Below are 115,343 nucleotides of genomic sequence, written 5' to 3'. Positions count from 1 at the left end.
CGACGCTATCTTCACGAAAAACCAGCCGTACAATGCGAATTACCATGCGGTTAGGATTAGGGGTAGTGTGGAAAAGGGCCTATGCTGATGCCCTCTTGTCATGCCACAACATCAAATAAAAGAGAATTTATAAAACTTCGTAAAGATGAAATTACCTATTTGCGGCCGGTCGCGTAATTACTGACGTAGGCTTTTGATTATGGTGGGGAATTTTTCTAATTTCTTGCAACGTTTCAAAGGGTAAAACATATTCACTTAAATCCACAACCGCTTGGTAGAAAAAGTCATTACGCTGGATAATGTATCGCTGGTGGACTTCTTGGGTGTTGCCAACCAGAACATCAACGAAATTGCGTCCGCGTTTCCTCAAAGCAAGATTATCTCGCGAGGAAACGAAATTCGTATCAAGGGTACCGCACCCGAGATTATGAAGATCAACGACATCCTGAATGCGTTGCTCGAACACTACAATCACTTTGGACGCCTGACCCAGGAAAATGTCCAGAGCTACATCCGCCGGGACGAAGAGCGCATCGAAAATGAGTTGTTGGAAGATACCATTATCTACGGTACCAAAGGCGTCATCATCAAACCCAAAACGGTCAATCAACAAAAGTTGGTCGAAGCGGTACGCCGCCACGATCTGGTGTTTGCCGTGGGGCCGGCCGGTACCGGCAAGACGTACATCTCGGTGGCCATGGCCGTGCGCGCGCTGAAAAATAAGGAGGTGAAGAAGATCATCATCACGCGGCCCGCCGTTGAAGCGGGCGAAAATCTGGGTTTTCTGCCGGGTGATATGAAAGAAAAAATCGACCCCTACCTGCGCCCCATCTACGATGCCCTGGACGACATGGTGCCTGCCGAAAAGCTCAAGTACTATCAGGAGAACCGGGTGATTGAAATTGCCCCCCTGGCGTACATGCGCGGCCGAACGCTGCACAACGCTTTCATTCTGCTCGACGAGGCGCAGAACACAACGCCGATGCAAATCAAGATGTTTCTGACGCGGATGGGTCCTAACTCAAAGGCGATCATTACGGGTGATGCCTCGCAGGTCGACTTGCCGCGGCAGCAGAAATCGGGGTTGCTGGAGGCGCTTCACATCCTGAAAGATGTCAAAGGCATTTCGTTCGTCCATCTGGATGGCGAGGATGTTGTACGGCACCGGCTCGTCAAGCGGATCATCGAAGCCTACGACCGGGCCGCCGAAGGGCAAGACAACCCGGAGAAGCCCCGCCCCAAGCCGTTGCCCAAAAGCACACCGGTCGAATAACCGTTACGTAATCGAAAAAGCCCGCTGCAGTTCTGCAGCGGGCTTTTTCGATTAACAAGGTAAAATGGCGTGTCAGGGAGCGGAGGCAGTTGCTCCCAGAATTTTTACCGGGATGCTCACAAATGTCTGCTCCCACATCATTTGGATCTCCGCTTCGGGCCCATCACCCAGAATGTTGATGGTAAAGGCCTCGTAGGTTTCCGGCGTATGGCCCACAGGAACTTCGAAACGCAAGACATCTTTTTTAGGAGTATATTCATACGCCCCCCAGGCCCCTAAATCGCTGTTCAGGATGATCGTCCACCGGTTGGGTTGCGGAATGGTGTAGACCGAGTAGGTGCCTGCCTTAAGCTCTTTGTTGCCAATGAGCAGGTCGGACGTAGTGGTCAGCTCGGTCGCCTCGTTAGCACCGGTTCGCCATACCTGGTGGTAAGGCACCAACGCCCCGAAAATGGCCCGGTCTTTCCGGTAAGGTTGACCGTAATGAATCTTCAAGTAGCCTTCAGGACTTTTATACGTCGCCAGCGCGATCTGACTGACCCGCGACTTGGGGTTGATGCTTTGTGCCGAGAGGTGGGCTATGCAAAAGAGGGATAGAATAACAAACGGAAGCAGCGCTCTTTTCATGAATTCAGCGGATTGTGAGTGATAAAGCATTAGGACTTACAAAAATACTGCCTAACCTGTTGAGGCAAGCATCACAATCCGAATTTCGTGCTATTCTACCGCGGCAGACCGTTCCGTAGCGGGAGTGAAATTCCGGGAAAGGCAAGTGGCGTTGTGTGGACGCCAGGAGAGGGAACCTACTCTAGTGTGGGCGATGCAGTACCGGCAGTTGCTGTAACTTCGCCGTATATTGCATCAGCAGGGGCAGAAGTCTGCAAGTCAAAGGGATGAAACAGATCCCCTTCCTGAGAGAGTGTAGTATCTGATTTTAAATCTTGGTTCTTCCACATGCCGAGCGCTAGCAAGAAGAAAAGCGTTAAAACCTTAAGTACAAAAGACACATCCGTGCGCTTTTTAGCCGTCATAACTATGGGGTTAGCCAACTACTGTAATGAACCTGACAAGTGGTGGAGCAAATGGTGGGATCGAGCGTAGGCGTCGCAAATATATGCTAAAACACATCAGAGGTATATACGATAGACCACTAAAATGGTAACCTCTTGGCAGCTATCTATTTCTTAAAAAAAACTTACGCCCTTGCCGGGCATTGTTGATAAACCATAAGTATGGCATCTCCCGTTCGAGTGTTATTTGTTTGCTTAGGAAATATTTGTCGTTCGCCTATGGCAGAAGGCATATTTCGACATCTGGTAGAGCAAGCACAGGTATCAGAACAGATCACGATCGATTCTTCCGGAACCTCCCGTTACCACATTGGCGAGTTGGCAGACGAACGCATGCGCGCTACGGCTGCGAAACGAGGCTTAAACCTTACACACCGGGCACGTCAAATTTTAACGGAAGATTTGGAAATTTTTGATCTGATCGTCGCCATGGACCGCGCTAACCTGACGGAGATTCGGAAATTGCCCTCGGCGGAAAAGTACCAAGACAAGCTTGTTTTGATGCGTGATTTCGATCCTCAACCCGAAGATGGGCAGGTGCCCGATCCTTATTTCGGAGGGCAGGATGGCTTCGAAAACGTAGCGCGCATGCTGGAACGCTCAGGCCAACGTCTGCTTGCGTTCCTGATGGAAAAGTATGCACTGCGTCCAAATGGGAAGGTATGATGACACCAGATGCGGACCCTACGCCGTTCTTCGAAACAATACTGTTGGAACAGTTAGGGCGAAATGTCGAGGTACTGGATTTTCAACTGCTGGGGAGTAACCCCACCTGGCAGGCCGTACGCCTGGGAACCGATGCCGGACCTTTTTTTCTGAAATGGAGCGAAGCAGTGTCCATTCAGGTGGTGGAGGCGGAGGCGCAAAGCCTGCAACTCTTGCGGAAGACGGACGTGATTCGCCTGCCCGAGGTGATTGGCCACGGGCAGAGTGGCCAGCATACCTACCTGTTGCTGGAATTTCTGTACGAAAACTATCCCCGGCCCGATTTTTCCAGCGTGCTGGGCGAGCAACTGGCCGAGTTGCACATTCGGACCCATCCCACCTTTGGCTTGCATTTCGATACGTACTTGTGCGGCTTGCGGCAGGACAATGCGCTCGATCAGGACGGTATCCGGTTCTGGATCGAGAAGCGACTGCGCGCGCAGGCCGGACTGGCACATTACCGTCATCTGATCTCGACCGAGACGCTGGCGCGTCTGGAAAAGCTGTTCGAACGCCTGCCGCAACTCATTCCTCGCGAAAAACCCGCACTTTTACACGGCGATCTGCGTGCCGGTAACGTGCTGGTCGGCGAAGACGGGTACGTGTCGCTGTTGGGGCCTGCACCGTACTATGGCTTGCGCGAAGCCGAAATTGCGTACGCGCACTTGCTCGGGCGATTCGAAAGAGCCTTTTTTGAGGCCTACGACAATATTTTTCCGTTAGAGCCCGGTTTTGAGGAACGCCGCTCGCTGTACAATTTGTACCCGTTGCTGGTGTTGCTCAATACCAACGGCGAAACGTATACCAGTGCCATTGAGCGCATTTTGAGAAAATACCTTTAACTTTAAGTACCCGAACCTCCGCCTCCCTATGTCGGATTGGACTAAAATTATCCAGGAGTACCAGCACTACTTGCAGATAGAGCGCTCACTGTCGGCTAACTCGGTGGAGGCGTACGTCCGCGACGTCACCAAGCTGAAGCAGTTTTTCGACCTGAGCGAACAGAAGGATACCCCGCCCGACCGGGTCACTACGCGCGACATCAAGAATTTTCTGGTCTACATTAACAATCTGGGCATGACTGCCCCCTCGCAGGCGCGTACGCTTTCGGGACTCAAATCCTTTTTCCGATACCTGGTTTCGGAGAATGTGATTCCGGAAGACCCCTCGGCGCAGATTCAGGCGCCGCAGCGCGGCAAAAAACTGCCGGAGGTGCTCGAGTTTCACGAAGTAGAGAAGCTGCTGGGCGCCATCGACATGTCTACCCCGGAAGGGATGCGCAACCGGGCCATGCTCGAAACGCTTTATAGTTCAGGCCTGCGCGTTTCCGAACTGATCGACCTGCGGATCAACAACCTCTTCTTCGACGTCGGGTTCATGAAGGTGCTGGGCAAAAACAACAAAGAGCGGCTGGTGCCGGTCGGCGGCGATGCCATCAAGTACATCAACCTGTACAAAGAACACATCCGGAACCAGCAAGAAGTCAAGCCCGGCAGCGAATCCGTACTGTTTCTGAACCGGCGCGGTGCGAAGCTCACGCGGGTGATGGTGTTTGCCATTGTTAAAAAACTGGCGGAAAAAATCGGCCTCAAGAAAAACATCAGCCCGCATACGTTTCGCCATTCGTTTGCCACACACCTGCTGGAAGGCGGCGCCGACCTGCGCGTCATTCAGGAGATGCTAGGCCACGAATCGATCGTAACGACCGAAATTTACACTCATATGGACGTGGAATACCTGCGGCAGGTCATTCAGGATTACCACCCACGTAGCTAACCTTAAACCGAAGTTCTGTTTTGTATAAATCGCTTATCCGTCCTCTCCTGTTTCAACTGCCGCCGGAGCAGGCACACGAGTTTACGTTCTACGCGCTGAAAGCGCTGTTGCAACTGCCCGGCGTGTCGGAGTTGGTGCGCCGCTGGGCTCAGCTGACCGGGCCCGGCCTGAGTCGGGACGTGTTCGGGCTCCGCTTTCCCAATCCGGTAGGGCTGGCCGCCGGCTTTGATAAAAATGCCCGCCTTGTCGACGAGATGGCTGCCCTGGGCTTCGGCTTTGTAGAAATCGGGACGGTAACGCCCCGCCCCCAACCGGGCAACCCTCGGCCCCGGCTGTTTCGGTTGCCGCACGACGGCGCCCTGATCAACCGCATGGGCTTCAACAACGAAGGTGTCGCGGCGGCGGCCAATCGCCTGCGCCTGCGCAAGTCCGACGTGATTGTTGGCGGAAACATCGGCAAGAACAAGACCACCCCGAACGACGCGGCCGCCGACGATTACCGGTTTGCCTTCCAGAAACTCTTCGACGTGGTCGATTATTTCGTGGTCAACGTCAGTTCGCCCAATACCCCCAACCTGCGGGCGTTACAAGACAAAGCGCCACTGTTGCATCTGTTGCAAACGCTGCAGGAAGAGAACCGGGCGCAGCTGCAGCCGAAACCGGTGTTGTTGAAAATTGCGCCCGACCTGAACGAAGCGCAGCTTGACGACATCATCGAGATTGTGCAGGAGACGAACCTGGCGGGTGTAGTGGCCACCAACACCACCATCAGTCGCGAGGGGTTGGAAACCCCGCCCTCGCAGGTTGAACAGATGGGCATGGGAGGGCTAAGTGGCCGTCCGTTGCGGGAAAGAGCCACGGAGGTGATCCGGTACCTGAATCGGACGTCGGGCGGTGCTTTCCCGATTGTGGGCGTGGGGGGAATTTTTTCGCCCGACGACGCGCTGGAAAAACTGGAGGCCGGTGCGGCCCTGGTGCAGTTGTACACGGGCTTTATCTACGAAGGACCGGGGCTGGTCAAGGCGATCTGCCGGGAAGTCAACCGACTGACGGTCACGGCGTAGAGGTAAAAACTTTAGTTTTGCTTTTCTGACTCATGGCGAAGAATACATACAAGAAGAAAGAAAAGGAAAAGCGACCACGGAAAAACCCGTTTCAGGGCGTGGCGAGGTTTTTCACAGACCGGCGGGTGCACCTGAGCATCGGCCTGTTGCTGCTGATTAGTGCTATTTTCCTCGGCGTAGCCTTCATCTCGTTTCTGTTTACCGGAGCGGCCGACCAAAGCGTGATCGAATCGATCCGCACCACGGGCGTTCGGCCGGCGGGTAGCGAAATCGAAAACTGGCTGGGCATTACCGGGGCCTGGTTATCACATCTGTTCATGTTCCGCTGGTTAGGCATCAGCGCGTTCTTTCTGCTCCCTATCTTATTCGGGGTCGGGTATCAGATCGTCTTCCGGCGCGAACTGGTGCCGCTTTACCGTCTCATCAACCTCTGTTTGTTTGCGGCCGTCTGGCTGAGCATCACCATCGGTTCCATTCTGCTGGCCACGGGCCACGCCGAAGAGTGGGGACAGTTGAGCGGCGGCATCGGCTACGAGTGGGGGTTGGTCTTTCGGCAGTTTCTGGGACTGGGCAGCTTTGTGCTGCTGGCGTTTGCGCTGGCCGTATTTGTCATTTTCTATTTCGACATCACCCACATCAACGCGCCGCACTGGAAGTGGGCCCTGCGCAGCGACGTGTCGGATCAGACAGCCTACAATGCGCAGGCCGATCTAGAAGAAGAGGAGGAGGAAGAAGAGGCCCCGGCTGCCCGGGAACCGCGTCGGGCCGCCCCGCCGCCGCCCCCCGAACCTATGCCGGAACCAGAGCCCGAGCCGGAACCTGCTTACGCGCAGTTTGAACGCGAAGCGAACGTAACACCGCCCCCTCGTCCGGCGGCTTCGAACCGCAACGGGCACGAAATTCCGTTGGACATCGACATGGGCCCTGCGGACGACGAACCGGAGGAAGAAGAGGAGGACGGGCCTTCTTTCACGATCGAGAAGCCGGTGGAAGAGCCCTTAGCGGCGGCGGGTGAGGAAGCCTACGACCCAACGCTCGACCTGGCTTCGTTTCAGTTGCCGCCCGTCGAACTTCTGCAGGAGCACAGCAGCGGCGAACACCAGGTATCGTCCGACGAACTGGAAGCCAATAAAAACCGCATCGTCGAAACGTTGTCGAACTACGGCATCGGCATTGCCAGCATCAAAGCGGCCATCGGCCCGACCGTAACGCTCTACGAAATTGTGCCCGAAGCCGGCGTGCGTATCTCCAAGATCAAAAACCTGGAAGACGACATCGCGCTGAACCTCGCGGCGTTGGGCATCCGCATCATTGCCCCGATTCCCGGAAAAGGGACGATCGGGATCGAGGTGCCGAACAAAAACCGTGAGATCGTGTCGGCGCGCGGGGTGATCTCGACCGAGAAGTTCCTGAAAAGCAAGGCCGAGTTGCCCATCGTACTGGGCAAAAACATCTCGAACGAGGTGTTTGTGACTGACCTGGCCAAAATGCCTCACTTGTTGATGGCGGGGGCCACCGGGCAGGGGAAATCCGTCGGACTCAACGTGCTGTTGACCTCGCTCATCTACCGGAAACATCCGTCGCAGCTCAAGTTCGTGCTGGTCGATCCGAAAAAGGTCGAATTGTCGCTCTTCAGTAAAATCGAGCGCCATTACCTCGCCATGTTGCCCGACGGCGACGAGGCCATCATCACCGATACCAAGAAGGTGATCAACACGCTCAACTCGCTCTGCATCGAAATGGATACGCGCTACGATCTGTTGAAAGATGCGGGTTGCCGGAACCTGAAAGAATACAACCAGAAGTTTACCCAACGCAAGCTCAATCCTGAAAAAGGCCACCGGTACATGCCCTACATCGTGCTGGTGATCGACGAGCTGGCCGACCTGATGATGACCGCCGGCAAAGAGGTAGAAACGCCCATTGCCCGCCTGGCGCAGCTGGCCCGGGCCATCGGGATTCACCTGGTGGTGGCTACGCAGCGTCCGTCCGTCAACGTCATTACGGGGATCATCAAGGCCAACTTCCCGGCGCGCCTGTCCTTTAAGGTTACGTCCAAAGTGGACTCCCGTACCATTCTCGATACGGGCGGCGCCGAGCAACTCGTAGGGATGGGCGACATGCTGCTGAGCATCAACTCGGAACTGACGCGCCTGCAATGCGCCTTTGTCGATACGCCCGAAGTGGAGGCGGTCTGCGACTTTGTGGGCCAGCAGCGGGGGTACGAATCTGCGTACCTCCTGCCCGAGTATTACGGCGACGACAGTGGTGACAGCAGCAAAGGGGATGTGGACCTGGCCGACCGCGATCCCATGTTTGCCGACGCCGCGCGCGTCATTGTGGCGCACCAGCAAGGCAGCACGTCGCTGTTGCAGCGCCGGCTGAAGTTAGGTTACAACCGGGCGGGCCGTCTGATCGACCAACTGGAGGCCGCCGGCATCGTGGGGCCGTTCGAAGGAAGCAAGGCCCGCGAAGTTTTAATTCGCGACGAAGTGAGTTTGGAACAGTTATTGAGTAACCTGGATTCGTAAATAGTAGTAGATTAGTAAAACACAGATTATTACAGGTTATGAAACGATTGGTATGGATCGCGATGCTTTTGCTGGTGGTGGGAGGAAGCAGCACCGCTTTTGCACAGTACGACCCCAAGGCAAAGGCGATCTTAGATAAAGTCAGTGAAAACTACCGCTCGGTAGATGCTTTTAAAGCTCACTATACCCGCTCGATCGAGAGCCCTTCTGGCGAAGTATACGCGTCCATGGACGGCGAAATCGTGGTGCAGGGACCGAAGTTCAACCTCAAAATGGAGGACCAGGAAATCATCAGCGATGGCAAAGTGGTATGGGCCTACATGCGCGATGCCAACGAAGTCAACATTTCTAATTACGAACCGACCGAAGACGAAATTACGCCCACCAAAATCTACACGCTGTACGAAAACGGTTATAAGTATGCGTTGATGAGTGAGTTGAAAGACAAAAATGGCGACATCATCCAGACCATCGACATGGAGCCGGAAGACCGCCGTAGCGAAGTGGCGAAGATCCGCCTGATGGTCAACAAAAAAGACAGCACCGTGCGGAAGTGGATCGTGTTTGAGCGCGGCACCAACAACCGGCAGATCTTCGAAATCAACAAGTACGACCCCAACATCAACGTAACGAACGATACGTTTACCTTCAACAAATCCAGTCACCCTGGTGTGAACGAAGTAGACCTTCGTTAAGGGCAGAGACGTACGGTCAAAGACCAAACCCTCCAAAATGGAGGGTTTTTTTGTGGCAGCTTTCCGTAAACTCGTATTTTCGGGCTGCGTTAGCCAACTTCCTGATTCATGACCCGCGAGCAACTATTTGCCCAGATTCAACAAAAGCGTTCTTTCCTGTGCATCGGACTCGACACCGATCCCGCCAAAATTCCCGCACACCTGCACAGCGCCGCCGATCCGGTGCTGGAATTCAACCGACAGATCATCGACGCGACGCACGACCTGTGTGTGGCCTACAAACCCAACCTGGCGTTTTACGAGAGCCTGGGACCAAAAGGCTGGGAAACGCTGGCCCAAACCCTCGACTACATTCCCGAAGGCCTTTTTACCATTGCCGATGCCAAGCGTGGCGATATTGGCAACACGTCGAGCATGTACGCAAAGGCGTTTTTCGAAACACTGGGCTGCGATGCGGTAACGGTTGCGCCCTACATGGGCGAAGATTCGGTGACACCCTTTCTGAACTTTGAAGGCAAGTGGGTGATTATGCTGGCACTGACGTCGAACGCGGGGAGTCTTAATTTCCAGATGCTGGAGCTACAAAACCGGGAGCTGCTGTTCGAGAAGGTAATTCGCACGGCGCAGAAATGGGGCAGTGCCGATCAATTGATGTACGTCGTAGGAGCCACGCAGACGACACACCTGCGTAAAGTGCGCGAACTGGCACCGGACCATTTCCTGCTGGTGCCGGGCATCGGGGCGCAGGGCGGCGATTTGGAAGCCGTCGCGCGCTTCGGCATGAATCGCCAATGTGGCCTCCTGGTCAATGCCTCACGGAGCATTCTGTACGCGGGTCGTGGTAAAGACTTCGCCCAACAGGCGCGCGCGGCGGCGCAGCAGGTGCAGCAGCAGATGGCGGAGTTGCTGGAACGGCACTTTTCGCAAGCCTGACCAAACACCGGGCACCGCCGATCAGGCGGCCGCGGGGCGGGGCAGGCTTACGAAGAACGTGCTTCCCTGGCCCAGGGCGCTTTCTACCCAGATTTTTCCGCCCAGTTTGCTGACAAACTCTTTGTTGATGAGCAACCCCAGTCCACTTCCCTTGTTGCCCTGCGTGTCGGCGGTTTTCTGGTAATAGCCCCATTTCAGGAGGCGATCGAGCTGATGCGTGGACATGCCGACGCCCGTGTCTTGTACCGAGATGACATCCCGATCGGGTTGCGACTCCAGTCGGACGCGTATGCTCCCCTGCGCCGTAAACTTCACGGCATTGTGAAGCAGGTTCCGTAAAATGGCCTGGAGAATGTCCAGATCGGCAAACACTTCGACGCGCGGCGCTACCTCGTTAAGCAGCGCTAGCGACTTCAGATGCGATTCCTGAGTAAACTGCGCGATGCACTGTTCTACCACCGGCGAAAGCTCAATCGGTTTTACGCGCAACTGTTCGCCACTGAATTGCTGACTCGCCCACTGGAGCAGATTTTCCAGCAGATCGCGGGCGCTGCTCACCCCGCGCCGGGCTTCCCGGAAGAGCGGTTGCAACTGATCAGACCGTAAGTCTCTCTTTTCCAGAATACTCAGGATGCCCGAAAGCGACAAAAGCGGGCTGCGTACGTCGTGCGAGATGATCGAGAGCATTTGCTGCTGAATGCGGGTGAGGCGCTGTAGTTCCAGTCGCTGTTCGCTGATTTCACTCAGTTGCTGATCCATCTGCTTGTTCTGAAGGCGCAACTCAAACTGTTGAATCACTTGCCGGGCCAGCGTACGCAGGGCAAACAGTTGTTGGTCGGTCAGATGGCGCGGCACCCGGTCAATAACGCACAACGTTCCCAGGTTGTAGCCGTCGGGCGTGGTAAGCGGAACCCCCGCATAAAACCGAATGCTCGGGTCGTCGGTCACGAGCGGATTCTGCGCAAAGCGCTCGTCGTGCGTGGCATCCGTTACGACCAGCGGTTCGGTCTGGTGTAACGCATGCGCACAAAACGCTAGCTCTCGTGGTGTTTCGGACGCGGACAGGCCTTTGTTGGCCTTAAACCACTGGCGACGTTCGTCGACCAGTGAAATAAGGGAAATGGGGGTGCCACAAATCTGGGAAGCCAGTTGTACCAGATCATCAAAATCCTGCTCTGCTTGGGTGTCCAGAATGTGGTAGCGCTTGAGGGCATCAATACGTGCGGCCTCGTGTTCAGGTAAGGAAGAGAAGGACATAAGTAGGCGTTGAAGTCGCCGAGATCAGGTACGGTAGAAACTTGAGGAATTAATGTTGGAAACGAAAATGCACCTGAAAAGTTCCTTCGATTAGATTGCAGTACCGGGTGGGAATTGTTCCATCCGAAACAGCCTTCCTCGCGAAGCAAGCCCAGCCACCATGATGTTGAAAGAGGAATTATTGCACTACGTCTGGCAATACCAACAGTTCGATCGTCAGGCGCTTTTGACCACCGAAGGGGCAGAGGTATATGTGCTCCGACCGGGATTTCTGAACAGCCATGCCGGACCGGATTTCGGCGAAGCGCGCGTCCGCATCGGTACGTTGGAGTGGGCCGGTACGATCGAAATTCACGTACGGTCGTCGGACTGGGCACGCCACCGACACCAGACCGATGCGGCTTACGAAGGCGTCATCCTACATGTGGTGTGGGAAGACGATGCCCCGGTTTTTCGGAGCGAGGGCAGCCGGATTCCTACGGTGGTTTTACAAGGACGAGTTCCGGAACGCATTCTTCAGAAGTACGAAACACTCGTGCACGCGCTCACGCCCATTCCCTGTGCCGCACACTTCCCGCAAAGCGAGCGGTTACGCAAACTGTCGATGCTCGATAAAGCGCTGTTGCAGCGTCTGGAGCGCAAAGCGGCCGATGTACGCGACGAGTGGAAAGCCACAGGTCACGATTGGGAAGAGGCGGTGTACCGTCGGTTGGCCTGGAACATGGGCTTCAAGGTGAATGCCGAGCCGATGCAACAACTGGCACGGGCCCTGCCGCTTAAAATCCTACGGAAGCACCGCAATCAGCCGTGGCAGGTGGAAGCGCTGCTGTTTGGGCAGGCTGGTTGGCTGGTCGGAACGTTCCCGGATGCATATCCGGCGCAATTGCAGAAGGAGTTCAGGTTTCTGCACCACAAATACCAACTTGAGTCACCCCTGTCCCCTTCGGTCTGGAAATTCGCGCGGATGCGCCCGGCCAATTTTCCGACCGTGCGGCTGGCGCAACTGGCGGCCCTTTTGGCGCAGCCGCACAGTTTGTTTGCGCTCTTTACGGAGGCCACGACGCCCGAAGCGTTAAAAGAAGCGCTGGCGCAACCCGTCGGCGAGTACTGGCGGCGTCATTACCATTTCGGGAAAGAAGCCAAAACGCGTCTGGGGGAGCGCATGGGTGCAACCAGCCTGGACAACCTGCTCGTCAATACCGCAGCACCAGTCCTGGCAGCCGTGGCCCGTGAGCGCGACCAGCCGGAGATGCTCGACCGCGCCGTGGCGTTGCTGGAAACGCTGCCCGCAGAATCGAATCACATTACCCGCCTCTGGAATGAGCTAGGACTGTCGTTCAAAACGGCCGCCGACGCGCAGGGTGCCCTGGAATGGTACCAGGCATATTGCAGCCAGAAGCAATGTCTGAAGTGCGAAGTGGGGCTGGAGCTCCTGCGCCGGTAGGTTAGCCGCCGAACAGATCGCGCAGCCGGTCGCCGAGGTTCTTCTTTTTCTTTCCCTGTTGCCGATGCTCGCGCCGTTCTTCGCGACGCTTTTCCCGCTCGTGGTCGGTGCCGAACAAGAGTTCGAAAATGTTATCGGCTTTGTCTTTGTCGCGGTACATTTCGCAGTCGAGGCGCTTGGCCAGCCGGGGCGACAGTTCCGGGAATTGTGCCCGTGCGAGGGAGCGGAACTCCGGATCTTTGTTAACCTGTTGCATGAAATCACCCCAGATCGGCAGCGCCGTGGCCGAGCCCTGCCCCAGGCTGATGGTACGAAACCGCACACGCGGATCTTCGGCCCCTACCCAGGCGCCGGCCACCAGTTCGGGCGTATAGCCGATGAACCAGCCGTCGGCGTGCGACTGCGTGGTGCCGGTTTTTCCGGCGATGTCGTTTGGCAGGCGAAACTGTGTGCGCAACCGGCGGGCTGTTCCCGAGTCGACCACGCTTTCCAGCATGTGGGTCATCAGGTCGGCCGTACTCTCTTTCATGACGCGTTTGGGCAGGCGGTCGGGCGCGAACTGATCCAGTACTTGGCCGCGCGCGTCGGTGATGCGGACGAGGTAGTGTGGCGGCACGTACGCCCCCCGGTTGGCGAGTGTGGCGTATACGCTCACCATGTCGTAAAGCGAAATGCTGGCCGTGCCCAGCGCAAGGGAAGGCACCTCCGGCAGTTCCGGCTGCACGCCCATGCGATGTGCCAGCTCCGAAACTTTGTCGATGCCCGTCTCCATAATCAGGTGAGCCGCCACCGTGTTGACCGAATGTGTCAGGCCGCCCTGCATTGAGTAAAAGCCTTCGTAGTTGCCCTCGGCATTGCCCGGCGACCAGTTGTCGTACTCTTCGTAAGTACGGCGTTCGTTCGGAATGTAGGCACATGGATCGACGCCGCTTTCCAGCGCAGCCGCATAGACAATGGGCTTGAACGTGGAGCCGACCTGCCGTCGCGAGCGCACGTGGTCGTACTGAAAATACTTGTGGTTGATGCCGCCGACCCACGCCAGTACCTCGCCCGACTGCGGACGCATGGCCAGAAAGCCGGCGTTCAGAAACAGTTGATAATAGCGGATGGAGTCGAGCGGGCTCATGTCACGTTCCTTTTCGCCATCCCACGTGAAAATGGTCATCGGCACTTTTTGCTGAAACTGCGACCGGATCTCTTCGTCCGACGACCCCGCCGCTTTCAACTGCCGGTACCGGGGCGAACGTTGCTGTGCGGTGAGAATGATGTTCGGATCGCGATCCCACGGCGTGCGGTTGTTCCAGTGTTTGAAAAACAAGCTTTGCAGCCGCGCCATCTGCCGCGCCACGGCTTTCTCGGCATAGGCCTGCAGGCGCGAATCGACCGTCGTGTAGATCTTCAGCCCGTCGGTGTAGAGGTTGTAGGGCGTGCCATCGGCCTTCGTGTGTGCCTCGCACCACGCCTGCAATTCCCGCCGCAGGTGCGCCCGGAGGTAGGGGGCCAGCCCATCGTTGTGCGTTACCAAGTGGTAGTCCAGCTTCAGCGGCAACTGCTTCAGCGAGTCGGCCGTCGGCGCATCCAGGTACTGATACCGCACCATCTGGCTGAGCACCACGTTGCGGCGGGCCTGTGCCCGCTCCGGATGGCGCTTCGGGTTGTACGACGTGGTGGCCTTTAGCATCCCGACCAACACCGCTGCCTGTTCGGGTGTCAACTGCGCGGCCGGTACGTTGAAGAACCGCCGTGCTCCCGCTTCGATGCCGAATAAATTTCCGCCGAACGGAACGGTGTTGAGGTACAGCGTCAGGATGTCCTGCTTAGAATACACCCGTTCCAGCCGCCGGGCGATCATCATCTCCCGCAGCTTGTTGATCGGCATGGTCAACGGGCCGTAGGTCCGGCGCGGAAACAAGTTTTTGGCCAGTTGCTGGCTGAGCGTGCTGCCCCCGCCGGCACTTTCCTGTTGCAACAGCAGCGACTTCACCACCACGCGTCCCAGGCTGCGCAGGTCGACACCCTCGTGCTCGTAAAAGCGGGCGTCTTCTGTGGCAACCAGCGCATCGATGACCGCCGGGGCAATCTGCGCATACTCGATGTTGGTACGGTTTTCAATGAAGTATTTGCCCAGCAATACGCCATCGGCCGAATACACCTCCGACGCAGTCGCGTTCTGGATCGTACGCAGATCTTTAGCGGTCGGCAGCGGACCGGTCAGGCCCAGCCAAACGGCCAGGTACAGGGTTGCCACCAAGGCAAACGGGAGGGCCAATAGCACCAGAAAAAGCCGGAAGAGAGGACGGTAATTGCCCCGGCGGGTCTCGGTCGTAAGGCGTTGCCACCAGGCGATGAAAGGACGGACCAGACGCCGCATCGAAAATTGTTGCTTCAAGGAAATAATCTATTAGTTCCGCTTGGAAATCCAAACGACGAATTCAGCCCTGTAGTACGTAAGACCGGGGGGCGGAGGTTCCATCGCCCTGGTGGCAAGAGGCTGAAGGAAAGGCAACGTTTGACCTAAATACCCTTTTCCTAAGCCAATACCGCTTCTTGCACGGGCAGCGGCTGACGCCAGCGGATGCGCGCTTCGGAGCCTTCCAGCAGATAAACGGAGGCGGGGGGCTGCTGGAGTAGTTGCCCTAATTTTTTGCCATATAGTGCAGGGAGGTCGGCGTTCAGTTCGAAGTCCAGCACGGGGTAGCTCTGCCAGCGGGGGTGTTCCACGGCATATTCCCACGTTTTTTGCGGCGAGTGGCCCGCGTAACCCCAATAGTGCTCGGTAATAAACTCTTCCAGACTCCCTTCCGGAATGTCGCGCAGGCGGTTTTCGGCTTGTACGCGCATACCTTCCCATTGCTGGTTATGTTTCCATTCGTAGGCCACTTCCAAGCGGTCGCCGACCACATGATTCCGGTGGCGCATCGGCCGGTAGAAATAGCGTTCGTTGAACAGCGTATTGGCCACCAGCGGAATCAACGGCTTGGGCACCATTTCGCTCTGAAAAACCACGGCCCGCTTGCGTTCGGCGCCGAGCTGATTGGTAGCATAAAACCGCAGGTTGAACTCCTCGAAGTGCTGGTGGAAAGGGGCGGGGATGCCCAGAATTTTGGTGCGCTCGAACAGAAAACCCACTAGGCTCATGTAAGCGCGGCCTTCGAACAGGTCGGGCTGGGTACCGGCGGGTAGGTAAGAGGCCAGCATTTTCGGCGGAAGCTCGTAGTTGGCCATGATGAGTTTACGCCACTGGGCTTTCAGGAACACAAAGGGTAGGTGGGGCATACGCGGAACGGTCAGTACCTTGAAAGTAACTTCCTAAAGGTAAAATGGTTCCGGCATATGTAAGCCATGCCTGTGTGGCGAGAGGCCGGTTTTTTTATGAAGTTCCGCACACAAACGGTCGGGAAAGTCCCGGAAAAGTTTTTGGCCTCAACTACATTCTTTACTTTCACCGACCACAAACCAAAACGCTCATTTTCTTATGCTTCCGCAGATAAACCCTACCAAGACCAATGCCTGGGCAGCGTTACGCGACCACTCCCGTGCCATGATGGGCGAACGCATGATCGACTGGTTTCAGGCCGACCCGGACCGCTTTCAGAAATTCTCGCTGCATTTTGAAGATATTCTCCTCGATTTTTCAAAAAACCTCATCACCGAAAAGACGCACCGTCTGCTGCTCGATCTGGCAGAGCAGTGTCAACTGAAAGAGGCGATCGACAAGATGTTTACGGGTGATAAAATCAATGCCACCGAGGGGCGGGCCGTGTTGCACGTAGCGCTGCGAAACCGCTCGAATACGCCGGTAGTGGTCGACGGGCAGGATGTGATGCCGGAGGTAAACGAAGTGCTGGCGCGGATCGAGCAGTTCACCGATAAGGTGATCTCCGGGGAGTGGAAAGGGTTCACCGGGCGACCCATCACCGACATTGTCAACATCGGGATTGGTGGCTCGGACCTGGGTCCCGTGATGGTGACCGAAGCGCTGAAGCCCTACAAAAAGCCGCACCTGAACGTCCACTTCGTTTCGAATGTAGACGGGACGCACATCGCCGAGGCGCTGAAAGTGGTCGACCCGGAAACGACGCTGTTCATCATCGCGTCCAAAACGTTTACGACCCAGGAAACCATGACCAACGCCCACACGGCCCGCGAGTGGCTCCTGAACGTGGCGCAGGACGAGTCGGCCGTAGCGAAGCACTTTGTGGCCGTATCGACCAACGCGGAGGGCGTCGCGAAGTTCGGCATTTCGCCCGACAACATGTTTGGCTTCTGGGACTGGGTCGGCGGACGTTACTCCCTCTGGTCGGCCATCGGACTGCCCATTGCCTGCGTGCTGGGCTTTGAGCATTTCCGTGAGCTGCTGGAAGGTGCCCACGCCATGGACAACCACTTCCGGGAAACTTCTTTCGAACAAAACCTGCCGGTGACGCTGGCGTTGCTGGGCATCTGGTATAACAACTTCTACGAAGCCGAAACGCACGCCATTTTGCCGTACGATCAGTACATGCACCGCTTCCCGGCGTATTTTCAACAGGGCGACATGGAAAGCAACGGTAAGTCGGTCGACCGGGCCGGACACCGGGTCAGCTACGAAACCGGGCCGGTGATCTGGGGCGAACCGGGCACCAACGGACAGCACGCGTTCTACCAGCTGATCCACCAGGGAACCAAGCTGATTCCGTGCGACTTTATGGCCCCGGCGCAGAGCCACAACCCCATTGGGGAGCATCACCCCATTCTGCTATCCAACTTCTTTGCGCAGACCGAAGCCCTCATGCGCGGCAAGTCAGAGGACGAAGTGCGGGAGGAAATGCAGAAAGCCGGGAAAAGCGAAGAAGAAATTCGGGAACTGCTGCCCTTCCGGGTATTTTCCGGCAACAAACCGACCAACTCCATCCTGTTCAAAATGCTGACACCGCGCACGCTGGGTAGCCTGGTCGCCATGTACGAGCACAAAATCTTTGTGCAGGGCGTGATCTGGAACATTCTGAGCTTCGACCAGTGGGGCGTGGAGTTAGGCAAGCAGCTGGCCAAATCGATCCTGCCCGAGTTGAAGGGGGACGCACACGTGACTTCGCACGACGCCTCCACCAATGGGCTGATCAATGCTTACAAAGCCATGCGGTAGCGAGAGGCCCCGCTTCTGATTTTACTGACGTACCACTTTTGCGTTCCTGATGCCTGACGCAAGAGTGGTATGTTGTTTTTTGGGCAGGGTGCCTTCGCCTTGGTACAGCGGGTACTTCGACTAAAACTCCGACCGGAAGTTGAGGAAAAAGCCGGTTTCGGCCTGCGCGTTGATCGCCCATTCGATCCGGAATACGGCGTCGTAAAACGTGACCAGATCGAGTCCCAGGCCGGTTCCCCAGAGCGGCTGGTTGGTAAAACGGGCGTTCTGTTCGGTCGCGAGTGGGTTGTAGACGTAGCCCAAATCGGAAAATCCTTTGATGTACAGCGCAACCGGAATGGTGCGGAACTGCCGCAACGGAATGAAGTTTAGGTCGGTCTGGTACGAGAACAGCCGCTTGCGAAGCGTATTGCGCAGCAGGCCGTAGTGCTGTCCGTTGATGACGTAGCGGTTGTAGCCCCGCACCAACTCTTGGCCGTAGCCCAAGGCCTGAAATTGTGCAAAAGGCTGGCGGGCGCGGGTGGTCAGCTGGCCTGAAACGGACCCCGACCAGTAGAACTGATGGCCCAGCGGGCGGTACAAGGCCCCCAGGGCGGTGATCGACGTGCGGTGAAAATCGTCGGAAGGAAGCAGACCCGCTCTCCCCAGCGTGACCCACAATTGATGGCCGCGCAGGGCATAAGCCTTGATGTCGCGCCGGTCCCAGTCGAAGCGATACGAGGCCTGGAAGTAGCGTTGGTGGGTCCGGCCGTTCAGGAAGTAATTCGGGTTAAGTTCGGCCAGGGTATCGGCAATGGTGTTGTAGACAAACTGCAGGCTGAAAGCGCTGTTGGTAAAAAAGCCGTGGCGTCGTCCGTACGTAAGGCCCGTCGTAAACCGAGTGAGCAGCGTCTCGTCCGAACTGCCCAGAAACTCCAGGGTGTGGTCTTTCACGTCGAACGCCACGTTCTTCTGGGTGATGTACGAAAACATCACGCTGCCCCCGGCCTTCTGCTGGCGATTCAGGTAGGGCACTTCGTAGAGCAGTTCGTATTTCTTGGTAAACCCGCCCTGCAACTTGAGCTTGAGCCGTTCGTTGCGGCCGCGGAAGTTCCGCTGGCTGAGGCGGATGCCGTAGTTGGTGCGGCTCAGGTCGCGACCCCGTTGCTCCCACCACTCGTTGAAATTCCGGTCGGCCAGTTCAAAAATTACACTCGGAAAAAAGTACCAGCGCTCCTTGAGCAGAATGATGACGTCGCGCTCCAGGTACTGGGGCAGCGAGTCGGGCAGGGCCGGTGCCGCTTTTACGTCGACGGTCACAAACAGGCGCGTATTGAAAATCTTGTTACGTTCCTGTTGCAACAACATGGGGAGCAGGGCCAGGTCGATCGTGTCGCCGGGGTGGATGTTCAGTTCACGGGTGATGATGTGATGCCGTGTGCGGGTGTTGCCCTCAATCTGGATGGTACGTACAACCACGAAGTGCTGCCCTATGGGAAGCGAGTCGGCCGCCGACTGCGCGCATAGCGATCCTGCCCAAAGGCTGAGGAGCATCCCGATAAGCCATACTTTCCTGTGTCCTACGCGCACCGTAATCTTCTATCTACTAAATTAGCAACACACAACTTTTTCAAACACTGCAGTTCGAGCGAGGGCAAGTACATGCTGAGTCGCCAAGTGCTGCCACCACACATCTACCAAAAATACCAAAATCATGTCAGAACGAATCAAATCGCTGGAGGCTTACCACCAGGAATATGAACGCAGCGTAGCAGATCCAGAAGGTTTCTGGGCCGACAAAGCCCGGCAGTTTCAATGGCAGAAACCCTGGGATCAGGTACTGCAATGGAACTTCCGCGATCCCGACGTCAAGTGGTTTCTGGGCGGCAAGCTCAACATCACCGAGAACTGCCTCGACCGCCACCTGGAAACCCGCGGTGACCAAACGGCCATCCTGTGGGAACCGAACGAAACCGACGAGCCCGGCAAGTCGCTGACGTACCGCGAACTTCATGCCGAAGTGTGCCGGTTTGCCAACGTGCTCAAGGCGCACGGTATTGAAAAAGGCGATCGGGTGTGCCTCTACATGCCGATGATTCCCGAGCTGGCCATCAGCGTGCTGGCCTGTGCCCGCATCGGCGCCGTACACTCGGTCGTGTTTGCCGGCTTTTCGGCTTCGGCGCTGGCCGACCGCATCAACGACGCTTCGGCAAAAGCCGTGCTGACGTCCGACGGAAATTTTCGCGGCAAAAAATCCATTCCCGTCAAATCTGTCGTCGACGAAGCACTGCAACAATGTACGTCGGTGTCGTCCTGCATCGTGGTGCAACGTACGAAAGATGAGGTGGATTGGACGCCGGGTCGTGATTTCTGGTGGCACGAAGAGCGCGAAAAAGTGACGGCCGACTGCGCTGCAGAAACGATGGATGCCGAAGACATGCTCTTCATCCTTTACACGTCTGGTTCGACCGGGAAGCCCAAGGGCGTGGTGCATACCATCGGCGGCTACATGGTCTACACCGAGTACAGCTTCCGCAACGTGTTTCAGTACGAAGACGGGGACATTTACTGGTGTACGGCCGACATCGGCTGGATTACGGGCCATTCGTACATCATCTACGGTCCGCTGCTGGCCGGCGCCACGACCATGATGTTCGAGGGCGTACCGACCTATCCCGATGCGGGGCGCTTCTGGCAGATCGTGGAAAAACACCGCGTCAACATCTTTTACACGGCCCCGACGGCCATCCGCGCGTTGCAGGCCTTTGGCGAAGCGTACGTAGAAAAGTATGACCTCAGTTCGTTGAAAACCCTGGGTTCGGTGGGTGAGCCGATCAACAAAGAAGCGTGGGAATGGTATTATGAGCACATCGGGAAGAAAAAGTGCCCGATTGTCGATACGTGGTGGCAGACCGAAACGGGCGGCATCATGATTTCGCCGCTGGCGGGCATTACGCCCCTCAAACCGACCTACGCGACGCTGCCTCTGCCCGGCGTGCAGCCCATGCTGGTCGATGCCGAAGGGAAGGAACTGACCGGCAATGGCGTGGAAGGAAACCTCTGCATCAAGTTTCCGTGGCCTTCGATTCTGCGGACTACTTACGGCGACCACGAGCGGTGCCGCCAGACGTACTTCTCGACCTATCCGGATATGTATTTCACGGGCGATGGCTGCCGTCGCGACGAGGACGGGTATTACCGCATTCTGGGTCGTGTCGACGATGTAATCAACGTTTCCGGACACCGGATGGGCACCGCGGAAGTGGAAAATGCCATTAACGAGCACCCGGACGTGATCGAGTCGGCAGTGGTAGGCTACCCGCACGAAATCAAAGGACAGGGCATTTATGCCTTCGTGATCTGCGAAGAAGATGTGACAGACGAAGAGAAGTTGCGGCAGGAAATTCTGGGCACGGTCACCAAAGTAATCGGCCCCATTGCGAAGCCGGACAAAATTCAGGTGGTGCGCGGCCTGCCCAAAACCCGCTCCGGCAAAATCATGCGACGCATCCTGCGCAAGGTGGCCGAAGGCGACGTATCCAATTTGGGCGATACGTCTACGCTGCTCGATCCGGGTGTCGTGGAAGACATCAAAAGCGGTGCCCTCAGCAGCGCCGCGAAGTAAAAGCTACGCCGTCAACGCACGTTGCGTCTAAGAAAATAAAAATGCAAGCCTGCGCGGCAGAATGCTTGCTCTCGGTAGCCTACAAAAGTAAAAAGCTCCGTCACGTGACGGAGCTTTTGCAGTTTTTCAGGTAGCGTGTCGAATCAAAAAGGCGGGAACCGATCAGGAATACCGCCGGCCGGCGTTGCTTTGAAAGCTGTCGCCATTGCCATCACATCATCCGAAAGCCGCCGGCGATCTGTTCGATCTGATCTTCTGATAGCTCAGACCCCGAATGAAATACGACGCGGTACCGGAACGTGGTCGATTCTCCTGCAGGAAGGCTGAAGTTCATAGCTTCTTTCCCTTCCGAAAAGACGCTTTGCCCGAGTGGATTGGCCGCAAAAAGTCCGTAACCGCGGGCGTGCCAGTAGGTGGGGTATCCCGGGTTGCTCGGGTGATCGATGATGGTGATGGACGTCGGTTGTCCGTCGAGGGTGCCTTGCAGGCGAGTCCAGCGGGCGCGGGTGCCCCACGCAGCGTCGCCGGTTTTTCCTTCGCTGGTCAGGTAATCGCCAGTGACGCCTGCATTGTTCATTTCGGCCACTTCGGTGGGGTTGCCGTTTGCATCAGTGAAAATTTCGGGTTGGTCCGAGGGCATTTCCAGACCCCGCGCGACGCGGATGGCAATCATGCCTTCTTTGTTGTCGTGAAAAGCCACTTCTTTGTCCAGCGCCGTGAGGGTCGTCACGCGGTCGATCAGGCGGGTGCTGTCGTCAAAAGCCCAGAACGTGAAGTGCGTGCGCTCGCGCAACAGGGCTTCTCCCGACGGGGCCAGCCATTCGGTGGTGACGCTCAGCGTGCCGGAGTCGGCCCCGGCTTCTACCCGGTCGACCGACACGTGGCGGATGGTGCCGTATTTGTGCTTCTGGTCGGCCGGAATCGCATCGGAGTTGTTCCAGAAATCCAACCCGTTGACGTCGCCGTAGTTAAACCACATGCCCACGTGGTGTGGATGGTCGACGCGCTCGCCCGGTCGCGGATCACGCGGATAGCCACGCGTCACCACTGCGCCGCCCGGCGCTACCACGGGGTAAAGCACCGGCTTTTCCATCGTGTCGGAGTGGAGGTACGAAGTGAACAAATCGCCGTCGATCATCACGTCGACGCGGTCGGGTTTTTCGAGAAGTTGCACGCGCAGGTTGTCAGAGGCGGGAGTTTCAACAGCAGAAGAGGTAGTTGATTCGTCGGACGGGCCCGAGGTCGAGCAGCCCGCCAGCAGGGCCGACGCAGCGGCCAGGGGCAAAAGCACTTTGCAAAGCATAGGGGTATCGTTAAAAATGGCAGTAAAACTAGATTGCTTCCTCCGGAAAGAGGACACAGCATCTGTTTTATACTACACAGCCCCGCAGCGAAAGTATGTGCCCGCCTTTAGGGGATCAGGACAACTTTTTGGAAGCCGTTTGTAAGGCTTGCTCCGCTTGCCGGAGGTGCCGCCATTCGTGCACTACGATGATGCGGATCGTATCGCCAAGGCGGTAACGAATCAGCGGACCAATCAGAGACGTAATGCGTCCTTTATTCAGGTCTTTGTGATGAGCTTCTTGGATAAGGCGGAGCAGCCAGCGCTGATGGTGGTAAAACCGGTCAAATACGACCGAGGTAGGCAACCCTGCCGCCGGTTTTATGCTGTTGATGGAAATGCGCTGTTTGTTAGGAGAGGACATGATCTGCACCATCTGTTCGCCGAAGTAGCGGCTGCGGAACACCTCCACTGCCGTTCCGATTTTGGGCATCGCGTCTTCCATGCGGCGAAGCAGGATATCGGCAGTACGATTCAGATGGTCCAGGCATTCGATGGCGCTCCAGGCATCGGGCGCGGGGCGGTGTCGTAAGATCTCTTCAGGAAGGTTTTCCAGTTGCGTCTGTACAAATTCGGTAATCTGACGAACCTCTTCCGCCTTCTCCTCCAATAAGGTTTTGCAAGTAAACTTTTTTGCCACGGCACTCACTAATAAACCATTCAAAAGTATGGGCTTTTTATGTCAATTTGAAAATTACCGCAGCGAACGGAAGTAAGGTCACGGTCCTTTCTGATAAGGTAACTGCCTGATAATTAGTAATTAGTGTTTCTGATTTCGTGAACTGAACCGATTCGGGCAACGAAAAGCGCAACTCTTTCGGCGTAAAGTTCAGCATAATCAGCAAGCACTCCTGAGCATCTTTACGCAGGTAGGCGTACACTTGTTCGTTTTCCTCGTCGATGATCTCATATTCGCCATACACCAGTACGGAATGTTGCCGACGCAGTCGAATCAGCTTTTTGTAATGATTCAGTACACTGTCGGGGTTGGCCTGCGCCTGTGCCACATTGATTTCCCGGTAGTTGGGGTTGACGTCGATCCACGTCGCTTCCGCGGTGCTGAAGCCACCGTGTGGACTGTCATCCCACTGCATGGGCGTGCGCGCGTTGTCGCGGCTGAAGTCGTGTAGTGCCGCCAGCAGATCAGCCTCCGGAACCCCGGCCGCCCGGCGCAACTGCCACATGTTTCGCGCGCTGATGTCGCGGTAGTCGTCGATTGCCGCAAAGTGCACGTTGGTCATGCCGATCTCGTCGCCATTGTAGATGTAGGGCGTGCCGCGGAGGGTAAGCAGCAACGTCGCCAGCATTTTGGCGGACACCTCACGGTAGGCCGGATCGTCGCTGCCGAAGCGGGAAACGATGCGTGGCAGGTCGTGATTGCCGAGGTAGATGCTGTTCCAGCCTTGAGCGGCCAGGGCCTCGTCCCAGTGGCGGAATATCTGCTTGAACGCTCGCAAAGTCCACGGGCGGCGGTCGTACATGGAGCCGGGCTGGCGGTCGATGTTGAAATGGTCAAACTGAAAAATCATGTCCAGTTCCTTACGGTCTTCTTCCACATAGAGCCGCGCCTCCTGACTGGTGACGCCCGGAGCTTCGCCTACTGTACAAATGTCGTAATGCTGCAACACCTCCCGGTGCATCTCCTGCAGAAACTCGTGCAGGCGCGGCCCGTTGGCGTACCACCGCAGCCAGCCTTCGTGGAAATCGTCAGGGCGGTTGGGTAATCCTACTTTCTTGGAAATCAGCGGAATGACGTCCATCCGAAACCCGGCAATACCCTTGTCGAGCCAGAAGCGCATCATGCGGTACACCTCCTGTCGCAGCGGTTCGTGCTCCCAGTTCAGGTCGGGTTGTTTGATGGAAAACTGATGCAGGTAATATTCGCCGGTTTCCGGAGTCAGTTCCCAGGCGCTGCCGCCAAAAAGCGATTCCCAGTTGTTGGGCACCGTGCCGTCGTGCGACGTCCGCCAGATGTAAAAATCGCGGTAGGGGTTGTCTTTCGACCGTCGGGCCTCCTGAAACCAACGATGCTCGTCCGAACTGTGGTTGACCACGAGGTCCATCAAAATCCCGATGTTGCGTCGCTTCGCTTCTGCCAGCAGGGCATCGAAGTCGTCCATAGTGCCGAACTCCTCCATGATGGCCTCATAATCGGCAATGTCGTAGCCATTGTCGTCGTTAGGCGAACGGTAAATCGGGCACAACCAGATCAGATCGATGCCCAGGTCCTGCAAATAATCGAGCTTTTCGAGGATGCCGCGCAGGTCGCCGATGCCGTCGCCGTTGCTGTCTTTGAAGCTGCGCGGATAAATCTGGTAGATCACGCTTTCTTTCCACCAGGCCGGGTGCCGGGGTTGGGTCGGAGAGGCCATACGTCAACAGGGGGTTCCCGCATTGATACGGGCCGAGGACGAAAAAGCTACATTTCCTTGGCGAAAGCGAAAAGTAATTCCACAAAACAGGATTCTACCGTATATTTATTAGAATTTTTAGCTTTTTATGGTTGGACTACTGAGTAAGCGACTTTTTACATTTTTATTAGGCAGCTTGCTGACGAACGCAGCCATAGCGCAGGCAAATTTTCAACCCGGGTACGTCGTGGGATTGGAAGGCGACACGGTATCCGGCTGGATCGACTACCGCAACTGGAGTAGCAATCCCACTTCCATCTCGTTCAAAGAAGACATGGCCGCGGCGGTGGTACGCTATACGCCGCTGGACGTAAGCGCCTTCGCCGTGGAGGACGAAATCTACATCGGCCGGGTCGTGCACGTCGACAAGTCGCCGTACCGCCTGGAAGACTTGCCCTTAACGCCCAACCGGACGGTGGTGCTCGATACGGTCTTTTTGCTGGCCGAAGTACGAGGGCCACTGTCGCTTTACTTCCTGGAAGACGAAAGCACCAAGCTGCATTACTTTATTCAGAAAGAGGGGGCACCGCTCGAAGAACTGATCTACTTCCGCTCGATGGAAGGCACTCGCATCAAAGCCGATACGCGCTACAAAGGGCAGCTGGCGTATGTTATGAGCGATTGCCCCACGGTGCGCGCCAAGCTTGCTAACCTGGCTTTTCGGCGCAACAACTTCGCCAAGGTCGTGCAGCAATACAACCGGACCTGCGCATCCGGCAATGTCTACGTAAAAGCACGCGAACGCATGTGGATAGAGCCTCAGCTCCTGGTAGGCGCTTCGGCCTCGCGGCTAACTTTTACGGGCGATGGCCCTACGGCTTATCCTTTTCTGACCAACGTTTCCTACGCTACTTCGGTCAAGCCTACGTTCGGGGTCGGCGTGACGATGATCTTTCCCCGCGGTCGTAGGAAAATTGGCCTGCATGCGGACCTTCTGTATCAAAGCGCTGCCTATGAAGGGGAGTGGGAAGATTACAAAAGCGAAAACGACTATACGTACTACCAAACCTCGTTCGATCTGTCGTACCTGAAACTCACGACGTTGTTTCGGTACTATTACCCCGAGGCCAAATGGCGGCCGTTTGTGCAGGCGGGGATCGCCGGCGGGTGGGCCGTCCGGAGCGATAACTTCAAGCACAAAGAAACGCGCTATTACAGCGTGGAGCGTATTGAAGACACGCCCGTGCTGGAAGTGTTTCGCAAGCTGGAAAGCAGCGTGGTCGGGGGCGTTGGCCTGCGGCACGGCAAGCTGACTGGTGAAATGCGCGCCGCGTTTGGCAACGGCATGTCGCAGTACTTGGTGCTGCAATCGCAGACTGCCAGCTACTCCCTGCTGTTGAGTTACCGGTTTTGAGCCGCTTGCGGACGGTGGCGTTATTGCACCACCAGGCGCAGCGAGTCGGCCTTGGTCCGCACTTTTAACCAAGCCGAAAGGCGGTTCAGGTCCGTTTGGCGGGGGCGTCGCCGGAAGCGGCAGTAGGCCAGCATTACGGTGTCGTGCCGGTGGCTGTTCATGTCGGCGATTATCGTCGGCGTGATGGAAAACTCCGATACATCTTTGTACTGCACTTTCAGCTCCTGCCCGATGTCGGTAACCGGCAAGGTATCGTTCTGATACTTACGCAGCTCGCGTTCCAACAGGGCAATCTGCCAGTCTTTGCTTTGCAGTGCCTCTTCGTTTTTGCGGTACAATTCTTCGATGATGCCCGTCTTCAGGTTCTGGTTCATCTGCTCGACGGTCGCCACGTCGATGCTGCCTTTGGGCGTGTACCCCTGATGCACCGTCAGGGTGGCACTGCCCAGCCCGTAGCCCGGCAGCTTTTTCTCGATGTGATGAATCAGGTCGGCCGCAACCGGCTCGCCAAACAACGTGACTTCGATGCGGCCGCTGTCGCCCAGAGCCTCTACTTCATGGCTGATCACCTGCGTGTTGGGGAAATGAAGCTCCTGACGGATGAACTGTTGCGCGTTTCGCTCGAACAGGCTGCGGCGCACCACCTGATAGCCCGTGTAAACGCTGGGCATAATCGCGATGAGTACAAACAGCGTAATGAACGACTTTACCCGCTTTTCCCGGGCAGGATCGACAAACTCTTTGCGGGGGTATTTCAGGTAACGGACGATGACAAACGTCGCCAGGCTGATGAAAACGCTGTTGATGAAGAACAGATAAAACGCTCCGAAGAAGTAGTAGAAATTGCCGGAAGCCAGCCCGAAGCCCGCGGTGCAGAGCGGTGGCATCAGGGCGGTGGCAATGGCTACGCCCGGCACGGCGTTGCTTTTCTCGCGCCTCGACCCCGCCACGATACCGGCCAGGCCGCCGAAAATGGCGATCAGCACGTCCCACAGCGTCGGCTGCGTACGTGCCAGCAATTCCGATTGCGCGTCGCTCAGCGGTGTGATGGTAAAGTAAATCGTAGACGTCAGGACACTGATGGTGGCGGCAATGGCCAGGTTTTTCATCCCCGTCTTGATCAGTTCCCAGTCGTTGATGCCGATGCCCAGCCCAATGCCCATGATGGGACCCATTAGTGGGGAAATCAACATCGCGCCGATGATGACCGCCGTCGAGTTGACGTTGAGCCCGATGGAGGCGATTAGAATGGCGAAAATCAAAATCCAGAGGTTAGTGCCCCGGAACACCACGCCTCGCTTGATGTCGTCGATGGTCTTTAGTTCATCGGCCTTGTCTTCTTCCAGGTTGACCAGATCGCGCAAAAACGCGAAAATGATGCGCGCAGGGCGGTAGTAGGTGCGACGTGACGGGGGAGCGGGGGGCTGTTGGGTAGGCAAACTCATGGCTGCAAAATTGGAACCTCCAATATACCACGTTGCCGGTCAACAGCACCAAATGCCTGACAGACAGGCTTGTAAGAAACAATGGCAAGAAGAGATTTCGTACCAGAGAAACACCGCAAAACGGTAGCGACTCTTGCAACGAAATCTCCTCCGAACGCTCATCTGATTTCTACAAATGCAAGGAAAACAAGGTCGAACCAGCAAGCGCTTATTCGCCTTCCCCCGCCGTGCGTGTGGCTTCCAGGTAATGTGCACCCTGTACAACCAGTGGCGCATCGGTCGGAAGCTGGTCGGCATTGAGAATGGTGACGTAATCGCCCTGGCGTTTCCCGATCTGCACCGGATGTTTGCGAAACGTGCCGGTGGCTTCCTGAGTAAACACGAAGTAGTTTTCCTGCTCGCGCACCAACGCGTCGGTCGGAAGCGTGGGGACCGTGTCGGCATCGGTCAGAATGGTGGCCTGTACAAACATACCGGGCTTCAGAGCGTGTTCTTCCGTCAGCGGATGGGCATGAACCTGCACGGTTTTGCTCATGGGGTCTACTACCTCGCCAATCAGGTAAATCTCCCCCCGAAACGTATGGTCCGGTGCGCCATTCACCAGGAACGTGAGTTTCTGCTGCTTTTTCAGCTGAAGTACGTCTTTTTCAAACACTTGCAACTCCAGGTGAATGTGCTCCTTGTTGATGATTTCCAGCATGGGATCTTGAGGATCTACGTACGAACCGGTACTGACGTGCACCGCGCCGACCCGTCCCTGGATGGGGGCCGGAATGGAGATGGTCTGCCGAATGGTGGAGGGCGTGACCGACGCCGGGTCGATGCCCAGCAGTTGGAGCTGTGCCGCCAGTGACGCCTGCCGTGCCTGTAGCGTGGCGTATTCCGACTCCGTTTGTTCGAACGACTTGCGGGCCAGGGCGTTGTTCTCGCTCAGCGTTCTGCGGCGCTCGTATTCTTTCTCCTGAAAGGTAAGCTGGCTGTTGGCTTCCAGGTAGCGTTCCTGCAGCCGGATGTAGTCGGGGTGGCGCAGCGTGAGAAGCGTTTGCCCGGCGCGGACGTCGTCGCCCGGCAGCACGCGCAGCGACTGCACAAAGCCTGCCAGCGGCGGACTGATAACGGCCCGGCCCTGGGGCGGTACGTCGATCACCCCGTTGCAGTTTACCTCCCGCGCCATGGGACGGGGGGTGATTTGACCGAGCTGGATACCCGCCTGGCTGAGTTGCTCGGCCGTCATGCGGACCTGATCTTCGGCCGGCGCGGCGGCTGTGTCGGACGCGGCGGTTTCCGGAGCGGTTGGTGTGGACTGGCAAGCCAAAAGGAACACGGCCCAAAGCACGGTTCCGGTATATGTCAAAAGCGATTTCATGACGCAAAAAGGGTATTCAGACGAATGATGAGTTGATTGTACTGATAGAGCTGATCCTGGTAGGTAGTCTGGATGTTCAGGGCTTCCTGGAGGTTCAGCAGGTGCTCGTAATAGGCAATTTCGCCGTTCTGATAGAGTAGCGTGGAGGTTTCGGTCAGGGTCTGGGCCTGGGGCAGCGCATTCTCTTCGAAGTAACGTAGCTTTTCTTCCACCTGAGCGATCTGTTCCGCAAGCATTTGGGTTTCCTGATTCAACCGAAACTGCGCGTAGATGTACTGGTTGTCGGCGACGTCGCGGCTGATGCGCGCGGCCTGCATGCGGGCTTGCTGTGGCACAAACCACAGCGGGAACGAGATGCCGAGCTGCCATCCTCTAAAGCCGGGCACGCCTTCCAGCTCCTGGTTGAAATAACCGGCCGTAAAGCTGGGTGAAAGGCCGGCCCGTGTTACCTTGAGTTCGGCCTGCGCCCGCGCCGCTTCCGCCGCATATTGCCGCACCAGCGGGGCGGCCAAGGCACGCGTGCTGTCGTTAGCGCGTACTAGTTGCGGCCGCTGACCTTGCGCCAGCGGAACCCGCATCGGCACCTGGGCAGAGAGCCGGAGGGGTTGCTGGGTAAACAGAAGCTGTTGCAACTGCCGCCGCGCTACGGCCTGTTCGGTTTGCAGTTGCCGGAGTTGGGTAACCAGTTCGGCCTGTCGTGTTTGTGTAGCCAGTTTTTCGAGGTAAGGACTTTCGCCGGTCTGGTAACGCAGGTCGGCCACCGCTACCACGGTGTCGTAGCGGGCGGCGTACCGCTGCAGAATCCGGCGTTTCTGTTCCAGCATCACCCACCGGTAGTACGTGCTGTACACTTCGCCGATCAGGTTACGTTCCTGCACCACCTGCGTAGCTTCCTGCACCTGTACTTCCTGACGTTGCAATTGGCCGCGCGCCAGGTGTTCCAGCGGGGCACCGAAGTTCTGGTGCACCTGCCAGTAGTTATCCGTGAGGCTGGAGTTGATCTGCCCCCGTTGCCAGGTAGCGCTGGTTGTGCCCAGGTCGAAGGCCGTACGTTGCAGCGCTTGGGCCGCTTCGATACGCAGTTGGGCATTCTGTAAGTCCGGGTTGCGGGCGCGCGCCAGCCGGAGGGCTTCGTCGAGCGAGACTTCGAGCGTATCGGGCGTCGCCTCATTCGTTTGAGCCTGCAGCAACGCAGGGCAGAAGAACAGCACCACAAAGACCGCCAACCCCTTTTTTCGACGGAAAGCTTGCGATAAGCCGCCTTCTTCCACCCAACTGTAGAGCACCGGCAGCACCAGCAGCGTCAGCAGCGTGGCCGTGACCAACCCGCCAATGACCACCGTCGCCAGAGGCCGTTGTACTTCGCCGCCCGCCGTCGTAGACAGCGCCATCGGCAAAAAGCCCAGCGAGGCCACCGCCGCCGTCATCAGCACCGGACGCAGGCGCACCAGCGCCCCCTGCCGAACGCGCTCACGGATGTCGCCGACGCCTTCCTGTTTGAGTTGGTTCAGGTACCCGACCAACACAATACCGTTCAGTACGGCCACGCCAAACAAGGCAATGAAGCCCACCCCGGCCGAAATGCTGAAGGGCATGTCGCGCAGCCAGAGCGCCAGAATGCCGCCGATGGCCGAGAGCGGAATGGCGGTGAAGATCAGCAGCGCCTGCGTAAACGAATGGAACGTGAAGAACAGCAAAAGGAAAATCAGCAGCAGCGAGATGGGCACGGCTATCATCAGACGGTCTTGCGCCGCCTGTAAGTTTTCGAACTGACCACCGTAGCGGATGTAGTAGCCGGGCGGCAGCGGCAATTGCGCGGTTAATTTCTGCTGAATTTCCTCCACCAGACTTTTCACGTCGCGGTTGCGGACGTTGATGCCCACGTTGATCAGGCGGTGGGTATTCTCGCGCGAGACCTGCATCGGGCCTTCGTCCAGGCGGATGGTTGCCACGTCCGACAGCGGCACCAGCGTGCCCGACGGTGCCCGCACAAACAGCAGTTGCAGCGACTCCGGATTACGCCGAAACGTTTCGTTGAGCCGCACCACGAGGTCGAACCGGCGCTCCTCTTCGTAAACCAGCCCGGCGCTTTGCCCGGCCAGCGCGGTGCGAATTGCCGTATTCAACTGCTCGATGTTCAGGCCGTAGCGCGACATCGCCTCCCGGTTGTAATCGATCACGATCTGCGGCGAACCTTCCAGTTGCTGCACGCGGATGTCGGCCGCTCCCGGAATTTTCGAGATGATGGCCGCGGCCTGTTGCCCCTTTTCGAAAAGCAGGTTCAGGTCGTCGCCGTAAATCTTGAGTGCGATGTCGGATTTCGAACCCGTAATCAGTTCGTTGAACCGAAGTTGGATGGGCTGCGTGAACTCGAAGTTAGCCCAACTGATGGACGAAAGTTTCTCTTTCATCATCCCGACCAGTGCTTCCCGGTCGTCGGTCGTGGTCCACTCGTCCTTTTCCTTCAGGATGATCATCACGTCGGTATCGGTCATGGCCATCGGGTCGGTCGGCACCTCGGCCGTGCCGATTTTCGAAACGACGTGCTCCACTTCGGGGAAATTGTCGCGTAGAATTTTCTCGGCCTTGGTGGTGGTGCGGATCGACTCTTCCAGCGAACTGCCGGGCGGGATGGTCATCTGCATGGCGAAGTCGCCCTCTTCCAGCGTAGGAATAAACACGGCCCCCAACCGGAAAAAGAGGAGCAGGCTCAGCACAAACGCCGTAACGGCCGTGATGATGACGATCAGCCGGTGGCGCAGGGCGAAGTTCAGGACGGGCAGGTAACGCCGCTGCACCGCCATGATCAGCCGGTCGGCCCAGGTGACTTTGGTTTCTACCTTTTTGCTCAGAAACAGTGCTGACATCATCGGGACGTAGGTCAGCGACAGAATCAGCGCCCCCAGAATGGCGAACGAGACGGTCAGGGCCATGGGACGGAACATCTTGCCTTCGATGCCGACCAGCGTCATGATAGGCAGGTAAACAATCAGGATGATGATCTCGCCGAACGCGGCCGACTGCCGGATCCGTACCGCCGACTCGGCCACTTCGTCGTCTAACTGCGTCTGTGTCAGTCGGGTGGGCGTTTGCCCGAACTTGTCGTGCAGACGGTGGACGATGCTTTCCACGATGATCACGGCGCCGTCCACAATCAGCCCGAAGTCGATGGCGCCGAGGCTCATCAGGTTGGCCGACACGCCGAACAGGTTCATCATGCCGAGGGCGAACATCATGGCCAATGGAATAACCGAGGCGACAATCAGGCCGGCGCGCAAGTTGCCGAGCAACAGCACCAACACGAAGATCACGATCAGCCCGCCTTCAATCAGGTTTTTCTGCACCGTATGAATGACGCGCTCCACCAGCCGCCCCCGGTCCAGGTAAGCGTTGAGTTCCAGCCCTTCGGGCAGCGACGTCTGGATCTGGGCGATCCGCGCCTCCACGTTTTCGACGGCGTTAACGGCGTTGTAGCCCTTCAGCATCAGCGTGATGCCGCCAACCACTTCGCCTTCACCGTCTTTGGTCATGGCACCGAAACGGGGCGCGAAGCCGTTGGTCACCTCGCCTATGTCGCGAATCAGCACGGGCACATTGTTAAGGGTTTTCACCACAATGGCGCCAATCTCGCTGGGTGAGCGGACCAAACCCTCGGCACGGACGTAATAGGCGTTCGGACCTTCTTCAAAGTAGCTGCCGCCGGTATTTTGGTTGTTCATCGCCAGCGCCTCGTGTACGTCGTCGAGCGTCAGGTCGTAGCTGCGCAACCGCCGCGGGTCGATGGCGATCTCGTACTGCCGCAAGAAGCCGCCGAAGCTGCTGACTTCCACGATGCCCGGCGTCCCGGCCAGCTGCCGTTTTACAATCCAGTCCTGGATGGTGCGCAGGTCCATCGCCGTAAACCGGTCTTCGTAGCCGGGCTGTACGTCCAGCGTGTATTGGTAGATCTCGCCCAGACCCGTAGTGATGGGCATCAGCTCGGGGCGTCCGAGCGCGGGCGGAATCTGCTCGGCGGCCGTGGTGAGGTGTTCGCTGATCAGCTGCCGCGCCGCCAGCGTAGACACGCCTTCCTCAAATACGATGGTGACGACCGAAAGGCCGTAGCTGGAAATCGACCGGATTTCGACCACGTCCTGCGTATTGGCAACGGCCAGTTCGACCGGATACGTAATGAATTTTTCAACCTCCTGAGGGGCCAGCGAGGGCGAAATGGTCACGACCTGTACCTGATTGCTGGTGATGTCAGGAACGGCGTCGATCGGGAGTTGTCGGTAAGAATAAACGCCCCAAGCCACCAACCCCAGGGCCATCAGGCCGATAATGAGCTTGTTGCGGACGGAAAAATGAATGATGGAATCGATCATGAGAATGCCTGATTAAATAGCACAGACACCCACCCTTCGTCGGAGGAAGGGTAGGAGTATAGACAACCCGGAAGGAATCAGGCAACGGGCGGCGCACGCAGGGGCGTGGCGCTACAGAAAAGGAAAAAGTAAGCGGTAGGAACGTAAGCGGCGTACGACGGCTGTGCGGGCGGCGCGTGGGCAGGGGGAAGCAACCTTTGGCCCGGCAGGTTGGGCAGCGCAAAATCGGCACGGGGGGGAGTGGGCTGGTCGGCCGCCGTGGCGGCAACTTCCGACTGAAAATCGCTAGGCTGGTAATTTTCCAGGTGCTGCGGACCCTCGTCCAGCCAGAAAACACCTCCTAATAAAGAACCCAGCCCTGCTTCGGCCGAAACAGTCTGTGTGACGATCCGCGTTTTGTGCGTGGTATGGACGTGCGGAAAGAGGCTGTGGGCCATCAGAATCATCCAGGCCAGCAACATAAGTCCGTATGCCGTCCACTTTCGTCGCATAAGCAAAGGTAAACATTTCCGGAACCGCTCGTAAAACCCCGGACTTAATTTGGAACGATTTTAAGTGTTGGATTGCCCGCTATGCCGCTGCCGGCCGGTAGAATTAAAATGGCTGTCGTCGTAACGAGGAAAGAATCCGACTCGTATGAGCATGTACCGACAGTTTTATTTTGTCAAAATTGAATTAACGTCATGAAAATCGAATCATTAAGAAATCTATATGTCAAGGAGTTGCATCAATTGTATCATACCGAAAAACAGCTGGTAGATGCGCTCCCTAAAATGGCTAAATCGGCCCGCAACGAAGACCTGCGCCAGGCGTTTCTGGATCACGTGAAAGAGACAAAAGCACAGGTAAGTCGGCTGGAAGCCATCTTCAACCATCTGGGCGAAGAGGCGACTTCCGAAAAAAATAAGTCCATTGAAGGGCTGGTCGCCGATGCGGAAAACTACGTGAAAGCCGGTGGGGATCAGGATTCGGTCGATGCAGCGTTGATCTTTGCCGCGCAAAAAGCCGAGCACCTGGAAATTGCCAGCTACGGCACGCTGATCGCCTTCGCCAAAGAGTTGGGTTTTGTAACGGATGTGCAGTTACTTGAAACCTCGTTGGCAGAAGAAAAAAATACAGATAAAAAACTCACACAGATTGCTGTGGGTGGAAAAGTAAACCACGAAGCGCTGTCTGAAAGCGGCTACCGCAAAAAGAGCAGCGGATTTTCGTGGGGAACGCTCTTTCTGCTGGCCGGCGCCGGTGCTGCCATTTATTACCTGGCACCGCAGCTGGACAAAGACACGAAAGAAAACCTCAACAAATTTTTAAATAACGTGCTGGGAAGCGTTAAAGAGGGCTCAGAGAAGGTAAAAGCCAGCGTAGAGTCGACCAGCCGCGACGTAGCGGAAAATGTAAAATCCGTCAGCAACGATTTGCGCAGCAAGACAGAAGAAGTTGTGAATAAATACCGCAACTAAGTCGCTAAAAATCAGCGCTTAATATCCTAAAAGAAAGTGCCTCCAAGCGTCAGATTTTGGAGGCACTTTCGTTATTATTTCATAACTCTGCAAATAAACGTCAAAACCTACACATATAAGGGTTCACTATAAGGTTGATTGATTGTATTTTTCCTAGTACGGGGAATCCTTTGAGTAAAAAATTTCTTAATTAGCAGAACACTACAGTTTTTAATCTCCCAATAAGTTAAATGATTTCATCATGAAACTAAAGATTTCCGCTCTGATTGTACTAGTACTGACCTTGGGTACGGCGCTGCCTTCGTACGCACAGGACGCTGAGGCTAGTACGGAAGAAGCAAGCAATACGCTGAATGCGCAGTTCGAATCGCTGAAGAAGAGCTCTAACCGCTACGAGGACTACAAGGTGGTGAAGGAATTTAAGTTGAATGCATTGTGGAAAAACGTGCAGGACTCTGTGCAGGTCTTACAGACGCAAATCGGGACGCTTCAGCAGCAACTTGCTTCGCAGGAGCAGGAATTACAGGACTTGAAGGGACAGCTGGCCAAGCGTGGTGAAGAACTGGAGCGCAGCGAACGCCAGAATGCGACCATCTCTTTCCTGGGTATGGATGTATTGAAAGAAACGTACTCGACCGTGATGTGGAGTATCGTGGGCATTTTGCTGGTGCTGATGCTGGGCGCGATCTACAAATTCCAGAGCAGCAACAAAGTGACGACCCGGACACGCCGCGAATACGAGGCCTTAAACGAAGAGTTTGAGGAGTTTCGCAAGCGTTCGCGTGAGCGCGAAATCAAGATCAAGCGCGAACTGCAAACGGAGCGGAATCATTTGGAGGAACTTCGTCAGAAGATTTCGTACCACAACAAGATCTAAGACCATTTGTGTCACCTATGAAAAGAAAGCCGCCGTTGCCCGAGCAACGGCGGCTTTTGCTTTTTACCAGGAAACTCATTGAGGGAGGAGTACGGTCCTAACGTATGAGTTGAATTGTCATTAAGTTGGTAGAAGTCTTTGAACAGATCCGTGGGAAACCCGCGCCCGGACTGTCTTACTCTACTTTCTCGGGTGGATTGTAACCCAACATCCTCCATTCTTCATCATAGATCGATGCGTAGCGAATTTCGATCTGAGGCTGCGCCTGCAGAAACGTTTTCAGTTTGATCACTTCCCGAGGTGAGGATACATAAATCATTTCGATTTGTTCGCCAGCCGGCACCACCCTACCCGGCTCCAGGTTAGAGTAGACAAAATTGATGCGTAGTGAGTCAGGTAGCACTTTCTCTAAAAAGTTAGCCGGATCTAAGGCATAGACTGTATCGCGATAGTGCATCCGAACTTCGCGGATAAAGGCAGGGCCAACCCCGTTATTGGTAAGGATGAATTTGAAATAGTCGTGGGCTTGCGAATTCCATACTTCAAGGTAGGGCATCACCGAGGCGTACTGTTGCTTGAGGTAAGCCTGTTGCTGATTCTGGAGTAGTTGGGTCTGCTGATTTTGTAACTTGGTCTGATCGCGCAAAAATTGGGTCTGGTCGTGCAGAAGGCGCGTCTGGTACGAGAAGATGATGAACGTACCCAGACTGACGCACAAAGCCGTGATGCTGATGACCTTATCGACATTCCACTGCCAGGCGCGGTGGGGCGGTGATGGTGGGGAGGGCTGCTCCTCAGGGACGGGCGACGTTTCCATTCATCAAACTACCGAAAACTTCTCAGTGATACCACGGCCGGAGTGCATCGGCCAGGGTGCGGTCGTTCGACAGGCGCGGTACTTTGTTCTGGCCACCCAGCTTGCCCTGCGATTTCATGTACTCGCGGAACGCGTCGCGTTTCAGAGGCGTCACCCGAAGGGGCTCCAGGATGCTCCCCGAAATCAGGTCGTCGTAGTAAATGTTGAGCTTGCGCAACGCCTCGTCCAACCGGCGTTCGAACGCAGGCAGGTTGGCAGGCGGTTTGGCAAATTCGATGAGCCATTCGTGGTGCGGCAATCCGTCGTCGGGGGTCACCTGAGGGGCCACCGTAAATTCGACCAGTTCGACTTCCGGGTGATACTCCCGTGTGGTGCGCATGGCATTTTCGACCTCTTCGCCAATCACGTGCTCGCCAAAGGCCGAGATAAAGTGTTTGATGCGCCCGGTCACCAACAAACGGTACGGTTGCTTGGAGACAAACTTGACGGTGTCGCCCAGCGAATATCCCCACAGGCCGGCGTTGTTGCTCAGCACCACGGCGTAGTTCTTGCCCAGCTCGACTTCACCGATAGTCAGGCGGGTGGGGTTTTCGTCGAAAAACTCTTCGACCGGCACAAATTCGTAGAAAATTCCGCTGTTGAGTAGCAGCAAGAGACCTTCTTTGCGCTGAGAATCCTGGTAGGCGATGAAGCCTTCCGACGCCGGATAGGTTTCGATGGAATCGATGCGTTTGCCGATCGTCTCGAACATTTTTTTGCGGTACGGCTCAAAGTTGACGCCTCCGTACACCAGCAGCGAAAAATTCGGGAAAATGTCTTTGATGGGTTTGCCGCCCGTGCGTTCCTGCAGACGATCAAAGTACATCTGCACCCAGGGGGGAATGCCCGAAATCAGCGACATGTCGGCGTGGAGCGTCTCGTCGATGATGCGTTCCAGCTTGGTTTCCCAGTCGTCGATGCAATTGGTTTCGTAGCTGGGTTTCTGGTTCGTACGCAGGTAGCTGGGAACGTGGTGGTTGACAATGCCCGACAAACGACCTACGTAGATGCCGTTCTTTTTGTACATCTCGGGGCTGCCCGACAGGAAGATCAGGTTCCGGTCCAGAAACGACGCCTTGCCCGTTTCGTTTACATAGCAGAGCAGGGCGTTGCGTGCCGAGTTGATGTGGTTGGGAATCGAGTCTTTGGAGATCGGGATGTACTTGATGCCCGAAGTGGTGCCGGAGGTTTTGGCAAAGTACAGCGGCTGACCGGGCCACAGCACGTCTTTTTCGCCTTCCACCACACGGTTGATGTAGGGAGAAAGCGCTTCGTAGTCGCGAATGGGAACCTGGCGACGGAACGCCTCGTGCGAAGCGATGTCGGCAAAGCCGTGATCGCGCCCGAAGGCGGTTTCTTTTCCCTGCTGAAGCAGCTGTTGAAAGACCGTCTGCTGGCTTTCGACGGGGCGCGCCGACCACTTGCGGATGTCGGCTTTTACCCAGGCGGCCAGCGGTTTACTCAAAATGGCTCTGATTCCCATGCGACTGTTAACGTGCTGCCAAAAGTAACGATTTTATAAAGTGCGCAGCAACGGCGTCGCGGTCACCACTGACGCTGCCATTCTGACCGGCTGTGGAAGGAAGGTAGTATTTTTGGCGTTATTGGCGCAGGTTTGCACAAGGATTGCTGTGGGCTACACAATTTTGCCGAACCGAACGTTAACGTGATTATGAAACGAACCCTATTCACCATACTTCTTGCTTTTGTGGCCGGGCTGGCCGGCGCGTTCACGTACCAACGGTGGTTTGTGCCTCCGGCGCCGACCGGCCTGGTGCAGACGGTCAGCCAAACGGACGAAGCGCCCCTGTTGCGTGCGCATCCCTTATCTGCCAACCCCACTGCCGCCATCTCGGCTCACCTGAGCGAAGACTTTGTGCGTGCTTCGGCCGTGAGCACGCCCAGCGTCGTTTACATCAAGAATACGTCGGCCCCGCAGGCAGTCAGCTGGTTCGATCAGTTTTTCGGTGGAGCTTCCGGGCAGCGCGTGAGTTCCGGTTCAGGGGTTATTTTTTCGGCCGACGGCTACATCATCACCAACAACCACGTGGTGGACGATGCCGCTTCGCTGGAAGTTATTCACGATGAGCGTTCATATGCCGCACGGGTGGTCGGGACCGATCCTTCGACCGATTTGGCGGTGCTGAAAATCGAGACGAACGGACTTCCCGCCATCAAGATTGCCGCTTCGCGCCAGGTGCAGGTCGGCGAGTGGGTACTGGCGGTGGGCAATCCGTTTAACCTGACCTCTACGGTGACGGCGGGTATTGTGAGTGCGAAAGGGCGCAACATCAACATCGTCAACAGTCGCTTCCCCATCGAATCTTTTATTCAAACCGATGCGGCGATCAACCCGGGCAATTCGGGCGGTGCGCTGGTGAACGCCCAGGGGGAGTTGATCGGCATCAATACGGCGATTTACTCCCAAACCGGCTCGTACACCGGGTATGGTTTTGCCGTTCCGTCCGACATTGTCACCAAGGTAGTGGGGGATTTGATTGAATACGGCGAGGTGCAGAAAGCCTACCTGGGTGCTGACGTGCTGGACGTGACGCCCGAACTAGCCAATCGGATTGGACTCGACAACTTTGCCGGCGTGGTAATCTCGTACCTGCAACCGGACGGCGCGGCCGATAAAGCGGGACTGCAGCAAGGAGACGTCATCTTAAAAATCAACGGCCTGACGGTGCACGGCAAAGGCACCTACGATGAAGAGATGAGCTACTTCAACCCCGGCGACCGGGTACGCCTGACCTACCGCCGCGACAACAAACTGCGCGAAGCCGAGTTGGTGCTCACCAACCGCGAAGGCACTACGGAACTACTGCGCCGCGAAATTTACAACTCAGAACTTCTGGGTGCCGATCTGGAAGTGGTGTCGAAAGTAGAGCGCGACCGGATGGGCATTGCCAACGGCGTGCGCGTGCTTGGCGTGCAACGCGGCATTCTGAACCAGATGAATCTGCGTAGTGGGTTTGTCATCACCGCCATCAACCGCCAGGCCGTTACCAAACCGCAGGATGTGGAACGACTCCTGTCACAGGCCCGCGGCAAAACCATCATCGAAGGCGTTAACGAAAAAGGCGTTAAAGGCTACTATTCGTTCTATCTCTGATGCTGCCAACCCGCGCGCGCAAAGCGAAGCGGTCGGAAATTTTTGCTTTTTCTCCTGAAATTTCCGACCGCTTTAAATGCCCGGGCCTAACGGCTCAGTCCCGGCGTTCTTTGTTAATTCGGTTCAGCCTTACTTTGCCGGCCAACCTAGGTCCTGATTTTCACGTTTTTCAAAAAAACTTACGACGACATCGTGCTGGATTTCAGGCATAAATAGTAACTAAACGATTAATTTATTACATTTGATATTCTGCCTTCCTGGCAAGGCGCTGTTTTTGTGCAATTGGATCTTTGTAAGATGATCTATTCTTTATTTAGATAAATGTAATTGCCTTCTATAACTTTTAACACGAATGGAACAGAAACGAAAGCCCTCCCTTCTGAGTCCTGAATCGATTTTATACGCCCCGCGTACAAAATCTTACATGGACAGCAGTTCCTCCTTCTACACCCGTCCTTTCGCCCGGATTCTGAGCCTTTTCCTGCTGGGCGCAACCGTACTCGTATTTGTGGTAGCCAGCACGTACCAACTCGATGGTGTCAACTTCCTTCAGTTCGGGCTGATGCTCATTCCCGGAACGCTTTACATGCTTTTCCGGTCGTTCTGGTTGCGTACGTAACCGGCGGTTAGACAAAACAAGCTCATAAAAAAGGCTCACTGGGAAACAGCGAGCCTTTTTTGTGGGTGATTTTGGTTCAAATTAGGACTTGCCACGCTGCTTCAGCAGGTGGTTGAGTTCATCCATCGAACTCCGGAATTTCCGGTTGGTTTCGATCAGGTCTTTTACCGCCCGAATGGCGTGGATAACGGTGCTGTGGTCGCGTCCGCCAAAAAACTGTCCGATGCTTTTCAACGAGTAGTCGGTAAATTCTTTGGTGAAATACATGGCCACCTGCCGCGCCATCACCACTTCTTTCTTGCGGGTTTTGGCCTTTAGCGCGTCGGCAGGCACTTTGAAATAATCGGAGACTGATTTCTGAATGTATTCGATATCAATACCGGTTTCTATGTTCTGGACGATGTTCTGAAGAATGTGCTTTGCCAGATCGATGTCAAAATCTTTGCGGTTCAGGGACGACTGGGCAATCATGGAGATCATCACCCCTTCCAGCTCCCGAATGTTGGTCTGCACTTTGGAAGCCAGAAACTCCACCACATCGTAAGGCACGTCGATGCCATCCGTCTGCATTTTCTTTTGGATGATGGCCACACGCGTTTCAAAATCGGGTTGAGACAGGTCGGCCGTCAGGCCCCACTTGAAACGCGAAATCAAACGCTCCTGCATGCCTTTCAGATCGCGCGGCGGGCAGTCGCTTGTCATGATGATCTGGCGGCTGTTTTGCTGGAGGTGGTTGAAGATGTGGAAGAAAATCTCTTGTGTTCTTTCTTTACCCGCCAGGAACTGTACATCGTCGATGATGAGCGCGTCAACCCCGAGGTAAAAGTTGGTGAACTCCTGAATCCCGTTGTTCTTAACCGCTTCGATAAACTGATTGGTAAACTTCTCGGACGAGACGTAGAAGATCACTTTGTCTTTGTAGTCTTCTTTGATCTTGTTCCCAATGGCCTGCACCAAGTGGGTTTTGCCCAGACCTACGCCTCCGTAGATCATCAGCGGGTTGAACGACGTGGTCCCCGGACGGGCCGCTACGGCGAGGCCCGCCGACCGCGCCAGGCGGTTGCAGTCTCCTTCGACGTAGGTGTCGAATGTATAGCGATCGTTCAGGCAGGTTTCGGCAGCGTACTGTTGGTAGGGCGCCAACGTAGCCACGGCGGTGTCTTCTGACGTACCGTTGTATTTGCTCTTTTTGGTCTTTACTTCCTGTACTGCTTCCGGGCGGCGTGTGCTTTTGGGGCGGCTCGTTGGGAGATTAATAGTATAGGGCTTATTGTGCTCGTTGCCACCGTCCACAATAATGGAATATTCCAATTTTCCGTTTGGCCCTAATACCACATCCACCACGTGCCGTAACAGGCTGACATAGTGCTCCTCCAACCACTCATAGAAGAACTGGCTGGGTACCTGGATAGTCAACTCGTGGCCCTCTAGTCGCAGGGGTACAATCGGCTCAAACCACGTATTGTAGCTTTGTTCGCCAACATTATCCCGTATTATCTTGAGACAATGCTTCCATACCGCACGACAATCTGTTGCCATCCGAAAGAGTTTCTAAAGAGATTTAACTGACAGGTTTTCTAACAGAGGGGAACAAATTTTTGAAAAAAAAACGAAACAAAAAAATTGATTCTGTCTTGACTTTTTTCAACTTTCATATATGGCCGTTTAAACCGCGATATATCTGTATATCTTCATAAAAGAATCAGATAAAAGACAGAGGCCACCCTATGGCTTCAGGGGTTTTGCTTCATTTCATTTTGGCGCATGGGCATGGCGTCGATGGTGCCATACAACTGATCGAGCGTGAGGGGTTTGCGTTCGGTGCGCTTCTCTCCTCCATCTTTGCCGATCAGAATCACCGTAAAGCCCGTGCCGACATCGAAACGCTCGCGCAGCGCCGTAACCTGGGCGGGCGTCAGGGCATCGTTGTCGGGGGTGTACCCCTCGTCCGGAAAAATGCGGAAAAATACCAGATCACGGTCGGCCATGCCCATCTGATCCGACTGCAGGATGGAAACCTGACGCTGGTAGTCGGTAATGTTGGTGTCTTCGGAGAAAATAAGAAGCAGTCGGTTCGACCAACGATACGGTGCCAGCACGTCGCCTGCATTTGACGGTTGATGGGGAGCAGGCTGGCCAGCCGCTCCAGGTCCCTGGAGTGCCATGATAAAAAGCAGGTTAAAGATTATCCGATAGGTTTCCATTCAAATAGTGGAACGACGGAATCCTGCAAAGGTTCAGCCGAAGTGGGCACTACCGCCTGATATGTATGGAGCGTGTTCTGTTCCACTAGGGCTTTTTTTCCTTTCATTACTTTTTCGATGGTGGGCAGGTCGTAATGCTTGATGGTGATCAGCTCCAAATCGTCCGATACTTTGATTTCGAACTGCTCGCGAAGCGAGTCCACCAGCTCTTGCACCTTCCAGGGGTTGTAGTCGCAACAGATGAGAAACGAAATGGCTGAGTTCTGCATCAGGTTGATGTGGAGGTTCTGGCGCGCGCAGGCGTTCAGAATCACGAAGTGGTTGTGTTCACTGACAAACGTCAGGTCGCGGCCACTGAACGAAATCATGCGTTGGTTGCGCTTGAAAATGATGGCAGGCCTCATGCCCTCCGGTTGTCCTTCGCCGATGCAGGTGCCCGGCGCGTCCGGGTTGAGAAATGAGCGTACGTACAGCGGGATGTTGCGACTCTTGAGAGGACGAATGGTTTTGGGATGGATCACCGTGGCGCCGTAATACGTCATTTCGGCGGCCTCTTCGTACGACAAGTTCGGGTAGAGGTACGTGTCGGCAATCCGTTTGGGGTCGGCGTTCAAAATGCCCGGCACGTCTTTCCAGATGGTGACCGAGGCGGCCCGCAGGCAGTGCGCGTAGATGGCGGCCGTAAAATCGGACCCTTCGCGGCCCAGCGTGGTAGTACGCCCGTCGACCGTGCCTCCGATGAAGCCCTGGGTCAGCGCAATTTGCTGTTTGAGCTTGGGTGCCAGTTGGCGTTGCACCTGACTTTCGGTCCAGAGCCAGTCGATGCGGGCTTCGCGCCAGGTCATGTCGGTCTGGATGTAACGTCGGGAATCGATCCACTCCACGGGTAATTCCAGGTGTTGCAGGTAACGCGCCACCAGATGCGACGAGATGATCTCGCCATAGCACAGCACTTGATCGTAACCCTCGTCGAAGGGCACGGAATGGGGGAGGGACGACGCCTTGGTTTCCAGTTTGCCGAACAGGTTGTCGAACAGGGCCACGAGGGTTTCGGGTAGTTCGCCGAACAACTCACGGGCGATGTCTTCGTGGTACTGCCGAATTTCCTGCAAAATCTCCTGCGGATGGTCAACACCGGCTTGCGGTTGGGCATAGGCGCTGTACAGGGCCTCCAGGCGGTTGGTGGTTTGCCCCATGGCCGACACCACAATCAGCAGTTGGTTGCCGGCCGCATGTTGGCGAATGATGTCGGCCGTATTGCGAATAGCCGCTGCGTTTTTTAGGGATGCCCCCCCGAACTTGAAGATTCTGACCATTTGTGCGTAAAAAAAGCCCTTTGATGATTATATTATTTTCTTTCGCCCCTCTGATAAGACAAACGCCCCTGATTCCACCGCGGGGCCAAAAATAGTAAAGATTCGATATGTTGGCTTTGCTGCGGCACAGCAGTCTGGTTTCCATCAGCACTGCGGGCCCGGGCTTGGATTGCCTTATCGAATGCATTGGCCACACGCTTCCTGCTTGGTACACACCGGAAAGACACTATGAAAGAGGAAAAACTAGCATTGCCGGTTGGCGTTACGCTCGACCGCTTCATCATGCGCCATCAGGAGCAGTTTCCATACGCTTCGGGCGAGTTGTCACAACTGCTGCGCGATATTGCGCTGGCGGGTAAAATCATCAACCGGGAGATCAACCGTGCCGGGCTGAGTAACATCGCCGGGGCGTATGGCTCGCAAAATGTGCAGGGCGAGGAACAACAGAAACTCGACGTAGTCGCCGACATTCGTTTTACGCGAGCATTGCGGAACGGCGGCGAGGTCTGCGGAATTATTTCGGAGGAAGAAGAAGACTACATCGATACGGGCAATTACAAAGGGAAATACATCGTGGCGATTGATCCGCTCGACGGTTCCTCCAACATTGACGTAAACGTGTCGATCGGTACGATTTTCTCGATCTACCGGCGGCGCTCGCCCATCGGGACCCCTGTTCAGCCTGAAGACTTTCTACAGCGCGGTGTCGATCAGGTGGCGTCCGGCTACGTTTTGTATGGCTCGTCGTCCATCATGGTATACACCACCGGGCAGGGGGTCAACGGCTTTACGTACGAACCTTCGATTGGTGAGTTCATCCTGTCGCATCCTGAAATCCGTACGCCCAAAAACGGTAAAATTTTCTCGTGCAATGAAGGGTACTACTATCTGTACGACGAATCGATTCGGCAGTACATTGATCAGTGCAAGCGGGAGAAACTGATGGCCCGGTACATCGGCTCGCTTGTGGCCGACTTCCACCGGAACATGCTGAAGGGGGGAATCTACCTCTACCCGGCCACGCCTAAATCACCCCAGGGCAAATTGCGCCTGATGTACGAATGCAATGCTCTGGCTTTTGTGATCGAACAGGCGGGGGGTATGGCGACCGACGGGCAACGGCGCATCATGGAGATCGAACCCACCGGGTTTCACCAGCGTGCGCCCCTTTTCATCGGTTCTCCTCAGATGGTGAAGTCAATCGAAGCGATGATGAACCAGGCGCGGGTGCCCAACCCTACGACCAGCCTTTAAGAAAAATCATATCTACGCGCGCAGTGACTAAGCAAGCCTTGGTTCGGTAGCGTACAGCCTTTGTCTTAGTGCCGCAGCCCACGAAGGTAGCACCGTCCCCTCGCTACGTTTGTGCGGCTGCTTTTTTGTTACCACAAAAAGACGCCCGGTGGCCAGAGGCACACCGGGCGCATATCAACAACCTAACACAACTTTCTTGATTAACGGCGGATTTGTACCCACCCTTTGAGGAGACCGAGGGTAGGATGGCGAATGCTGTAGAAGTAGGTTCCTTCTAACAATCCTTCGCCTTCCCACTGGTTATCGTAGTCCCCGTTTTTGTAAACCAGCTTACCCCATCGGTTGTAGATGAAGACCGCCGTACCGACCGGCAGGTTCGACAGGTAGAACTTGTCGTTTTTGCCATCACCATTCGGCGTGAACACGTTCGGAATCACGAACGAGTCGTCGGCCACTACCGTAGCGGTAAACTCCTGGTAGCATCCCAACTCGTCGCGCACCAGAATCTGGTAGTTGCGTGGCAACAACCCGATCAGCAGCGTATCGTAGACACCGCGCTCGTTGGCGAAGATGCGCTGTTCGGCAGTGCCATCTACCCGGATCCAGTACGGACCACCCGACCCGCCGGTGATGCTGTCGATTTTGATGCGTCCCTGCGGCAGGTCGTTGTACGACGGAGCCACTGCGCGCCAGTGCAGTTTGATCGGTTGCGCCGGCCCCTGAATGGTATCCAGGAAGGTAATGGCCGTCTGGTCTTCGCATTCGGTCAGCTGCTTGATCGTTACAGCGTATTGTCCCGCCGTGAGGCCGAAGATCGGATGCGTACCGGCGCTGGTGGTGTCCTGGAAGACCACCTGACCCTGACGATTTTTGGCCGTGATGCTGAACGGACCCAGCCCCCGAAGGTTCTCGATGGTAATGGTTCCGGACGCATCGCCGAAGCAGTTCACGTGCGTATTCGAATGGGTGAAGGTGAAGCCTTCGTACCCCGACACGGCTACGTCTCTCGTCGCGCGGCACCCGGTACCCCGGTTGGATTGGTCTACTACCTCGATGGTATACACACCTGACGTCAGTCGGCTGAACTTCACTTCATCGTCCTGGTTGAGTGCCATCAGCGTATCCTCACGGTTGATGATCACGAAGTAGGGCGCTACGCCATGGGTGAAGCCTGTCACGGTGATGGTTCCGTCGTTAAGGGCGCACGAGGTTGGCGTAAAACTCGTTTTGAACGTGATCGCTTCCGGACTGGTCAACGTGTAGTCGAACGCCCGTGGGCAACCGGAGACATCCTGAACGCGGATGGTGTAATCGCCCGCGGCCAGACCGGTAAATACGCCGCTCTCCTGATAAGCCCCGCCGTTCAGGCTGTAACGATACGGTCCGGTACCGCCCGATACTTCTGTGATCCGGATTTCACCGTTGAGGCCACCGCTACATGCGGGGTTGATCAGCAGGAACTTATTGATGGTCGGGCCATCCGCGTCGATCCGGAAGGCGACTTGCGTCGCGCAGTTTTTCGCGTCTACCACTGTTAAGGTGTAGTCGCCCGCGGCCAGAAGCGTATCCTGTCCGTTTGAAAGCTTCGTAAAGACGCCGTTCTGCGGAGAAACCCCTACTTGCCGTGAGCCTATGTAGTAGCGGTACGGTGCGGTGCCTCCGGCAACCCCATTCAGCTTCGCTTTGCCGGTTGGCGTGGCACACTGCGACAGTTGCGTAGCGGCGACCGTTGCTACCAAGGCTTCCGGCTGGGTGATCTGGAACGAGGTGTCTTTGATACACGCATTGTTGCTGGCGTCGCGCAGGTAGAGCGTATGTCGTCCTGCGTTCAGACCGGTGATGGTATCACCAGCTTTTACCGCCTTGAAACTACTCGGATCCAGGTTATCGATGGCGTACACCATGGTTTTGCCTTCTGTGAGAGCAGTTACCGCAATGGCACCGTCATTTCCTCCGGCACAGCTTACTTGTTTCACAACTGCCGCCTGGAACTCGAACGAAGCTTCGCGGACAACATTGATCTGCGTGGTGTACTCACATCCAGTCGCCGAATCGTACACTGCAACAGTATAGGTGCCCGGTTGGATACCCGTATACACGGTGTCGGAAGTATAGGCATTACCAATACTGTAGCCAAATGGGCCGGTGCCGCCTACCTGCGTGACGGTAATCGTACCGTCGTTGATGTCTGAACAGGCAGTTGGACTGACGATCACAATGGTCGCCGTCGGCGTACATCCACCGCCATTGCCTCCGCAGTTGGTTGGCTCCAATACGGTGAACGTGGCTTCGCGCGTACATCCCGAAGCAGTATGCGTTACTACCAGACGATAGGTACCCGCTGGCAAGTTAGACTGCACTAATTGGTTCTCCTTACCGGGCTGGATGCCTACTCCACTCCAGAGGTACGAGAATGGTCCCACACCGTTGATGGAAGGCGTAATGCGTCCGTCAGTACCGCCGCAAGAAGTAACGTTGTTGATCGAACGGGTCACCGTGAAGTTCGGGCCGCTGTTGCCCACCCGAATGTTGCCGAGTGTATCGGAACAGCCGAGGGTATCTACCACTACCACTTGGTACGTTCCGGCCGTCAGGTTGCGGAATACGTTGCTGTTGGCCGCTTGCCCGTTCAGGAAGTAGCGATACGGGGCTTGTCCGCCGTCGGTCGTTACGGTAATCTGCCCGTCGTTGGCCGTACCTGTGCAGCTGCTGGCGTTCTGTGTGCTAACCAGGCGCAGCGAAGGCGCCGTCGGGTTGCCTAAGTTGATATCCGTCAAGGTATCCGTACAGCCTGCCGCGTCGCGTACGAACAGCACATACGTTCCCTCCGAAAGGCCTGTGAAGCGTCCTGTGGTATTGCGGGCTCCTGTGTTCAGCGTGAAGGTGTAAGGAGCCGTGCCTCCCGTTGCCTGAGCATTGATTTCACCGTTGGCGGTTTCGCAGCCGGAAACGGGCGTCAGGTCCGCAGACACCGACAAGGCACACGGAATCGAACAACCTCCTATTAGGAAGGTCGTGTCGGTGACGCATCCGCTGATGGCATCGGTAATGGTGACGCGATAATTTCCTTCGCGCAGGCCTGTCGTGGTGGCGGCAGTCAGATCACCACTGAAGAGGTAATCGCCGCTGCCGCCCGTTACGTTGAGCGTGATGCTGCCATCCGGATTGCTACAATCGGCTACCGGCTGGATGGTAGCGCGTACCGTGAACGGTGCCGGACCATCTTGCAACGTCACTACCGTATCGATCTGACAGCCCGTGTTGGCGTCAAACAGTGTGACGGCATACGTCCCAGACGCGAGGCCGGTAGTCGTCAGCGCCGTCAGGTCGCCGGTCACTTGCATGTTGCTGCTGTCGGCCACTACGAAGCGAATCGAACCGTTGGTATTGCCGCAGGCAGACGGGTTTTTCGCTACTACCTCAGCCAGGAACTGTGCCGCCGGAGCCGCCAGCGTTGCTTTCGCAACCAGCGAGCAACCCGTTGTGGTATCGGTCAGTAGCACGCGGTAGACGCCCTGTGGCAAGTTGGCGTTGGTGAGGGACGACAAGTCGCCCGACACAACGATGTTGCTGGCGGCGGTTCCACCGATGTTGATGTTGATGAAGCCGTTGCTGGCGTCACACGTCGTCGGCGATTGTACATCGAGTTCATACCAGAAGTTCCCCGGCGCTGCGATGGTAACGTCGCTCAGCGTCGTGGTGCATCCGTTTTGATCGCGTACGGTAACGTTGTAAAAGCCGGCCGCCAGATCGGTGAAGACCGAGTCGGGACCGAAGGTTCCGCCGTTCAAAGCATATTCGTATGGCGCGGCTCCTCCGGCCACTGCGACAGAGAACTGACCGGTAGCCCCGCCGCATACGGAAGAGAACGACTCTGCCAGCGTGAGGTCAATCGCGGTGGGTTCTGCTAAAACGATGTTGTTCAAGGCAGTGCTACAGCCGGCTTCGTCGGTAACGACGATCTGGTACGTGCCCGCTGCCAGGTTCCGGAACGTAGAGTTGCTGGACGCTACACCGTTGATCAGGAAGCTGTACGCACCTGTTCCACCGGTGACCGAGACGACAATCTCGCCATCGGCATTGCCATCGCAAGTCAATTGCGTTGTGCTGACCAACGTCATGGCAATCGGGCTAGCATTGTCGATCACCACATTGCGCAAGGTATCGACACAGCCATTGGCATCTTGCACAATGACTTCATAGCTACCGGCTGTCAGGTTGGTGAAGATGGAATCGGAGCCGAAAGTGCCGCCGTTTAGTGCGTACTGATACGGCGCAACACCCCCGGTAGAGCTAACTGCGAAGAATGCGCTGTCGCCATTGCAGTTCGGCTGCCGCAGGTCAGCAAGGCTGATCAGGGGAGCATCCTGGTTTCGGATGACCAGATCGGCCAGGGTGGTGGTGCAGCCGTTGGCATCCCGCACCGAGACCTGGTAGGTGCCAGCCGCCAGGTTCGTGAAGACCGAGTCGGAGGCGAACACGCCGTTGTTGAGAGCAAAGCGGTAGTCGCCCGCCCCGCCGGCGGCCGCGACGTGCAGGCTGCCGTCCGTGCCGTCACAGCCGGTAGCGTCATTGAGAGCGACCAGCGACAGGGTGGGGGCATCCTGGTTGATGAGGCGCAGCGTGTCCAGTGCGGCCTGACAGCCGTTGGCATCGCGCACCACGATCGAGTAGGTGCCCACCGGCAGGTTGGCAAAGATCGAGTCGGGTCCGAAGGCCCCGTTGCCAAGAGCGTACTCGTAGGGGGCCGTGCCGCCGGTGACGGCGACCACCAGTTGACCGTTGGGCGTGCCGTCACAGCCGGTGAGGTGTTGGCGGCGGGCCAGGGTGAGTTGCGGGGCGGTGGGGTCAGTCAGTACCAAGCCGGCCAGGGTGACGCTACAGCCGGTGGCATCGCGGACGATGACCTGGTAGGTGCCGGCCGTCAGGTTAGAGAAGGAAGCGGCCGGACCGAAGGCGCTGCCGTTGAGGGCGTACTCCAGGGGCGCGGTGCCGCCGGAGGTGGTGATGGTGATCGTACCGTCGGGCAGGCTGCAGGTGGTCACGTCGGTGAGGGTGGCCGAGGCGGTGAGGGTGCAGCCGGGGGTGGTGGTACAGCCCTGGATGGTGAAGGCGGTGTCGAGCTGACAGCCGGAGCTCAGGTCGGTGATGGTGACCTGGTAGGTGCCCGAGTCCAGGGCGGTGGTGGTGGCGGCGGAGAGATCGCCGGCGAACGAGAAGGAGCCGCTGCCGCCGGACAGGGTCAGGGTGATGGCCCCGTCCTGGGTGCCGCAGGCCGACACGTCACTCACACTGGCCACTACCGTGAACGGGGCAGGTGCGTTAGGCACAACCACCGTGGTATCCAGTACACAATTCGTAAGGGTGTCCGTCAGTTGCACGGTATACGAGCCCGCGGTGAGTGCCGTGTTGCTCAGTGCTGTTAAATCACCGGTGACCACAACGTTTGTGTTGCTGACCGTGAAGGTTACGGAACCGTCTCCCCCGTTACAGGTGGTCGGTGCCTGAGTCTGAACGTCGGTCAGGAAGGCAGGATCAGTTGCATCAAGTGTAATGCTCAGCGAACGCTGGCAGGTAGTTGATACATCCGTGACTACTACGTTGTAGGCACCTGCCGGCAGGCCGGTAGTGCTGAATGCGGTAAGATCGCCACTAACCGTCATGTCGGTGGTGTCAGCTACTTCCAGGAAGATCGCTCCGTCGCTTGCGCCACACGACGCGGCCTGCGTAACAACGTCCACGGTAAACATAGACGGCGGCATGAGGCTGATGTCTGTTATTTCGACAAGACAACCCTGGGCGTCGCGCACGGTGACGCTGTACACGCCTGTGGGAAGATCCGTAAAGACGTTGTTGGTCCCGAATACGCCGTTGTTAAGAGCATAGCGGAACGGCGCGACGCCTCCTGAGGTATTGACCGTAATGCTGCCGTTTGCATTGCTACAGCCTGTCGGCGGTACGCTATCTACCGAAGCAATCAGCGTACAAGTCGTAACACATCCGGTAACATAGAAACTAGTGTCCAGGACACAACCGCTTACCTGATCGGTGATGGAAACGCGGTAGGTGCCTTCCGCCAGGTTGGTAGTAGTGGCAGCGGTGAGATCACCCGCGAACGAGAAAGACCCGCTTCCGCCCATCATGCTCAGCTGAATGCTGCCATCGGCCTGCCCGCAGTCCGACGTAGCCGTAATGGTGGCGTTGACCGTGAAGGGCACCGGAGCGGCGGGCACTACCACCGTCGTGTCGAGGCTACAGCCGGTCACCGTGTCGAGCAGTACGACAAAGTAAGAACCGCTTGCCAGATCCGTGGTGTTATCCGAGGTCAGGTCGCCCGTTACTACGACATCCAGGCTATTGAACGCAAACGATACCACCCCGTCGGTGCCATTGCAAGTCGTGGGGGCCTGAATCTGGATATCCGACAGGAAGTTAGCCGGAGGCGTGCTCAGGGTAATAGAGACCGTTTGGCGGCAGTTGTTGATGAGGTCGGTGACCACCGCGTTGTACGTACCTTCGGCCAGCCCTGAGGTAGAGAAAGCCACCAGATCGCCACTTACCTGCTTATTGGTTGTATCGCTGACCAGTAGGGTAATCGAACCGTCGTTGTTGCTGCAGCTCGGCTCTTGCTTGGCGACATCTACCGTGAAGGTAGCGGGCGTGCTTAGCGTAATGTCGGGCAGGGTAGTCGTACAGCCTTGGGCATCGCGCACCGTAACGTCGTAGGTGCCGGCCGTCAGACCTGTGAAGGTAGAGTCCGCGCCAAACGAGCCGCCATCCAGCGCATAGGTGTATGGTTCCGTGCCACCGGTCGCGCTCACGCGGATCAGACCGCTGGGTGTTACCCCACAGGAGTCGTCCTGCGTAGCGACCAGCGCTATTTGCAGTGCGAGGGGTTCGGCTAACGTGATGCCACGCAGCGTGTCCTGACAGCCTGCCGCATCGCGCACCAGAATGGTATAGGTACCCGGTGTCAGGTTGGCAAAGACAGAATCGGCCGTAAACAAACCACCGTTGAGCGAGTACTGGTAGTTCCCCTGGCCACCCGTAGTCGAGACGCGGATGAGGCCATTGTCAGCACCGTTGCAGGTCGGATCGAGGGCGTCTACCAGGGCGATCGCCACCGCAGACGGAGTATCGAGTACAATGTTTTGCAAGGTATCGCTACAGCCGTTGGCATCGGTAACGATGACTTCATAGCTACCGGCCGTCAGGTTGGTGAAGACCGAATCAGGGGTAGCCATCCCGTTGAGGCTGTACGTATAACTTCCTGCCCCTCCGGTCGTGCTGACGGTAATGCTGCCGTCGGTGGCACCTGCACAACCCGTCGGGTTGCTTGTCGCCACAAGGCTGATTAGAGGAGCATTCTGGTTTCGGATGACCAGATCGGCCAGGGTGGTGGTGCAGCCGTTGGCATCCCGCACCGAGACCTGGTAGGTGCCGGCCGCCAGGTTCGTGAAGACCGAGTCGGAGGCAAACACGCCGTTGTTGAGAGCAAAGCGGTAGTCGCCCGCTCCGCCGGCGGCCGCGACGTGCAGGCTGCCGTCCGTGCCGTCACAGCCGGTAGCGTCATTGAGAGCGACCAGCGACAGGGTGGGGGCATCCTGGTTGATGAGGCGCAGCGTGTCCAGTGCGGCCTGACAGCCGTTGGCATCGCGCACCACGATCGAGTAGGTGCCCACCGGCAGGTTGGCAAAGATCGAGTCGGGTCCGAAGGCTCCGTTGCCAAGAGCGTATTCGTAGGGGGCCGTGCCGCCGGTGACAGCCACCACCAGTTGACCGTTGGGCGTGCCGTCACAGCCGGTGAGGTGTTGGCGGCGGGCCAGGGTGAGTTGCGGGGCGGTGGGGTCAGTCAGTACCAAGCCGGCCAGGGTGACGCTACAGCCGGTGGCATCGCGGACGATGACCTGGTAGGTGCCGGCCGTCAGGTTAGAGAAGGAAGCGGCCGGACCGAAGGCGCTGCCGTTGAGGGCGTACTCCAGGGGCGCGGTGCCGCCGGAGGTGGTGATGGTGATCGTACCGTCGGGCAGGCTGCAGGTGGTCACGTCGGTGAGGGTGGCCGAGGCGGTGAGGGTGCAGCCGGGGGTAGTGGTACAGCCCTGGATGGTGAAGGCGGTGTCGAGCTGACAGCCGGAGTTCAGGTCGGTGATGGTGACCTGGTAGGTGCCCGAGTCCAGGGCGGTGGTGGTGGCGGCGGAGAGATCGCCGGCGAACGAGAAGGAGCCGCTGCCGCCGGACAGGGTCAGGGTGATGGCCCCGTCCTGGGTGCCGCAGGCCGACACGTCACTCACACTGGCCACTACCGTGAACGGGGCTACCGGAGCGAGTGTGACAGTCGTATCCCAGGTACAGGTCGTGTTCTTGTCCGTCAATGTAATCTGATAGCTACCTGCGGATAAGCCTGTGTTTTCGAAGAAGGCCAGGTCACCCGACAGGGTCGCCTGGGTGGTATCGTCAAGACTAATCTGGATAGCTCCGTTGGGCGAATCGCAGCGCGTTACATCGGTGGTAACGATTTGCAACCCCGTGAGGGAGAACATTGGGTCGGTCAGCACAACCGTTACGGTACGGCTACACAAGGTGACGGTATCCGTTAGGGTGGCGGTATAAGTACCTGCCGACAAATTGGTGCTGCTCAACGCAGTCAGATCGCCTGTCACCTGAATGTTGGTGTCATCTGACAAAACAAAGGCGATAGCCCCATCCGCCTGACCACATCCGGAAGGCTGGGTCAGCAGCGTGTCGGTAATGGTGAAGGCACCAGGCATGTCGATAGTAATGCCGGCAAGGGTATCAGAACATCCCGCCGCATCATTCACAACAACGTCGTACACGCCAGCGGCCAGATCGGTGAAGACCGAGTCGTTGCCAAAGCTTCCGCCGTTAATAGAATAGAAGTAAGGGGCCGTACCGCCTGACGTAGCCACTTCGATGGAGCCTGTTGGCGCACCACCACACGTGGTATTTTGCACGTCGGTCAGTGAAAGTGCCAGAGGGGCAGGTTCAGCAATCACGATCCCAAACAACGTGTCTGGACAACCGGCTCCGTCGCGTACCACGATGTCGTACGTACCCGCCGTCAGGCCCGTCAAGATGGGCGAGGTGTTGTATACACCGCCAGCGATCGCGTACTCGTAATTGCCGACACCCTGCGTTGCTTCTACGCGAATCTCACCATTGGCAAGTCCGGCACAAGTTGCATCAAAGGCCGAAACCAGAGCCAATTGGACAGGCTGCGCTTCGTCGATGGTGACCGATAGCGTATCGGCACATCCTTTGGTATCACGGGCAATTACTTCGTAGGTACCTGCGGACAGGTTGGTAAACGTACTGTCGGTACCGTTAGAGATCCCATTCAGTGTGAAGTCATAAGGGCCGGTGCCCCCTGCCGCCGAAACGGTGATATCGCCGCCTACGCCGGTACACAGCGAGAAGTCAGTCTTGTCAATGAAAGTCAGTGTAACCGCGTCGGGCTCTTCGATCGAAATGGAGAAGACATCCGTACAGCCGTTCTGGTCGCGGATGGTCACAGAATAATTACCCGCTCCCAAGTTCGTGAAAACAGAGTCGGTCCCGAAGGCCGCGCCGTTTAGCGAGTAGGCATAGGGCAAGGTACCACCGGTGGCCATCACGGAGAATGATCCGTTGGTATTACCTGTGCAGCCCGTTACGTGCGTGACATCGCCCTGCGCCAGTTGCACACTATTGGGGGCAGTGATGATGATGTCGCTAAGCGTATCGGCACAGCCGCTGGCATCGCGTACGACGACTTCGTAGGTGCCATCTGTTAGATTGCTAAACGTGTTGTTGTTGCCATAGGCACCTCCGTTGAGTGAGTATTCGTAACTGCCGGTGCCACCGGTCGCTGAAACCGAGATCTCTCCGGAAGCATCGCCCGCACAACCCGATACGTTCTGTACGTTGACCAGAGCTAACTGAATCGCTACCGGTTCAGTAATTTGGACATTCGCGAGGGTATCAGTACAGCCGTTGGCATCACGGACGACAACTTCGTACGTACCGGCGGTCAGGCTGGTGAAGATCGAATCGGTATCGAAGGCCCCGCCGTTGATGGAATACTGGTAAGCGGCTGTCCCGCCCGTGACGGCTACGGTAAGCTCACCTGTGGCATCACCAGCACAGCCCGTAATGTTGGTGGCATTCACCAGCGAGATTGCTAATGGGGCGGGTTCGGTGATCTGGATGTTGGAAAGGGTATCCGTACAGCCGTTGGCGTCGCGGACGATCACCTCGTAGCTGCCTACGCTTAAGTTAGAGAATACCGAGTCGGTACCGAATGCCCCTCCTTCGAAGGCATATTCGTAATTGCCTACCCCACCCGTGGTCGCGACGGAAATGCTGCCGGTGGTGGCACCGGAGCAACCTCCCACGTTTTGAATGGACACAAGGGCCAATTGCACGGCCGCCGGTTCGGCAATCTGAATGTTAGAAAGGGTATCGGTACAGCCGCTGGCATCACGCGCAATCACTTCGTAGGTACCTGCCGTCAGGTTGTTGAAGATTGAATCGGTAGCGAATGCTCCACTGTTGATAGAATACTGGTAAGCGGCCGTTCCGCCCGTCAACGCCACGGTGAACGAACCATTAGCGTCGCCGGCACAGCCGGTTACGTCGCTGGAACTAACCAACGAGAGGGTCATGGCTGCCGGCTCTGTCAGTGTAACGCCCGTTAAGGTATCGGTACAACCGGCAGCGTCGCGAACGACTACCTCGTACGTACCGGCGGTCAGGCTCGTGAATACCGAATCCGTTCCGAAGGCTCCGCCGTTCAGCGCGTATTCGTAACCAGACGTTCCTCCGGCAATGGCCACCGTGATGCTCCCGGTCGCGTCGCCTGCACAGGTGGTGATGTCTTGCGAGCTCACCAAGGTGAGTGCTAAGGGGGCGGGCTCGGTAAGCTGAATGCTAGAAAGCGTGTCAGTACAGCCGTTGACATCTTGTACGACAACTTGGTAACTACCCGCAGGGAGGTTCGTGAAGATGGAGTCTGTGCCAAACGCTCCGCCGTTGAGCGAGAATTGATATCCCGCCGTTCCGCCGGTCACCGCTACGGTGAACGACCCGGTCGCATCGCCGGTGCAACCTGCTACGTTCGTTTGTGCTACGAGTGTCAAATCCAGGGCAATGGGCTCATCAACCTGAATGTTGGCCAGGGTATCGGTACAACCGTTGGCATCGCGTGCCACGACTTCGTAGGTACCGGCCGTCAGGTTCGCGAAGGTGACATCGGTACCAAACGCCCCACCGTTGAGCGAGAATTCGTAACTGCCTACGCCTCCGGTGGCGGCTACCGTAATGGAACCATCGCTGTTGCCGTTACAACCGGTTACAGGGGTGGTGCCTGTCAGTGCCACTTGCACGGCGTTAGGCTCCGAAAGTTGAATCGCAGAAAGGGTATCGGTACAGCCGTTGGCATCGCGGACGACAACTTCGTACGTACCGGCGGTCAGGCTAGTGAAGAGCGAGTCGGTAGCGAAAGCTCCCCCGTTAATAGAGTATTGGTAAGCGGCCGTCCCGCCGGCAACGGATACGGTAATCTCACCCGTGGCGTCGCCCGCACAACCTGCAATGTTAGTGGTGCTCACCAGAGCGAGCTGCACAGCGGCGGGTTCAGTGATCTGGATGTTGGCCAGGGTATCGGTACAGCCGTTGGCATCACGTGCTACGACTTGGTAAGTACCCGCCGTCAGATTTGAGAAAGTCGCGTTCGTGCCGAAGGCTCCTCCATTTAGCGCATACTCGTAGCTGCCTGTCCCACCCGTTGTCGAAACCGCGATCTCACCCGTGGCGTCGCCCGCACAACCTGCAATGTTGGTGGTGCTCACCAGCGAGAGCTGCACGGCAGCCGGTTCAGTGATCTGGACATTAGACAAAGTATCGGTACAGCCGTTGGCATCACGGGCTACGACTTGGTACGTACCGGCGGTCAAATTCGTAAAGGTAGAGCTAGTGCCGAAGGCTCCACCGTTGAGGGCATACTCGTAGCTGCCCGTTCCACCCGTCGTAGAAACCGCGATTTCTCCGGAGGCATCGCCGGCACACGCTACATTGGTGGTTGCGTCCAGTGCCACTTGCACAGCGGCGGGTTCAGTGATCTGGATATTAGACAAAGTATCGGTACAGCCGTTGGCATCGCGTGCCACGACTTGGTAGGTACCGGCGGTCAGACTTGAGAAAGTTGCATCCGTGCCGAAGGCCCCGCCATTCAGCGCATATTCGTAGCTACCCGTGCCGCCTGTCGTGGCAACGGTGAAAGACCCCGTCGACTCGCTGTTGCAAGTGATATCTACTGTATTCACCAAGGTTAGTTGCACGGCGGCGGGTTCGGTGATCTGGATGTTGGCCAGGGTATCGGTACAACCGTTTCCATCCCGAGCCACGACTTGGTAAGTACCCGCCATCAGTCCGGAGAAGGTTTCGCTGGCTCCGAAGGCCCCGCCGTTCAGGGCATATTCATACGTACCGTTTCCACCGGTGGCCGATACTGTGAAGGCACCCGTTGCATCGCCGGCACAACCCGCAATATCAGTGGTGTTGGCCAAGCTCAATACCACAGCGGCAGGCTCGGTCAGAGGAATATTAGCCAGGGTATCGGTGCAGCCGTTGGCATCACGGGCTACGACTTCGTAAGTACCGGCGGTCAAGTTCGTAAAGGTAGAGCTAGTGCCGAAGGCTCCGCCGTTGAGGGCGTACTCATAGCTGCCTGCCCCGCCTGAAGCTGCCACTGTAATGCTGCCGGTCGCGTCACCATTACACGTGGGGTTGGTTAGGCTAAGAGGCGAGAGCTGCACAGCGGCGGGTTCAGTGATCTGGATATTAGACAAAGTATCGGTACAGCCGTTGGCATCACGTGCTACGACTTGGTAAGTACCCGCCGTCAGATTTGAGAAAGTCGCGTTCGTGCCGAAGGCTCCTCCATTTAGCGCATACTCGTAGCTGCCTGTCCCACCCGTTGTCGAAACCGCGATCTCACCCGTGGCGTCGCCCGCACAACCTGCAATGTTGGTGGTGCTCACCAGCGAGAGCTGCACGGCAGCCGGTTCAGTGATCTGGATATTAGACAAAGTATCGGTACAGCCGTTGGCATCACGGGCTACGACTTGGTACGTACCGGCGGTCAAATTCGTAAAGGTAGAGCTAGTGCCGAAGGCTCCACCGTTGAGGGCATACTCGTAGCTGCCCGTTCCGCCCGTCGTAGAAACCGCGATTTCTCCAGTACTACCACCCGTACAACCCGTTACATTTTGCAAAGCATCCAGTGCCACTTGCACAGCGGCGGGTTCAGTGATCTGGATATTAGACAAAGTATCGGTACAGCCGTTGGCATCACGGGCTACGACTTGGTAAGTACCCGCCGTCAGATTCGTAAAGGTAGAGCTAGTGCCGAAGGCTCCACCGTTGAGGGCATACTCATAGCTGCCCGTTCCACCCGTGGTGGAAACCGCGATCTCCCCGGAAGCGTCGCCCGCACAACCTGCAATGTTGGTGGTGCTCACCAGCGAGAGCTGCACGGCAGCCGGTTCAGTGATCTGGATGTTAGACAAAGTATCGGTACAGCCGTTGGCATCGCGTGCTACGACTTGGTAGGTGCCAGCCGTCAGATTTGAGAAAGTTGCATCGGTTCCGAAGGCTCCGCCATTCAGCGCATACTCATAGCTGCCCGTTCCGCCCGTGGTGGAAACCGCGATCTCCCCGGAGGCATCGCCGGCGCACGCTACGTTGGTGGTTGCGTCCAGTGCCAGTTGCACAGCGGCGGGTTCAGTGATCTGGATGTTGGCCAGCGTATCAGTACAGCCGTTGGCGTCGCGTGCCACGACTTGGTAGGTACCGGCGGTCAATCCTGAGAAAGTTGCGTCCGTGCCGAAGGCTCCACCGTTGAGGGCATACTCATAGCTGCCCGTTCCACCCGTGGTGGAAACCGCGATCTCCCCGGAAGCGTCGCCCGCACAACCTGCAATGTTGGTGGTGCTCACCAGCGAGAGCTGCACGGCAGCCGGTTCAGTGATCTGGATGTTAGACAAAGTATCGGTACAGCCGTTGGCGTCGCGTGCCACGACTTGGTACGTACCGGCGGTCAATCCTGAGAAAGTTGCGTCCGTGCCGAAGGCTCCACCGTTCAGGGCATACTCGTAGCTGCCGGCCCCGCCGGTGGCTGACACGGTGAAGGCACCGTTAGCATCGCCGGCACAGCCTGCAATGTTGGTGGTCGCGTCCAGCGTCAGTTGCACGACAACAGGCTCTGAAATGCTCAGACCGGTGATGGTATCACGACAGCCGATGTTGTCCTGAACAATGATGGTGTAGGCACCCGCGGTTAAGCCTCCGAAAACGTTCGGGAGCTGGAAGGTGGCACCGTTATCGATCGAATAGATAAAGGGTGCCGTTCCTCCGGTAACATTCACCTGAATGCTTCCGGATGCATCGCCAGCGCAAAGTGCGTCGGTAGTAGTGGCGGACGCTTGTAAGAGCGACGGTCCGCCCAGCGACACGAGGCTATCGACCGAACAGCCGTTGGCATCGCGGATAGAAATTAAGTACGTGCCGGCGAGAAGCCCGCTAAAGGTGTTGTTGTTGGTGTAAGGACCGCCGTCGATTGAGTAATTGTAACTCGGGGTGCCCCCCGTAGCCGATACAATGATCTGCCCGTCGCCATCGCAACTGCTGTTGTCGACACGGCTGATGTTGTTGAAGGCTACTCCGTTGGTCGGTTCCGCAATGGTGACGACCAGCGGAGTGGGGTCTGTACAATCGTTCGGATCTCTGGCCACGATGTTGTAAGTGCCGCTGGCCAGGCCCGTAAAGGTGTAAGAGGTAGTTCCGTTCGTGACGAACGTAGCACCGCCATCGATCGAGAAGCTGTACGGAGCACCGTTGCCTCCTGCGCCTGTTACCGTGATGGCGCCACTGGTTTCACCTTTACAGAGCACATCGGTCTTCGAGCTCAGGTTCGTGCCCACGACTGACGTGTTCAAGATGGTGGCAAACGTCTGATCGTCAACCCCATTGTCGTCGCTTACGTTTACGATATACGTTCCGTGGGGTAACCCTTGGAAGGTATACGTGGTAGAATTGGTATCGGCTACCACCGTTAACGGAGGCGTTTCAAACGGCGATAGGCGGATCACCGCGAACGAGATCGGCAGGGCGATGCCCCCGGCTGTATCGATCTCCACCGCAATGGTGCCGTCGAACTCGCCATTACAACTCGGTGAGGTTGTGATAACTGGTTGACGAATGGTAAGGCTTTGTGCCTGAGCGCCCCAGGTGAAGCTACACAGCAAAGCAAAGAAGGATAAGACGTAGAAACTCCTGATCATCATGAGCCAGGTGTGGTTTGAAGTTGTGTTGCGCCCCGTTACCTGTAGCCCTTGTTCGACAGCGTAAGATTCAACCGCATTTACAGAATCACTTTTTGAAATCGTAATTGGTTGATTTTTAGTGTTCTGTGAATAGATCAGGGAACGATCCGTTAAGATTATCCCCGGAAGAGCTACCCTTTTGGAAGAGAATCCTACAATAGGGCGCTTCCGGATCCGTCGTGCGGACCGTGCGGGCGGTGCTTCTCGGTCGATCAGGTTTACAGTTGTTGGTAACATCGAGGTGTTGATATATGGCTTCTGTACTCGTACAAAGGGCTTTTCATGTGCAAGCCCCCTGAGTCAGAGAGTCATTTTAAAAGTATTCAGCGCTCGGAAGGGATGGGAAGGGCAATCTGAGGCTTTCTTACCGAAGTAAGAATCTGACCGGATTGCTGAAGAAAGCAGGAGGGAAGAAGAGCACTTGTTGACCCGCAGGAGGCGGTATTTCTGCGTAAGGTTTTTAGACAAAAAATAGAAAACCTGCCGGGAACTCCTGTTGAAATAGCGTCACGGAACGCCAACCCTGTTTCAGATTGTTTTATAACTTTGTTCCTCTCACGGTATTTAAACACAAAACCATGGCCTTTGATATTGACATGATTAAGGCAGTATACGCGCAACTGGGCGAGCGCGTAGAAGCTGCACGGAAAGTGGTAGGGCGTCCGCTGACCCTCTCCGAAAAAATCTTATACGCTCACTTGTACGATGGCAAGGCTACACAAGCCTACGACCGGGGTGTGTCTTATGTCGACTTTGCACCCGACCGTGTGGCGATGCAGGATGCTACCGCGCAGATGGCGTTGCTGCAATTCATGTCGGCCGGAAAGCCCAAAGTAGCAGTTCCTTCTACCGTGCACTGCGACCACCTCATTCAAGCAGAGGTAGGGGCAGAAGCCGACCTGAAAAAGGCGATCAATTCCAATAAAGAAGTATACGACTTTCTGTCGTCCGTTTCGAATAAATACGGGCTGGGCTTCTGGAAGCCCGGTGCGGGCATCATCCACCAGGTGGTGCTGGAAAATTACGCATTCCCCGGGGGCATGATGATCGGGACCGACTCCCATACGCCGAACGCCGGCGGACTGGGCATGATTGCCATCGGAGTAGGTGGTGCCGACGCGGTTGACGTAATGGCGGGCATGGCCTGGGAACTGAAATTCCCCAAGCTGATCGGGGTACACCTGACCGGCAAATTGAGCGGATGGGCTTCGGCCAAAGACGTGATTTTGAAAGTAGCCGGAATCCTGACGGTGAAGGGCGGTACCGGTGCCATCGTCGAGTACTTCGGCGAAGGAGCCAACAACCTGTCCTGTACCGGAAAAGGCACCATCTGTAACATGGGTGCGGAGATCGGGGCCACTACTTCGATCTTCGGCTACGACGAAAAAATGAGCGCCTACCTGCGGTCGACCGACCGGGCCGACGTGGCCGAACTGGCCGATGGCATCGCGCAACACCTGCGCCCGGACAACGAAGTGCTGGCGAACCCGAAAGATTACTACGATCAACTGATCGAAATCAACCTGTCGGAGCTGGAGCCTCATGTAAACGGTCCTTTCACGCCGGATGCAGCTTGGCCGTTGTCTGAATTTGCCGCCGCCGTTAAAGAGCACGGATGGCCTCAGGAGCTGGAAGTAGGGCTGATCGGGTCGTGCACCAACTCGTCGTACGAGGACATTACGCGCGCGGCTTCGGTAGCCGAACAGGCTGTACAGAAGAAACTCAAGGTAAAGTCCGAGTTCACCATTACGCCCGGTTCGGAACAGGTACGGTTTACCACCGACCGCGACGGTCTGCTCGATACGTTCGATAAAATGGGCGGTGTGGTGTTGGCCAACGCCTGTGGTCCTTGCATCGGACAATGGGCGCGCCATACGGACGATCCTACCCGCAAGAACTCGATCATCACGTCGTTTAACCGGAACTTCGCCAAGCGGAACGACGGGAACCCCAATACGCACGCTTTCGTGGCGTCGCCCGAGATCGTCACCGCGTTTGCCATCGCTGGCGACCTAACGTTCAACCCGATGAAGGATAAGCTGACCAACAACGAAGGCGAAGAGGTGATGCTCGACGAACCCAAAGGAGTTGAGTTACCGGCGAGCGGGTTTGCGGTAGAAGATGCGGGCTATCAGTCGCCTGCAGAAGACGGCAGCCACGTTGAAGTCGTGGTGAGTCCTGAATCTGACCGCCTGCAACTGCTCACGCCGTTTAAGCCCTGGGAAGGCACCGATCTGAAAGGATTGCGTCTTCTCATCAAGGCTAAGGGAAAATGCACAACGGACCACATTTCGATGGCGGGGCCGTGGCTCCGTTACCGTGGCCACCTCGATAACATTTCCAACAACTTGCTGATCGGAGCGATCAACGCTTACAACGGCAAAGCCAATCAGGTGAAAAACGTATTGACCGGCGAAGTGGGCGAAGTTCCTGCTACGGCACGGGCCTACAAGGCGTCGGGTATCGGTACGGTAGTGGTCGGCGACGAAAACTACGGTGAAGGTTCTTCGCGCGAGCACGCCGCCATGGAACCCCGCCATCTGGGGGTGCGTGCCATTCTGGTGAAATCCTTCGCGCGTATCCACGAAACCAACCTGAAAAAGCAGGGCATGCTGGCGTTGACGTTCGCTGATCCGAACGATTACGACAAAGTGCAAGAGGACGATGCCATCGACATCGTCGGGTTGGATGCGTTTGCACCGGGCCAGCCGCTCACCATTGTGCTGCATCACAGCGACGGTTCGTCTGACGAGTTCAAGGCCAACCACACCTACAACGAAGGGCAAATCGGTTGGTTCAGAGCAGGTTCAGCCTTGAATCTGATTGCACAGCAGCAAAAAGAGAAATAAGCTGTTTGGCCATCATATGAAAAGAGGAGGGAGTTCCCTCCTCTTTTTTTGTAGCTACGTGGCAATCGCGGTAACTCAATAGACCCGTTCTGCGTTTGCCGCTTCAAAAGCAACTTTGGCAGAAGAGCACCCCGGTTCTGTTACAAGAAGGCCTTATTTCTCGTAATTTCAGAGAAACGCTCTGATTTTCAAGGGCTTAACAAATGATTTTGGCGCTGGGGAACTTGATGGCACAACAGTTGTTTTTGTGAAGCAGAATTTTATTTTTGCAGCGTTTTATTTAACCACGATTAAACGGAGGAAATACGATGTATTGGACGTTAGAATTAGCTTCGTATCTTGAGGATGCCCCCTGGCCTGCCACGAAAGATGAACTAATCGATTATACTATTCGGACAGGCGCTCCATTGGAGATCGTCGAGAATCTTCAGGAACTGGAAGACGACGGGCAACCCTACGAAAGCATAGAAGAGATTTGGCCGGATTATCCGACGAAGGACGATTTCCTCTTCAACGAAGACGAATATTAAACGGGCATTGCGCCTGTACAATGGGCATACGAAGGGCTACCGAAGGGTAGCTTTTTTGTTTACGCCTGCAACAAAGCTTCGGCCAGCAGCAGGTCTTCGGGCGTTGTGATCTTGATGTTTTCATACGCCCCTTCCGAGAGGTAAATCGGATGCCCGGCACTTTCGGCAACGCTGGCACAATCGGTAAAATCGGTGCCTACCGCAGTGGCATACGCTTTTTTAATCCATGCCGCGCGAAACACCTGAGGGGTTTGTACCAAGCGGAACGCCGCCCGGTCTACGGCCTGGCTGTGCTGCTCGTCGCCGCGGCGAATCGACTCTTTCAGCTTTACTGCCGCTACCGCGCTGCCTTGCTGCGCGGCCAGCGCAAAGGCCCTTTCCATCACCTGGAGACTTACCAACGGGCGCACGCCGTCGTGGATGGCAATGAGGTGGGCATCGTCGCTGATCAGCGCCAATCCACAACTGACCGAATGGAAGCGGGTGGCCCCTCCGGCGGTGATCTGATGCGGAATCGGGCATTGGTGTAGTGCCACGAGTTCGTGCCAACGTGGCAGATCAGCCGCTGGTAAAACCACGATCAACCGCAACGATGCGTCGAAAGCATGTAGCTTTTCTAACGTATGCAGTAAAATAGGCTTTCCCCGCAGCGTCAGAAATTGCTTGGGAATGGCGTTTCCCATGCGCTGCCCGGCGCCTCCCGCTACTACAATGGCATAGTTTACCTGTGTCACAGCCGTAAAAATAGGCCTTTCGGCAAATCAAGAAAAAGCCCTTCCTCCATGAAACGCTCACAAAGGAAGGGCTACGGTACGATTCCTGTTTACTCTTTGACCAGTTTCTGCAGGTGCTGTTGCTCTCCCTGCGAAATCTGAATCGTGTACAGACCCGTGGGTAGGGCTTCTGTGGCTAACTCGTACTCCAGCGCATCGCCCTCGGGCACAAGCTGCTGCACGAACCACACCCGTCCCAGAGCGTCAACCACCTGGATAGATACCGGCACCTCGGGGAGGAGTTCAGACAGGATCAGCGACGTAGTACGTTGTGCTGGATTTGGAAACAGCGAAGCTGCCATCACCCCGGGCTGGGCAGTTGCCGGGGGCAACGTGGGCTGCCGTACGTCGACGTCGGTAGCGCAGTCCCCCTCTTGACCCAAACCGGTCGGTGTAGCAGCACTACTCGAAACACACAACTTGTCTAAATAAGTATACGGCTCGCGATATTCGATGTCCAGCGTGTTTTCACCAGCTTGCAAAGCGACGCGCCCCTGTTCTACCCACTGAAACTCGTCGTTGTGCGGGAGTCCCCATTTTTCCCATCGCCCTTCGTTGACCCGAATCCAGAACGAGTTTCGGTTGGCACTGAGCGACAAAACCCGGCCAAACAGATAGTAAGTGCCTTCTTCCGAGACCTCCCAGGTAAAACGAACCCGGCGCGATGCCTGTCCGCTGGGCAGAAAACCGTACGTGGAAGAGAAGAGGTAGACCCCCTGCGACGCCTCCGACGAAGTGCCTGTTTGCCACTGTGTTCCTACGTCGCCGCATTCGGCTTCCAGCCAGACCAACTCCGGCTCTTCGGTGGAAGGAGGAGTCCCGCAGGCCGGGGCCGTTCCACCCAGACCCGACGGCGCTGCGTCGCTGGTAGAAATGTAAAGCTTATCCAGGTTGGTATTCGGTTCCCGGTAGCCAATGTCAATTGTATGAGCACCGGCCGAGAGGCGCACCGCGCCGCCGTCTTTTTCGTACCAGTCGTATTCCTTATTAACTGGCATTTCCCACAACCGCCAGTCGCCGTCGTCGACGCGAACCCAGAACGAGTTCCGGTTGCTGGTCATGGCCCGAATCCGACCGAAAATATGGTAGGTGCCCGAGCTGTTCACACTGAAGTTGAAGCGCACCCGATCGGCCGCCTCGTCTGAAGGCCAGTGGCCGTAGCGCCCTTTTCGCGTGACGATGCCCCGGTTCGATGCGTCTATGCTGCTTTTGATGCGCCAGGCATCGCCCACCTCAGCACACTCGGCCTCCAGCCAGAGGGCTGTCGAAGTTGGCGGGGGAGCAGGTGCCACCGCCCGTACGTCAATGGTAACTTGGTCGGTCGATTGAGCGCCCTGTTGATCGGTAACGAGCAACGTAATCTGGTGCACGCCCACCGCCAGCGAAACAGTACCGGTTTTGCCAGAGGCAATCTGTTGGCCTCCTTCGCGCCAGCTGTAACTGCTGATGGTCTGATTCCCGTCCGGGTCAGAAGACGCCGATCCGTCGAGCGTCACGGCTTCCACACCATCGCGGTCTGCATCCGAAACCGTTTGGTCGGGACCGGCATCGGCCACCGGAACCTGATTAGTAGTGGCAGGCTTCACCGTTACGGTAAGGGTCAGGGTGGCAGACGTATAGCCCGAAGCTTCGGCCGTGCATGGAACTGTGTAGGTGCCTGCGGCTAACCCTTGGGCATCGACCGTAAAGGTGACGGCTTCGTCAGAAGCTTGTGCAGTACCCTTAGTCGGATTCGCCTTAAGCCACGTTGGCCAGGCGTCGGTGCGCAGGGTGTACGTGACGGCTTCAGCGGTGTTGTGTAACACTGCGGTCACCGATTTGCTTTGACCGCTTTCCAGCGAAAGGGCCAGTTGTCCCGGCGCGAATCCTAGTTTGCGTACCGGTGTGCGCTCGAAATCGCGTACCCAGGTCCGGCTGGTAGGCAGGTCGCTGCTGGGTGCACCGCCCATGGTCAGCAGAAGCTTATTGCCGATCACCCGTGCTACCGGATCGAGCAGACGCTCGGGCATCTCATATTCTTTCAAAGTACTCCAGCGGTCGGTTGCCGGGTCGTAGCTGTGCACTTCGTAGCCCCAACGTTGGCCTCCGAAGGTGTAGATCTTGCCGTCCAGCGCAAAGCTGCTCGTCTCGATGTGAGAGTCGTTTCGTTTAAAAGGTGCCAGTTCTTTCCACCGATCGGTCACAGGATCGTACACGTGCACATCCCAGATGTCGTAGCCGCTCTGGCAAGAGCCGGATGGATCTTTGTCGTGTCCCTTCTGCCCGCCGATGGTGTAAATCTTTCCTTCCAATACCACCGTCCCGAAGTGGTTACGCGGGTTGGGCAGGGGTGAGGTGCTTGTGCGGTCCTGCCATCCTTTTTCGGGGCGCGTCAGATCGAAAACAAAGTGGTAGGACACATCGCAAAGCGCCGAAGCGTCAAACCCGCCGATGTAGTGCAGTTCATTGCCGACCCGTGCCAGGCCGCCGCCGCCCGTGGGTTGGGGCAGGGCAGGCCCCGCTTCCCATCGAGCCTCAGTAATGTGATACTTCCACACCAGATCCGTAACAGGCCCGGGGTTGCTGCCAATACGCCCACCGACCAGCCAGACCACGTCGTCGACCAGCGTAAAACCGGAATGGGTGACCGACGACCGCTCGCCACTGGGCAACAAAGGCATGGCCGGAAGAGGCGTCCAGGTGTCGGTCGCCAGATCGTACCGGGTGCCCGAATGGATGATGGTGTTGCCCTGGCTAAAGCCGTTGAAGTAATACAGCTTATTCTGGTAAAAGACCCCAATGCCTTCGGTACGGGCCTGGGGTGCATCCGGAAGTCGGGTCCAGCCCGAAGTAGTCTGGCTTACCCCTGGAAAAGAGAGTGCGCAGAGAAGAAGAACAGTGCCTGCCTTCAGGCCGTACCCGCGCTTCTTCGTCTGGCGGAAATAGTTTAAAAAAGACATAGTAAATCAGTTAGCGTGATAAATCGATAGTCGTTCCTGAACAAGAATAGTAGCTCATGATTGCACACATCGAGGAAGCCCGTACTCCGGCTGTGAGCAGGCGGGTCTTTATCTTTTTACGCAATCGAAAAGAAAAAGCTCGCGCGCACGGCAAAGTATCGTGACAAAACAGGTTCGGTAGGTTACGCTGCTGACAGGCAACTGTAGCATGGTTAGCGACTGACAGCGAGTAACATACACTCAACAGGTGGTAGGTTTCCTCGGCGGTGAAAGTACGAAATAACTAAAAGCCGAAGCCTTTTTGAGGGTAAAATCCAAGATTTAGTGAGATGCGTTCAGCAGAGGGACGGGTCGTTGCGGTGCGTTTATGTACCGACCAAAAAATAGGAGTATCCCGATATAAAAAAACCCGCGGTTAAGCGGGTTAGGGAAAAACTATAGTAGGAATCGTATCAGACGATCAGCATGGCGTCGCCGTAGCTGAAGAACCGATACCGTTCTTTGATGGCTACTTCGTACGCGTTCATGATCAGGTCGTACCCACCGAACGCGCAGGCCAGCATCAGCAGCGTTGACTGCGGCAACTGGAAGTTGGTCACCAGCGCGTTGGCAATTTTAAAATCGTACGGAGGGAAGATAAACCGGTCGGTCCAGCCCTGGTTCGCCTTTAGGCGATTGTTAGCCGAAACCGACGATTCCAGCGCGCGCATCGAGGTGGTCCCGATCGCACAAATGCGTCTCTTTTCGTCAAGCGCGGTATTCACCATGTCGGCCGTTTGGTCGGTCACCACAAAGTTTTCCGAATCGGTCTTGTGCTTGGTCAGGTCTTCTACGTCTACTTCGCGGAACGTACCCAACCCAATGTGCAGGGTGATCGGAACAATGTCGATGCCTTTGATGGCCAGCCGCTTGATGAGCTGTGGCGTAAAGTGCATCCCCGCCGTAGGCGCTGCCACGGCCCCCTTGTTTTTGGCGAAAATGGTTTGGTACCGTTCGCGGTCGTTCTTGGTGACATCCCGGTTGATGTACTCCTTCAGCAGAGGCGTTTCGCCCAGCGTATCGATCATCTTGTGGAAGTCCTTCTCGTCGCCGTCGTAGAGGAACCGGATGGTTCGCCCGCGCGAAGTCGTGTTATCGATCACTTCCGCCACCAGTTCGCCGTCGCCGAAATACAGCTTATTGCCCACGCGGATTTTACGCGCCGGATCGACCAGCACGTCCCACAAATGCGCCGAGGCATTCAATTCGCGTAGCAGGAATACCTCAATTTTGGCACCCGTTTTCTCCTTGCGCCCGTAGAGCCGTGCCGGAAACACCTGCGTATCGTTCACCACGAAGACGTCGCCTTCGTCGAAATAATCGAGTACATCTTTGAAAATACGGTGTTCGATTTTGCCGGTATCACGGTGAACCACCATCAGACGCGATTCATCGCGGTTATCGGTAGGGTGCTGCGCGATGAGCTCAGGCGGCAGGTCAAACTTGAATTGAGATAATTTCATACAATGAATTTCAGGCAGGCTATAAGGGTCGGGTATTAATAGGGCCGCTAAATTACGTAAACCACTACAAATGTGTCTTTTCCTAAGTTTAGCTTTTTCGTACTTCCGCCTTAGCAACCGCCAGGCTATTCCTGAGCCCCTTTGTCCGAAAATGAATTTTTCTATACGTGTGACCCCCTTACCTTTACTTTATTAACTTGTTTGCGGATGCTGAAACTGTTCAAACTCACCTGGGAAAGCTTTCGATTCGCGGCCCAGGCCCTTCGTTCCAATCTGTTGCGTACCACACTGTCGCTGCTGGGCGTAACGATCGGCATCTTCTCCATCATTGCGGTATACACCCTGGTCGATTCCCTGGAACGCGGCATTCGGGAGAGCGTAGCCTTTCTGGGCGACGATGTGATCTACGTGCAAAAATGGCCCTGGTCGTTCGGTCCTAATTACCCCTGGTGGAAATACGTAAACCGGCCCGAACCGGATATGCAGGATTTTCGCTTTTTGCAAACGCACCTGGAAAGCCACAACGGACTAGCCGTTTTTTCAGACCAGGGCGGGCAAACCATTCGCTACCGCAACAACAGCATCAGCGACGCCAACCTGGAAGGCATCACTTACGAGTTCAACAAAGTGTCGAGCGTGCCCATCGAGTCGGGACGTTATTTTAGCTATCAGGAAACCGAACGGGGACGCCCGGTGGCCATCATCGGGGCCGAAATCGCCGAGAATTTATTCGGTGGGCGCGACCCCATCGGGCAGACCATCAAGATCAAAAGCCTGCCGTTTACGGTCGTCGGGGTGATGGAACGGCAGGGTAGCAACCTGCTGGACGCCCCCAGTGTAGACAACAACTGCCTGATTCCGTTGCCGGTGTTCAGCAAGTTTTTTGCGTCGAGCATTCGCGGATCGCTCGTAATTGCCGTCAAAGGAAGGGAAGAGGACCAAGACCTGATGGGCCTGGAGGGCGAACTACAAGGGCTGATGCGGGCGGCCCGGGGCCTGAAACCCCGTCAGGAAGATGATTTTGCGCTGAACCGTCCCGAAATGGTCGCCAACCAGATCACCAGCATTTTCAGTGTGGTGACTCTGACGGGCACCGTCATCGGATTGTTCTCCATTTTGGTGGGGGGCTTCGGCATTGCCAACATCATGTTCGTCTCGGTGCGGGAGCGTACCAACCTGATCGGCATCCAAAAAGCACTGGGCGCTAAAAACTACTTTATCCTGTTCCAGTTTCTGTTCGAGGCGATTCTGCTGAGCATCATCGGAGGGCTGACCGGTCTGCTGCTGGTGTTTCTGCTGACGTTTATTCCGCTCGGCTCGCTGAACGTGGTGCTGACGGTCAAGAACATCATCGTCGGGCTGGCCATCTCGACGGTCATCGGCGTGCTGTCGGGCATTGTGCCGGCCATCATCGCCTCGATGATGAATCCCGTAGAAGCCATCCGGTCCAGCTAAGCGTTGGACTAATCCTTCAGCTTCTGCTTTTCTTCCTTCAGTTCCTGAAGGAGCGTCTGCTTGATGCGCAGTTTGCGCTGGTTGGAGCGCAGTTTCGCCTGCAACAATTTGTTCATCGGTTGGCTTTGGTCCGTTACGTTGATGTTCTGAAAGTTTTCTTCGAACGTCAGCAGCTCGGACTCGTCCTTGCGAATCAGGTCGTAAAGCACCGAAATCTTCAGCGAAACCTGTTCGGTCGCCGACTTGGCACGGAAGTTAGGATTACGGGCCTGCGTCACGCGCAGCAGGTAACTTTCTTCAAACACCCGGTCGCAGGCGGTCGCAAAGGTCTCGTTCAGTTCCTGACGGTATTCGGCCGGAATCGGCCCGGTGTTTTTCCAGTGGGCCTGAAGCGTTTTGGCGCGCTCGATGGCCTGCGGCAACTCCAGTGCGCTCAGTTCGGTCGCTTCTTTGCAGAGCTGGCGTTTGATGTCCAGGTTGGTCTGCAAAAATTTATCGCGCGCCATTCGCTTGTTACCGCCTTTGTCGCGCTTGGTTTTCCGGAAAATATCGTCGCTGATCTTCTTGAAGCTCGACCACAGTTCCGCCGATTTGGCTTTCGGAATGCCGCCCACGCTTTTCCATTCGTCGTGCAGCGCACGCAAGCTGTTTTGCAACTGCGAGGTTGGTGCGCCGTTGTTGCGCAGGGCTTCGGCCTTCTGAATCAGCTCTTCGTAGCGGCCGATGCGCTCTTCGGTCAGTTGCCGGCGGTCTTCGAAAAAGGCTTTGCGGCGCTCGAAAAAGTAATTCAAAGACGTTTCAAACTGCCCTTCCAGTGTATCGTGGTGCTCTTTCTGTACGGCACCGGTCTTCAGCCAGCGCGTTTTGAGCTCCTTCATCTTCTCGGCCGTCTCTTTCCAGTCGGTGCTTTCTTTCAGCAACTCGGCTTCTTGCAACAGCGCACGTTTGATCTCCAGATTTTTGATCCGGTTCTGTTCGATGCCCGCCCGGATTTCCTGCTCTTTGGCTTCGAGTTGGTTCGCCAGCGCTTCAAAGTCGCCGATGGCGTCGTACGAGGCGAGTTGTTCGCGTAGGTGGAGCAGCTTCATCAGGTACGACCCCTTGTTCTGCGCCCGCTCAATGTCCGCAAACAACGCCTCCAGTTTCTGGTGGAGCTGCTCGTAACGCTGCACAAAATACTCGATAGAAGCTTCTTCCGACTCTTTCACCTCGCCCACGACCCGCTCCGGAAAGCGCTCAGAAGCTTTTAAATACACATTACCGTCTCGTACGAACCCGTATTCGCTCGCATCCTGCATGACCTGTAAAAATGGGTGATCAAAACTCTTCCGTAAAAGGGCGATGAGCGCATCGACTAGAATGCCCTGTTCTCTGGGCGGACTTATCCCTTTTCATGACCTGTTCGCAAGTTTAACTATTTTCGATAAAAAAACGGAGCAAACTTTTTTCGGCATATTTGCTACGAATAGATCCCAGAAACCATGAGCAGCGAAACCATCATATTTTCTATGAACGGGGTGAACAAAATTCATCCTCCCAAGAAGCAAGTCCTTAAAAATATATACCTGTCGTTTTTCTACGGAGCAAAAATCGGGGTGATCGGTCTGAACGGCTCCGGAAAGTCGTCGCTGTTGCGCATCATCGCCGGTAAAGACAAAGACTACCAGGGCGAAGTGGCCTTCTCGTCGGGCTATTCGATCGGCATGCTGGAACAGGAGCCCGAACTGGACCCGACCAAGACCGTCCGCGAGGTGGTAGAAGAGGGCGTGCAGGAAGTGGTCAGCCTGCTGAAGGAGTTCGAAGCCATCAACATGCAGTTTGCCGAACCGGATGCCGATTTCGAGAAGCTGATGGCCCGCCAGGCCGAAGTGCAGGACAAACTGGAGCGGCACAACGCCTGGGAACTGGACACCAAGCTGGAAAAAGCGATGGACGCGCTGCGCTGCCCGCCCGCCGACGCGGTGATCGGCAACCTGTCGGGTGGGGAAAAACGTCGTGTGGCCCTGTGCCGCCTCCTGTTGCAGGAACCGGATGTGCTGCTGCTCGACGAACCGACCAACCACCTTGATGCCGAATCGGTCCACTGGCTGGAGCAACACTTGCAGCTGTACAAAGGCACGGTAATCGCCGTAACGCACGACCGCTACTTCCTCGACAACGTGGCGGGGTGGATTCTGGAACTGGATCGGGGCGAGGGCATTCCGTGGAAAGGCAACTATTCGTCGTGGCTGGAACAGAAACAGCAGCGCCTGGCGCAGGAAGAAAAGTCGGAATCGAAACGGCAGAAGACGCTGGAGCGCGAGCTGGAATGGGTACGCATGGCACCCAAAGCCCGCCAGGCCAAGTCGAAAGCCCGCCTGAGCGCTTACGAGAAGATGGTGGGCGAAGAGGCGCGTCAGCGAGAAGAGAAACTGGAACTGTTCATTCCGCCGGGGCCGCGGCTGGGGACCAAAGTCATCGAGGCCAAAGGCGTGTCCAAAGCCTACGGCGACCGTCTGCTGTTCGAAGACCTGACGTTTGCGCTGCCTCCGGGCGGCATTGTGGGGGTGATCGGACCGAACGGCGCGGGGAAAACCACGCTCTTTAAACTCATTACGGGGCAGGAAAAACCTGACGCCGGCGATTTCGAAGTGGGCACCACGGTCGAAATGGCCTACGTCGATCAGGAGCACGATCAGCTCGAAGCCAACAAATCGGTCTTCGAAACCATTTCGGGCGGAACCGACCAGATGATGCTGGGCGGCCGCATGGTCAACGCCCGCGCGTACGTCAGTCGCTTCAACTTTACCGGTGCCGATCAGGAGAAGAAAGTCGGCACGCTGTCGGGTGGTGAGCGCAACCGCGTGCACCTGGCGATGATGCTGAAGCAAGGCGCGAACCTGATTCTACTCGATGAACCGACCAACGACCTGGACGTGAACACCCTCCGGGCGCTGGAAGAAGCCCTGGAAAACTTCGGTGGCTGCGCCGTGGTCATTTCGCACGACCGGTGGTTCCTCGATCGCATCGCGACGCACATCCTGGCGTTCGAAGGCAACTCGCAGGTGTACTACTTCGAGGGCAACTACACCGACTACGAAGAAAGCCGCCGCCAGCGCCTCGGCGACGAAGGCCCGAAGCGGATTCGCTACAAAAAACTGGTTTAGATCATCAGAAGGTGGAAACGTTGAGAAGGTGGAGTTTTAATAGATGAAGAGACCCGTTTTCGGTTGGTATCCTGACAAGCTCAGGATTGAGCAAGCCTGCGTATCCAATAGGAGTTTCCCAAACGGCAAGCGCATGAGCTTAACAACTGGATGAAGACGGTCCTGCAACAGAGGCTCTTAGGTGAATCATGTTTTCTGATGACACCGCACATTCGTTTAGAGACAACCTTCTCAACTTTTTAACTTTCGCAACCTCCCAACTTCATGTCACCACGCCCGTACGTCCTGGCCGAAACCAACTGGAAAGCCGTTCAGCAAACTGACTATCAGGTCGCTGTATTGCCCTGGGGGGCCACCGAAGCCCATAATTACCACATGCCCTACGCAACCGACAACTACCAATGCGACTACATTGCGGCGGAGGCATGCCGGCAGGCGTGGGAGCAGGGAGTGAAGGCGGTCGCACTGCCGACCATCCCGTTTGGCGTCAATACCGGCCAGTTGGACATCAAGCTGGACCTGAACCTGAACCCCAGCACGCAACTGATCATCCTGCGCGATTTGATCGACGTCGTGCAGCGGGCGGGCATCTCCAGATTTGTGGTGCTGAACGGACACGGGGGCAACGATTTCAAGCAGATGCTGCGCGAGTTGCAACCTCAGTTTCCGGACGTGTTTCTTTGCCTGATCAACTGGTTCAAAGTGGAGCCGCGCGACGGATACTTTCAGCATCCGGGCGACCACGCCGACGAAATGGAAACCAGTGTGATGATGCACATCCAACCCGATTTGGTGCTCGACCTGTCGGAAGCGGGCAGCGGTGCGTTCAAAACGTTGAAGCTGGAAGGATTCCGGAAAGGGTGGGCCTGGGCCCAGCGCGAGTGGAGCAAAGCCACCGTCGACACCGGAACGGGCAATCCGGCCGAAGCCACGGCCGACAAGGGCCGACGCTACCTGGAAGCGGTCACCCAGCACGTCGGGCGCTTTCTGGTAGAACTGTCGCGCCACTCCGTCGACGAACTCTACGGCTGATCTACATCTTGATGATGTAGTAGACCGCTACGTTGGCGGGCCGGGTTTCGCGGTCGCCGCCCCGGTTGATGAACACACTGTGCACGTGATTGCCCGATTCGCTCGTGTTGACGCGGCGTTTGCTCGGCACCCCGCCCGACGCCAGCGTACCGTACTCGTCCGGATTCGGAAAGCGGCTCTCCTGTTCCGCATGCGAGTGGCTGCCCGCCGTGGACGTTCCTCCCAGAAAAACCCGGGAGCGGGGCAGCGCCGTAGCATCGAGCTGGTACGAACCCACCCCCGAAGCATCGATTTTCTCTCCATCTTCCCCTACCTTGAAGCGTTCGGCCAGGCCGTAGTCGCGGGTGGTGTCGACCGTCACGCCCCGCAGGAAGTAACCGTCCAGGTCAGGTAACCGGAAGCCTTTTTCGCGGTTGCCCCCCCAGGTGTAACCAATGGCCGTGAACAGGTTCTGAAACCGCTCGTCGTCCACGCTCAGGTACCGTCCGTTGCACAGAAGCCACCCTTCCGGAATGGCCGACTCGTGTCCGGCAAAAGCCACCAGCGTACCCGGCGGAATGCTGAGCTGGTTGATCAGCCGTTTTGAAGACACACACGCGGTAGCCATCACAACCAACGCAACACAAAAGAGATTTTTAAAGGATCTCATTGATCAGAAACGAAGTAAAATTCCGCCTAAGATAAAGGCTATTCACACGCCGTCAAAAATACAAGATAAAAGCAAGCCCCCCTACGACATGCGGTATATGTAGGGGCCATTTCGTAGCTTTCCGCCCGAATTCAAATTTTTAAGCTGAAAACCAAATCGATGGCCACAATTGGCGCCGCCATAACGGCAGTGGGAGGTTGGGTTCCCCCGTATCGCCTGACGAATCAAGAACTGGAGAAACTGGTCGACACGAACGACGAATGGATTCGTACGCGGACGGGCATTCGTGAGCGACGTATTCTGAAAGGCGAAGGGCAGGGAACGTCGGTGATGGCCACAAAAGCCGTAGAAGAGTTGTGCCAGAAGCGCAACCTCGACCCCGCTGAGATCGACGCGGTGATTTGCGCGACCATTTCGCCCGACATGCTGTTCCCCTGTACGGCCAATCTGGTATGCGAGGCCGTCGGTGCTAAAAATGCCCTGAGCTTCGACATGCTGGCGGCTTGTTCCGGCTTTATCTACGCATTGGAAACGGGCGCGAACTACATCCGCTCGGGCTTATACAAGAAAGTGGTGGTGATTGGCGCGGACAAAATGTCGGCCACCATCAACTACCAGGACCGGGAAACGTGTGTGATTTTCGGTGATGGCGCGGGTGCGGTGTTGCTGGAACCCAACGACGAAGGCCTGGGGGTAATCGATGCTATTCTGCGGACTGATGCTTCGGGGAAAGACCTTATTTTTCTACGGGGCGGCGGCTCAGCCCATCCCATGACTGAAGAGTCGGTACGGCGGGGTGACCAGTACTTTAAGCAAGACGGGCGGGCGGTTTTCAAACACGCCGTTACCCGCATGGCCGATGCCGCCGAGCAAATGATGGTACGCCACGGCCTCAGCAGCGACGACGTGGCCTACCTGGTGCCGCATCAGGCCAACCAGCGTATCATCAAAGCTACCGCCGAGCGGATGGGGGTCGACATGAGCAAGGTGCTGGTCAACATCGACCGTTACGGCAACACCACCGGGGGCACCATTCCACTCTGCCTGTGGGACTGGGAAACCACGTTCAAAAAAGGCGATAACCTGATTCTGGCGGCATTTGGTGGGGGCTTCACCTGGGGTTCCATCTACCTGAAATGGGCCTACGACGCGCGCCAGAACTGAGCATAGCGTACTTTTAGCCGAGGCACGTCCGCAACTATTCCTGTAAGGCGGGGCGTTGCGTAATTTCGTGGTAACAAATGACGCCCTCGGCGAAGTAGTGCAGCACCATACTTTTGCGGGTACGCTGCGGATCGAGGACCGGACTGCCGCCGTGCAACAGGTTGGCGTGCCACAGCAATACATCACCTTTTTGAGCCAGGAACGTTTCCTGAGGTAAATTCTGCTTTTCCAGCACCGACTTGATGGCCGCTTCGTAGCGTGCGTACGCCTGCTCTCCAATCAGAAAATAGTTGCCGCCGTGGTCGAAATCCTCGTTGAGCACGTAGGGCAGGCGGTGACTGCCCGGGTAGTAAAACAGCGGGCCACTGCCGGGATCGATGTCTTCCAGGGCAATCCAGGCCGCAATCATATAGCCCAGCGGATAGGTAGTCATGTGAATGGAATCCGAGTGCGCCGACTGCTGGCTCCCCTTCAAGAAATTGATGCTCTGGAACAGCTTGACCGGCTTGCCCAGCAGAAAACCGAGCAGTGCTTCCAGTTCGGGTTTGTGGACGATGTCCCGCACGGCCTTCGACTGCCGCACGGCAAACATGATCTTGTTCACGTACCGCCATTCAGCTTTCTGTTCGTGGACCAGCCGGTCGATCTCGCGGTTGATGGTTTCCACCTCCTCTGCCGAAAAGAGACCCTTCAGAATCAGGTAACCCCGCTCGGGCCACTGGCGCACGGCGTCCTGCCAGGCGGCAGGCAATTGCTGGAAATACGCTTGGGATAACAGTCGCTCCGTCGCGTTGGGCTGGTCGAGCCAGGGCGCCTCCTCAGAAATCGCCTGTTTCTTGATCTCCTGATGCGATACCGGCGTGTAGACCGACTTCTTGAGTCCGTACTTCCGGTAAGCGGCCTGCGCTTCTTTCAACTTCCTGCGGTTCAAGAAATTGTGAAGAACATAGGTGAGTTTCAGGCCACGAAGAAAATTTTCAAGTCCCATAGTTAGTTGGCCGCAATAAACAAATTTACCAGCTGAAATGCCCAGTGCATCACGTCGTCGCGCGTGCGGGGGAGTGCCTCTTCCAACGTCATAGGGGCGGTGAGGACCGAACTGGCGAACGTGAGGCCCATCTGCCGCAGTGCGGCGGGCGTCGCCTCGAGCGTACCGCAGACCGCCGCCACCGGAATGTTCTGCGCCCGTGCCGCGGCCGCCACCTGACTCACCACTTTGCCCTGAGCCGTTTGGGCGTCGAGTTTGCCTTCGCCCGTGATGACCAGATCCACACCCGCGAGGTGTTGCAGAAAGTGGGTTTGCTGCATGACCAGGGTGGCACCCGGCACGAGTTGCGCCCCCAGAAAAGCCACCGCACCACCGCCCAGCCCGCCGGCCGCACCTGCCCCCGGAAGATCGGCCACATCCGTTCCCAGTTGTTGCTGAAGAACGACGGACAGGTGACGTAAGCCTTCGTCCAATTGCGCAACCGCTTCGGGAGAAGCGCCCTTTTGCGGCGCATACACGTAAGCGGCGCCCTGAGGACCGAACAGCGGATTGTCGACGTCGCAGGCAACCTGAACCGAAATCTCGTTCGGATCGAAAATCAGCTCGCGAGTGTCGATGCGCCGGATGTACGCCAGGTTGGCCCCGATCGGCTTGACGTCACGCATGTCGGCGTCGTAAAACCGGTAGCCCAACGCCGAGGCCATGCCGATGCCCAGATCGTTCGTAGCGCTGCCCCCAATGCCCAGAATGATTTTTTTAGCGCCGCGTTCCAGCGCGGCCCGGATCAGCTCGCCGGTGCCCAGGGTCGTCGTGTGCAGGCAGTCGCGTTCGTGTGCCTCCAACAGCGCCCATCCCGACGCCTGCGCCATTTCGAGGTAAGCCGTCTGGCCGTCGCCCGAAAGACCGTAGGTCGCGGCAATCGGCCGAAACAACGGATCGTGGACCGTGACAGTCTCGGTTGTGCCCTGGCTGTGCTGGGTCAGCAGTGCCGCGGTCCCTTCGCCGCCGTCGGCGAGGGGTAGTGCCACCACCTCGGCCTCCGGAGCGGCCAGGCGAATGCCTTCCGTCAGGGCATCGCAGACGCCCTGGGCAGAAAGGGCTCCTTTGAACTTATCGGGCGCTAGCAGAATCTTCATAAAGCGGAGGATCGAGCGTGACCAGTACTAAGGTATCGCGGCTGTAGATCGGCATACGATACAATTCCCGGTACGGATGTTCGTCCAGGCGCGTTCGGGGCACCAGGTATAATTCGCCGGGCTTTACTTCTTGGGCATACGACAACACCTCGCCCCGGCGCGAAGCCATGTAAAACGAATCAGGGTCCGACATGTCGGGGACGCCATAGAGCCACACCCGCCTTCCTTGGGTCATTTCGGCCAGGGCCAGGTCGTGACGCACGTATTCTTGAACGCCGTACTGACGCGGCGGCAACACAAACCAGTTAAACGCGATGCGCACCACGAGCAGAAACGGTACGAACCACGCCAGTCGATGAGTCGTGCGTGTGTAATACAGGTACATCAGCACACACATCGCCACGAAACAGGCACCGGCTTTCAGAAACGGGTAGGGCACATGGCGCGTCACTTCCAGGAAGGGGAGCGCGGCGCAACCCAGGCAGAGCAAAACACCCGCCGCCAGTAGCACCCACTCGACCGTTTTGCGTCGCCAGTTCGTCAGCGGCGTGTGCTCATAATAGAAGTAGGCCGTCACGGTGAACAGCGGCGGCATGAACATAAACAGGTAGCGCATGTAGACCTGCGGCGACGTCCAGTAAACGATGATGTTGGCAGCAAACACCAGCGCGTTGTAAAACACGAACGGATGGGCCTTCAGCTGCCTCCAGAAGTCACGGCGGAACAACGGCAGCAACAGCAGCAGCCAGGGTGCGAAGTGGTAAAATACTTCGAAGGGGAAGGTAAAAAGGTGCAGAATCACCGGCCAGACCCCGAATTTCAGTCCTGTGCGTTTGGAGCTCTCCGTCCAGATCGTCGAAAAGACTTCTTCCAGCGGAATGGCGTTGCGGGTGAAGTAGGCTACGTAATACGTCCCGACAATCGCCAGAAAGAGGAGTCCGCCCACGATGTGAGGCAGGGAAAACAGCCTTTTGAACTCGCGGCGGTAGCTCAGGTACGCCAGCAGGGTCGTTCCCTGAAACACCAGCGAAGGCAGGCCTTTCATCAGGTACGTCACGGCTGTGATGAGGTACGTCACGACAAAGAGCGCATACCACTGGTTTTTCTGTCGGAAATGGTAAACCAGCATGAAGTTGACGTAGACCAGCCACGCAAAGGTGGTGTCGATGAGGCCGAGAAAAGAGTCGTAGAACAGAAAGCGGGCACAGGTGACCGTGGCGGCGGCGCTGAGAAACGCCACCGTGGCGTTGATGTAGCGCCGCACGAACCAAAAGGTCGTGAACCCGAACAGGATCAGGGAGATAACCACCGGCAGACGCAACGCCCACATCGAAAAATCGCCGTGCAGGAGAAACGACGCCGCGATGATCCAGTTGTAGAGCGGCGGCTTGTTGAAGTAAAGCTCACCATTCAGCGTGGGCGTGAGGTAGTCGCCCGACAGGATCATTTCCAGGGCCACCAACGCACGGCGAGGCTCGTCGGTCGGAAAGTTCAGGGGCAGGTACCCCAGGTGAATCAGCAATGCCGGGAAAAGCAGCACCACGCTGAGCAGTACGATGTTTCGTTCTTCGGTATCGCGGAATCCCATCATAAATTCGATTGAAAATTTGCGTCAACTTCGGTTGGTTCCTCTTCGTCGGGCGCCGCTTCGGCCTCCTGCAACGTCGGGGCATCGGGCAGGGCAACGAAAATGCCCACCAGCGAACTCAACGCCGTAATCAGAAAAAACAGCAGGCTGAACACCACCGCACGGTCTTGTTCAATGCCCAGGTAGTGGTTGCCCGCAATAAACACCAGCTCGCGCGCCCCTACGCCACCGATGGTGAACGGCAGCACCGCCACGACCGACGAAAGCAGGAACAAGACTGTGTATTCCAGGAACTGATGTGGCACGTGCAGCGCCATCAGCAACGCCAGTGCACACAGCACCTGCAACCCCTGCACGCCCAGCGAATCGAGGTTGGTGCGGTGAAACGCCGGGAGCGTCGCCGGAAACAGCCATCGCAAGCCCAGGTAATAGGCCGGATAGGCCAGCACCAGTCCCGCGACAAACAGCCAACGCCACGCGGCCAGCGCCGCGTGATCGTGCAACAACGTCAGAAAAAGCAGCGCCAGCACCACCAGTGCCACCAGCCCACTCAGGCGGTCTACAAACGAAGCGGCGACCAGCGGCTTGGTGCGAAACTGAAATTTGCGACGCAGTACAAAAATTTTGTAGCCGTCGCCCCCGATGCCGCCCGGCAGCAGCAAGTTGTAAAACAGGCCGACGTAGTAGAGACGCAGGTTGTATCCCGCTGACAGCGGCAGCCCGACGGCGGCAAACAACCGACGTAACCGAAACGCCGCGACCAACTTGGAGCCGTTGAACAGCACCAGCGCCACCAGCAGCCAGAGCGGGTGGGCGTCCTGCACCAACTGCCAGGCCGTGCGGGCGTCGATCTTCCGGAAGACGACCACCAGCAATCCCAGCGAAAGCGCGACTTTGAAAAGTCCTTTAAGGCGTTTGCCCACGTTGCCCCCGGAAAACCTCCCGGATGCGGTAGGTTTTTTTGTGTTGTGATTCAAAATAGGTACGCATGATGAGTTCTGCCACAATCCCGATGGTCAGGATCTGAATGCCCCCCAGAAAAAGCATGACGCCCAACAGCAGGAGTGGTCGCCCCCAGATGTCGTTACCGAGCAGCTTGACGATCAGCAGATAAAAGTTGATCAGCAGCCCGATGGCGATGGCGCCCAACCCTACCGGCCCAAACAGGTGCATGGGCCGTTGCAGGTATTTTTGAAAGAAGGCCATCAGCAGCATGTCACTGATGACCCGGCCCGTGCGGCCGATGCCGTATTTGGATTTGCCGTGCAGGCGCGGGTGATGGTGGACGTCCATCTGTGTGATGCGAGCGCCTTGCAGCGCGGCCAGCACCGGAATGAAGCGGTGGAGTTCGCCGTAGAGCCCCATGCCCTGGGCGATGTCGCGTTTGAAAATCTTCAGCGAACAGCCGTAGTCGTTGATGTGAACGCCCGTCATGCGACGGATGATGAAGTTGGCGATGCGGCTGGGAATTTTCCGGCTGAACGTTTTGTCCTGCCGGTTGGCGCGCCGCCCGGCCACCACGTCCCAACTCCCGGCCTCCAGTTTCTCCAGCATGGCCGGAATGTCGGCGGGATCGTTCTGCAGGTCGCCGTCCAGGGTCACCACGTAGCGGCCCGTGGCTTCGTCAATGCCGGCAGCCATGGCCGTTGTCTGCCCGTAGTTCCGGTTGAAAATCAGCAGCCGCACCCGTTCGTCGGCGTGGCGTTTCACGGCGGCCACCGTGTCATCGGTCGAGCCGTCGTCCACCAGAATTACCTCGTACGTGTAGCCTTCCAGGCTGGCGTGGATGCGCTCCAGCAGCGGACGAATGTTTTCTTCTTCGTTGTACAAGGTCACGACGAGCGAAAGCAGGGGTTCAGCCTCCGGCTCGGCGACGGGATAGAAGGGACTAACGCGCGGCTCCATAGTGGCGCAAATATACACGCTTCTGGTCAGCGTACCCGTACCACCGTGCCCCGCGCTTCGTCCAGTAGGTCGGCCGGCACGGCCTGGCGGATGATCTCGGTCAGGCGGGTGAGCAGCCGCTCTTTGGCAAAATTCCGGCTGTAGATCAGGCTGACTTCGCGTACGGGGCGGGGCGTGATTTCCTTTAGGCGGTAGCGCTGGCGTTCCGGGACTTCCAGGGCGGCGAGTTCGGGCAACAGGGTGCTGCCCCCCTCGGTGTCGACCATCTTGCGCAGCGTTTCCAGCGATCCGCTTTCGTAGCTGAACATTTCGGCCCCGGCGCCCGTGTGGCCGCATAGGTTGAGGGTCTGGTTACGGAAGCAGTGGCCTTCGGCCAGCAGCCAGAGGTCTTCCTGCGGCACTTCGTGGGCTTCGATGCCCGGCTGTTGCGCCAGCGGGTGGTCAGGGTGTACGTACAGCAGCAGGTCCTCATAAAACAGCGGCCGTTCCAGAATGCTCGGCTCCTGCAGGGGCGTTACGGCCAGTCCGGCGTCTAATTGATCGGTGCGGAGCTGCGCGACGATGTCTTCCGTCAGCAGTTCGCGTACCTGAAGGTGGACCTGCGGATATGCACGGGTAAAGGTGCCGACGAAGCGCGGCAGCAGGTAGGGGGCCAGGGTGGGGATGATGCCCAGGCGCAATTCGCCGGACAACACGCTTTTTACCTCCTGAATGATCTCCTCGATCTTCTCGACCTCGCGCAAAATGTTGCGGGCCTGGGCGATGATGGCGCGTCCGGCGTCGGTCGGCACCACCGGCTGGCGCGTCCGGTCAAACAGTACTACGCCCAGCTGTTCTTCCAGCTTTTTGATCTGCATGCTCAGCGTCGGCTGGGTGACGTGGCACCGTTCCGCCGCCGTCACAAAGTGTCGGTGTGTGTCTACAGCCACAATGTACTCCAGCTGAGTGAAGGTAAAATGCATAGATAAGTTATAGCTAAACTGAATTGCAATATAAATAATATCAATTTGGTCTATGAAGAAGGCCCCTCTACTTTTGCCTTCCCACCGATTACAACAACTCTTATTTAACGTAGTAGTACTTATGCTTACTGTAGGAACCCCCGTTCCCGCTTTCCGTAAAACGGCTGTTGTTTCCCTCGAAAAGGGAAAAGAATTCGCAGAGATCTCTTCCGAGAGCTTTAAAAATGACGAGAACCAATGGACGGTTCTGTTCTGGTGGCCCAAAGACTTCACGTTTGTGTGCCCTACCGAAATCGCTGAGTTTAACAAGGCGTACGCTGACTTCCGCGACCGTGACACCCAACTGATCGGCGCATCGACCGATTCAGAATATGTGCACCTGGCGTGGCGGAAAGATCACGACGACCTGCGTGATCTGAGATTCCCGATGCTGGCCGACACGTCGAAGTCGCTGGCCGAAGACATGGGCATTCTGGAACCCAACGAAAAAGTGGCGTATCGTGCTACGTTCATCATCGACCCGGACGGCATCATCCGTTGGGTATCGGTCAACGACCTGAACGTAGGCCGTAACGTGAAAGAGGTGATCCGCGTGCTGGACGCCCTGCAAACCGACGAACTGTGCCCTTGTAACTGGGAAAAAGGACAAGAGACCCTGGTCGCTTAACCGATTCGCTTACTGTTCATGACGGCAGAGGGTAGGGAGGAAGCGCCGGTCTGCACAGCAACGCACACTTTTTCTGTGTGGCAAAGGGCTGCCTTCCTACACGCTGCCGTTTTCTAAACCCCTATGACTGAAGAAATTAAATTGGACCTGTTGTCGGATCTTCAACTGGCCGACAACTATACCACGCCTTCGCTGAACCAGCTGGTCGAAGGCGGCTCGCGCTATCTGAAAGACCTGCGCGTCAACCTGAAGAACGTGCTGGTGACCGATCACCTGACCGAGAAAGAAGCCGCACTGCTGGCCGTGTCGATTGCGGCCAACGCGAAAAACGCCGTGTTGCAACATTTCTTCACCGAGCGTGCGCGCGCGCTGGACGCTACCGAAGCCGAACTGGGCGAAGCAGTGGCGTGCGCTTCGCTGCTGGCGAGCAACAACGTGTTTTACCGTTTCCGCCATTTCATTAAAAAAGAAAAGTACCAGCAGCTGCCGGGTCGCATCAAAATGACGATCATGATGAAGCCCGTGCTGGGCAAAGAGTTTTTCGAGCTGATCAGCCTAGCCGTATCGGCGGCCAACGGATGCGAAATGTGCGTCAACGCGCACGAAGCCTCGTTGCTAGAACTGGGCGCCACCGAAGAGCGCATCTTCGATGCCATTCGCCTGGCTTCGGTCGTCACCAGCCTGGATAAAATCATTTACTAGACGACGACACGTTTTGAGCTATTCCCCAAGCGGTTTCTGGTTCAGGAGCCGCTTTTTTATTTCCGGAAGATGAAATAGACGGCCAGTACCAGAAACACGAACCCGACGGCGTGGTTCCAGCGGAATGTTTCGGTTTTGAAGAAGAGCAGCGAGAAGACGACGAATACCGTCAGCGTGATGACTTCCTGAATCACCTTGAGTTGCATCAGCGAGAACGGCCCGCCGTTTTCCCGGAAGCCGATGCGGTTGGCGGGCACCTGGAAGCAGTATTCGAACAGGGCAATGCCCCAGCTGACCAGCACAATCCCTACCAATCCCAGGTGCTCGAACCACTTCAGGTCCTTGAACCGCAGGTGGCCGTACCAGGCCAGCGTCATAAACGTGTTGGAACAGAGCAGAAGGAAGATGGTAAGAAAGGATTTCATCGGATCGGGAACATGCCCGCGAATTTATCCTAAAAATCGACCGTTTGGCCTTGCTGGTTGTGGAGAGCGAAGACTATTTTTTACCTTCTGTCCCGTTACCAGACGTCACTTTCCGCGATGGCACTTTCCCCTGCAGATCCCGCCCGGACACCCGCGGCTGCCGATGCGCACCGCAAACGTCAGTACGATGAACTGATGCAACTGCACTACCGCCGTTACCGGAAACAACGGTGGAACCATTGGTGGCAAACCCTCTACCTGATAGGGGCGGTGGGGCTGTTGATCGCGGTAGTCGCCTTTGTGGTCGGGCGATTAGGAGAAATCCCCTGACGATTACTGGACGGTGACGAGTGGTGTCTGCGGAGGACGCGTCTCCCCGAATGCTTCCAGTGCAAAGCCTTTTTCCTGCGCCAACGTCACAAACGCCGCTGCGTGGGCTTCGTCCACCACCACCAGCAGACCACCGCTGGTTTGCGGGTCGCACAGCAGCGCTTTTTGCTCGGGTGTCAACGGACTGATGAGGTGGCCGTAGCTGTCCCAGTTGCGGTGGGTCCCGCCCGGTAGGCTGCCCTGTGCGATATAATGATCGACCACCGGCAGGCGCGGCACCCGGCGGCTGTCGATAACGGCACTTACGCCGCTGCCTTCGCAAATTTCCGACAAATGGCCCAACAGCCCGAATCCCGTCACGTCGGTCATGGCCTTGACGTAGGGAAGCGCACCCAACGCCGCCCCGAGGTCGTTCAACTGCAACATGCTCTGGCGGGCCAGTTCCAGATCGTCAGGACGCACCAGGCCCTTTTTCTGGGCGGTGGTCAGAATGCCGACACCGAGTGGTTTGGTCAGAAACAACTTGCAGCCGGGCGTGGCCGTGTCGTTACGTTTCAGGTGTTCGACGGCCACGCGTCCCGTCACCGCCAGCCCGAAAATCGGTTCCGGGGCGTCGATGCTATGGCCGCCTGCCAGTGCAATGCCTGCCCGGCGGCAGGCGGCGCGGCTGCCCTCCAGTACTTGCTGCGCCACTTCGGGCGCGAGCTTGTTGACCGGCCACCCCAAGATGGCAATGGCCAGCAGGGGCGTGCCGCCCATCGCGTACACATCCGAAATGGCATTGACCGAGGCGATCTGTCCGAAGTCGAATGGGTCGTCGACAATCGGCATAAAAAAGTCGGTCGTGCTGATGATGGCCTCTCCGTTGTCCAACGCGTACACGGCGGCGTCGTCTTTCGTCTGGTTGCCCACCAACAAGCGCGGGTCGTGAAAACCAGGATCGGTGCTGGCCAGCATTTTTTCCAGCACACTGGGCGCAATTTTGCAGCCGCAGCCCGCGCCGTGGCTGTATTGCGTAAGACGGATTTGGTCGGTCATCATGGCAGTAAAAGTAGTCGTTTTTTGTTCAGAAACCGGCCGCAATGGCGCAGGTTGTTGGTTGGTATCTTCTTGGTAGTCAGTTTATAAATTGATAGCAATGCCGGTTCAGGATTACATAGGACGACTCATTCAACAACTGGCCCTTGTGCTGGCGCGGGTCATGGGGCTGATCAAAGAAGGAAAAACGGACGAAGCGCTGGCGGCCATCGACGCCGCGACCGATGGGGCACTGCTGCGGAAGATGGCAGAGGGGGAGGTCGATCCCGACGACCGGCGTACATTGGAGGCGATTAGCTACCTGCTGGATTTGCAGGTGGAAAAAGCGCTGCTTTGGAAAGCGGCGGGCCACGCGGAGGCGGAAGCGTTCAGTCGGGAGGTTATTCGGCAACACGAAGCGTTCACGCGGCACTACCGATTTCCTTACTCGATGGAATGACACCTGAACATCCAGCGCCTGCGCGGTACGCTCGGCTGAGGTCAGGCGTCCAGCGTCTGCAAAATCTGCTGCGCATTACGAACCGGATCGCCCGTGGTGCAGGCAACCGGGGTGGTGGCTTGTGCCTGGCGTCGTTGCAGTCCGATCTGATAGCTTTTGTCGTAGTACACCAGCAAACGCTCGGCGACCTCGTCCAGGCGTCCGGCACGGAGTGCGTCCAGCGTTGCGGCGACGTGTTGCCCCCCCAGCCGCTTCTGAATTGTGAGAATGGCGTGCGCCAGAGCGTCGCGTTCCAGCGAACCGTATTCGGCTACCAGCCGCTGCACCCGGGCGTGGCGGGGCACCTGCACCTGAACAACGTGGGCCGCTTTCATCTGCTGCCACAGCGGATGCGGCAGCTGCACCTGCCCGATGCTGAACGATTCGTCTTCGAGCCAGACCCGCCGCGCACGATCGAAGGTGGCCCAGGTTGCGTGCAACGCATTCTGAAACTGCTCCGTGGTGGGTTGAGCGGGAAGCCCGATGCCCCCGAACGCAGAGCCACGGTGATGAGCCAGGTGTTCCAGGTCAATCACCTGTTCGCCGCGCTCGGCCAGTGCTCGAAGAATCGCCGTTTTGCCGCTACCCGTTTCGCCCGCCAGCACCAGCAACCGTGCCGGACGTGCGAAGGCCTCTAACACCTCGTGGCGGTATGCTTTGTAACCGCCCACCAGCGTATCGACCTGGAAACCGGCCGTTTGCAGGAGCCACGCCACACTGCCGCTGCGCATCCCGCCCCGCCAGCAATGCATCAGCACGCGCCGTTGTGGCGCCAGTTGTTGCCCTGCCTCTACCAGGGCGCGCATCTTCGGACCGACCAGGTCAAGTCCTTGCAGAAAGGCTTCTTCTCGGCCGATTTGTTTGTAGGTCGTGCCTACCTGCGCCCGCTCTTCGTTGCTGAACAACGGCAGGTTGCACGCCCCGGGAATGTGCCCTTGCGCAAACTCGGCGGGTGTGCGCACGTCGAGCACAGGAAGGGTTCCGGCGCGGGTCAGAAAATCGGAGATCGGGAGGGCTGCCATGCGCCCGAAAGTTAGGCAATCGTGTGGAGTCGTTACTCGGCGATGGTCAGGTTCAGCACTTTCGGGTAGGCGGTCGGAGCAACGGCGACCAGGCGGCCGTCCTGCCGATGCATCACCCGTGCGATTTCAATCACCAGCCGATCACCGGCCTGCGCTTTGCGAAGAATCCGCCGTACGTCGAGGGGATGCGGTCCCTTAAACTTGCTGAGGCCTTTGCTGCCGCGGGCCAGCACGATTTCGGCGTAAACGACCCGGTACGCGGCGGTATCGGTTCCGGCGGTGCTGAAAGTGAGCGTGTGGGGGAGGGTATCGGCGGCGAAGGCCATCGACAGTTGGTCAACGGGCCGATCGTCCACGTAAGCCTGAATTTGGAGCGGGGCGACTTGTGCCGACAGGACGGAGAGGCCGCTGAGGCTTAGGGCCAGCCAACTCGCAAGAACATAACGCATGGGTCTGAAACAACGTTGGAAGAATGAGCGATTGAGGGAAAGTTACGCAATCCGCAACACACATGGAGCGATTGCCTCATACGCCCGGACCGATCATTTTCCCGGCAATAATCGGGTAGAAATGCGCCGCCACGCATGGCAACAGATTGTGCAAAGCACGTATCTTTAAGCCCAATGCGCGGATACACCTTTAATCTCACGCCACTATCCCGTCTGACCTATGATCATCAACCTTATTTCCAGCCCGCGCAACATTTCCACGGCGCTGATGTATTCGTTTGCCCAGCGCCACGACATGCGGGTGGTCGACGAACCGTTTTATGCTCACTACCTGCAAAGCAGCGGCGCAGAGCATCCGGGGCGTGACGAAGTGCTGCAAACGATGGAAAAAAACGCGTCGGCAGTGGTGAAACAACTGCAGGAGGCCAGCCAGCAGACGCCGCACCTGTTCATCAAAAACATGGCGCATCACCTGATCCGGATGGAGCTTTCGTTCCTAGCCGAATGGGAAAACGTGCTGTTGATCCGCAATCCGCGGCAGCTGATCGCTTCGTTTGCGGCCGTGTTGCCCCAACCCACCATGCGCGACATCGGGGTTGATTACCAATGCCAGTTGTATAATATTATCGAACGGCAAACCGGCAATGCCCCGGTGGTAATCGATTCGGGTATTTTGTTGCAAAACCCGGCGGACATTCTCGCGCAACTCTGTGCGGCGCTCCAGCTTCCGTTCGACGAAGCAATGCTTTCGTGGGAAGCCGGTCCACTGCCCGAAGACGGCGTCTGGGCCAAATACTGGTACAAAAACGTACACCAGTCGACCGGTTTTTCCAGCCAGCCGACCAGCACGCGCCCGCTGCCCGCGCATTGCGAGCCCCTTTACGAAGCGGCGATGCCCTTTTACGAGAAGCTTTTCGAACACTCCCTAAAACCGACACATGCTCCAGAAGTTTAATCCGAAAAACGAACAGATCCAAGTGTGGGTGGGCGACCGCCTGTGGCCCCGCACCGAAGCCAAAGTTTCCGTTTTCGACAGTTCCGTGCAGGGCGGCGACGCCGTGTGGGAAGGCCTGCGCGTGTACAATGGGGGCATCATGTGCCTGAGCCGTCACCTGGATCGGCTGCAGGCTTCGGCCAAAGCGCTGGCGTTTGCCGACATTCCCAGCCACGACGACATTAAAAAAGCGCTGGTCGCTACCCTCGAAGCCAACGGCATGCAGGACGAAACGCACATCCGGATGACGCTGACGCGGGGCGAAAAGGTCACGTCGGGCATGGACCCGCGCCTGAATCAGAAGGGCAGTTGCCTGATTGTGCTGGCCGAATGGAAGCCGGTCGTGTACGACAACCAGAGCGGCATCCGCGTCATTTCTTCGTCGATTCGCCGGAACGGACCGCAGTTCCTCGATTCCAAGATTCACCACAACAACCTGCTCAACAACATCCTGGCGAAAATCCAGGCCAACTTCAGCGGGGTGGATGCGGCCATCATGCTCGACGACGACGGGTTTGTGTCGGAACTGAACGATACCAACCTGTTCATGGTCAAACACGGCGCGCTGTACACTCCGCACGCCGACGCCTGTCTGCCGGGCATTACGCGTGGACTGGTGTTGGAACTGGCGCAGGCCGAGGGCATCAGGGAGGTCGAGAAAAATCTTTCGCTGGTCGATTTTTATACGGCCGACGAAGTATTCGCCACGGGCACCATGGGCGAGCTGACACCGGTGGTGGAAATTGACGGACGCGCGATCGGAAAACCCACCGAAGGCTCTGTCAGCGATACGTTGCGGCGGGCGTTTCGGGCGGCCGTGCCTCGTTATTGCGAGCCGCTTTTGCAGCAGTTGCGCTGAGTTCCGGGCTAGTCGCCCGTTCAACACTTCGCCCGGTCGGTACGTATACTCCAAGCATGAAACTGAGCAAGTGGAGTAAACGCACCTGGATTACACTGGGCGTCCTGGTGGTACTGTTGGTTGCGTTGCGCATCGCCCTGCCTTCGATCGTGAAGCATTACCTCAACGGCGTGCTGGACGATGGCATCGAAGGCTATACCGGCCACGTAGCCGATGTGGACATCATGTTGTACCGCGGCGCGTATGGCATCGACTCGCTGCGACTGCAAAAAGTAGAGGGCGATGTGCCGGTGCCATTTATCGACCTGGACCGAATCGATTTTGCAATCGAATGGCCTGCGCTGCTCGACGGCGCCATTCGGGGCAAGATTTTGCTGGATCATCCGCAGGTCAACTTTGTCGATGCGCCGAACGAAGCCGACGGGCAGGCCGGTGACGAAACCAGTGAGGCCGACTGGCGACAAACCATCGACGAGCTGTTTCCGCTGTCGATTAACCGGTTTGAAATTCGAAACGGCGAGATCCGTTTCCGAAATTTCACGACCAAGCCCGCGGTCGACATTGCCGTGAACAACCTGTTTCTGGTCGCGACCAACCTGACCAACACCGAAGATTCGACGAACCAACTGGTTTCGGACCTGCACGCGAAGGCGCAGGTGCTGGGCGACGGCGACATTACCCTGGAAGGTGGGTTTTCGTTGCTGGAAGATCCGATGCCGTTCGACATTAATCTGGCGCTCGAAAACGTAAACCTGCCTGTGTTGAACGACTTTTTTCTGGCCTATGCCGGCTTCGACATGGAAAAAGGAACCCTCGATCTTTACACCGAAGTTGCTACGGAAGAGAACCAGTTTACCGGGTACGTCAAGCCCATTTTGAAGGACATTCAGGTGCTGAGCCTGAAAAACGACCCGATCAAGCCGCGCCGCCTCTTGTGGGAATCGGGCGTGAGTCTGGTTTCGTTCATCTTCAAAAACATCCCGAAAGATCAGTTTGCTACCGAAATCCCGATTTCCGGCGAACTGAACAACCCGGACGTAGACGTATGGAAAACGATTGTCAACGTGCTGAAGAACGCCTTCATCGAAGCGTATGCGCCGCAACTGGACAACGACGTAGACCTTTCGGACGTGGGCGTGTCGAAAAAGGAACTCAAGGAGATCAAGAAAGAACAGAAGAAAGAAGAACGCCAGAAGGAAGACAAGAAGTGGTACGAGTTCTGGAAATAACCGGAGCGGCGCACCCGATCCCGGGTTTGTCCCTCACCACTTTTCAACATCCACACACCGCTACGCGTTAGATCCGGGCGGCGGCTAGGAGTTTCAGGTCCGTGTACTTCATGTGCAGACGGCGGGCCAGTTGCGCATTGGTCAGGCTACCCCGGTAGGCGTACACGCCCCGCATGAACCACGGTTTGGCGAAGATCATCTCGTCGATGCCACCGACTTCGGCCGCTTTCAGAAAAATCGGTGTGAAAATGTTGCTGAGGGCCGTGGTAGCGGTGCGGGCTACGCGCGAGGCGATGTTGGGAACGCAGTAATGGATCACGTCGTGTTTCACGAAGATCGGCTCGTCGTGCGTCGTAGGGCGCGAGGTTTCCACACAGCCCCCCTGGTCGATGCTCACGTCGATGATCACCGAGCCGGGGCGCATGTTCATCACCATCTCTTCGGTCACCACCATCGGCGACTGGCCCTCTTCGCTGCGAATGGCCGTAATCAGCACATCGGTCCGACGAATGGCATCCATCAGCGTTCCCGCGTGGATGGTGGACGTAAACAGCTGCTGCCCCAGTTCCTGTTTGATGCGCCGCATCTTGTAGATGTGGTTGTCGAAAATCTTCACGTCGGCCCCCAGCCCCAGCGCCGTACGGGCGGCGTATTCAGACACCGTGCCTGCGCCCAGAATGAGCACGTTGGTCGGCGGGACGCCCGTAATGCCTCCGAGGATGATGCCGCGTCCGTTGTTAAGGCTGCTCAGGTATTCGGCGGCGATGAGCATGACCGTGCTGCCGGCGATTTCGCTCATGGCCCGCATGATCGGGATGCCGCCCACCTGATCTTCCAGAAACTCGTACGCGAGGGCCGTGATGCGCTTGGCGTTGATGGCCTGCACAAAACTGGTGTTGCGGCGGTGTGCCTGTAACGACGAAATCAGGACGTGGCCGGGTTTCATGTGGCCGATCTCTTCCAGCGTCGGGGGCGAAACCGTCAGCACAATTTCCGAAGCCAGCACCTCGCGCGAGTCGTACACAATGCGAGCGCCCGCTTCGCTGTATTCGTTGTCGCTGAACCGCGAGCGTTTGCCGGCGTCGGCTTCAACGTTGACCTGGTGGCCGTTGTTCACCAGCACCCGCACGGCGTCGGGCGTCAGAGCAACACGGTTTTCTACTTCGGTGACTTCTTTCGGTATGCCGATTTCCAGCGAGTTTTTCGACTCTTCGAGGCGGAAAAGCTGTTCCTGAGGATAGAGAGATTGCCCTTTGACGAGCTCCTCCAGACCGGACCTGATCTTGGCGTCCTTGATGTTCATGCTGACAGGGTATAGATACGCGCGTGGTGTGTGGCGTCTGCCATCGTGTCTACGGAAATACTGATTTTAAGGTGTTGAGGGGGCAACAGATGGGGAATGCGTGAGGGCCATTCGACCAGGCATAGCGTACCGGATTCAAAGTATTCTTCTGTTCCAATATCAACCGCTTCTTCTTCGCTTTCGATCCGATAGAAGTCAAAATGGTAAACGGGCATCCCGTCGGCCCGTTGGTATTCGTTCACCAAAGCAAACGAAGGACTGCTGACGCGATCCGTAACGCCTTGCTGGCGGCAAATCTCCTGAATCAGCGTGGTCTTGCCGGCACCCAAGTCTCCTTCAAAAGTCCAAACGCGGACGTTTGTCCGATCGTTTTCGTCGGCCCAGGCCAGCAGTTCACGCGTTGCCTGGGGCAGCTCTTCCAACGAAGGGCAGTAAATCTGCATATGCTCTGAGTTTGAGCAGATAAAAGTAGCAAAAAGCCTACAATATCCACTCGAAAAGGCGAATCCGCCTCCGATGCGGTTTCGGAAAAATGCGATGGACGGTGCCGTTTTTCTCACGAAAAATGTAAATTTAGAGCAAAGCCCAGCCTATGCGCAAACACATGCTGCTTTTGCCGCTGATTCTGCTGATCGGGAGCTCCCTACACGCACAAATCGCTACACAAGTCTTTCGGGCAGGGGCCGGGCCGGTCTACTTCGAACGCGGTGGCCTGACGGGCTTTTTGTTTTATAACGAGTACAGCCGCCCGATCCTTCCTTTTCTACGGATTGCCCCCTCGCTCAGTTTTGCCTACGCCGGGCGCGCCCCATACGCCGAAGACTATTTTGAAGCCTCGGCGCTGTCGTTGGACCTTACGGGCTACATGCCGTTCGAGTTATCGCGCCAGTCGGAAGTGCAGATCGGGGCGGGCCTTTCGCGTCGCTACATCTCCGAACATTACCTCGAAAAAATTGAGTACATCCTGCTGCCCGACGGCGAGGAAATGCGCGTAGACCACCACGCCCGCCGCCACGAGTGGGGCCTGGGCTACACGGTAGCCGTCAATTATGCTGCCCGCGTTTCCGACCGGTGGATGGCGGGAGCCAAAGCCTCCTTTCAGAAATACGCCACCGGCGACGAGGTCTGGTTTCTGGGTTTCCACGGCGGGTTCCGGTTTTAAGTCGCTCTCTCACTACCTTGTGGACATCGCCTGCGTGGCCTTTTGTGGTGCGGAGGTTTTTTGTTTTCCGGCGGAAGCCCGTACTTTGGCGGCAGATCATTCACCCCCTGACCTCCCCACCTATGAACCGTCGAGACTTTGTCATGAAAAGCTCTGTCGCCGCTTCTGCCGCCATGCTGGCCGCGACCGGCCCCACTCTCCACGCCACGGCTGCGCCTAACGCCAAGCGCAAATTCCAGATGCAATACGCGCCTCACTTTGGCATGTTTAAAGAAAGTGCGGGGGAAGATCTGATCGACCAACTCAAATTTGCGGCCGATCAGGGCTTTACTGCCTGGGAAGACAACGGCATGATGGGCCGCCCGGTCGAAATGCAGGAGAAGATCGCCAAGACCATGCGCGACCTGGGCATGACGATGGGCGTATTTGTGATCGACAAAGGGGGGAATGGGCAAAACACCCTGGCCGCCGGGAAGAAAGAACACCTCGATATTTTTCTGAGTGGTTGCAAACGGGCGGTAGAAGTGGCCAAACGTGTCAACGCAAAGTGGATGACCGTGGTGCCGGGCGATTTTGAGCGCCGCATTCCGATCGGCGTACAGACCGGCCATGTGATCGAGGCACTGCGCCGCGGGGCCGAAATTCTGGAGCCGCACGGACTGGTGATGGTGCTGGAACCGCTGAGCGACACCCCCGATCTGTTCTTGCGGACGTCGGACCAGACGTACATGATCTGCAAAGGAGTCGGCAGTCCGTCGTGCAAAATTCTGTACGACATCTACCACATGCAGAAAAACGAAGGACACTTGATTCAGAACATCGACTGGACGTGGGACGAAATCGCGTATTTTCAGATCGGTGACAATCCGGGCCGAAAAGAACCAACCACGGGCGAAATCAACTACAAAAACGTGTTTCAGCACATTTACGAGAAAGGCTATCGGGGCGTGATGGGCATGGAGCACGGCAATTCCAAACCTGGCAAGGCGGGCGAACAGGCGCTGATTGAAGCCTACGCCACGGTCGACCAGTTCAAGGTGTAGACGGCTACGAGTCGGAGGGAGGCGAGGTGCTTAAGCGTCGTAGAGCGTGACCTACTTAGTCTTCCGGTTGCAGGGCCGTAATGATTTTGGTGGGCGTGTACTCGCCGAGCCGGGGGTTGTAGAATTCTTCTTCCTGGTATTGAATGGTCACCTGTTTTTGCAACAGCCGTCCGTAATCGTTCATCAGAGCGTTGGAATTGGGAAAGAAGCTAAGCCACAACACTTTGGTGATTTTGCCGTCGGGACTTTGTACGTGAAACGTCACGAACTGCTCGTGTGCAATGTCGACCAGTTTGCCCGTCAGGGTATGCGCGGACGCTACCGCCGCGGTCTGTCCGCCGGTTGCCGGCTCCTCGGCCTGTTGCATGAGCTTGGCGGTCAAATCAGGACAGCGGGCCACCATGCGCATGCCGATGAGGCGGCCTAATTTTTCGCCGGTGGTCTGGTCGATGTGCGTAAAATCGATGCCATATTTTTTCTGGAGCACTTTGGCATAGGGCTGGGCCGCTTTCAGGATGCACATCCCGAATTCCATCTGCACCGTTTCCGGATCGTCCGATTGAATTGCCGACGAACACGCACAGGCCGCGTCGGCCATCTTGTCGACAATGTCTTGCGCCGCGGCAGACCCGGCCAGGCTTAGTGCCAGAAGAAAAAGGGTGAAGTATTTCATAGTGAACTTCTCAGCAGTTAAAAGTAACAGGCGGGTCGCTGGAAAAAATCGTCTTTTGGCCGATTACCTACCTCTTGTAGGGAGGGACTCTTTTGTGCAGAAAAGCTTTTGGGATAGAGCACGCAACAGGGCCAGGCTTTCCGTGTAGATTCCTTATTTTCAGAACCTTAAATCGTTGCATTTTGGCCGACGTCGTCGAGACAGACCACCTCCGCTTTGCGTATTCCCGGCAGCCATTGCCAACGATACGGGACGTATCACTGTACATTCCGCAGGGCGTTACCTTCGGCTTGCTCGGCCACAACGGCGCCGGGAAGTCGACGCTCCTGAAACTGATGACGGGCCTGCTTCGTCCCGACGCCGGCACGGTGCGCTTGTTTGGCCAGGCGCTTCCGGAAGCTCGGTTGGCGGTGTACCCGCGCACCGGTCTGTTGATCGAAGATCCGCCGCTCTATCCACACCTTTCCGGGCGCGACAACCTGCGCGTCACGTGTCTGTACCGTCATCTGCCGCCCGCCCGCGTCGACGAGGTGCTGGCGATGGTGCAGTTGCAGGCCGCTGCCGACAAAACCGTGCGGCAGTACTCGACCGGCATGAAGCAACGGCTGGGCGTGGCGCTGGCCTTGCTGCCCGATCCTGAGCTGCTGGTGCTGGACGAACCGACCAACGGCCTGGACCCGGAAGGCATCATCGACATGCGGAACCTCATCGGTCGATTGCATCAGCAGCACCACAAGACCATTCTCTTATCGAGCCACCTGCTGCACGAAATAGAATTGACCTGCACGCACGTCGGCATTGTCCGGCAGGGCGCGCTATTATACCAGGGATCGGTGGCAGCGCTGAAACAACAACAGGGACCACATCAGGAAGTCGTGCTGCAGACCAGCGACAACGAAACGGCATGGCGTGTCCTGGCCGCAGCGGGAATCGAGGTGCGTCAAGATTCGTCTTCCTTCTGTGTTCCCGAACCCGCTGCTATCACCCGCGCGATCGACCTGTTGCGCGCCCAGTCCCTCGACATTTACCGCGTCAGTCCGCAGGAAGACACACTGGAATCCATCTACTTACGCCTGAATCAACCCGCCGATGTTCCACTTCCGCACTAGCCTGCGAGCCGAAATTCTGAAAGGAAAAAACTCGTTTGCGTTCTGGCTGGCCGCCGTGGGCACGACCTGCGTGCTGGTGGTGCTGTGGATGCTGCAACTGTTCGGTCACGCCGTCGTGCCGACGTCCGAATCGCCCTGGCGTGCCTGGATCGATGCGTTCTACGCCGGAACCGATTTCATACTTCTGCCGCTGTTCGTAATCATCATCGCCAGCCTCGTGGCTTACCAGGAACACGCGGGCGCGATGTGGAAACACTTATACGCGCTGGGCGTTTCGCGGTGGGATTTGTACGTGTCCAAACTGGTGTACATCGCGCTGCTGTTCGCCGCGGCCCACCTCTATTTTATTATGGGTATGCTCGTCGCCGGACTCCTCACCGGCCTTGTCCGTCCCGAAAGCGGCTTGCTGCACGCGTGGCCAGACTTCGGACAGGTGTTCGCGCTCGGTTTCAAAACTGTTGTTTCGATGCTGGGGCTGCTGGCGATTCAATACTGGATCAGCATCCGGTTCCGCAGTTTTGTGGTGGCATTGGGTGCAGGCGTCATCGGGTTTGTGGCCGCGACTCTCCTGGCGAAAAGTAGTGCGCTGGTACTCTACTTTCCGTATGCCTACCCGTTGCTCTACACCCGCGTGTATCGCGGCGAGTTTTCCGCGTTGCAGTGGGGGCCGGTCAGCACCGTCGAACTTCTCAGCCTGCTGTATTTCGCCGTTTTTACCGTGTTAGGCTACTGGGACGTACGCCGTCTGGACGTGCGCTGAATAAAAAACTTTCTTGGTAGTTGTATTTTCCGGAAGAATAAGCGTAGTTGCATGCATTAACCAAATGGTTAATCCAAAAGGTAAAGATGGCAGAGACAGACAAAGCCAATACGGAAGAGCGGATTCTGGAAGCGGCGCACGAGGTGTTCCTACAAAAAGGACTCGATGGGGCACGGATGCAGGAGATTGCCGACCGGGCGGGCATCAACAAAGCGCTTTTGCATTATTATTTCCGGAGCAAAGACAAATTGTTCCAGCAGATCATCGGTCGGGCGGTGAAGGTGATGCTGCCGCGCCTCACCCAGGTGATGAACGACGAGGTAGACTTGTTTGAGAAGATTCGCCGGGTGGTCGATACCTATATCACCTTCCTGTCACTCAACAGCTACCTGCCTATCTTCATCATCAACGAGATCAACCGCAACCCCGAACACTTTGCTGCGCACATCGTTCCCGTCGAGAAAATTGCGTTGGCCACGTTGCAGCGGCAAATCGACGAAGCGGTCGCTCAGGGCCAGATCGTGCCCATTACGGTGCCACAGTTGCTTATGAATATCATTTCGCTTTGTGTATTCCCGTTTCTGGGGCGTCCCTTGTTGCAGTTGCTGTTCTCATTGGACAAGGCCGCCTTCAAAAAGGAAATGGACCTCCGGCGTACAGAAGTCGCGGAGTTCATCATCCGGGGACTACAGCCAAATAAGGATTAGATCAGCTTGTGGAAAATTATAAAGTAGTATATCTCTTTGGCGCATTGCTAGCTACTTTTCTAGTGTCACTCTTTTTGAGTTATACTAAGCCCATAAATGATACAACAATGCTTGCAAATGGAGGAATTAATTCAATAGGTATCGAAGGTTTTGTATTTCTCTTATCAGTTGTTTTCACAGTTCTGTTTTTTAATAGACGTAATTGGTATACATCTCTGCTTCATTATATAGCACTTTACTTTTGTGTAAAAATATTCTCTCTTACGGCAATATGGCTATTGATGCATGCATATGGAGAAAGCAATTTATTGTCGTCTGCCTTAAATAAGAGTCTTAATAATGCGTATTACTATCATATATTTTTAGCTCAGTTAGGTCTTTCAGTAATCGGTCTATTTCTAGTAGTAAGAAGAGGATCAATTTAAATATCGATTCAATTAATGAATAAAATGGCTTGTGTTTAGTACTCTATTATAGTGGTAAATAAGGTGTTTGTTTTGATTCATGATCGGATGCATTTATAAAAAGTTCGTCATCCGGGGGCTACAGCCCCGGTAAATTTTTTTACCTATCGTTTAACCAATTAGTTAAAGCGAATGGATAGGATACGATTCTTTCTTTTGCTTCTCCTGCTGCGTGGACCGGTGGGCTGGGCACAAACGCTGACGCTGGACGAATGCTATGCGCTGGCGAAAGCCAATTACCCGCTGGTGCGTCAGAAGGCGCTGAACGATCAGCAGGCGGCCAATGCCGTCGCACGGCTGAACCACCAGCGCCTGTTGCCCCAACTCGCCGTAAACGGCCAGGCCACGTACCAGAGCGAAGTGACTACCCTGCCCATCGAACTCCCGGGCGTGGAGATTCCGACTCTTTCCAAGGACCAGTACCGCCTGACGCTTGATGCTACCCAGACCTTGTTCGACGCAGGAGCGACGCGGCGGCAGCAGGAGTGGGAACAGCAGAAGTACCGTACCGAAAACCAGCGGGTGGAAGTGGAATTGTACCGATTGCGCAGCCACATCAATCAGTTGTACTTCGGTGTACTCCTGTCTGACGAGAACATCCGATTGCGCGAAGCCCTGCAAGCAGATTTGCAACAGCGACGGGAGGCGTTAGTAGCATTACAACGGAACGGTGCCGCCACACTGCAAGACCTCGACAAGCTTGACGCCGAGTTATTGAACCTGGATCAGCAACTGAAAGAACTGGCGCTGAACCGTGGGGCGATGCTGACCCAGTTAAGCGAACTGGTGGGCCAGTCCTTGGAGGAAGTTACCCGGCTGGAAACGCCAACCGCCCCCACACAAGGGTCGGGAAGCCGTCCGGAACTGGGCTTGTACGCACAGCAACGTACTCAACTCGAAGTCCAGCGTCAGTTGCTGGATACGCAGTTGGCCCCTCGCCTGAGTTTGTTCGGGCAGGCGGGCTACGGTCGCCCCACGCTCAACTTCCTGCGCAACGATTTCCACGGGTATTACCAGGTGGGGGCCCGCCTTAACTGGAACCTCAGCAACTTCTACTACCGCCGCCGTGACCTGGAAGGGCTGCGGCTGCAACAAGAGTCGGTGCGGGTGCAGGAAGAGGTCTTTCAGAAAAACCAACGCCTGGAGCTGGTGCAACAGCAAGCGCAAATCGACCGCTACCAAACCTTGCTGGAAACCGATTCAGCGCTGGTCGTTCTACGGCAGCGGGTTCGGGAAACCGCCGACGTGCAATTGAAAAACGGCATCATCCGTTTTGCCGATTACTTCACCGAAGCCAACGCCCTGACGCAGGCGCAACTTCAGCAGCAACTCCACCGCCTGCAATTGCTTCAGGCGCAAATCGAATCACAAACCATCGCCGGCGCTACGGCCGCTGTCCCCGAATAATGCCATGAAAATCCATTCTCTTCTCGTGTTGATTGCCGTGGGCCTCGGTGCTTGCGGTGCCCAGGAAGACCAGTTTGACGCCTCCGGCAATTTCGAGACAACGGAATACGTCGTCTCGGCCGAAGCTACCGGGCAACTCCAGCGACTGGCGGTGGAAGAAGGCGACTCTATCGGAGCCAATCAAGCGGTGGGGCTCATCGATACCACGCAGCTTCACTTGAAAAAAGCTCAGCTGCAGGCCAGTATCGAAGCAGCGCTGCAAAAATCGCCCAACGTCTCGGCACAACTCGCCGGGCTGCAGCAGCAGGTACAAAACCTGCAGAAAGAGCGCCAGCGCGTGGTCAACCTGGTCGAAGCCAACGCCGTTCCCTCCAAGCAGCTCGACGACCTCGACTACCAGCTAGCCGTGGCCAAAAAGCAGGTCTCCGTACAACAGTCGGCGTTGGGCACACAGACCAGCGGCATTTCGGCCGAAGCGAACGCGTTGCGGGTGCAAATCGAGCAGATCGAAGATCAGTTACAACGGAGCCAGGTGAAAAACCCCATCGCGGGCACCGTGTTGACGGTCTACACCGAACCCAGCGAGGTGGTGAGCTACGGGCAGCCGCTGTACAAAGTGGGCGATACAAAACGCCTGATTTTGCGGGCCTACCTGAGTGGCGATCAGTTGACCCGCGTCAAGCTGGGACAGCAGGTGCGCGTGCTGGTCGATGCGCCCGGCGGCGAGCGGCGCGAATATCCCGGAAAGGTAGAGTGGATCTCGAGTAAGTCGGAGTTTACGCCGAAGGTGATCCAGACGAAGGAGGACCGCGTGAACCTGGTCTACGCGATGAAAATCGGCGTGCAGAACGACGGTTCTCTCAAGATCGGCATGCCTGCGGATGTCCTGTTTGAGTAGAAGAGTTCAGAGTTCAGAGTTCAGAGTTCAGAGTTCAGAGTTCAGAACTTTTCTAAAAGACGAACTTATCCTTCATAATAGTTAACGCATCACGCCTCATGTCTGCAGTAGAGATCCATTATATATCCAAGCGCTACGGGACGGTCGAGGCGGTACGCGACGTGTCCCTGCAGATTGAGGAAGGGGAGTTGTTCGGTCTAATCGGGCCGGATGGCGCCGGGAAAACGACCTTGTTCCGGGTGCTGGCGACGCTGTTGCTGGCCAACGAAGGGTCGGCGACCGTAGCAGGCTACGACGTGGTCCATGATTTTCGGGAGATCCGAAACCGGATCGGCTACATGCCGGGGCGCTTTTCCCTCTACCAGGACCTGACCGTGCAGGAGAACCTAGAATTCTTCGCGACGGTGTTTCATACGACGGTCGAGGCGAACTACGACCTGATCCGCGACATCTACGAACAACTGGCACCGTTCAAAAAACGTCGCGCGGGTGCGCTCTCGGGCGGGATGAAACAGAAGCTGGCGCTCTGCTGTGCCCTCATCCACAAGCCGGAAGTGCTGTTGCTCGATGAACCCACAACGGGGGTGGATGCCGTGTCGCGGCAGGAATTCTGGCAGATGTTGCGCACGCTGAAGGCCAAGGGCATTACCATTCTGGTCTCGACGCCCTACATGGACGAAGCAGCGATGTGCGAACGGATGGCCCTGTTGCAACAAGGACAGGTGTTGCAGGTAGGTACGCCGGAGGAATTACGGTCGGCGTATCGATGGCCGCTCTATGCCGTCCGGGCCGAGAAAATGTACCCCTTTCTGCAAGCGCTACGGCAGTATCCCGGTACGCACACCTGCTTTGCCTTTGGGGAGTATGCGCACCTGAGTCTTCAGACGGAGAAGGCTGATGAGGCAGCGGTTCGAGCGTACCTGACTCAAAAAGGCTTTACCAAAATCGACCTGCAGCGCATCGATCCAACAATCGAAGACACCTTCATGGACCTCCTCCAACAACCGGAAACACAACCTTCGTCTTGACGCCTATTTGTCTTCTCAATTCTTTGTCATCTCGCGCAAGGAGAGATCTCTTTTCGTCTCAAGCCAAATTTACGTTGATGGTAGAAGATTTCTCGCTAGTGCTCGAACCGGGTCGCCGGGCGATGACAAAAAGTGGAAAATGAAATGAAAAAGAGGGAGGGAAACATGAGAGACGATAGCATCAGAAGTGAAGAAATTAAACTAGGAATGTCATGCTGTAAAGCATCTTCTCACCCTTTAAGATCAATCGCCTTGCCTTGTAAAAAGATCTTTGACAGGATGACAAGAAAGGTAAGTCTATCGAACCTGCGACCTGAAACCTTCACCTGCAACTTTCAACCTTAAAACCTCCATGAACGAACAAGCCATCCATGTGGAGCAACTGACGAAGCGGTTCGGTGACTTTACCGCCGTCGACGCCATCACGTTCGAGGTGATGAAAGGAGAAATTTTCGGTTTTCTGGGAGCCAACGGCGCGGGCAAAACCACCGCCATCCGGATGCTCTGCGGGTTGCTGACCCCCACTTCGGGCGTGGCGCAGGTGGCGGGGTTCGACGTGTTCCGGCAGGCCGAGCGCATCAAACAGCACATCGGCTACATGAGCCAGAAGTTTTCCCTCTACGAAGACCTGACCGTACGCGAAAACATCCGCTTTTACGGCGGGGTCTACGGCCTGCGGATGAAGGCAATTAAAGAGAAGACCGGTGCGCTGCTACAGCGGCTGGGGCTGGAACGGGAAGCTGACACGCTGGTCGGTAGCCTGCCCCTGGGCTGGAAACAGAAGCTGGCCTTCTCTGTGGCGCTGCTGCACGACCCGGCGATTGTGTTTTTGGACGAGCCGACCGGAGGCGTCGATCCCATCACACGACGGCAATTCTGGGACCTGATTTACGAAGCGGCGGCCAGCGGCGTCACCGTGTTCATCACCACGCACTATATGGACGAAGCGGAGTACTGCGACCGGGTGTCGATCATGGTCGACGGGCGTATTCAGGCGCTGGATACCCCCGCGGGACTGAAGCGGCAATTCGAAGCCGCGTCGATGAACGACGTGTTTCTCCACCTGGCGCGTGGCGCGCAAAATCAAGAATAAAGCCTATGAAATCGTTTCTGATGTTCGTGCGGAAAGAGTTTTACCACATCTTCCGCGACCCGCGCACCCTCCTGATTTTGTTCGGGATGCCCATCATGCTGGTGATTCTGTTTGGCTTTGCGCTGACCAACGAAATCAAGGATGCCGACCTTGCCGTGCTCGATTTTGACAAAGGCGTCCACGCGCGCAACGTCCAGAACCGCCTGTTTTCGTCCGGCTATTTCGGACTGCGGAACTACCTTACCTCCTACGACCAGATAGAGGCTGCCTTCCGGGAAGGGCACGTCAAAATGGCCCTCGTCATTCCGGCGGGCTTCTCGAACGACCTGGATCACCTGGGACAAGCGCAACTCCAACTTGTCGCCGATGCGTCGGACCAGAATACGGCGATCAGCCTGGTGAATTACGCGAGCAGCATTATCAAAACGTACGAACTGGAAACGCTGGGAAGTCACCAACCAAGGGCCGGCTCAGGTGCGGCCGACTCAGGTGCGGCCGGCCCCGGCGTGCGCATCGAAACCCAATCGCGTCTCTACTTCAATCCCGCGCTGAAAGGGGAATACACGTTTGTTCCTGGCACGATGGCGCTGATCCTGCTGCTGGTGTCGGCCATGCTGACGAGCATCACCATCGCCCGTGAAAAGGAACTGGGCACGATGGAAGTGCTGCTCGTCTCGCCCCTGCGGCAATTGCAGATCATCCTGGGGAAACTTCTACCCTACTTCCTGTTGTCGTTCATCAACGCGATCATCATCCTGGCGCTTGGCGTGTGGGTGCTGGGCATGCCCGTTCGTGGTAGCGTGACGCTCCTGTTGCTGGAATCTTTGCTTTACATTTTCGTGGCGCTGGCGTTGGGGGTACTGATTTCCACGCGAGCGGGCTCGCAACAAGCCGCGATGCTGACTTCGGCCTTTTCACTGCTGATGCCGACGCTGATCCTGTCGGGCTTCCTGTTTCCAATCGAAAGCATGCCCCTCGTGTTGCAGTGGATTTCGACCATCATTCCCGCTCGTTACTTCATCGACATCCTGAAAGGCATCATGCTGAAAGGGCTTGGTCTCGCCGACCTGTGGCGCGAAACGGCGGTTCTGGCCGGGATGGCGCTCTTCCTGTTAGTCCTTGGCTTCCGCTCCCTCAACAACCGCCTGACGTAATCGCTATCGCGCCAGTCGTCACCAACCCCTTCATCCACTCAATCGCCAACTCACTCAATCACTCATCATGCGCACCGTCTGGTTTATCCTCGAAAAAGAATTCCGGCAACTTCGCCGCAACCGGACGCTGCTGGCCTTGTTGCTGGTCGCGCCGCTGGTGCAGTTGCTCCTGCTGTCGTACGCGGCCAACTACGAGATCGAAAACCTGAACCTGACGGTCGTCGATCAGGACCATTCGCCGGAAGCGCGTCGCCTCATCAACAAGTTTCAGTACACGCCTTATTTCCGGTTGGTGGAGGCCCGTCCGTCGGTGGCAGCGGCCGAACAGGATCTGCTGGAGAACCGCGCCGATCTGGTGCTCGTGATTCCGCCCCATTTTGAACGGAACCTGGTGCGCGAACGGCAGGGACAGGTGCAGGTGCTGGTCAATGCGATCAACAACGTGAAGGCGGGGCTGGCGAACGGCTACGCACAGGCTATCGTGCAGGCGTACCAGGCTGAGGTGCAGCCTGCGCGGGTGCAAGTAGCCTCGCCGAAAGGGCTGGAAGTGGTGCCGACCTACTGGTACAATCCGCTCCTGAACTACCAGACGTTTATGGTGCCGGGGCTGCTGGTGGAGATCATCAGCATCGTGGTCATGTTTGTGAGTACGCTGAACATCGTGCGGGAAAAGGAGATCGGGACCATCGAGCAGTTGAACGTGACGCCCATCCGCAAGTGGCAGTTCATCCTCGGCAAACTGATTCCGTTCTGGCTCGCGGCCCTGTACCAACTCACCGTCGGGATGCTGCTGGCGCGGTTCCTGTTCCATACGCCGTTTGTGGGCAGCGTGGCCTTGCTCTACGTCATCACCGCCGGGTTTCTGCTGATTCCGCTAGGCATCGGATTGCTGATTTCGGCCGTGTCGGACAATCAGCAGCAGGCGATGTTCGTCGCGTGGTTCTTCCTGATGGTCTTCATTCTAATGTGCGGCCTCTTCACCCCACCCGAGTACATGCCCACCTGGGCGCAGGCAATCAACCGCTTCAACCCGCTCTACTACATCATCCGAACCTCCCGCATGATCCTCCTGAAAGGCAGCACCTTCGCGAACGTGCGGGGCGAAGTCATCGCGATTTTCGTGATGGCGGTGGCGATCAACCTGCTGGCGGTCTGGCGTTACCGAAAGACGACCGGCTAGGCAAAAGGGAGACGGCGGTGGTGCGGGTAAGGCGAGTTTTTTGTATTTATGCGTTTATTTTTTTACAAAAACTGAGCGGCACGCGCGATCTTTTCGTACATAAAGTGAATCCCTGCTGCACGCGAGCGAGTACGGTAACCGTTGCCGTATCCCTGGTTCAGTAGGCCGAAGAAGCGTTCGTCACAAACAACCTTATGCGAAAATTTTTATGCATGGCCAGCGTGATGCTGTGGGCTGGTCTGGCCATGGCACAATCGCCCGCCCCGATTGCGGCTGGCACCGCCCGAAAAGCGGCGGCATCCCTAGTACCAAGGCCTGCGGGCATAGGACGTCCGTCCGGCAAAGCCCCGATTTTTCCTGCCGCACCGGCGCACCGGCCTGTGGCGATGCATCAATACAAACTGGATAGCCTCCTGACGTTCAGCATGAACAGCCCTACCGATTCGGTGTTGGCGTACAAAGAAACGTATACTTACAATGCGGAAGGCGACCTCACCACGGGTTTTTTCTGGAGCTGGGATGATCAGAGCGTGTCGGTTTACCGGGAGCAGTACCAATACGATGCCCTGGGACGACTGGCAGAGTTTACGGCCCACACGCAAGTAGGTACCATGTGGGAAGGCAACAACCGCAGCACGTACGAGTGGGGAGAGAATGACCAGCTGCTCACTTCGATAACGTACCGACCCGGGTTATCAGGGGACACATGGCGCGAGATGTTTCAGTACGTCTACACCTATAACCCGCAGCAACAGTTGCAGGAATTGGTGATCAATTCGAGGGAAGGGCAAGCCTGGACCAAGTACAGCCGGACTACGTATGCGTACGACGCCGCAGGGCAGTTGGTAGAAACCATTGATTACGTGCAGACCGATCAAAACGAGGAAATCGAATGGTTCAGAACCACCGATCAGTACGATGCGCACGGCAACCTGCTGGAGCAGATCGTCTATTTCTACGACGGCACGGGGTGGTCGATCGATTCACGGCAGACCTTCGAATACGATGCGGCCGACCAACTCATCGCGTACATATACTACCAGCAGGACGGCGATGCACTGGTCGAAAACAACCGGGAGACCTATGTCTATCAGGGCGATGGCACGTTACGCGCCTACACCGACTACGAATGGGTCGAGGGGGACTGGATCGAAGAAGGAAAAGAAGAGTACGGGTACCAGCCCGCCGAAAGTGCCAGCCGACCCTGGCTGCCGCCTGCCTACTACGAAACCCTCGAAACACCGCTCTCTTTTTACAGCGATACCCAATGGCTCCGGGCTTCGGTTGCGTACTCCATCAACGAAGGCGCATGGCAAAAGGAGAGTGCGACCACCCGTTATTACTCGCCGCAGACCGTGACGCAGGCCGCCCAGTGGAGCAGTAGCGCTGCAGTAACGGTGTATCCCAATCCGGCGGCGGGAAGTTTTACACTCGACCTCCGTGCGGTCGCGATGCCTCCTTCCGGGACGTATGCCGTGCAGTTATGCACAACGACGGGGCAGGTCGTTCGAACCTGGGCGCAACACGCTCCGAAAGCTACTCTGGCATTAGGCTCGTTACCGGCGGGTGTCTATTTCGTGACCCTGACGTTGCCGCAGGGGGTGGTGCACAAGCGGCTGGTAATCAAGTAAAAAGCCCAGTCAAGACGTCGTTGGTAGGTAGACGACCGGATAGCGCCTGCGAGTACCGGGCGGCCGGGATGGCGTTTGCTTCAGGACAAAACAGGTGTACCGTATTGGAGTAGTTTGCGTGCTTAGGCCGGCAGTTCGGCCAGGACGGTGATGCCTCCTTTGGTGCGGTCCCCGATCTTTACTTTCACTTCTGCGTTGAGCGGCAGAAAAACGTCGACCCGCGAACCGAATTTGATGAACCCGAACTCGGCGCCCTGTTCCACTTCCATCCCTTCTTCCACATACCAGACAATTCGCTTGGCCAGTGCTCCGGCAATTTGCCGAAACAGAATCCGCACGTCGTTGGTCATGCGGACCACGGTCGTGGTCCGTTCGTTTTCCAGGCTGGATTTGGGGTGCCACGCGACGAGGTACTTGCCCGCGTGGTACTTGAAGTATTCCACGACACCCGACACGGGGTTGATGTTGGAGTGCACGTTGACCGGCGACATAAAGACCGAAATCTGGATGCGCTCTTCGTTCAGGTATTCGGTTTCCTGGGTTTGCTCGATCACCACCACTTTGCCATCGGCTGGGGCCAGCACAAACCGCTCGTTGGTGGTGATGGTGCGCCGCGGGCTGCGGAAGAATTGAAGAATCAGCAGGAAAAAGGTGATGCTGACAAACAGCACGATGCGTTGCAACGTCACCAGCGTCGGCGCGAACACAAATACCCCTACGTTCAGCAGGACGAGGATCAGGAGCGAAATCAGCAGAAGGCGGTATCCTTCTTTATGAATTTTCATAGAAAGGTAATAAGCGTACTACGGTATACTACGCAGTAGCGACAGTTTCGATGGACGATAATACAAAAAGACCCACAAATGTGCGGGTCTTTTTGCTGGATCTTTGTGTGAAGGCTTAATAGCCGCCGCGAAACTGATAGGTTTTGGCCACTTTGTCGATGGCAACCACGTAGGCGGCGATGCGCATCGGAATGTTGTATTTGACGGCGGTCTGGTACACGTGGTCGAAGGCATCGCGCATGATGCGGTCGCTGCGCCGGTTGACCCGGTCCAGTCCCCATTTGTAGCCCAGGCGGTTCTGCACCCATTCAAAATACGAAACGGTTACCCCGCCGGCGTTGGCCAGGATGTCGGGTACGGCCATGATGCCCTTTTCGTTGATGATGGCGTCGGCCCGTGCCGAAGTAGGCCCGTTGGCCCCTTCCACAATCAGGCGCGCCTGAATTTTATCGACGTTGGCCATCGTGATGACGTCTTCTTTGGCGGCGGGCACCAGCACGTCGACAGACAACGTCAGCAGGTCGTCGGCCGGAATTTTTTCGGCGTGCTGATACCCGTCCAGCGTACCGTTGTTCGCTTCTTTATAAGCAATTGCCTCTTCGATGTCGATGCCGTTGTCGTTGTAATACGCGCCGGTGATGTCACTGACGGCTTTGATCCTGACGCCCCGCTCGTGCAGCAGTTTGGCCGAGATGGAGCCGACGTTGCCGAACCCCTGAACGGCACACGTGGCCTTGGCGGGGTTCAGCTTCAGTTTTTCCATGGCCGAAAGGGCGGAAACCATCACGCCACGGCCGGTTGCTTCGACGCGTCCGAGCGAGCCGCCCAGGACGAGGGGCTTACCGGTAACCACGGCGTTGACGGTGATGCCCTGCGCTTTGGAGTATTCGTCCATCAGCCAGGCCATCTCCCGGGGACCGGTGCCCATGTCAGGCGCCGGAATATCGCGGTCCGGGCCGAAAATGCCCATCATGGCGCTGGTGTAAGCGCGCATGAGGCGTTCGATTTCGCCAGCCGACATGGCGCGGGGGTTACAGCAGATGCCGCCTTTGGCGCCTCCGTACGGAATGTCGACCACGGCGCACTTCCAGGTCATCCAGGCGGCGAGTGCCTTCACTTCGTCCAGATTCACGTCCGGGTCGAACCGGATGCCGCCCTTGGCGGGTCCCAGAATGTTGGAGTGAATCACACGGTAGCCTTCGAAGACGCGTTTGCGGCCGTCGTCCATCGTGATGGGAAGCGAAACGATAACTTGTTTGGTGGGCGACTTCAGGACGTTGTAGGTGGCGTCGTCCAGGCCGAGGATTTGTGCAGCGATGTCGAAACGCGACATCATGGACTCCAACGGATTCTCTTTGTCCTTGATTGGAGCGGGTTCAATATAGGCCATAGCCAAATTGGGGAAACGGTTGTTAAACTTTGGTGTAGCGGTTGGGTATAGGTCGTAGGGTAAAAGTAGCGGTTTTTCGGGCACGGAGGTTTTCCGGGGGCGGTGCAAAGCTGCCTAAAAATCAGGTCAATACGTAAGTTTTCCGGAAGTATCTACACGAATCATCCCCACATCCACCATTTCGCGAATGGTTTCGAATACCTCCTGCGCACGGACCGTCGGCATCTGTTTGACGACCTGTTCGGGGCGCAGGGGCTTCTGTTGCAGCAGGGCTGAAATCTGGTCGCGCAGCTGCGTAGGCTGGGCCGGGGCCGCTGTCCGTTTTTTCTCCAGGCAGCAGTCGCAAATGCCGCAGGGCTTCTCCGGAACTTCCCCGAAATACTCCTGGAACATCATGGTCCGGCAGCGCAGGTGCTGCGTGGCGTAGTGGCGCACAGCCCCGATGCGCAGCAGTTCGCGGCGGCGCATCTCGTCGAGAAACACCTGGTTGAGCGGCAGGCGGGCGGCATCGTGCCGCTCGGTCAGAAACGTTACCTGAGGCTTGTCTTTCCGCGGTTCGTACACCACCACGTTCAGTTGGTGGAGCTGTTGCAGTTGCCGCCGGACTTCGGCCTCCGGCAGGTGCAGGTGGTGGGCCAGTTGCGCCTCTTTGATGTTGACAAACTGCGAAAACAGCTCGCCGCCGTGGGCCCGGAGCAGCAGCTTGATGATAGGGTCGAGTGTGCGGTTGGCAACCTGAAACTCGTACAGGGCCTTGTGGTCGATGGTGAAACAGAGCCGCGACGGACTGAAAAAGCTTTCGTTGAGCTGGATGAAGCCTTCCTGTTCGAGGCGCTTCAGGGCGTAGTAGGTATCGACGGGCGGCAGGTCGAAGTTCTTCTGGAACTCGCCCAGATCGAAATCGTAGCTGGCGTACTGGCCGCTGCCCACCGCAATTTGCAACGAGTTGGCCAGCTTCTGGTAGACTTCCCGCATCTGCTTGACCGGGGGGTACGAATGCTCAGCGTGGCGTTCCAGCTCGGCCAGGTCGGCCGAATTGTAAAGCGCCACCGCGTAGGCTTTCTGTTCGTCGCGCCCGGCACGGCCCGCCTCCTGGTAATACGCCTCCAGCGAGTCGGGGAGGTCCATGTGCACCACCAGCCGTACGTCGGGTTTGTCGATGCCCATCCCGAAGGCGTTGGTCGCCACCATCACCCGCGTGCGGCCCTTGATCCAGTGGTCTTGCCGCTCGTTGCGCTGGGCGTGGTCCAGCCCGGCATGGTAGTAACTGGCCGAAATCTTATGTTTCAGCAGCAGATGGGCCAACTCTTTGGTGCGCCGCCGGTTGCGGACGTACACAATGGCCGAGCCGGGCACCTTCTGCAAAATCTGGAGCATCCGCTGTTCCTTGTTCTCTTCCTCGAAACAGGAATAGGACAGGTTGGCCCGCGCGAAACTCTTCTGGAACACCAGCGGCCCGTCCATGTGCAGCTTGTCGATGATGTCGTGCTGCACCACTTCTGTAGCGGTAGCGGTCAGCGCCAGGCAGGGCACGCCCGGCAGCAGCGTCCGAAACGCCCCGATTTCCAGGTAGGGCGGACGGAAGTCGTAGCCCCACTGCGAGATGCAGTGCGCCTCGTCGACGGCCAGCAGCCGCACCGGCATGCGGCGGATGCGTTCCTGCACCAGTTCGCTCTGCAGCCGCTCGGGCGAGAGGTACAAGAACCGGACCTGTCCGTAGACGCAGTTGTCGAGCGTGATGTCGATCTCGCGGCGACTCATGCCCGAGTGAAGCGCGTAGGCCTTAATCTTCCGTTGTTGCAACTGGTAGACCTGGTCTTTCATGAGGGCGATCAGCGGCGTGACCACCACACAAAGCCCTTCGAGCGCCAGCGTGGGCACCTGAAAGCAGAGCGATTTGCCACCGCCCGTCGGCATCAGCGCCAGCACATCCCGCCCCGCCAGCACCGCACGGATGATGTCTTCCTGCAGGGGGCGAAACTGTTCGTATCCCCAGTAGTGCTGCAAAATCCGGTGAATATCGGGCGAGGGCGACGTAGTAGACGACATAAGCGGAAAGAGTACGTAAAACTTGCCAACAGATTTTCAAAATTGCCAACAAAATCCGATTATTTCGTTTTACGAACGTGGGTTCAGCACGTTATTGGCACGGAGGTTGGTAACGGCAGCCGCTCAGCTACGTACATCTAACTCAAAATCTGGTACTTTTGGTGCCTAATCGCGGAAATCATGCAGAAACTCGGGCTAAATCAGACGCTCTCGCAGAAGCTCTCTCCGCAGCAGATTCAGTTTATCAAGCTGTTGCAAATCCCAACGGCCGAACTGATGTCGCGCGTGGAACAGGAGCTGGAGAGCAATCCGGCGCTGGAAGAAGGGCGGGAGGAGCCTGAGTCGTCGACGGACGAATACGACGACCTGCCGGACGACGACTATTCGGCAGAAGAGGAAATCAACCTGGACGATTACCTGCGCGACGACGACATTGCGGGCTACAAAATGCAGGGCGATGGTCCTAATCCGGACGACGACGACCGGGAGATGCCCATCGCCCGCGGCACGTCCCTGACCGAAAGCCTGCTGACGCAGCTCGACTATCTGCCGTTCGACGAGCGGCGCAAAGCCATTGGCCGCCAGCTGATCGGCAGCATCGAAAGCGACGGGTACATCCGCCGCGACCTGGAGTCGATCGCCAACGACCTGGCGTTCTCGCAGAACATCGACACCACGCCCGAAGAGGTGGAGCGGATTCTGCTCATGATCCAGCAGTTCGACCCGCCGGGCATTGCCGCGCGCGACCTGCAGGAGTGCCTAGTGCTGCAACTGGAACGGCGCACCGACAACTACGAAGTGGCGGGACTGGCGCTGCAGATTGTGGAGGAGTGTTTCGATGAGTTTACCAAGAAGCACTACGAGAAAATTCAGCGGAAGCTGGACGTGGACGATCAGGACCTGCTGCGCGACGCGATCAACATGATCACGCGGCTGAATCCCAAGCCGGGGGAAGTGACGTCGGGCAACGTGAAGACGCAGTACATCATCCCCGATTACATCCTGACCGAAAACAACGGGAAGCTGGAGCTGTCGCTCAACTCGCGCAACGCCCCCGAACTGAAAATCAGTCGCTCGTACGCCGACCTGCTCGACACTTACGACAAGAGCGACAAAAAAGACAAGAAAATTAAGGAGACGGTGACGTTCGTCAAGCAGAAGCTCGACGCCGCCAAGTGGTTCATCGACGCCATCAAGCAGCGGCAGCAGACGTTGCTCAAAACCATGAACGCCATCATCCGTTATCAGTATGATTTCTTTCTGACGGGCGACGAAAGCCGCCTCAAGCCGATGATTCTGAAGGACATCGCCGGCGAAATCGGGATGGACATCTCGACCGTGTCGCGGGTGGCGAACAGCAAGTTTGTCCAGACGGAGTTTGGCGTCTATCCGCTGAAGTATTTCTTCTCGGAGGGCATCGCGACCGACTCGGGCGAAGATGCAAGTAGCCGCGAAGTCAAGGCCGTTTTGAAAGAAATGATTGACAAAGAAAACAAAAGCCGACCCCTTTCGGACGATAAACTGGGCAAAATGCTACAAGAGAAAGGCTATAACATCGCCCGCCGCACCGTAGCCAAATACCGTGAGCAGCTCAACATTCCGGTAGCCCGGCTGCGCAAAGAGCTTTAATATGAATTTTTTGAATACGCCTGAGCCCGAAATCGAGGAGACCACGGCCGTGCGACCGTATCGTTCGTGGGCTTTCTGGGTATCGGTGCTGTTGCATCCGTTGCTGATGCCCACGCTGCTGTATGCCGTGCTGTTTTACTTCGCGCCCGAACAGATGGCGCCCGTAAGTCCGGACATTTACGACTCGTTGTTGTGGCTGCTGTTCCTGATGACGTGTCTACTGCCCGCCTTCATCAGCTTCACGCTGTACCGCACGAAGGCCATCCGCAGCCTGACACTGGAAGACCGCACCGACCGCTTTCTGCCCATCATCTTTACGGCGCTGATCTACACAGGCGTGACGTACCTGTTTCAGAGCCGCCTGCGGGCCTCGCCCATGCTGGTGTTGCCCATCGCGTCCATCGCCATTACGGTCCTGATTACGGCCCTGATCAGCTATTTCTGGAAGATCAGCGCGCACATGGTCGGCATCTGCGGCGTACTCGGATTTCTGCTGGGAGCCAGCTACCGTTTTCCGCAAAGCGACCTATTGTACCCCATCGCCGTCGTGTGTGTGCTAGCCGGCGTAGTCGGCAGTGCGCGCCTGGCCCTACACGCCCATACGCCCGCCGAAGTGCTGGGCGGCAGTCTGTTGGGCGTGGTGCTGTGCGCGCTCGTGGTGGTCCTCTTTGCCTGACGGTGCGGGCGAGCCCCTTAATCTCACAACCTCTACACGCATGTACACCCATCTTCTTTACGATCTTGCCGACGGCGTGGCCACCATCACGCTGAACCGCCCCGATGTCTACAATGCCCTCCACATGGAGATGAGCCTGGAGTTGCAGGACGCCTTTCGGCAGGCGGGCGACGATGCCGCCGTGCGCGTGGTCGTGCTGACCGGAGCGGGCAAAGGCTTTTGCTCCGGGCAGGATCTGAAAGCGGTGCAGGGGCAACGCGCATTTTCGTTTTCGGAAACGGTCCGCAAACAGTACAATCCTCTGATTCTGGGCATGCGGAAGCTGCCCAAACCCATCATCGGCCGCATCAACGGCGTGGCGGCCGGGGCGGGCTGTTCGCTGGCCCTCGCGTGCGACTTCCTGATCGCCGCCGAAGAAGCCTATTTCTCCGAACTGTTCGTTGGTATCGGCCTCGTGCTCGACTCGGGTTCCTCGTTCTTCCTGCCCCGGCTGGTGGGTTCCGCCCGCGCCTTCGAATACAGCACCATGGCCACGAAGCTCTCCGGGAAAGAGGCCGCCGCTGTAGGGATGATCAACCGCGCCGTGCCCGCCCATCAGCTCGACGCGGCCGTACAGCAGGTGGCGGGCTATTACGCCCAGGCGCCCACCAAAACCGTCGGGCTGATCAAGCAGTTGCTGAACCGCTCGTACGAGTCGTCGCTGGAAACCATGCTGGAACAGGAAGCCCAGTTGCAGGACCAGGCCGGCGCGACCGACGACCACCGCGAAGGCGTGCGCGCTTTCCTCGAAAAGCGGCCTCCGCGCTTCCAGGGGCACTAACACAAGAAAATTTCTGCTTGAAGGGTAGGAGGAAATTAAAAATCCTGTAAATTTGCACTCCCAATCGGGAATGGACACGTAGCTCAATTGGATAGAGCACCTGACTACGGATCAGGAGGTTTGGGGTTCGACTCCCTACGTGTTCACTGATTATCAAGCACTTACGCGGTTTTTCCGAGTAAGTGCTTTTTTGTTGAATGCCCCAAATAATCGTGTATCACCAGCTAGAAGTCCGATACGAGAGCCGGATGCAGGATTTTCTACAAGGCGGCATATCGCACTCGATTTTTCTCGTCCCACTACTTAATCGGCATAGCCATCGAAGTTAGCCCTTAACGAAGGGTAGTCGCTGTCAAGCTAGCGGAAATTAACTGCATTTCAGAGAGCATGCGTGTCTTTCAAACAAACACGCTAAAGGCATTTTTGCGTGTCAGATCCCATTTGCTTTTCTCATCGCATAACGGCATCAGGTACAATCAGAATAACGTCTTCTGTAGAGTCAATCCGAAGCGCATTGCTCGTATCAACAAGCCTTTTCCCTCTGTTCAGTAGAGTGACCTGACCAGTGCTGAGGACTACGTGACACGCCTAAAGCTTGACACGCCCGAATGGCCGCAGCGGGAATGCGTAGGGCTTAGACCCTGTCCAAAAATTGCTTAAGGACTGAAGACAAGCAAGGGAACCAGTATAAGTTAGCAGGTAAATCTCGCCAAAGATGTATCCTACCGACC

Annotated in this window: 85 protein-coding genes, 1 tRNA gene and 1 pseudogene (1 of these 87 running past the window's edge); 46 read left to right on the top strand and 41 right to left on the bottom strand. The window is 56.7% G+C overall.

What is annotated here, in order from left to right; genetic code table 11:
• Window positions 1-46 carry the 5' end (the start) of a putative quinol monooxygenase gene (locus BLR44_RS07635; RefSeq protein ID WP_089680972.1) on the bottom strand. Its footprint begins 251 nt before the window's first position, so 46 of the gene's 297 nt are visible here — the first part of the coding sequence; its start codon is at window positions 44-46; the stop codon falls past the left edge of the window.
• A 225-nt stretch (window positions 47-271) separates the two neighbouring features.
• Here BLR44_RS07635 and BLR44_RS07630 point away from each other — a divergent pair, with 225 nt between their 5' ends.
• A complete protein-coding gene (locus BLR44_RS07630; protein WP_089680970.1) occupies window positions 272-1,273 on the top strand; it encodes a PhoH family protein in 1,002 nt (333 codons plus the stop codon).
• A 72-nt stretch (window positions 1,274-1,345) separates the two neighbouring features.
• On the opposite strand, the gene BLR44_RS07625 is transcribed toward BLR44_RS07630, so the two are convergent.
• Together BLR44_RS07625 and BLR44_RS07620 are read right to left on the bottom strand one after the other, a co-directional pair.
• Window positions 1,346-1,900, bottom strand: a complete 555-nt coding sequence (locus BLR44_RS07625) for a DUF2911 domain-containing protein (RefSeq protein WP_089680969.1) — start codon at window positions 1,898-1,900, stop codon at window positions 1,346-1,348.
• A 176-nt stretch (window positions 1,901-2,076) separates the two neighbouring features.
• The gene (locus BLR44_RS07620; protein WP_089680967.1) at window positions 2,077-2,304 is read right to left on the bottom strand and encodes a hypothetical protein; all 228 of its coding nucleotides are present in this window, start codon (window positions 2,302-2,304) and stop codon (window positions 2,077-2,079) included.
• A gap of 201 nt (window positions 2,305-2,505) precedes the next feature.
• Between BLR44_RS07620 and BLR44_RS07615 the strand changes: the two genes are divergently transcribed.
• From BLR44_RS07615 to pyrF, 7 genes are all read left to right on the top strand, one after another.
• Window positions 2,506-3,009 (top strand): low molecular weight protein-tyrosine-phosphatase, encoded by a 504-nt coding sequence (locus BLR44_RS07615; protein WP_089680965.1) that lies wholly within the window; start codon window positions 2,506-2,508, stop codon window positions 3,007-3,009.
• Window positions 3,006-3,890, top strand: a complete 885-nt coding sequence (locus BLR44_RS07610) for a fructosamine kinase family protein (RefSeq protein ID WP_089680963.1) — start codon at window positions 3,006-3,008, stop codon at window positions 3,888-3,890. The genes BLR44_RS07615 and BLR44_RS07610 overlap by 4 nt, the downstream gene beginning before the upstream one ends.
• A 28-nt stretch (window positions 3,891-3,918) precedes the next feature.
• Window positions 3,919-4,824: a site-specific tyrosine recombinase XerD gene (gene xerD / locus BLR44_RS07605; protein WP_089680961.1), complete on the top strand. Its 906-nt coding sequence runs from the start codon at window positions 3,919-3,921 to the stop codon at window positions 4,822-4,824.
• A 20-nt stretch (window positions 4,825-4,844) separates the two neighbouring features.
• Window positions 4,845-5,888 (top strand): quinone-dependent dihydroorotate dehydrogenase, encoded by a 1,044-nt coding sequence (locus tag BLR44_RS07600; protein WP_089680960.1) that lies wholly within the window; start codon window positions 4,845-4,847, stop codon window positions 5,886-5,888.
• A 32-nt stretch (window positions 5,889-5,920) separates the two neighbouring features.
• Window positions 5,921-8,419 (top strand): FtsK/SpoIIIE family DNA translocase, encoded by a 2,499-nt coding sequence (locus BLR44_RS07595; RefSeq protein WP_089680957.1) that lies wholly within the window; start codon window positions 5,921-5,923, stop codon window positions 8,417-8,419.
• A 38-nt stretch (window positions 8,420-8,457) separates the two neighbouring features.
• Complete coding sequence (locus BLR44_RS07590) at window positions 8,458-9,114, top strand: outer membrane lipoprotein periplasmic chaperone LolA1 (protein WP_089680955.1); 657 nt, start codon at window positions 8,458-8,460, stop codon at window positions 9,112-9,114.
• 108 nt (window positions 9,115-9,222) lie between these two features.
• Entirely contained in the window at window positions 9,223-10,047 is an 825-nt protein-coding gene (gene pyrF, locus BLR44_RS07585) for an orotidine-5'-phosphate decarboxylase (RefSeq protein ID WP_089680952.1), read from the top strand.
• Between the two features lie 21 nt (window positions 10,048-10,068).
• On the opposite strand, the gene BLR44_RS07580 is transcribed toward pyrF, so the two are convergent.
• Entirely contained in the window at window positions 10,069-11,304 is a 1,236-nt protein-coding gene (locus BLR44_RS07580) for a GAF domain-containing sensor histidine kinase (RefSeq protein WP_089680949.1), read from the bottom strand.
• 160 nt (window positions 11,305-11,464) lie between these two features.
• Here BLR44_RS07580 and BLR44_RS07575 point away from each other — a divergent pair, with 160 nt between their 5' ends.
• Window positions 11,465-12,748, top strand: coding sequence for a DUF2851 family protein (locus BLR44_RS07575; protein WP_317042774.1), 1,284 nt, complete (start codon window positions 11,465-11,467; stop codon window positions 12,746-12,748).
• 1 nt (window position 12,749) lies between these two features.
• On the opposite strand, the gene BLR44_RS07570 is transcribed toward BLR44_RS07575, so the two are convergent.
• Together BLR44_RS07570 and BLR44_RS07565 are read right to left on the bottom strand one after the other, a co-directional pair.
• Entirely contained in the window at window positions 12,750-15,137 is a 2,388-nt protein-coding gene (locus tag BLR44_RS07570) for a penicillin-binding protein 1A (protein ID WP_245706001.1), read from the bottom strand.
• A gap of 140 nt (window positions 15,138-15,277) precedes the next feature.
• A complete protein-coding gene (locus tag BLR44_RS07565; RefSeq protein WP_089680946.1) occupies window positions 15,278-16,024 on the bottom strand; it encodes a YqjF family protein in 747 nt (248 codons plus the stop codon).
• Window positions 16,025-16,223: 199 nt separating this feature from the next.
• On the opposite strand from BLR44_RS07565, the gene pgi reads away from it, so the two are divergent.
• On the top strand, window positions 16,224-17,873 hold the full coding sequence (pgi, locus tag BLR44_RS07560) for a glucose-6-phosphate isomerase (RefSeq protein WP_089680944.1): 1,650 nt from the start codon (window positions 16,224-16,226) through the stop codon (window positions 17,871-17,873).
• A 120-nt stretch (window positions 17,874-17,993) separates the two neighbouring features.
• Here the strand turns inward: pgi and BLR44_RS07555 are convergent, their stop codons facing one another.
• On the bottom strand, window positions 17,994-19,406 hold the full coding sequence (locus BLR44_RS07555; protein ID WP_089680942.1) for a POTRA domain-containing protein: 1,413 nt from the start codon (window positions 19,404-19,406) through the stop codon (window positions 17,994-17,996).
• Between the two features lie 154 nt (window positions 19,407-19,560).
• Between BLR44_RS07555 and acs the strand changes: the two are divergent.
• A pseudogene (gene acs / locus BLR44_RS07550) lies at window positions 19,561-21,477 on the top strand (acetate--CoA ligase); the annotation flags it as partial.
• A gap of 211 nt (window positions 21,478-21,688) precedes the next feature.
• Here acs and BLR44_RS07545 read toward each other — a convergent pair.
• The 3 genes from BLR44_RS07545 to BLR44_RS07535 form a co-directional block, all read right to left on the bottom strand.
• Window positions 21,689-22,780, bottom strand: a complete 1,092-nt coding sequence (locus BLR44_RS07545; protein ID WP_089680938.1) for a DUF6807 domain-containing protein — start codon at window positions 22,778-22,780, stop codon at window positions 21,689-21,691.
• 115 nt (window positions 22,781-22,895) lie between these two features.
• A complete protein-coding gene (locus BLR44_RS07540; RefSeq protein ID WP_176955939.1) occupies window positions 22,896-23,429 on the bottom strand; it encodes a DinB family protein in 534 nt (177 codons plus the stop codon).
• Window positions 23,430-23,496: 67 nt separating this feature from the next.
• A complete protein-coding gene (locus tag BLR44_RS07535; protein ID WP_089680934.1) occupies window positions 23,497-25,191 on the bottom strand; it encodes a glycoside hydrolase family 13 protein in 1,695 nt (564 codons plus the stop codon).
• Between the two features lie 175 nt (window positions 25,192-25,366).
• Between BLR44_RS07535 and BLR44_RS07530 the strand changes: the two genes are divergently transcribed.
• Window positions 25,367-26,584, top strand: coding sequence for an outer membrane beta-barrel protein (locus tag BLR44_RS07530; protein ID WP_176955938.1), 1,218 nt, complete (start codon window positions 25,367-25,369; stop codon window positions 26,582-26,584).
• A gap of 20 nt (window positions 26,585-26,604) precedes the next feature.
• Here the strand turns inward: BLR44_RS07530 and BLR44_RS07525 are convergent, their stop codons facing one another.
• From BLR44_RS07525 to BLR44_RS07510, 4 genes are all read right to left on the bottom strand, one after another.
• Entirely contained in the window at window positions 26,605-28,029 is a 1,425-nt protein-coding gene (locus tag BLR44_RS07525) for a TIGR00341 family protein (protein WP_089680929.1), read from the bottom strand.
• Window positions 28,030-28,237: 208 nt separating this feature from the next.
• The gene (locus BLR44_RS07520; RefSeq protein ID WP_089680927.1) at window positions 28,238-29,395 is read right to left on the bottom strand and encodes an efflux RND transporter periplasmic adaptor subunit; all 1,158 of its coding nucleotides are present in this window, start codon (window positions 29,393-29,395) and stop codon (window positions 28,238-28,240) included.
• Window positions 29,392-33,759, bottom strand: a complete 4,368-nt coding sequence (locus BLR44_RS07515; RefSeq protein WP_089680925.1) for a CusA/CzcA family heavy metal efflux RND transporter — start codon at window positions 33,757-33,759, stop codon at window positions 29,392-29,394. The genes BLR44_RS07520 and BLR44_RS07515 overlap by 4 nt, the downstream gene beginning before the upstream one ends.
• Window positions 33,760-33,836: 77 nt before the next feature.
• Complete coding sequence (locus BLR44_RS07510; RefSeq protein ID WP_143017175.1) at window positions 33,837-34,250, bottom strand: hypothetical protein; 414 nt, start codon at window positions 34,248-34,250, stop codon at window positions 33,837-33,839.
• A 192-nt stretch (window positions 34,251-34,442) separates the two neighbouring features.
• Between BLR44_RS07510 and BLR44_RS07505 the strand changes: the two genes are divergently transcribed.
• Window positions 34,443-35,219, top strand: coding sequence for a ferritin-like domain-containing protein (locus BLR44_RS07505; protein WP_089680921.1), 777 nt, complete (start codon window positions 34,443-34,445; stop codon window positions 35,217-35,219).
• A 241-nt stretch (window positions 35,220-35,460) separates the two neighbouring features.
• Window positions 35,461-36,096: a hypothetical protein gene (locus BLR44_RS07500; RefSeq protein ID WP_089680919.1), complete on the top strand. Its 636-nt coding sequence runs from the start codon at window positions 35,461-35,463 to the stop codon at window positions 36,094-36,096.
• Window positions 36,097-36,271: 175 nt separating this feature from the next.
• Here BLR44_RS07500 and BLR44_RS07495 read toward each other — a convergent pair whose 3' ends face one another.
• Complete coding sequence (locus tag BLR44_RS07495; protein WP_143017174.1) at window positions 36,272-36,913, bottom strand: hypothetical protein; 642 nt, start codon at window positions 36,911-36,913, stop codon at window positions 36,272-36,274.
• A gap of 22 nt (window positions 36,914-36,935) precedes the next feature.
• A complete protein-coding gene (locus BLR44_RS07490; protein ID WP_089680916.1) occupies window positions 36,936-38,435 on the bottom strand; it encodes a GH3 auxin-responsive promoter family protein in 1,500 nt (499 codons plus the stop codon).
• 189 nt (window positions 38,436-38,624) lie between these two features.
• Here BLR44_RS07490 and BLR44_RS07485 point away from each other — a divergent pair, with 189 nt between their 5' ends.
• Entirely contained in the window at window positions 38,625-40,067 is a 1,443-nt protein-coding gene (locus BLR44_RS07485) for a trypsin-like peptidase domain-containing protein (protein ID WP_089680914.1), read from the top strand.
• Between the two features lie 352 nt (window positions 40,068-40,419).
• Entirely contained in the window at window positions 40,420-40,686 is a 267-nt protein-coding gene (locus BLR44_RS07480; protein WP_143017173.1) for a hypothetical protein, read from the top strand.
• Between the two features lie 81 nt (window positions 40,687-40,767).
• Here the strand turns inward: BLR44_RS07480 and dnaA are convergent, their stop codons facing one another.
• From dnaA to BLR44_RS07465, 3 genes are all read right to left on the bottom strand, one after another.
• Complete coding sequence (gene dnaA / locus BLR44_RS07475; RefSeq protein WP_089680910.1) at window positions 40,768-42,225, bottom strand: chromosomal replication initiator protein DnaA; 1,458 nt, start codon at window positions 42,223-42,225, stop codon at window positions 40,768-40,770.
• Window positions 42,226-42,419: 194 nt separating this feature from the next.
• The gene (locus BLR44_RS07470; RefSeq protein ID WP_176955937.1) at window positions 42,420-42,851 is read right to left on the bottom strand and encodes a DUF4174 domain-containing protein; all 432 of its coding nucleotides are present in this window, start codon (window positions 42,849-42,851) and stop codon (window positions 42,420-42,422) included.
• Window positions 42,852-42,871: 20 nt separating this feature from the next.
• Window positions 42,872-44,206 (bottom strand): aspartate kinase, encoded by a 1,335-nt coding sequence (locus tag BLR44_RS07465; protein ID WP_089680906.1) that lies wholly within the window; start codon window positions 44,204-44,206, stop codon window positions 42,872-42,874.
• A 228-nt stretch (window positions 44,207-44,434) separates the two neighbouring features.
• On the opposite strand from BLR44_RS07465, the gene fbp reads away from it, so the two are divergent.
• A complete protein-coding gene (gene fbp, locus BLR44_RS07460) occupies window positions 44,435-45,460 on the top strand; it encodes a class 1 fructose-bisphosphatase (RefSeq protein ID WP_089680904.1) in 1,026 nt (341 codons plus the stop codon).
• 200 nt (window positions 45,461-45,660) lie between these two features.
• Here fbp and BLR44_RS07455 read toward each other — a convergent pair whose 3' ends face one another.
• Complete coding sequence (locus BLR44_RS07455; protein ID WP_176955936.1) at window positions 45,661-60,801, bottom strand: T9SS type B sorting domain-containing protein; 15,141 nt, start codon at window positions 60,799-60,801, stop codon at window positions 45,661-45,663.
• A gap of 617 nt (window positions 60,802-61,418) precedes the next feature.
• Between BLR44_RS07455 and BLR44_RS07450 the strand changes: the two genes are divergently transcribed.
• Both BLR44_RS07450 and BLR44_RS07445 read left to right on the top strand, forming a co-directional pair.
• Complete coding sequence (locus tag BLR44_RS07450; RefSeq protein WP_089681741.1) at window positions 61,419-63,689, top strand: aconitate hydratase; 2,271 nt, start codon at window positions 61,419-61,421, stop codon at window positions 63,687-63,689.
• Window positions 63,690-63,997: 308 nt separating this feature from the next.
• Window positions 63,998-64,219: a DUF2795 domain-containing protein gene (locus BLR44_RS07445; protein WP_089680900.1), complete on the top strand. Its 222-nt coding sequence runs from the start codon at window positions 63,998-64,000 to the stop codon at window positions 64,217-64,219.
• A gap of 59 nt (window positions 64,220-64,278) precedes the next feature.
• On the opposite strand, the gene BLR44_RS07440 is transcribed toward BLR44_RS07445, so the two are convergent.
• The 3 genes from BLR44_RS07440 to queA all read right to left on the bottom strand — a co-directional run bounded on the left by BLR44_RS07440 (window position 64,279) and on the right by queA (window position 69,433).
• Window positions 64,279-64,953, bottom strand: coding sequence for a 2-C-methyl-D-erythritol 4-phosphate cytidylyltransferase (locus BLR44_RS07440; protein WP_245706000.1), 675 nt, complete (start codon window positions 64,951-64,953; stop codon window positions 64,279-64,281).
• A gap of 89 nt (window positions 64,954-65,042) precedes the next feature.
• A complete protein-coding gene (locus BLR44_RS07435) occupies window positions 65,043-67,931 on the bottom strand; it encodes a Kelch repeat-containing protein (protein WP_089680896.1) in 2,889 nt (962 codons plus the stop codon).
• Window positions 67,932-68,383: 452 nt separating this feature from the next.
• A complete protein-coding gene (gene queA, locus BLR44_RS07430; RefSeq protein ID WP_089680894.1) occupies window positions 68,384-69,433 on the bottom strand; it encodes a tRNA preQ1(34) S-adenosylmethionine ribosyltransferase-isomerase QueA in 1,050 nt (349 codons plus the stop codon).
• A gap of 210 nt (window positions 69,434-69,643) precedes the next feature.
• On the opposite strand from queA, the gene BLR44_RS07425 reads away from it, so the two are divergent.
• Complete coding sequence (locus tag BLR44_RS07425; RefSeq protein WP_410493074.1) at window positions 69,644-70,888, top strand: ABC transporter permease; 1,245 nt, start codon at window positions 69,644-69,646, stop codon at window positions 70,886-70,888.
• A gap of 8 nt (window positions 70,889-70,896) precedes the next feature.
• Here BLR44_RS07425 and BLR44_RS07420 read toward each other — a convergent pair whose 3' ends face one another.
• Entirely contained in the window at window positions 70,897-72,186 is a 1,290-nt protein-coding gene (locus tag BLR44_RS07420) for a DUF349 domain-containing protein (protein WP_089680890.1), read from the bottom strand.
• 183 nt (window positions 72,187-72,369) lie between these two features.
• Between BLR44_RS07420 and ettA the strand changes: the two genes are divergently transcribed.
• Window positions 72,370-74,034, top strand: a complete 1,665-nt coding sequence (ettA, locus tag BLR44_RS07415) for an energy-dependent translational throttle protein EttA (RefSeq protein ID WP_089680888.1) — start codon at window positions 72,370-72,372, stop codon at window positions 74,032-74,034.
• A gap of 264 nt (window positions 74,035-74,298) precedes the next feature.
• Window positions 74,299-75,066: a creatininase family protein gene (locus tag BLR44_RS07410; RefSeq protein WP_089680887.1), complete on the top strand. Its 768-nt coding sequence runs from the start codon at window positions 74,299-74,301 to the stop codon at window positions 75,064-75,066.
• A 1-nt stretch (window position 75,067) separates the two neighbouring features.
• Here the strand turns inward: BLR44_RS07410 and BLR44_RS07405 are convergent, their stop codons facing one another.
• Entirely contained in the window at window positions 75,068-75,658 is a 591-nt protein-coding gene (locus BLR44_RS07405; protein WP_176955935.1) for a phage tail protein, read from the bottom strand.
• 216 nt (window positions 75,659-75,874) lie between these two features.
• Between BLR44_RS07405 and BLR44_RS07400 the strand changes: the two genes are divergently transcribed.
• Entirely contained in the window at window positions 75,875-76,879 is a 1,005-nt protein-coding gene (locus BLR44_RS07400; protein WP_089680883.1) for a beta-ketoacyl-ACP synthase III, read from the top strand.
• Window positions 76,880-76,913: 34 nt separating this feature from the next.
• On the opposite strand, the gene BLR44_RS07395 is transcribed toward BLR44_RS07400, so the two are convergent.
• The 6 genes from BLR44_RS07395 to BLR44_RS07370 form a co-directional block, all read right to left on the bottom strand.
• Entirely contained in the window at window positions 76,914-77,795 is an 882-nt protein-coding gene (locus tag BLR44_RS07395; RefSeq protein ID WP_218127033.1) for a phytanoyl-CoA dioxygenase family protein, read from the bottom strand.
• Window positions 77,796-77,869: 74 nt separating this feature from the next.
• Entirely contained in the window at window positions 77,870-79,003 is a 1,134-nt protein-coding gene (locus BLR44_RS07390; RefSeq protein WP_089680880.1) for a glycerate kinase, read from the bottom strand.
• Window positions 78,978-80,594: an ArnT family glycosyltransferase gene (locus tag BLR44_RS07385; protein WP_089680878.1), complete on the bottom strand. Its 1,617-nt coding sequence runs from the start codon at window positions 80,592-80,594 to the stop codon at window positions 78,978-78,980. The genes BLR44_RS07390 and BLR44_RS07385 overlap by 26 nt, the downstream gene beginning before the upstream one ends.
• Window positions 80,591-81,514 carry a lysylphosphatidylglycerol synthase transmembrane domain-containing protein gene (locus tag BLR44_RS07380; protein WP_089680876.1) on the bottom strand — a complete coding sequence of 308 codons (924 nt, stop codon included), beginning with the start codon at window positions 81,512-81,514 and terminating at the stop codon, window positions 80,591-80,593. Before BLR44_RS07380 ends, BLR44_RS07385 begins: the two co-directional genes overlap by 4 nt.
• A complete protein-coding gene (locus BLR44_RS07375; RefSeq protein WP_089680874.1) occupies window positions 81,498-82,496 on the bottom strand; it encodes a glycosyltransferase family 2 protein in 999 nt (332 codons plus the stop codon). The genes BLR44_RS07380 and BLR44_RS07375 overlap by 17 nt, the downstream gene beginning before the upstream one ends.
• A gap of 26 nt (window positions 82,497-82,522) precedes the next feature.
• Window positions 82,523-83,458, bottom strand: coding sequence for a hydrogen peroxide-inducible genes activator (locus BLR44_RS07370; protein ID WP_089680872.1), 936 nt, complete (start codon window positions 83,456-83,458; stop codon window positions 82,523-82,525).
• Between the two features lie 121 nt (window positions 83,459-83,579).
• Here BLR44_RS07370 and BLR44_RS07365 point away from each other — a divergent pair, with 121 nt between their 5' ends.
• Window positions 83,580-84,125 carry a peroxiredoxin gene (locus tag BLR44_RS07365; protein ID WP_089680870.1) on the top strand — a complete coding sequence of 182 codons (546 nt, stop codon included), beginning with the start codon at window positions 83,580-83,582 and terminating at the stop codon, window positions 84,123-84,125.
• 123 nt (window positions 84,126-84,248) lie between these two features.
• Window positions 84,249-84,827, top strand: coding sequence for a carboxymuconolactone decarboxylase family protein (locus tag BLR44_RS07360; RefSeq protein ID WP_089680868.1), 579 nt, complete (start codon window positions 84,249-84,251; stop codon window positions 84,825-84,827).
• Between the two features lie 56 nt (window positions 84,828-84,883).
• Here BLR44_RS07360 and BLR44_RS07355 read toward each other — a convergent pair whose 3' ends face one another.
• On the bottom strand, window positions 84,884-85,252 hold the full coding sequence (locus tag BLR44_RS07355; RefSeq protein ID WP_089680866.1) for a DMT family protein: 369 nt from the start codon (window positions 85,250-85,252) through the stop codon (window positions 84,884-84,886).
• 117 nt (window positions 85,253-85,369) lie between these two features.
• Here BLR44_RS07355 and BLR44_RS07350 point away from each other — a divergent pair, with 117 nt between their 5' ends.
• Window positions 85,370-85,582: a hypothetical protein gene (locus BLR44_RS07350; protein WP_089680864.1), complete on the top strand. Its 213-nt coding sequence runs from the start codon at window positions 85,370-85,372 to the stop codon at window positions 85,580-85,582.
• A 3-nt stretch (window positions 85,583-85,585) separates the two neighbouring features.
• On the opposite strand, the gene selD is transcribed toward BLR44_RS07350, so the two are convergent.
• Window positions 85,586-86,620 carry a selenide, water dikinase SelD gene (gene selD / locus BLR44_RS07345; protein WP_410493073.1) on the bottom strand — a complete coding sequence of 345 codons (1,035 nt, stop codon included), beginning with the start codon at window positions 86,618-86,620 and terminating at the stop codon, window positions 85,586-85,588.
• A gap of 100 nt (window positions 86,621-86,720) precedes the next feature.
• Between selD and BLR44_RS07340 the strand changes: the two genes are divergently transcribed.
• On the top strand, window positions 86,721-87,059 hold the full coding sequence (locus BLR44_RS07340) for a hypothetical protein (protein ID WP_089680860.1): 339 nt from the start codon (window positions 86,721-86,723) through the stop codon (window positions 87,057-87,059).
• Between the two features lie 41 nt (window positions 87,060-87,100).
• On the opposite strand, the gene mnmH is transcribed toward BLR44_RS07340, so the two are convergent.
• Both mnmH and BLR44_RS07330 read right to left on the bottom strand, forming a co-directional pair.
• Complete coding sequence (gene mnmH, locus BLR44_RS07335) at window positions 87,101-88,120, bottom strand: tRNA 2-selenouridine(34) synthase MnmH (protein ID WP_089680858.1); 1,020 nt, start codon at window positions 88,118-88,120, stop codon at window positions 87,101-87,103.
• A 32-nt stretch (window positions 88,121-88,152) separates the two neighbouring features.
• A complete protein-coding gene (locus tag BLR44_RS07330; protein ID WP_089680856.1) occupies window positions 88,153-88,569 on the bottom strand; it encodes a hypothetical protein in 417 nt (138 codons plus the stop codon).
• 220 nt (window positions 88,570-88,789) lie between these two features.
• Between BLR44_RS07330 and BLR44_RS07325 the strand changes: the two genes are divergently transcribed.
• The 3 genes from BLR44_RS07325 to BLR44_RS07315 are packed head-to-tail and all read left to right on the top strand — an operon-like array spanning window position 88,790 to window position 91,651.
• A complete protein-coding gene (locus BLR44_RS07325; protein WP_089680854.1) occupies window positions 88,790-89,524 on the top strand; it encodes a sulfotransferase-like domain-containing protein in 735 nt (244 codons plus the stop codon).
• Window positions 89,508-90,422 carry an aminotransferase class IV gene (locus BLR44_RS07320; protein ID WP_089680852.1) on the top strand — a complete coding sequence of 305 codons (915 nt, stop codon included), beginning with the start codon at window positions 89,508-89,510 and terminating at the stop codon, window positions 90,420-90,422. Before BLR44_RS07325 ends, BLR44_RS07320 begins: the two co-directional genes overlap by 17 nt.
• Before the next feature lie 56 nt (window positions 90,423-90,478).
• A complete protein-coding gene (locus tag BLR44_RS07315) occupies window positions 90,479-91,651 on the top strand; it encodes a DUF748 domain-containing protein (protein ID WP_089680849.1) in 1,173 nt (390 codons plus the stop codon).
• A gap of 67 nt (window positions 91,652-91,718) precedes the next feature.
• Here BLR44_RS07315 and BLR44_RS07310 read toward each other — a convergent pair whose 3' ends face one another.
• Together BLR44_RS07310 and tsaE are read right to left on the bottom strand one after the other, a co-directional pair.
• On the bottom strand, window positions 91,719-92,954 hold the full coding sequence (locus BLR44_RS07310; protein ID WP_089680847.1) for an alanine dehydrogenase: 1,236 nt from the start codon (window positions 92,952-92,954) through the stop codon (window positions 91,719-91,721).
• Window positions 92,951-93,397 (bottom strand): tRNA (adenosine(37)-N6)-threonylcarbamoyltransferase complex ATPase subunit type 1 TsaE, encoded by a 447-nt coding sequence (gene tsaE / locus BLR44_RS07305; RefSeq protein ID WP_089680845.1) that lies wholly within the window; start codon window positions 93,395-93,397, stop codon window positions 92,951-92,953. The genes BLR44_RS07310 and tsaE overlap by 4 nt, the downstream gene beginning before the upstream one ends.
• 149 nt (window positions 93,398-93,546) lie before the next feature.
• Between tsaE and BLR44_RS07300 the strand changes: the two genes are divergently transcribed.
• Window positions 93,547-94,116 (top strand): hypothetical protein, encoded by a 570-nt coding sequence (locus BLR44_RS07300; protein WP_089680843.1) that lies wholly within the window; start codon window positions 93,547-93,549, stop codon window positions 94,114-94,116.
• 122 nt (window positions 94,117-94,238) lie between these two features.
• Entirely contained in the window at window positions 94,239-95,159 is a 921-nt protein-coding gene (locus tag BLR44_RS07295; protein ID WP_089680841.1) for a hydroxypyruvate isomerase family protein, read from the top strand.
• 55 nt (window positions 95,160-95,214) lie between these two features.
• Here the strand turns inward: BLR44_RS07295 and BLR44_RS07290 are convergent, their stop codons facing one another.
• Window positions 95,215-95,832, bottom strand: coding sequence for a hypothetical protein (locus tag BLR44_RS07290; RefSeq protein ID WP_089680839.1), 618 nt, complete (start codon window positions 95,830-95,832; stop codon window positions 95,215-95,217).
• A gap of 182 nt (window positions 95,833-96,014) precedes the next feature.
• Between BLR44_RS07290 and BLR44_RS07285 the strand changes: the two genes are divergently transcribed.
• The 10 genes from BLR44_RS07285 (at window position 96,015) to BLR44_RS07240 (ending at window position 107,263) form a co-directional block, all read left to right on the top strand.
• Complete coding sequence (locus BLR44_RS07285; protein WP_176955933.1) at window positions 96,015-96,941, top strand: ABC transporter ATP-binding protein; 927 nt, start codon at window positions 96,015-96,017, stop codon at window positions 96,939-96,941.
• Window positions 96,922-97,701: an ABC transporter permease gene (locus BLR44_RS07280; RefSeq protein ID WP_089680835.1), complete on the top strand. Its 780-nt coding sequence runs from the start codon at window positions 96,922-96,924 to the stop codon at window positions 97,699-97,701. Before BLR44_RS07285 ends, BLR44_RS07280 begins: the two co-directional genes overlap by 20 nt.
• A gap of 86 nt (window positions 97,702-97,787) precedes the next feature.
• Window positions 97,788-98,408, top strand: coding sequence for a TetR/AcrR family transcriptional regulator (locus BLR44_RS07275; RefSeq protein WP_089680833.1), 621 nt, complete (start codon window positions 97,788-97,790; stop codon window positions 98,406-98,408).
• 596 nt (window positions 98,409-99,004) lie between these two features.
• The gene (locus BLR44_RS07270; protein WP_089680831.1) at window positions 99,005-100,279 is read left to right on the top strand and encodes a TolC family protein; all 1,275 of its coding nucleotides are present in this window, start codon (window positions 99,005-99,007) and stop codon (window positions 100,277-100,279) included.
• Window positions 100,280-100,283: 4 nt separating this feature from the next.
• Window positions 100,284-101,177: an HlyD family secretion protein gene (locus BLR44_RS07265; protein ID WP_089680829.1), complete on the top strand. Its 894-nt coding sequence runs from the start codon at window positions 100,284-100,286 to the stop codon at window positions 101,175-101,177.
• 98 nt (window positions 101,178-101,275) lie between these two features.
• Window positions 101,276-102,205: an ABC transporter ATP-binding protein gene (locus tag BLR44_RS07260; RefSeq protein ID WP_089680827.1), complete on the top strand. Its 930-nt coding sequence runs from the start codon at window positions 101,276-101,278 to the stop codon at window positions 102,203-102,205.
• A gap of 352 nt (window positions 102,206-102,557) precedes the next feature.
• The gene (locus tag BLR44_RS07255) at window positions 102,558-103,298 is read left to right on the top strand and encodes an ABC transporter ATP-binding protein (protein WP_089680825.1); all 741 of its coding nucleotides are present in this window, start codon (window positions 102,558-102,560) and stop codon (window positions 103,296-103,298) included.
• A 5-nt stretch (window positions 103,299-103,303) separates the two neighbouring features.
• Complete coding sequence (locus BLR44_RS07250) at window positions 103,304-104,452, top strand: ABC transporter permease (protein ID WP_089680823.1); 1,149 nt, start codon at window positions 103,304-103,306, stop codon at window positions 104,450-104,452.
• 67 nt (window positions 104,453-104,519) lie between these two features.
• The gene (locus BLR44_RS07245; protein WP_089680822.1) at window positions 104,520-105,632 is read left to right on the top strand and encodes an ABC transporter permease; all 1,113 of its coding nucleotides are present in this window, start codon (window positions 104,520-104,522) and stop codon (window positions 105,630-105,632) included.
• Between the two features lie 194 nt (window positions 105,633-105,826).
• On the top strand, window positions 105,827-107,263 hold the full coding sequence (locus BLR44_RS07240) for a T9SS type A sorting domain-containing protein (protein ID WP_089680820.1): 1,437 nt from the start codon (window positions 105,827-105,829) through the stop codon (window positions 107,261-107,263).
• 122 nt (window positions 107,264-107,385) lie between these two features.
• On the opposite strand, the gene BLR44_RS07235 is transcribed toward BLR44_RS07240, so the two are convergent.
• From BLR44_RS07235 to BLR44_RS07225, 3 genes are all read right to left on the bottom strand, one after another.
• Window positions 107,386-108,048, bottom strand: a complete 663-nt coding sequence (locus BLR44_RS07235) for a phosphatidylserine decarboxylase family protein (RefSeq protein WP_089680818.1) — start codon at window positions 108,046-108,048, stop codon at window positions 107,386-107,388.
• 115 nt (window positions 108,049-108,163) lie between these two features.
• Window positions 108,164-109,438, bottom strand: coding sequence for a Glu/Leu/Phe/Val family dehydrogenase (locus tag BLR44_RS07230; protein ID WP_089680816.1), 1,275 nt, complete (start codon window positions 109,436-109,438; stop codon window positions 108,164-108,166).
• Window positions 109,439-109,564: 126 nt separating this feature from the next.
• Entirely contained in the window at window positions 109,565-111,487 is a 1,923-nt protein-coding gene (locus tag BLR44_RS07225) for a RecQ family ATP-dependent DNA helicase (RefSeq protein ID WP_089680814.1), read from the bottom strand.
• Between the two features lie 180 nt (window positions 111,488-111,667).
• Here BLR44_RS07225 and rpoN point away from each other — a divergent pair, with 180 nt between their 5' ends.
• The 4 genes from rpoN (at window position 111,668) to BLR44_RS07205 (ending at window position 114,758) form a co-directional block, all read left to right on the top strand.
• Window positions 111,668-113,116 carry an RNA polymerase factor sigma-54 gene (rpoN, locus tag BLR44_RS07220; RefSeq protein ID WP_089680812.1) on the top strand — a complete coding sequence of 483 codons (1,449 nt, stop codon included), beginning with the start codon at window positions 111,668-111,670 and terminating at the stop codon, window positions 113,114-113,116.
• 1 nt (window position 113,117) lies between these two features.
• Window positions 113,118-113,792: a hypothetical protein gene (locus tag BLR44_RS07215; protein ID WP_089680810.1), complete on the top strand. Its 675-nt coding sequence runs from the start codon at window positions 113,118-113,120 to the stop codon at window positions 113,790-113,792.
• 40 nt (window positions 113,793-113,832) lie between these two features.
• Window positions 113,833-114,612 (top strand): enoyl-CoA hydratase-related protein, encoded by a 780-nt coding sequence (locus BLR44_RS07210; RefSeq protein ID WP_089680808.1) that lies wholly within the window; start codon window positions 113,833-113,835, stop codon window positions 114,610-114,612.
• 72 nt (window positions 114,613-114,684) lie between these two features.
• Window positions 114,685-114,758: transfer RNA gene (locus BLR44_RS07205), tRNA-Arg, on the top strand.
• The last annotated feature ends 585 nt before the right edge of the window (window positions 114,759-115,343 follow it).

It is taken from the genome of Catalinimonas alkaloidigena (assembly GCF_900100765.1).
GTDB lineage: Bacteria > Bacteroidota > Bacteroidia > Cytophagales > Flexibacteraceae > Mooreia > Mooreia alkaloidigena.
Note: the sequence above shows the minus strand (reverse complement) of the source record. Positions and strands in the feature narration are given on the sequence as shown.

Excerpts from the sequence above, each read along its gene's own strand:
- BLR44_RS07360 (WP_089680868.1), top strand. The coding sequence starts at position 84,249 with ATGACTGAAGAAATTAAATTGGACCTGTTGTCGGATCTTCAACTGGCC.
- BLR44_RS07385 (WP_089680878.1), bottom strand. The coding sequence starts at position 80,594 with ATGATGGGATTCCGCGATACCGAAGAACGAAACATCGTACTGCTCAGC.
- BLR44_RS07535 (WP_089680934.1), bottom strand. The coding sequence starts at position 25,191 with ATGGCCTCTCCGACCCAACCCCGGCACCCGGCCTGGTGGAAAGAAAGC.
- BLR44_RS07240 (WP_089680820.1), top strand. The coding sequence starts at position 105,827 with ATGCGAAAATTTTTATGCATGGCCAGCGTGATGCTGTGGGCTGGTCTG.
- BLR44_RS07520 (WP_089680927.1), bottom strand. The coding sequence starts at position 29,395 with ATGAAATCGCTTTTGACATATACCGGAACCGTGCTTTGGGCCGTGTTC.
- tsaE (WP_089680845.1), bottom strand. The coding sequence starts at position 93,397 with ATGCAGATTTACTGCCCTTCGTTGGAAGAGCTGCCCCAGGCAACGCGT.
- BLR44_RS07270 (WP_089680831.1), top strand. The coding sequence starts at position 99,005 with ATGGATAGGATACGATTCTTTCTTTTGCTTCTCCTGCTGCGTGGACCG.
- BLR44_RS07445 (WP_089680900.1), top strand. The coding sequence starts at position 63,998 with ATGTATTGGACGTTAGAATTAGCTTCGTATCTTGAGGATGCCCCCTGG.
- BLR44_RS07275 (WP_089680833.1), top strand. The coding sequence starts at position 97,788 with ATGGCAGAGACAGACAAAGCCAATACGGAAGAGCGGATTCTGGAAGCG.
- BLR44_RS07435 (WP_089680896.1), bottom strand. The coding sequence starts at position 67,931 with ATGTCTTTTTTAAACTATTTCCGCCAGACGAAGAAGCGCGGGTACGGC.
- BLR44_RS07330 (WP_089680856.1), bottom strand. The coding sequence starts at position 88,569 with ATGCGTTATGTTCTTGCGAGTTGGCTGGCCCTAAGCCTCAGCGGCCTC.
- BLR44_RS07515 (WP_089680925.1), bottom strand. The coding sequence starts at position 33,759 with ATGATCGATTCCATCATTCATTTTTCCGTCCGCAACAAGCTCATTATC.
- BLR44_RS07615 (WP_089680965.1), top strand. The coding sequence starts at position 2,506 with ATGGCATCTCCCGTTCGAGTGTTATTTGTTTGCTTAGGAAATATTTGT.
- BLR44_RS07590 (WP_089680955.1), top strand. The coding sequence starts at position 8,458 with ATGAAACGATTGGTATGGATCGCGATGCTTTTGCTGGTGGTGGGAGGA.
- BLR44_RS07215 (WP_089680810.1), top strand. The coding sequence starts at position 113,118 with ATGAATTTTTTGAATACGCCTGAGCCCGAAATCGAGGAGACCACGGCC.
- rpoN (WP_089680812.1), top strand. The coding sequence starts at position 111,668 with ATGCAGAAACTCGGGCTAAATCAGACGCTCTCGCAGAAGCTCTCTCCG.
- BLR44_RS07470 (WP_176955937.1), bottom strand. The coding sequence starts at position 42,851 with ATGGCACTCCAGGGACCTGGAGCGGCTGGCCAGCCTGCTCCCCATCAA.
- BLR44_RS07265 (WP_089680829.1), top strand. The coding sequence starts at position 100,284 with ATGAAAATCCATTCTCTTCTCGTGTTGATTGCCGTGGGCCTCGGTGCT.
- ettA (WP_089680888.1), top strand. The coding sequence starts at position 72,370 with ATGAGCAGCGAAACCATCATATTTTCTATGAACGGGGTGAACAAAATT.
- BLR44_RS07230 (WP_089680816.1), bottom strand. The coding sequence starts at position 109,438 with ATGGCCTATATTGAACCCGCTCCAATCAAGGACAAAGAGAATCCGTTG.
- BLR44_RS07545 (WP_089680938.1), bottom strand. The coding sequence starts at position 22,780 with ATGCTTTGCAAAGTGCTTTTGCCCCTGGCCGCTGCGTCGGCCCTGCTG.
- BLR44_RS07355 (WP_089680866.1), bottom strand. The coding sequence starts at position 85,252 with ATGAAATCCTTTCTTACCATCTTCCTTCTGCTCTGTTCCAACACGTTT.
- dnaA (WP_089680910.1), bottom strand. The coding sequence starts at position 42,225 with ATGGCAACAGATTGTCGTGCGGTATGGAAGCATTGTCTCAAGATAATA.
- BLR44_RS07235 (WP_089680818.1), bottom strand. The coding sequence starts at position 108,048 with ATGAAAATTCATAAAGAAGGATACCGCCTTCTGCTGATTTCGCTCCTG.
- BLR44_RS07485 (WP_089680914.1), top strand. The coding sequence starts at position 38,625 with ATGAAACGAACCCTATTCACCATACTTCTTGCTTTTGTGGCCGGGCTG.
- BLR44_RS07610 (WP_089680963.1), top strand. The coding sequence starts at position 3,006 with ATGATGACACCAGATGCGGACCCTACGCCGTTCTTCGAAACAATACTG.
- BLR44_RS07575 (WP_317042774.1), top strand. The coding sequence starts at position 11,465 with ATGATGTTGAAAGAGGAATTATTGCACTACGTCTGGCAATACCAACAG.
- BLR44_RS07295 (WP_089680841.1), top strand. The coding sequence starts at position 94,239 with ATGAACCGTCGAGACTTTGTCATGAAAAGCTCTGTCGCCGCTTCTGCC.
- BLR44_RS07595 (WP_089680957.1), top strand. The coding sequence starts at position 5,921 with ATGGCGAAGAATACATACAAGAAGAAAGAAAAGGAAAAGCGACCACGG.
- BLR44_RS07455 (WP_176955936.1), bottom strand. The coding sequence starts at position 60,801 with ATGATGATCAGGAGTTTCTACGTCTTATCCTTCTTTGCTTTGCTGTGT.
- BLR44_RS07465 (WP_089680906.1), bottom strand. The coding sequence starts at position 44,206 with ATGGTCAGAATCTTCAAGTTCGGGGGGGCATCCCTAAAAAACGCAGCG.
- BLR44_RS07250 (WP_089680823.1), top strand. The coding sequence starts at position 103,304 with ATGAAATCGTTTCTGATGTTCGTGCGGAAAGAGTTTTACCACATCTTC.
- BLR44_RS07450 (WP_089681741.1), top strand. The coding sequence starts at position 61,419 with ATGGCCTTTGATATTGACATGATTAAGGCAGTATACGCGCAACTGGGC.
- BLR44_RS07315 (WP_089680849.1), top strand. The coding sequence starts at position 90,479 with ATGAAACTGAGCAAGTGGAGTAAACGCACCTGGATTACACTGGGCGTC.
- BLR44_RS07555 (WP_089680942.1), bottom strand. The coding sequence starts at position 19,406 with ATGCTCCTCAGCCTTTGGGCAGGATCGCTATGCGCGCAGTCGGCGGCC.
- BLR44_RS07375 (WP_089680874.1), bottom strand. The coding sequence starts at position 82,496 with ATGGAGCCGCGCGTTAGTCCCTTCTATCCCGTCGCCGAGCCGGAGGCT.
- BLR44_RS07260 (WP_089680827.1), top strand. The coding sequence starts at position 101,276 with ATGTCTGCAGTAGAGATCCATTATATATCCAAGCGCTACGGGACGGTC.
- BLR44_RS07320 (WP_089680852.1), top strand. The coding sequence starts at position 89,508 with ATGCTCCAGAAGTTTAATCCGAAAAACGAACAGATCCAAGTGTGGGTG.
- BLR44_RS07620 (WP_089680967.1), bottom strand. The coding sequence starts at position 2,304 with ATGACGGCTAAAAAGCGCACGGATGTGTCTTTTGTACTTAAGGTTTTA.
- BLR44_RS07300 (WP_089680843.1), top strand. The coding sequence starts at position 93,547 with ATGCGCAAACACATGCTGCTTTTGCCGCTGATTCTGCTGATCGGGAGC.
- BLR44_RS07525 (WP_089680929.1), bottom strand. The coding sequence starts at position 28,029 with ATGAGTTTGCCTACCCAACAGCCCCCCGCTCCCCCGTCACGTCGCACC.
- pyrF (WP_089680952.1), top strand. The coding sequence starts at position 9,223 with ATGACCCGCGAGCAACTATTTGCCCAGATTCAACAAAAGCGTTCTTTC.
- BLR44_RS07210 (WP_089680808.1), top strand. The coding sequence starts at position 113,833 with ATGTACACCCATCTTCTTTACGATCTTGCCGACGGCGTGGCCACCATC.
- BLR44_RS07480 (WP_143017173.1), top strand. The coding sequence starts at position 40,420 with ATGGAACAGAAACGAAAGCCCTCCCTTCTGAGTCCTGAATCGATTTTA.
- BLR44_RS07500 (WP_089680919.1), top strand. The coding sequence starts at position 35,461 with ATGAAACTAAAGATTTCCGCTCTGATTGTACTAGTACTGACCTTGGGT.
- BLR44_RS07290 (WP_089680839.1), bottom strand. The coding sequence starts at position 95,832 with ATGAAATACTTCACCCTTTTTCTTCTGGCACTAAGCCTGGCCGGGTCT.
- BLR44_RS07280 (WP_089680835.1), top strand. The coding sequence starts at position 96,922 with ATGTTCCACTTCCGCACTAGCCTGCGAGCCGAAATTCTGAAAGGAAAA.
- BLR44_RS07410 (WP_089680887.1), top strand. The coding sequence starts at position 74,299 with ATGTCACCACGCCCGTACGTCCTGGCCGAAACCAACTGGAAAGCCGTT.
- selD (WP_410493073.1), bottom strand. The coding sequence starts at position 86,620 with ATGACCGACCAAATCCGTCTTACGCAATACAGCCACGGCGCGGGCTGC.
- BLR44_RS07340 (WP_089680860.1), top strand. The coding sequence starts at position 86,721 with ATGCCGGTTCAGGATTACATAGGACGACTCATTCAACAACTGGCCCTT.
- pgi (WP_089680944.1), top strand. The coding sequence starts at position 16,224 with ATGCTTCCGCAGATAAACCCTACCAAGACCAATGCCTGGGCAGCGTTA.
- BLR44_RS07350 (WP_089680864.1), top strand. The coding sequence starts at position 85,370 with ATGGCACTTTCCCCTGCAGATCCCGCCCGGACACCCGCGGCTGCCGAT.
- BLR44_RS07255 (WP_089680825.1), top strand. The coding sequence starts at position 102,558 with ATGAACGAACAAGCCATCCATGTGGAGCAACTGACGAAGCGGTTCGGT.
- BLR44_RS07495 (WP_143017174.1), bottom strand. The coding sequence starts at position 36,913 with ATGGAAACGTCGCCCGTCCCTGAGGAGCAGCCCTCCCCACCATCACCG.
- BLR44_RS07365 (WP_089680870.1), top strand. The coding sequence starts at position 83,580 with ATGCTTACTGTAGGAACCCCCGTTCCCGCTTTCCGTAAAACGGCTGTT.
- BLR44_RS07510 (WP_143017175.1), bottom strand. The coding sequence starts at position 34,250 with ATGCGACGAAAGTGGACGGCATACGGACTTATGTTGCTGGCCTGGATG.
- mnmH (WP_089680858.1), bottom strand. The coding sequence starts at position 88,120 with ATGGCAGCCCTCCCGATCTCCGATTTTCTGACCCGCGCCGGAACCCTT.
- xerD (WP_089680961.1), top strand. The coding sequence starts at position 3,919 with ATGTCGGATTGGACTAAAATTATCCAGGAGTACCAGCACTACTTGCAG.
- BLR44_RS07310 (WP_089680847.1), bottom strand. The coding sequence starts at position 92,954 with ATGAACATCAAGGACGCCAAGATCAGGTCCGGTCTGGAGGAGCTCGTC.
- BLR44_RS07420 (WP_089680890.1), bottom strand. The coding sequence starts at position 72,186 with ATGCAGGATGCGAGCGAATACGGGTTCGTACGAGACGGTAATGTGTAT.
- BLR44_RS07565 (WP_089680946.1), bottom strand. The coding sequence starts at position 16,024 with ATGCCCCACCTACCCTTTGTGTTCCTGAAAGCCCAGTGGCGTAAACTC.
- BLR44_RS07390 (WP_089680880.1), bottom strand. The coding sequence starts at position 79,003 with ATGAAGATTCTGCTAGCGCCCGATAAGTTCAAAGGAGCCCTTTCTGCC.
- BLR44_RS07245 (WP_089680822.1), top strand. The coding sequence starts at position 104,520 with ATGCGCACCGTCTGGTTTATCCTCGAAAAAGAATTCCGGCAACTTCGC.
- BLR44_RS07370 (WP_089680872.1), bottom strand. The coding sequence starts at position 83,458 with ATGCATTTTACCTTCACTCAGCTGGAGTACATTGTGGCTGTAGACACA.
- queA (WP_089680894.1), bottom strand. The coding sequence starts at position 69,433 with ATGAAATTATCTCAATTCAAGTTTGACCTGCCGCCTGAGCTCATCGCG.
- BLR44_RS07400 (WP_089680883.1), top strand. The coding sequence starts at position 75,875 with ATGGCCACAATTGGCGCCGCCATAACGGCAGTGGGAGGTTGGGTTCCC.
- BLR44_RS07580 (WP_089680949.1), bottom strand. The coding sequence starts at position 11,304 with ATGTCCTTCTCTTCCTTACCTGAACACGAGGCCGCACGTATTGATGCC.
- BLR44_RS07325 (WP_089680854.1), top strand. The coding sequence starts at position 88,790 with ATGATCATCAACCTTATTTCCAGCCCGCGCAACATTTCCACGGCGCTG.
- BLR44_RS07625 (WP_089680969.1), bottom strand. The coding sequence starts at position 1,900 with ATGAAAAGAGCGCTGCTTCCGTTTGTTATTCTATCCCTCTTTTGCATA.
- BLR44_RS07225 (WP_089680814.1), bottom strand. The coding sequence starts at position 111,487 with ATGTCGTCTACTACGTCGCCCTCGCCCGATATTCACCGGATTTTGCAG.
- BLR44_RS07490 (WP_089680916.1), bottom strand. The coding sequence starts at position 38,435 with ATGGGAATCAGAGCCATTTTGAGTAAACCGCTGGCCGCCTGGGTAAAA.
- fbp (WP_089680904.1), top strand. The coding sequence starts at position 44,435 with ATGAAAGAGGAAAAACTAGCATTGCCGGTTGGCGTTACGCTCGACCGC.
- BLR44_RS07505 (WP_089680921.1), top strand. The coding sequence starts at position 34,443 with ATGAAAATCGAATCATTAAGAAATCTATATGTCAAGGAGTTGCATCAA.